84 protein-coding genes and 1 riboswitch are annotated in these 93647 nt (G+C 67.6%); of the genes, 41 read left to right on the forward strand and 43 right to left on the reverse strand.

The window, feature by feature from the left end:
- The first annotated feature begins 263 nt into the window (after nt 1-263).
- Both CDO44_RS18240 and CDO44_RS18245 read left to right on the forward strand, forming a co-directional pair.
- Entirely contained in the window at nt 264-1256 is a 993-nt protein-coding gene (locus CDO44_RS18240) for a tripartite tricarboxylate transporter substrate binding protein (RefSeq protein WP_087781715.1), read from the forward strand.
- An 8-nt stretch (nt 1257-1264) separates the two neighbouring features.
- Nucleotides 1265-2722, forward strand: a complete 1458-nt coding sequence (locus CDO44_RS18245) for a UbiD family decarboxylase (protein WP_087781716.1) — start codon at nt 1265-1267, stop codon at nt 2720-2722.
- Between the two features lie 63 nt (nt 2723-2785).
- Here CDO44_RS18245 and CDO44_RS18250 read toward each other — a convergent pair whose 3' ends face one another.
- From CDO44_RS18250 to CDO44_RS18275, 6 genes are all read right to left on the reverse strand, one after another.
- Nucleotides 2786-4912 (reverse strand): bifunctional 2',3'-cyclic-nucleotide 2'-phosphodiesterase/3'-nucleotidase, encoded by a 2127-nt coding sequence (locus CDO44_RS18250; protein WP_087781717.1) that lies wholly within the window; start codon nt 4910-4912, stop codon nt 2786-2788.
- A gap of 228 nt (nt 4913-5140) precedes the next feature.
- Entirely contained in the window at nt 5141-8242 is a 3102-nt protein-coding gene (locus CDO44_RS18255) for an efflux RND transporter permease subunit (protein ID WP_087781718.1), read from the reverse strand.
- Between the two features lie 17 nt (nt 8243-8259).
- Nucleotides 8260-9411, reverse strand: a complete 1152-nt coding sequence (locus tag CDO44_RS18260) for an efflux RND transporter periplasmic adaptor subunit (protein ID WP_087781719.1) — start codon at nt 9409-9411, stop codon at nt 8260-8262.
- Between the two features lie 76 nt (nt 9412-9487).
- Nucleotides 9488-11005 (reverse strand): efflux transporter outer membrane subunit, encoded by a 1518-nt coding sequence (locus tag CDO44_RS18265; RefSeq protein ID WP_087781720.1) that lies wholly within the window; start codon nt 11003-11005, stop codon nt 9488-9490.
- A 470-nt stretch (nt 11006-11475) separates the two neighbouring features.
- The gene (locus tag CDO44_RS18270; RefSeq protein WP_087781721.1) at nt 11476-12501 is read right to left on the reverse strand and encodes a porin; all 1026 of its coding nucleotides are present in this window, start codon (nt 12499-12501) and stop codon (nt 11476-11478) included.
- A gap of 338 nt (nt 12502-12839) precedes the next feature.
- On the reverse strand, nt 12840-13883 hold the full coding sequence (locus CDO44_RS18275) for a porin (RefSeq protein ID WP_158213334.1): 1044 nt from the start codon (nt 13881-13883) through the stop codon (nt 12840-12842).
- Between the two features lie 214 nt (nt 13884-14097).
- Between CDO44_RS18275 and coq7 the strand changes: the two genes are divergently transcribed.
- Nucleotides 14098-14760, forward strand: a complete 663-nt coding sequence (gene coq7, locus CDO44_RS18280) for a 2-polyprenyl-3-methyl-6-methoxy-1,4-benzoquinone monooxygenase (protein ID WP_233146257.1) — start codon at nt 14098-14100, stop codon at nt 14758-14760.
- 6 nt (nt 14761-14766) lie between these two features.
- On the opposite strand, the gene CDO44_RS18285 is transcribed toward coq7, so the two are convergent.
- Together CDO44_RS18285 and CDO44_RS18290 are read right to left on the reverse strand one after the other, a co-directional pair.
- The gene (locus CDO44_RS18285) at nt 14767-15192 is read right to left on the reverse strand and encodes an OsmC family protein (RefSeq protein ID WP_087781724.1); all 426 of its coding nucleotides are present in this window, start codon (nt 15190-15192) and stop codon (nt 14767-14769) included.
- Nucleotides 15193-16246: 1054 nt separating this feature from the next.
- Nucleotides 16247-16729 carry a DUF4168 domain-containing protein gene (locus CDO44_RS18290; protein ID WP_087781725.1) on the reverse strand — a complete coding sequence of 161 codons (483 nt, stop codon included), beginning with the start codon at nt 16727-16729 and terminating at the stop codon, nt 16247-16249.
- A gap of 430 nt (nt 16730-17159) precedes the next feature.
- Between CDO44_RS18290 and rplM the strand changes: the two genes are divergently transcribed.
- The 6 genes from rplM (at nt 17160) to CDO44_RS18320 (ending at nt 22804) form a co-directional block, all read left to right on the forward strand.
- On the forward strand, nt 17160-17588 hold the full coding sequence (gene rplM / locus CDO44_RS18295; protein ID WP_087781726.1) for a 50S ribosomal protein L13: 429 nt from the start codon (nt 17160-17162) through the stop codon (nt 17586-17588).
- A 10-nt stretch (nt 17589-17598) separates the two neighbouring features.
- On the forward strand, nt 17599-17991 hold the full coding sequence (gene rpsI / locus CDO44_RS18300) for a 30S ribosomal protein S9 (RefSeq protein WP_087781727.1): 393 nt from the start codon (nt 17599-17601) through the stop codon (nt 17989-17991).
- 252 nt (nt 17992-18243) lie between these two features.
- Nucleotides 18244-19326 (forward strand): N-acetyl-gamma-glutamyl-phosphate reductase, encoded by a 1083-nt coding sequence (gene argC / locus CDO44_RS18305; RefSeq protein ID WP_087781728.1) that lies wholly within the window; start codon nt 18244-18246, stop codon nt 19324-19326.
- Nucleotides 19326-20138 (forward strand): DUF6776 family protein, encoded by an 813-nt coding sequence (locus CDO44_RS18310; protein ID WP_087781729.1) that lies wholly within the window; start codon nt 19326-19328, stop codon nt 20136-20138. The genes argC and CDO44_RS18310 overlap by 1 nt, the downstream gene beginning before the upstream one ends.
- A gap of 218 nt (nt 20139-20356) precedes the next feature.
- On the forward strand, nt 20357-20725 hold the full coding sequence (erpA, locus tag CDO44_RS18315; protein ID WP_087781730.1) for an iron-sulfur cluster insertion protein ErpA: 369 nt from the start codon (nt 20357-20359) through the stop codon (nt 20723-20725).
- Between the two features lie 93 nt (nt 20726-20818).
- The gene (locus CDO44_RS18320) at nt 20819-22804 is read left to right on the forward strand and encodes an ATP-binding cassette domain-containing protein (RefSeq protein WP_087781731.1); all 1986 of its coding nucleotides are present in this window, start codon (nt 20819-20821) and stop codon (nt 22802-22804) included.
- A gap of 103 nt (nt 22805-22907) precedes the next feature.
- Here CDO44_RS18320 and CDO44_RS18325 read toward each other — a convergent pair whose 3' ends face one another.
- The gene (locus CDO44_RS18325) at nt 22908-24017 is read right to left on the reverse strand and encodes an anhydro-N-acetylmuramic acid kinase (protein ID WP_198951390.1); all 1110 of its coding nucleotides are present in this window, start codon (nt 24015-24017) and stop codon (nt 22908-22910) included.
- A 4-nt stretch (nt 24018-24021) separates the two neighbouring features.
- Nucleotides 24022-25473, reverse strand: a complete 1452-nt coding sequence (locus CDO44_RS18330) for a M23 family metallopeptidase (protein ID WP_087781732.1) — start codon at nt 25471-25473, stop codon at nt 24022-24024.
- A gap of 264 nt (nt 25474-25737) precedes the next feature.
- Between CDO44_RS18330 and tyrS the strand changes: the two genes are divergently transcribed.
- The 4 genes from tyrS to CDO44_RS18350 all read left to right on the forward strand — a co-directional run bounded on the left by tyrS (nt 25738) and on the right by CDO44_RS18350 (nt 29398).
- A complete protein-coding gene (gene tyrS, locus CDO44_RS18335; protein WP_087781733.1) occupies nt 25738-27015 on the forward strand; it encodes a tyrosine--tRNA ligase in 1278 nt (425 codons plus the stop codon).
- Between the two features lie 113 nt (nt 27016-27128).
- Nucleotides 27129-27779 carry a YbhB/YbcL family Raf kinase inhibitor-like protein gene (locus tag CDO44_RS18340; protein WP_087781734.1) on the forward strand — a complete coding sequence of 217 codons (651 nt, stop codon included), beginning with the start codon at nt 27129-27131 and terminating at the stop codon, nt 27777-27779.
- Entirely contained in the window at nt 27772-28425 is a 654-nt protein-coding gene (locus CDO44_RS18345) for a histidine phosphatase family protein (protein ID WP_087781735.1), read from the forward strand. Before CDO44_RS18340 ends, CDO44_RS18345 begins: the two co-directional genes overlap by 8 nt.
- Before the next feature lie 79 nt (nt 28426-28504).
- Nucleotides 28505-29398 carry a LysR substrate-binding domain-containing protein gene (locus CDO44_RS18350; protein ID WP_087781736.1) on the forward strand — a complete coding sequence of 298 codons (894 nt, stop codon included), beginning with the start codon at nt 28505-28507 and terminating at the stop codon, nt 29396-29398.
- On the opposite strand, the gene otnI is transcribed toward CDO44_RS18350, so the two are convergent.
- Genes otnI through CDO44_RS18370 form a run of 4 tightly spaced genes read right to left on the reverse strand, consistent with a single transcriptional unit; the run spans nt 29364 to nt 33026 of the window.
- Nucleotides 29364-30194 carry a 2-oxo-tetronate isomerase gene (gene otnI, locus CDO44_RS18355; RefSeq protein ID WP_087781737.1) on the reverse strand — a complete coding sequence of 277 codons (831 nt, stop codon included), beginning with the start codon at nt 30192-30194 and terminating at the stop codon, nt 29364-29366. The genes CDO44_RS18350 and otnI overlap by 35 nt on opposite strands.
- Nucleotides 30195-30210: 16 nt before the next feature.
- Complete coding sequence (locus CDO44_RS18360; RefSeq protein ID WP_087781738.1) at nt 30211-31146, reverse strand: 2-hydroxyacid dehydrogenase; 936 nt, start codon at nt 31144-31146, stop codon at nt 30211-30213.
- 54 nt (nt 31147-31200) lie between these two features.
- Complete coding sequence (locus CDO44_RS18365; protein WP_087781739.1) at nt 31201-32010, reverse strand: class II aldolase/adducin family protein; 810 nt, start codon at nt 32008-32010, stop codon at nt 31201-31203.
- Between the two features lie 26 nt (nt 32011-32036).
- On the reverse strand, nt 32037-33026 hold the full coding sequence (locus CDO44_RS18370; protein ID WP_158213335.1) for a tripartite tricarboxylate transporter substrate binding protein: 990 nt from the start codon (nt 33024-33026) through the stop codon (nt 32037-32039).
- 244 nt (nt 33027-33270) lie between these two features.
- Nucleotides 33271-33418, forward strand: a riboswitch (ZMP/ZTP riboswitch).
- 154 nt (nt 33419-33572) lie between these two features.
- Between CDO44_RS18370 and glyA the strand changes: the two genes are divergently transcribed.
- From glyA to ribD, 3 genes are all read left to right on the forward strand, one after another.
- Nucleotides 33573-34817 (forward strand): serine hydroxymethyltransferase, encoded by a 1245-nt coding sequence (gene glyA / locus CDO44_RS18375; RefSeq protein ID WP_087781741.1) that lies wholly within the window; start codon nt 33573-33575, stop codon nt 34815-34817.
- A 144-nt stretch (nt 34818-34961) separates the two neighbouring features.
- Nucleotides 34962-35435: a transcriptional regulator NrdR gene (gene nrdR / locus CDO44_RS18380; RefSeq protein ID WP_087781742.1), complete on the forward strand. Its 474-nt coding sequence runs from the start codon at nt 34962-34964 to the stop codon at nt 35433-35435.
- 58 nt (nt 35436-35493) lie between these two features.
- Entirely contained in the window at nt 35494-36603 is a 1110-nt protein-coding gene (ribD, locus tag CDO44_RS18385) for a bifunctional diaminohydroxyphosphoribosylaminopyrimidine deaminase/5-amino-6-(5-phosphoribosylamino)uracil reductase RibD (RefSeq protein WP_198951391.1), read from the forward strand.
- 15 nt (nt 36604-36618) lie between these two features.
- Here the strand turns inward: ribD and CDO44_RS18390 are convergent, their stop codons facing one another.
- Complete coding sequence (locus CDO44_RS18390) at nt 36619-37383, reverse strand: IclR family transcriptional regulator (RefSeq protein ID WP_233146259.1); 765 nt, start codon at nt 37381-37383, stop codon at nt 36619-36621.
- A 156-nt stretch (nt 37384-37539) separates the two neighbouring features.
- Between CDO44_RS18390 and CDO44_RS18395 the strand changes: the two genes are divergently transcribed.
- From CDO44_RS18395 to CDO44_RS18405, 3 genes are read left to right on the forward strand one after another with little or no spacing between them, the layout of a single operon-like run.
- Nucleotides 37540-38811 (forward strand): Rieske 2Fe-2S domain-containing protein, encoded by a 1272-nt coding sequence (locus tag CDO44_RS18395; protein WP_087781744.1) that lies wholly within the window; start codon nt 37540-37542, stop codon nt 38809-38811.
- 48 nt (nt 38812-38859) lie between these two features.
- Nucleotides 38860-39834 (forward strand): tripartite tricarboxylate transporter substrate binding protein, encoded by a 975-nt coding sequence (locus tag CDO44_RS18400; RefSeq protein ID WP_087781745.1) that lies wholly within the window; start codon nt 38860-38862, stop codon nt 39832-39834.
- Nucleotides 39835-39838: 4 nt separating this feature from the next.
- Entirely contained in the window at nt 39839-40612 is a 774-nt protein-coding gene (locus tag CDO44_RS18405; RefSeq protein WP_087781746.1) for an SDR family NAD(P)-dependent oxidoreductase, read from the forward strand.
- Nucleotides 40613-40702: 90 nt separating this feature from the next.
- On the opposite strand, the gene CDO44_RS18410 is transcribed toward CDO44_RS18405, so the two are convergent.
- Nucleotides 40703-42130, reverse strand: a complete 1428-nt coding sequence (locus CDO44_RS18410) for an NAD-dependent succinate-semialdehyde dehydrogenase (RefSeq protein ID WP_087781747.1) — start codon at nt 42128-42130, stop codon at nt 40703-40705.
- Between the two features lie 188 nt (nt 42131-42318).
- Here CDO44_RS18410 and CDO44_RS18415 point away from each other — a divergent pair, with 188 nt between their 5' ends.
- On the forward strand, nt 42319-43098 hold the full coding sequence (locus CDO44_RS18415) for a GntR family transcriptional regulator (protein WP_087781748.1): 780 nt from the start codon (nt 42319-42321) through the stop codon (nt 43096-43098).
- 35 nt (nt 43099-43133) lie between these two features.
- Here CDO44_RS18415 and CDO44_RS18420 read toward each other — a convergent pair whose 3' ends face one another.
- The gene (locus tag CDO44_RS18420) at nt 43134-43976 is read right to left on the reverse strand and encodes an SDR family NAD(P)-dependent oxidoreductase (protein ID WP_087781749.1); all 843 of its coding nucleotides are present in this window, start codon (nt 43974-43976) and stop codon (nt 43134-43136) included.
- A 179-nt stretch (nt 43977-44155) separates the two neighbouring features.
- On the opposite strand from CDO44_RS18420, the gene CDO44_RS18425 reads away from it, so the two are divergent.
- The 9 genes from CDO44_RS18425 (at nt 44156) to CDO44_RS18465 (ending at nt 51365) form a co-directional block, all read left to right on the forward strand.
- Nucleotides 44156-45073: a hydroxymethylglutaryl-CoA lyase gene (locus tag CDO44_RS18425; protein ID WP_087781750.1), complete on the forward strand. Its 918-nt coding sequence runs from the start codon at nt 44156-44158 to the stop codon at nt 45071-45073.
- 68 nt (nt 45074-45141) lie between these two features.
- Nucleotides 45142-46122 (forward strand): XdhC family protein, encoded by a 981-nt coding sequence (locus CDO44_RS18430; protein ID WP_087781751.1) that lies wholly within the window; start codon nt 45142-45144, stop codon nt 46120-46122.
- Between the two features lie 35 nt (nt 46123-46157).
- Nucleotides 46158-46934: a sulfurtransferase gene (locus CDO44_RS18435; protein WP_087781791.1), complete on the forward strand. Its 777-nt coding sequence runs from the start codon at nt 46158-46160 to the stop codon at nt 46932-46934.
- Nucleotides 46935-47065: 131 nt separating this feature from the next.
- Nucleotides 47066-48256 (forward strand): bifunctional 3,4-dihydroxy-2-butanone-4-phosphate synthase/GTP cyclohydrolase II, encoded by a 1191-nt coding sequence (gene ribBA, locus CDO44_RS18440; RefSeq protein WP_087781752.1) that lies wholly within the window; start codon nt 47066-47068, stop codon nt 48254-48256.
- Nucleotides 48253-48795, forward strand: coding sequence for a 6,7-dimethyl-8-ribityllumazine synthase (ribH, locus tag CDO44_RS18445; protein WP_087781753.1), 543 nt, complete (start codon nt 48253-48255; stop codon nt 48793-48795). Before ribBA ends, ribH begins: the two co-directional genes overlap by 4 nt.
- Nucleotides 48770-49255 (forward strand): transcription antitermination factor NusB, encoded by a 486-nt coding sequence (gene nusB, locus CDO44_RS18450; protein WP_369824691.1) that lies wholly within the window; start codon nt 48770-48772, stop codon nt 49253-49255. Before ribH ends, nusB begins: the two co-directional genes overlap by 26 nt.
- Before the next feature lie 63 nt (nt 49256-49318).
- Nucleotides 49319-50293 carry a thiamine-phosphate kinase gene (gene thiL / locus CDO44_RS18455; protein ID WP_087781755.1) on the forward strand — a complete coding sequence of 325 codons (975 nt, stop codon included), beginning with the start codon at nt 49319-49321 and terminating at the stop codon, nt 50291-50293.
- Nucleotides 50294-50299: 6 nt separating this feature from the next.
- Entirely contained in the window at nt 50300-50815 is a 516-nt protein-coding gene (locus tag CDO44_RS18460) for a phosphatidylglycerophosphatase A (RefSeq protein ID WP_087781756.1), read from the forward strand.
- A gap of 28 nt (nt 50816-50843) precedes the next feature.
- Nucleotides 50844-51365 carry a CinA family protein gene (locus CDO44_RS18465; protein WP_087781757.1) on the forward strand — a complete coding sequence of 174 codons (522 nt, stop codon included), beginning with the start codon at nt 50844-50846 and terminating at the stop codon, nt 51363-51365.
- Here CDO44_RS18465 and CDO44_RS18470 read toward each other — a convergent pair.
- A complete protein-coding gene (locus tag CDO44_RS18470; RefSeq protein WP_233146260.1) occupies nt 51353-52105 on the reverse strand; it encodes a MipA/OmpV family protein in 753 nt (250 codons plus the stop codon). The two genes, CDO44_RS18465 and CDO44_RS18470, sit on opposite strands and share 13 nt — an antisense overlap.
- A gap of 222 nt (nt 52106-52327) precedes the next feature.
- On the opposite strand from CDO44_RS18470, the gene CDO44_RS18475 reads away from it, so the two are divergent.
- Nucleotides 52328-52990, forward strand: coding sequence for a response regulator transcription factor (locus tag CDO44_RS18475; RefSeq protein ID WP_087781793.1), 663 nt, complete (start codon nt 52328-52330; stop codon nt 52988-52990).
- Complete coding sequence (locus CDO44_RS18480) at nt 52987-54375, forward strand: ATP-binding protein (protein ID WP_087781758.1); 1389 nt, start codon at nt 52987-52989, stop codon at nt 54373-54375. Before CDO44_RS18475 ends, CDO44_RS18480 begins: the two co-directional genes overlap by 4 nt.
- Before the next feature lie 12 nt (nt 54376-54387).
- On the opposite strand, the gene gcvA is transcribed toward CDO44_RS18480, so the two are convergent.
- Nucleotides 54388-55311 carry a transcriptional regulator GcvA gene (gene gcvA, locus CDO44_RS18485; RefSeq protein WP_233146261.1) on the reverse strand — a complete coding sequence of 308 codons (924 nt, stop codon included), beginning with the start codon at nt 55309-55311 and terminating at the stop codon, nt 54388-54390.
- A 127-nt stretch (nt 55312-55438) separates the two neighbouring features.
- On the opposite strand from gcvA, the gene CDO44_RS18490 reads away from it, so the two are divergent.
- The gene (locus tag CDO44_RS18490) at nt 55439-56161 is read left to right on the forward strand and encodes an RraA family protein (RefSeq protein WP_087781759.1); all 723 of its coding nucleotides are present in this window, start codon (nt 55439-55441) and stop codon (nt 56159-56161) included.
- Between the two features lie 77 nt (nt 56162-56238).
- Nucleotides 56239-57219 (forward strand): tripartite tricarboxylate transporter substrate binding protein, encoded by a 981-nt coding sequence (locus CDO44_RS18495; protein WP_087781760.1) that lies wholly within the window; start codon nt 56239-56241, stop codon nt 57217-57219.
- 66 nt (nt 57220-57285) lie between these two features.
- On the opposite strand, the gene pyrF is transcribed toward CDO44_RS18495, so the two are convergent.
- Nucleotides 57286-58110, reverse strand: coding sequence for an orotidine-5'-phosphate decarboxylase (gene pyrF / locus CDO44_RS18500; protein ID WP_087781761.1), 825 nt, complete (start codon nt 58108-58110; stop codon nt 57286-57288).
- A 100-nt stretch (nt 58111-58210) separates the two neighbouring features.
- Entirely contained in the window at nt 58211-58603 is a 393-nt protein-coding gene (locus tag CDO44_RS18505; RefSeq protein WP_087781762.1) for a diacylglycerol kinase, read from the reverse strand.
- A gap of 195 nt (nt 58604-58798) precedes the next feature.
- On the opposite strand from CDO44_RS18505, the gene CDO44_RS18510 reads away from it, so the two are divergent.
- Nucleotides 58799-59779, forward strand: coding sequence for a tripartite tricarboxylate transporter substrate binding protein (locus CDO44_RS18510; RefSeq protein ID WP_087781763.1), 981 nt, complete (start codon nt 58799-58801; stop codon nt 59777-59779).
- 161 nt (nt 59780-59940) lie between these two features.
- Here CDO44_RS18510 and groL read toward each other — a convergent pair whose 3' ends face one another.
- The 5 genes from groL to CDO44_RS18535 form a co-directional block, all read right to left on the reverse strand.
- Nucleotides 59941-61587 carry a chaperonin GroEL gene (gene groL, locus CDO44_RS18515; RefSeq protein WP_087781764.1) on the reverse strand — a complete coding sequence of 549 codons (1647 nt, stop codon included), beginning with the start codon at nt 61585-61587 and terminating at the stop codon, nt 59941-59943.
- A 65-nt stretch (nt 61588-61652) separates the two neighbouring features.
- Nucleotides 61653-61940 carry a co-chaperone GroES gene (gene groES, locus CDO44_RS18520; RefSeq protein WP_087781765.1) on the reverse strand — a complete coding sequence of 96 codons (288 nt, stop codon included), beginning with the start codon at nt 61938-61940 and terminating at the stop codon, nt 61653-61655.
- 355 nt (nt 61941-62295) lie between these two features.
- Nucleotides 62296-64587, reverse strand: coding sequence for a GAF domain-containing protein (locus CDO44_RS18525; protein ID WP_087781766.1), 2292 nt, complete (start codon nt 64585-64587; stop codon nt 62296-62298).
- Between the two features lie 161 nt (nt 64588-64748).
- On the reverse strand, nt 64749-65912 hold the full coding sequence (locus CDO44_RS18530) for a D-alanyl-D-alanine carboxypeptidase family protein (RefSeq protein WP_087781767.1): 1164 nt from the start codon (nt 65910-65912) through the stop codon (nt 64749-64751).
- Between the two features lie 3 nt (nt 65913-65915).
- The gene (locus tag CDO44_RS18535) at nt 65916-67715 is read right to left on the reverse strand and encodes a chloride channel protein (RefSeq protein WP_087781768.1); all 1800 of its coding nucleotides are present in this window, start codon (nt 67713-67715) and stop codon (nt 65916-65918) included.
- A gap of 62 nt (nt 67716-67777) precedes the next feature.
- Here CDO44_RS18535 and CDO44_RS18540 point away from each other — a divergent pair, with 62 nt between their 5' ends.
- Nucleotides 67778-68227, forward strand: a complete 450-nt coding sequence (locus CDO44_RS18540; protein ID WP_233146262.1) for a MarR family winged helix-turn-helix transcriptional regulator — start codon at nt 67778-67780, stop codon at nt 68225-68227.
- Nucleotides 68228-68392: 165 nt separating this feature from the next.
- On the opposite strand, the gene CDO44_RS18545 is transcribed toward CDO44_RS18540, so the two are convergent.
- Nucleotides 68393-69058, reverse strand: a complete 666-nt coding sequence (locus CDO44_RS18545; protein ID WP_158213336.1) for a MarR family winged helix-turn-helix transcriptional regulator — start codon at nt 69056-69058, stop codon at nt 68393-68395.
- A 103-nt stretch (nt 69059-69161) separates the two neighbouring features.
- Here CDO44_RS18545 and CDO44_RS18550 point away from each other — a divergent pair, with 103 nt between their 5' ends.
- Nucleotides 69162-70181 carry a tripartite tricarboxylate transporter substrate binding protein gene (locus CDO44_RS18550; protein ID WP_087781770.1) on the forward strand — a complete coding sequence of 340 codons (1020 nt, stop codon included), beginning with the start codon at nt 69162-69164 and terminating at the stop codon, nt 70179-70181.
- 24 nt (nt 70182-70205) lie between these two features.
- A complete protein-coding gene (locus CDO44_RS18555; RefSeq protein WP_087781771.1) occupies nt 70206-71387 on the forward strand; it encodes an aromatic ring-hydroxylating dioxygenase subunit alpha in 1182 nt (393 codons plus the stop codon).
- Here the strand turns inward: CDO44_RS18555 and CDO44_RS18560 are convergent.
- Complete coding sequence (locus CDO44_RS18560; RefSeq protein ID WP_087781772.1) at nt 71353-72342, reverse strand: LysR family transcriptional regulator; 990 nt, start codon at nt 72340-72342, stop codon at nt 71353-71355. The two genes, CDO44_RS18555 and CDO44_RS18560, sit on opposite strands and share 35 nt — an antisense overlap.
- A gap of 123 nt (nt 72343-72465) precedes the next feature.
- Here CDO44_RS18560 and CDO44_RS18565 point away from each other — a divergent pair, with 123 nt between their 5' ends.
- Together CDO44_RS18565 and CDO44_RS18570 are read left to right on the forward strand one after the other, a co-directional pair.
- On the forward strand, nt 72466-73458 hold the full coding sequence (locus CDO44_RS18565) for a tripartite tricarboxylate transporter substrate binding protein (RefSeq protein WP_087781773.1): 993 nt from the start codon (nt 72466-72468) through the stop codon (nt 73456-73458).
- 2 nt (nt 73459-73460) lie between these two features.
- Nucleotides 73461-74438 carry an alpha/beta fold hydrolase gene (locus tag CDO44_RS18570; RefSeq protein ID WP_087781796.1) on the forward strand — a complete coding sequence of 326 codons (978 nt, stop codon included), beginning with the start codon at nt 73461-73463 and terminating at the stop codon, nt 74436-74438.
- 100 nt (nt 74439-74538) lie between these two features.
- Here CDO44_RS18570 and pcaG read toward each other — a convergent pair whose 3' ends face one another.
- The 7 genes from pcaG to CDO44_RS18605 form a co-directional block, all read right to left on the reverse strand.
- Entirely contained in the window at nt 74539-75180 is a 642-nt protein-coding gene (gene pcaG, locus CDO44_RS18575; RefSeq protein WP_087781774.1) for a protocatechuate 3,4-dioxygenase subunit alpha, read from the reverse strand.
- Between the two features lie 14 nt (nt 75181-75194).
- The gene (pcaH, locus tag CDO44_RS18580) at nt 75195-75926 is read right to left on the reverse strand and encodes a protocatechuate 3,4-dioxygenase subunit beta (RefSeq protein ID WP_087781775.1); all 732 of its coding nucleotides are present in this window, start codon (nt 75924-75926) and stop codon (nt 75195-75197) included.
- Nucleotides 75927-76049: 123 nt separating this feature from the next.
- Nucleotides 76050-76997: a LysR substrate-binding domain-containing protein gene (locus CDO44_RS18585; protein WP_087781776.1), complete on the reverse strand. Its 948-nt coding sequence runs from the start codon at nt 76995-76997 to the stop codon at nt 76050-76052.
- 99 nt (nt 76998-77096) lie between these two features.
- Nucleotides 77097-78056, reverse strand: coding sequence for a tripartite tricarboxylate transporter substrate binding protein (locus CDO44_RS18590; RefSeq protein WP_087781797.1), 960 nt, complete (start codon nt 78054-78056; stop codon nt 77097-77099).
- Between the two features lie 27 nt (nt 78057-78083).
- Entirely contained in the window at nt 78084-79358 is a 1275-nt protein-coding gene (locus CDO44_RS18595; RefSeq protein ID WP_087781777.1) for a carboxylesterase/lipase family protein, read from the reverse strand.
- Nucleotides 79359-79440: 82 nt separating this feature from the next.
- Nucleotides 79441-80406 carry a LysR family transcriptional regulator gene (locus tag CDO44_RS18600; protein ID WP_087781778.1) on the reverse strand — a complete coding sequence of 322 codons (966 nt, stop codon included), beginning with the start codon at nt 80404-80406 and terminating at the stop codon, nt 79441-79443.
- Nucleotides 80407-80506: 100 nt separating this feature from the next.
- Entirely contained in the window at nt 80507-82879 is a 2373-nt protein-coding gene (locus CDO44_RS18605) for a membrane-bound PQQ-dependent dehydrogenase, glucose/quinate/shikimate family (RefSeq protein ID WP_087781779.1), read from the reverse strand.
- Between the two features lie 251 nt (nt 82880-83130).
- Here CDO44_RS18605 and CDO44_RS18610 point away from each other — a divergent pair, with 251 nt between their 5' ends.
- Nucleotides 83131-84336, forward strand: a complete 1206-nt coding sequence (locus tag CDO44_RS18610) for a multidrug effflux MFS transporter (RefSeq protein ID WP_087781780.1) — start codon at nt 83131-83133, stop codon at nt 84334-84336.
- Between the two features lie 36 nt (nt 84337-84372).
- Here the strand turns inward: CDO44_RS18610 and CDO44_RS27655 are convergent, their stop codons facing one another.
- From CDO44_RS27655 to CDO44_RS18625, 3 genes are all read right to left on the reverse strand, one after another.
- A complete protein-coding gene (locus CDO44_RS27655; protein ID WP_158213337.1) occupies nt 84373-84513 on the reverse strand; it encodes a hypothetical protein in 141 nt (46 codons plus the stop codon).
- 69 nt (nt 84514-84582) lie between these two features.
- On the reverse strand, nt 84583-85026 hold the full coding sequence (locus CDO44_RS18620) for a hypothetical protein (protein ID WP_144389549.1): 444 nt from the start codon (nt 85024-85026) through the stop codon (nt 84583-84585).
- 75 nt (nt 85027-85101) lie between these two features.
- Complete coding sequence (locus CDO44_RS18625) at nt 85102-85335, reverse strand: hypothetical protein (RefSeq protein WP_144389550.1); 234 nt, start codon at nt 85333-85335, stop codon at nt 85102-85104.
- A 209-nt stretch (nt 85336-85544) separates the two neighbouring features.
- Here CDO44_RS18625 and CDO44_RS18630 point away from each other — a divergent pair, with 209 nt between their 5' ends.
- Nucleotides 85545-86441, forward strand: a complete 897-nt coding sequence (locus CDO44_RS18630; protein WP_087781783.1) for an AraC family transcriptional regulator — start codon at nt 85545-85547, stop codon at nt 86439-86441.
- 43 nt (nt 86442-86484) lie between these two features.
- On the opposite strand, the gene CDO44_RS18635 is transcribed toward CDO44_RS18630, so the two are convergent.
- The 5 genes from CDO44_RS18635 to fghA all read right to left on the reverse strand — a co-directional run.
- A complete protein-coding gene (locus CDO44_RS18635; protein WP_087781784.1) occupies nt 86485-86925 on the reverse strand; it encodes a hypothetical protein in 441 nt (146 codons plus the stop codon).
- A gap of 172 nt (nt 86926-87097) precedes the next feature.
- Entirely contained in the window at nt 87098-89401 is a 2304-nt protein-coding gene (mdoH, locus tag CDO44_RS18640) for a glucans biosynthesis glucosyltransferase MdoH (RefSeq protein ID WP_233146263.1), read from the reverse strand.
- Nucleotides 89402-89405: 4 nt separating this feature from the next.
- Nucleotides 89406-90959 (reverse strand): glucan biosynthesis protein G, encoded by a 1554-nt coding sequence (locus tag CDO44_RS18645; RefSeq protein WP_144389551.1) that lies wholly within the window; start codon nt 90957-90959, stop codon nt 89406-89408.
- A 200-nt stretch (nt 90960-91159) separates the two neighbouring features.
- The gene (gene ggt / locus CDO44_RS18650; RefSeq protein ID WP_087781787.1) at nt 91160-92929 is read right to left on the reverse strand and encodes a gamma-glutamyltransferase; all 1770 of its coding nucleotides are present in this window, start codon (nt 92927-92929) and stop codon (nt 91160-91162) included.
- 12 nt (nt 92930-92941) lie between these two features.
- Nucleotides 92942-93647: S-formylglutathione hydrolase (gene fghA / locus CDO44_RS18655; RefSeq protein ID WP_087781788.1), on the reverse strand; the 706-nt coding region annotated here is incomplete at its 5' end.

Below are 93647 nucleotides of genomic sequence, written 5' to 3' on the forward strand. Positions count from 1 at the left end.
AGTGGATGTGGTCCTACAATCACGAGCGCCCGAACATGGCCCTGGGCGGATTTACCCCGAAACAGCGGCTCGCCATGGCCGCATAGCGTTCCTACTTCTGGCAAACGCTAAAAATGGGGGGATTACCACAGGTTTCCGAGCGATGCGTGGATATTCATTGGGTAACCTAATCAATACATGATAATAACTCGATTGAATAATAAATCGCTGGGCGTTGTAATGGCGATCCTGAAACCACGACACAGTGGAAGGAGACGAGCGCCATGGAAATCCGCACAGGGTTGCCCAAGCCGTGGCGCGGCCCGGGACGCCGTGCCGTCCTGGCGATGGGACTGGCGCTGGCCATGCCTGTCGCAGCCCCGGCCGCGCAACAAACGATATCGATGGTGGTTGCGGCATCGCCGGGTACCGGCGTGGACATCCTGGCCCGCGCAATCAGCCAGCAGCTTGCGATGCGTTCAGGTATTGCGGCCGTGGTCGATAACCGGCCCGGGGCCAGCGGCAACATAGGCGCGGACCACGTGGCGCGGTCGAAGCCCGATGGCTCGACGCTGCTGGTGGCGGCGACCACCTTCGCCACCAATGCCGCCGTCAATCACGCGCTTCCCTACGATCCGATCAAGGATTTCGCCCCTGTCGCGCTGCTCGGGACGGGGACGCTTTGCCTGGCGGTGCCCGCGTCGTTTCCCGCCAATACGCTGGCGGATTTCATCGCCAAGGCGAAAGCCGAGCCGGGCAAGATCAACTACGCGTCGCCGGGCAACGGGACGCCCCAGCATCTGGCGATGGAGCTCTTTAAGCAGGAAGCCGGTATTGATCTGTTTCACGTGCCGTTCAAGGGGACGGGCGGAGCGATCAACGACCTGTCGGGCGGTCATGTTTCCGCCATGATCGTTCCCCTGCACACGGTCATGTCGCTGGTGAAGGGCGGCAAGCTGAAGATCCTCGCGGTCATGAGCGGCGAGCGGGTGCCTTCCCTGCCCACGGTACCGACTTTTCGCGAGCTGGGATACGACCAGGTGCAGGTCGACGTCTGGTATGGGCTGCTTGCTCCGGCTGGCACGCCCACCGCGGTCATCGACCGGCTCAATGGGGAAGTGAACGAGGCATTGAAGAATCCGGAGGTGATCGCCGGGCTCGCGAAGCAGGGCATCGAGCCGCAGGGCGGTACGCCCGGTCGCATGGCCAACGTGCTGGCCGCGGAAATCAAGCGGTGGCCGCCGGTCGTGCGGGCGGCGCAAATCAAGGCTGACTAGGTCTAGACATGCAGAAGACTTGGAACGATTACGAGCGTCCTCATCAAGATTTGCGAGAGTTGCTCGAACGGGTGGACAAGGCAGGGGAACTGCTGCGAATCGACGGCGCGGACTGGAATCTCGAGGTCGGCACGCTTGCCGAGATCGTGTACAGCTCGCGGCAAACCGAGCCGCCGGCCATCCTGTTCGACAACATCCCCGGCTATCCGCCCGGGTTCCGGTTGCTGTCCGGCGCCACCAATTCTTCTGCGCGGTTGGCGCTGACGCTGGGGTTTCCTGTGCCGGAGGGCCCCATGGATGTGGTTCGTTCGTATCGAGACCGCATGCGGCATCATGAACCCATCCCTCCTCGCGTCGTGGAGACCGGACCCGTCCTGGAAAACATTGACCGGGACGACGACGTCGACATCTTCAAGTTCCCCATCCCGTTCCTGCACGAGCTGGACGGCGGGCGCTACATCGGGACCGACGACCTCGTCATCATGCGCGATCCCGAGCTGGACTGGATCAACATCGGCACCTACCGGTCCATGGCCCACAGCCGCAACCGCGTCGGCCTGTGGACGTCGCCGGGCAAGCAGGGCCGGCAGATCCGGGACAAGTACTTCAAGCAGGGCAAGCCCTGCCCGGTACTGATCTCGTGCGGGCACGACCCGATGCTGTTCCTGGCCGGCGGCAACGAGCTGCGATTCGGCCTGTCGGAATACGACTATTCGGGCGGCCATCGGGGGCTGCCTTTCGATGTCGTCCTGAGCGAAGTGCACAAGCTGCCCATGCCCGCCCACAGCGAAATCGTGCTCGAGGGCGAGATGTATCCCGGCGATACCTTGCCGGAAGGGCCTTTCGGCGAGTTCACCGGCTACTATGCCGGCGGCAAGAGCGACCAGCCGGTGGTCCGCGTGCAGCGGGTCTACTACCGCAACAATCCCATCATGACCATGGCGACGCCACTGCGGCCGCCTTCCGATTTCTCGTTTTCCAAGTGCGTCATGAAGGCCGGGATGATATGGGACGAGGTCGAGCGCGCGGGCTTGAGCGGCGTCAAGGGGGTCTGGTGCCACGAGGCCGGCGCCGCGCGCCTGTTCAACATCATCTCTATCAAGCAGGCGTTCGCCGGACATGCCAGGCAGGCCGCGATGCTGGCCGCCAATTGCCAGTCGGGGTCCTATCTCGGACGCTTCGTGGTGGTGGTGGACGAGGACGTCGACCCGACGAACCTGTTCGACGTGGTGTGGGCCATGTGCACGCGTTGCGATCCGGTGGAGGATATCGAGTTCATCCGCAAGGCGTGGAGCGGTCCGCTGGATCCGCGCATACCGCGCGGGACCAGCACCAACTCGCGCGCGGTAATCGATGCCTGCCGTCCTTTCGAGATGTTGAAGGACTTCCCGCCGGTGGCATGCGCGAGCCCCGAGTTGCGCAGGAAGGTGGCGGAGAAATTCCGGTCGGTGCTGGCGGGGCTGTGAATCGGCCCCAGGGAGCGGAGAGCGTGCCGCTCCCTCAGGGCTTTCGCTCGGGGTCAGGCTGGCCTAGTCCTGACTCAGGTCGATCCGATAAACCGCCCGCTCCTCCCCACTCCCGTCATCCGCCGTCACCAGGCTGACATTCTCCAGCCCCGCCTCTTGCGCGACCCCCAGCGCATTCTTCCCCGACTTGAACAACACCGCCCCCGCCGTATTCACCGGCGTGAACCGCCAGCTCCGCGCCGACCCATTCTCCGCCCGCGTGATATGCGGATGCGCCTTGATGTAGTTGATCACCACATCCCGGTTCGCATCCGGCGAGGCATAGACGATGTCGAACTCCTTGCCATCCCCGAGGATGTACCGGGCGCTGCTTTCCGCGCGGTAGTTGTTGGTGGCCACGATGAATTCCTTTCCGTCCACGGGTTCGCCGCGATAGCGCAGGTTCTTGATGCGGCTGCCTTCGGGCTGGGTCACGTCGATCTCATACTGGATGTCGGCCGAGGTGAACATGTCGAAGTTGTACCCGGCGAAGGGCGACTTGCCCGGAGGGACCTGGCCGGTCTTGGTGTCCTTGATGAGCCACTGGTCCTCGGCCTTGGCGGGGTCGATCTGGTTGAAGCGCAATGCGGCGTTTTCGAGCCACAGCTTGAGTTCGGCGCCATTGACCTTCACCGCGTAGACCGTGTTGGGGTAGAGGTACAGGTCGGCGGCGTGGTAGATGGCGAGGTCGCCGGCGGCTACGTCGGTGTAGTCGCTCCCGCCCTGGAAGCCGGCCTTGAAGGGGGCGCTGATGGAGAGCACCGGCAGGCTGGCGTATTCGGGCAGGTTGTCCTGGATGTACTGGCTCACGTAGCTCTGCTGGGCCTGGTTGACGAGCTGGATGGCGCCCGGGTCGCCCACGTCGGCGAACAGCGTGCTCATGCGGAAGTCGGAGTCGCCGATGGGTGTCTTGACGTATTCGATGGCGGCGTTGTGCTGCGCCTCTACCGCGGCAGCGACGGCCGCGTCGGCGGCGACGTACTGGTTGGCGCCCTGGCTGTTCTTGCCGGTCAGGATGTTGCGCAGTTCGACCTTGGTCTTGCTCCGGTCGAGCTGCCATTTGGCGCCGTCCCACTTGAGCGCATAGTCGATCACGCCCAGCGCCTTGCCCCAGGAGCTGGGCATGACGGCGGGGACGCCGTGCACCAGGCCGGCCTGGTTGTCCACGCCGTTGAATTTGTAGGCGGGGTTCGTGCCGCGGTCGGGGAAGACGCCGTGCTGGTGGCCCATGACGAGCCCATCGATGCCCGGCACCTGGGCGACGTAGAGGCCGGGGTTTTCCATGTCGGAGGAATACTGGGCGTCGCTCATGCCGCCATGCAGCAGCACGAACACGAGGTCGGCGCCCTGGGCGCGGACTTCGGGCACGTACCGCTGGGCCGCTTCCAGGCCGCCTTCCACCGTGACCTTGCCCTGCAGGTGGCGCTTGTCCCAGTTCATGATGCCGGGCGTGGTCAGGCCGACCAGGCCGATCTTGATCGGCAGCTTGACGGTGTCGCCGTCTTCCTGGGTGGCGGTGATTTCGCGGTCGAGGATCACGTAGGGAGGAAGCAGCGTCTCGTTGGTCTTGACGCTCTTCACGTTGGCCAGCGCCATCGGAAAGCCGGGTCCGGCGCAACGCTTGCTGGCGTCCACGCCTTCCACGTTCAACCCGCCGCCCAGCGCCTGGTTCAGGAACGGCAGGCCGTAGTTGAACTCATGGTTGCCGAGGGTGCCGGCGTCGTACTGGAGGACGCCCATGGCCTTGTACATCGAGAGCTGCTGCCCGCACGGGATGGGCTCGACCTGGGCCTCGTAGTCGGCCAGCGCGGTGCCCTGGATGGTGTCGCCGTTGTCGACCAGCAGGCTGTTGGGGAAGGCCTTGCGCGCTTCGCGGATCAGCGTGGCGGTGCGCTCGAAGCCGTAGGACGGGTCTTCGGCCAGCTTGAAGTAGTCGTAGCTGCGGACGTTGAAGTGCAGGTCGGTCGAGGCCAGCAAGGCCAGTTGCGCCGTGGCGCTTTCCTGCGCGGCGGGCGGCGGGGTAGACGGATTGCCGTTGTCATCATCGTCGCCGCCACAGGCGGCGAGGGAGACGGCGGTGCCGAATGCCAGCAGGACGTGCAGACAGCGAATGCGGAGTTTGCGGGTATCGATGGGCGAGGGGAGTGGCATTGATCGAACCTGAGGGGTGCGGAGTGGACGGTGGATTGTGACCAATGCCCCTTGACCAAACGATGACATGGCGATCCCGCGGCTTGGGCCCCGAGTGGTGGGCAAGCCGGCCGGAACCGCGCGAAAAATCTAGGGTGTCACGAGGGGTTCACGAAGCGGCTTCGGTTTTTTGTTGCATTTCTTACCGAGCCGCATCGGTTGCGTATGCGAGTGCCATAAATAGGCCGCTCACGCGGGGGAGTGCTTTCTGCCCCTTCTCGCCAACCGCGCCACCCACTGCCCGAAGTCATCCACGAACAGGAACACCACCGGTATCACCAGCAGACTCAGGAAGGTCGAGGTGATCAACCCGCCCAGCACCGCGATCGCCATGGGCGAACGGAAGCTCGGGTCCGCCGCGCCATACCCGATGGCGATGGGCAGCATCCCCGCGCCCATCGCCATGGTGGTCATGATGATGGGCCGCGCGCGCTTGTGGCACGCGTCCAGCAGCGCGTCCCACCGGCTCATGCCCGGCACGGCAGGCCGCACGTCGGTGGCCGGGTGGCCCCGGCGCGCGATGATGGCGTATTCCACCAGCAGGATGGAGTTCTTGGTGGCGATGCCCATCAGCATCACGAGCCCGATCAGCGAGGGCATGGAAAAGCTCTTGTCCGCGATCAGGAGGCCCACGAAGGCGCCGCCCAGGGAGAGGGGCAGCGCCGCGAGGATGGTGACGGGGTGCAGGAAGTGCTTGAACAGCAGCACCAGCACGACGTAGATGCACAGCACCCCGGTGAGCATGGCCAGGCCGAAGCTCTGGAACAGCTCGCCCATGACTTCGGCGTCGCCCACGGTGGCCTGGCGCACGCCCGCCGGCAGGTTCTTGATGGTGGGCAGTTCGGCCACGCGCTGGGCGACTTCGCCCAGGTCCATGCCTGCCAGCTCGATCTCGAAGTTGATGTTGCGCGAGCGGTCGTAGCGGTCGATGACGGTGGGTCCGGCCGAGAACGCCATGTCGGCGACCTGGCCCAGCATCACCGGCCCGCGGCTGCCGGGCACGGAGAGGCGTTCCAGCACCGAGAGGTCGGTGCGCGCGGCCTCGTCGAGGCGCACGACGATGGGCACTTGGCGCTGCGACAGGTTGAGCTTGGGCAGCGAGATGTCGTAGTCGCCCACGGTCGCGATGCGCAGCGTGTCGGCGATGGCGCTGCTGGTGACGCCGAGGTCGGCGGCGCGGGCGAAGTCGGGGCGCACGGCGATCTCGGGGCGGATCAGGCTGGCGGTGGACGAGATGTTGCCCAGGCCGGGAATGGTGCGCAGTTCCTTGGCGACGGCCAGCGCGGCGCTGTTCAGCGCGTCGGGATTGTCGCCGGTCAGCACGAGCACGTATTTGTTGTTGGACCCGCCCAGGCCGACGCGGCTGCGCATGCCGGGGATCTCCTGCAGGGCGGCGCGCATCTGCTCTTCGATGCCTTGCTTCTTGGGGCGTTCTTCGCGCGGGTCGAGCTGGATGGTGAGCGTGGCCTTGCGGACTTCGGCCGCCCCGGCCATGGAGAACGGATCGCCGCCGGCGGTGCCGCCGCCGATGGTGGTGTAGACGCTGCGCACGTGCGGGATCTGGGCCAGGCGCAGGCGGACCAGTTCGGCGGTGTCCAGCGTCTGCGCCAGGGTGGAGCCAGGCGGCAGTTCGACCATGACCTGGGTCTGGGAGTTGTCGTCGGCGGGCATGAAGCCGGCGGGCAGCAGGGGGATCATGCCGATCGACAGGATGAAGAACAGGGCGGCGCCCAGCACGGTGAGCCAGCGGTGCCGCATGCAGGCGGAGACCCAGCGCATGTAGGTCCGCAGCCAGCGCGGCTCCTTGTCCGCCGCCACCATGGGCTTGAGGAGGTAGGCCGCCATCATGGGGGTGAGGACGCGCGCGACGATGAGCGAGGCGAATACCGCCAGTGCCGCGGTCCAGCCGAACTGCTTGAAGAAGCGTCCGGCGATGCCGCTCATGAAGGCGGTGGGCAGGAAGACGGCAATGAGGGTGAAGGTGGTGGCGACGACCGCGAGGCCGATTTCGTCCGCCGCTTCCATGGCGGCCTGGTAGGGTTTCTTGCCCATCCGCAGGTGGCGCACGATGTTCTCGACCTCGACGATGGCGTCGTCGACCAGGATGCCGATGACCAGCGACAGCGCCAGCAGGGTGATGACGTTGATCGAGAACCCGAGGAAATACATGCCGGCGAACGCGGGGATCACGGACAGCGGCAGGGCGACGGCCGAGATCAGCGTGGCGCGCCAGTCGCGCAGGAACAGCCAGACCACCAGCACGGCGAGCAGGGCGCCTTCGTAGAGCAGGCGCATGGAGCCGTCGTACTCTTCCTGTACCGGCGTGACGAAGTTGAAGGACTCGGTGATCTCCAGGTCGGCGTGCTGGGCCTTGAGTTCGTTCAGGGCACGCTCCACGCCCTCGGCGACGTCGAGTTCGCTGGCGCCGCGGCTGCGCGCGACCTCGAAGCCGACCACCGGCTGGCCGTCGAGCAGCGCCGCGGAACGGCGCTCGGCGATGGTATCGCTCACGGTCGCGACATCGGACAGCCGGATCGGCCTGCCATCGGTCAGCACCAGGCGCAGGTCGGCCAGTTCTTCGGCCGTCCGCACGTTGGCGAGCGTGCGCACCGGTTGTTCGGCGCTCCCGATGTCGGTGCGCCCACCGGAGCTTTCGCGCTGCACCTGCCGCAGCTGGCGCGAGATGTCGGCGGCCGAGGCGCCCAGCGCCTGCAGGCGCTGCGGATCGAGGGCGATGCGCACCTCGCGCGTGACGCCGCCCACGCGGTTGACGGCGCCGACGCCCGGCACCGTCAGCAGCTTGCGCGCGACGTCGTTGTCGACGAACCAGGACAGCGCCTCGTCGTCCATGCTGGCTGCGCGCACCGTGAAGGCGAGAACCGGCTGGCCGGCCAGGTCCACCTTGTTGATGATGGGGTCGCGCAGGTCGGCCGGCATGTCGGCGCGTACGCGCGAGACGGCCGAGCGGACGTCGTCCACCGCTTCCTGCAGGGGCTTTTCCAGTTCGAACTCGGTGGTGAGCGTGACGGTACCGTCCTGGATCTTGGTGTAGACGTGCTTGAGGCCCTGCAGCGTGGCGATGGAGTTTTCCAGCTTGCGCGCGACGTCGTTCTCCAGCTGGCTGGGGGAGGCGCCGGGCAGCGTGGCCGTGACCATGACCATGGGCAGGTCGATGTCGGGAAAGTTCTGCACCTTCATGGCGTGGAACGACATCAGGCCGGCGAAGGTCAGCAGCACGAACAGCATGCCCGACGGAATCGGATTGCGTATGGACCAGGTCGATACATTCATCGCGGCGTCTCCGTCTTTCAGCGCGTGATGGCCGTTGCCGGCGTAGCCGCGGGGGCGGGGGTATCGACGATGCTCACGAGATCGCCGTCGGTCAGGAAGCCCGCGCCGCGCACGGCGATGCGGGCGTCGGGCGAGAGCCCTTCCAGGATCTCGACGCGATCGCCGTCACGCCGTCCGGTCTGCACCTTGCGCTGGGCGACGCGATTGTCGGGGCCGACCACGAAGACGTAATTGAAGGCCTCGCGCATGACGACGGCCTGCTGGGGCACCGTCATGGCTTGCGCGCTGCCCAGCTGGAACTCGCCGCGCGCGAACATGCCGGCCTTGGCGGAGGAGCCGGCCGCGCCCGCGCCGGGCAGGTCGACGTAGACCAGCGTATTGCGCGTTTGCGGATCGACGGTCGGACCGATGGTGCGGACCTTGCCCTGCAGGCGTTCGCCGCTGGCTGCGACGATGGCGGCGGAGTCTCCCACGTGAATGCGGCCGACCTCCGCCGAGGTGACTTCGGCGCGCCATTCCAGGCGTCCCTTGCGGATCATGCGGAAGAGTTCCGTTCCCGGGCTGACGACCGCGCCCACCGTGGCGGTGCGCGAGGAGATGATGCCGCTGTCGGGCGCCCGGACCTGGGTGAACTTCAGGCGCAGTTCCTGCGCGGCAAGGCTGGCGCGCGCCGATTCCACGCGCGCCTGGGCTGTCTGCCCGCCGGTGACGTACTGGTGGATCTGCGATTCGCTCAGCGCGCCCGAGGCTTTCAGCGAGATCGCCCGTTCGGCGTTGGCGCGCGCCTCGGCCGCGCTGGCTTCGGCTTCGGCCAGGGCCGCCCGGGCCTGGGCGATGTCGGCCCGCACCGTTTCCGCGGCGAAGGTCGCCAGGACTTGCCCGGCCTTGACGGCGTCGCCCACGTTGACCCGGACTTCCTCCAGCCGCAGGCCCCCGATCTCGGCGCCGATGCTGGCTTCCTGCCACGCCATGATGTTGCCGTTGGCCTGCAGGGAGACGCGCAGCGACTGCATCTGCGGCTTGGCGACCGTGACGGTCAATGCGGGACGCGGGGCCGGTGCGTCGTCCTTGCCGGCGGCTTGCGGGGCGGGGACGAGGGCGATGCCGGCCAGAACGGCACCAAGCAGGGCGGCAGCGATAAGAGGACGTAGCGGCATGGGCAAGGTCATGGTTGGGTTCGGACACCGACGGCGGAGCGAATACGGATCATCGCCGTCGCCATGGAAGCGTGGTGAGTCGGATGGATCAGGAGGGATCGGTTGCCGGCGCGGCGGTGGCGGTCGGCGCGGGATCCGGCGGAACGGGTTCTCCTTGCCGCCAGCCACCGCCGACGGCGCGGTACAGGGCGATCCAGGCCGCCATGCGTTCGCGCTCGAGCGCGGATTGGGTCGTGCGGGCAGTCAGCAGCATGCGGCGCGACTCCTCGAGTTCCAGCAGGCTGGCGAGCCCGCCGCGATAGCGTTGTTCCGTGGCCTCGAACGAGACCCGGTAGCCCTCGACCGCGGCCTGCGCATCGGCGGTGCGGGTGGCCGTGCTTCGCAGGTTGACGAGCGCCTCTTCCACTTCGCGCACCGCCTGTCGGGCGGTGGCGCGGTATTGGGTGACGGCTTCGTCGTAGCGGGCGCGTGCCGACTCGATGTCGGCACGGCGGCGGCCGCCGTCGAACAGCGGCAGCGTCACTGCCAGCGGTCCGATGGACCAGGTATTGACGTCCACCTCCGTGCCGCGCGCCGCGAACGAGGCAACGCCGACGCTGCCGCTCAAGGTCAACCGGGGATAGCGCTTGGCCTGGGCGCTTCCGACCTCGGCGCTGGCGGCGGCCACGTTGCGATCGGCGTTGAATACGTCCGGCCGCTGGGCCAGCACCGCGGCGGGCAGGCGGTCGATGGCGAACAGGGTTTCGGGCGGGCGATGCGCCGGTGGCTGGGCGACCCGGGCGCGTAGGTCCGTTTCATCGAGCGCGGTCAGCGCGACCAGCGCCTTGATGCTGATTTCGCACACGGCGCGTTGCTGGCTCACCCGCGCGGCGGCCTCGGCGCTGCTGGCGCGCGCCAGCGCCGCATTGGCGGTGGATTGGAAGCCCGCGCGCATGGCGAGGTCGGTCAGCCGATGGCTCTCGGCGCGAGAGGCGGCGTCCGATTCCAGGATCGCGAGTTCGCGCCGGCATCCGCGCAGGTTGTTCAGTTCATTGGCCACTTCCGCCGCGACCGATGTGCGGGCCTCGTGCCACTGCGCCTGGGCACCTTCCAGCCGGGCCTGGGCGGCATCGCGCGTGGCCGTGTTCGCCCCGAACAGGTCCACTTCCCATGACGCCTGCAGCCCGGCCTGGTTCTGGGTCGCGACACCTCCGGCGATTTGCGAAAAGCCGCGGCTGGTTTGCGCGTTGGCCTCCAGCGTCGGCCCCAGCGCCGCCGCTGCCGAAACACGTGCCGCCCGCGCTTGCAGAAAACGCGAGCGCGCCGCGCCCACCGTCGGACTGGCCGCCTGTGCCGCCTCGATGAGGCCCACCAGCGCAGGATCGCCCGCCTGCCGCCACCACTCCAGCAATTGCCGCTGGCTGGAGTGGTGCGGCAGGTTCGCAGCCGCCGAAACGCCATCCCCCGGCACCGGCGCATGCCAGCCCGCAGGCGGCGACAAGGGAACCGACGGCGCCGGCGCCTTCAAGGCGCAACCAGCCGTCAGCAGCAGCGGCGCGAGGGCCGCGACACCGGTCGTGCGGCGTGGCAATGAAAGAGGGAACGGCTTGGATCGTGCGAGCGGCATACGGAGGTAGCACAACGCTAAGGTGGACAGCCAACGCCGCCCGCCTGCGCCATGCCGGTGCGTGAACGACCCGATAGCGTAATCTAAAAGAATTAGAAATGCGTTAATGAAGCCCACCCCCTTGCGGCCTTCGGCCGCTCCCCCTCAAGGGGGCGGCGCTGGCGGACCGGCAAAGCCGGATCCGCGGCGCCCTGGATCTAGTACGGCTTTCTTGGTTCGTGCACTGTTGCTACCGCTGGCAGCCAGCGAAGCACCGATGCCACAACCCAAGATAACGGTACTAGACCCAGGATGCGGTGGATCCGGCTCCGCCGGTCCACCCGCATCGCCCCCTTGAGGGGGGCGCGAAGCGCGGAGGGGGTGGGCTTCCCTAAAAAAAATGCACCGGACCGTTTCCGGTCCGGTGCAGCGAGGCGCCCAGGGGGTTCTAGGCGCCGATGCGAAGGCGCGGTGTGCGCCTTGCCGCCGATTTAGAACATGTGACGCAGGCCCACGCCGAATTGACGGGTGGTCTTGTCGCCGGTGGTGACGGCGCTGCCGTAGTGGCCGACGTTGTCCATGTTGCTGAAGAACGCATAGGCGTTGGTACGACGCGACAGCGGGTAGGTGTAACCGACGCTGAAGCCTTCGATGTCCCAATCCTTGGCCTTCTGGTACGAGCCGAACAGCGAGCCGGGGCCCACGGGAGCCGACGCGCCGACCATGTACGACAGGGTCTTCTCGGCGAAGCGGCCGTTCCAGCCCGGAACGTCGCCTACGTTGACCGCAACCTTGCGCTGGTCGGCAACCGCGGCGTGCAGCTTGACCACGCCGAAGTCATAGGTACCGCCCAACTGGGTCGAACGGCCCACGCCGCCGCCGGTGGCGGGTTCGACCTGGTCGTACGTCAGGGCGACTTCGATCGGACCGTTGGCGTAGCGCAGACCCGAGGTGATGGCACGGTTGTTGGTGCCGGCGACCGGGGTTTCGCTGGTCGAACGGTTGAAGCTGTAGCCGATCGCGCCTTGGAAGCCGGCCCAGGTCGGCGTGAAGTACATCACGCTGTTGCTGTTGCGGACTTGGTTGGCGGCGATGAAGGTCGAGCCCATGCCGGCTTGACGGAAGGTCGTGCCGAACGGATCGATGTTGGTGAAGAACTGCGAGCCGAGGATGAACTGGCGGCCGAAGCGGATTTCACCCAGCGTGTTGGACGACAGGCCCACCCACGATTGGCGGTTGAACAGGCCCGACTGGGTGGTGGTGCCGTCGTCGGCGTTGATGCCGGCTTCCAGCAGGAAGTTGGCCTTCAGGCCGTTGCCCAGGTCTTCCGAGCCGCGCAGGCCGAAGCGGGAGTCGCTTTGCAGGCCGCTGTCGAGAGCGTTGCGGGCCTTCAGGCCTTCAGTCTTGGTATACAGGTAGCCCATATCCATGACGCCGTACAGGGTGACCGAGCTCTGCGCGTGCGCGGCACCAGCCATGCCAGCCATGACGGCGGCAGCGATCAACGTTTTTTTCATTGAAACATCTCCATGATTGACCTGGTATCCGCAGAAAGCGGCGGGGTGCGAAGGGGGCGGATGGAGTGCGCGGATCCATCGTCGGGTGCCCGCCCGCTGCGGGAAAACCAGTGCTTCCCGATGGGAAGTTGGTCATATTGCAGCAAAGAATCCGGGTTAACACCAAGCCAGAGGGCAAAGAATGGCCGGGTTTTTACTTATTCTTACCCGTGTTGTTGCTTTTATGCCAAAGATCACGGAAAAAGCCCGCCTGCGGGCGGACCGGAGGCGGGAAACACTCACTGCTGAAGTAACCGCTCCACCCCGGCGTAAGACCCCGCCGGGGTGGAGAGAGAGCTTTAGAACTTGTGCTGCAGGCCGATGGCGATTTCGCGCTTGTCGCCGGGCTGCTTGTTGTCGGTGCGGGCAATCACGTCGGTGTACTGGTTGAACAGGGCGTACACCATGGTGCGCTTGGACAGCGTGTAGTTGTAGCCGATGGCGTAGCCGTTGATGGCCTTGTCCTGGCGGCCGGCGTTGATGTTGGCGTTGTCGTTGCGCTGGTAGGTGGCGAACACGGAATGGGCGCCGAACGGCACGGTCACGCCGATCAGGTACGAGTTTTCCTTCTCGGCGCTGGAGCGGTAGCCCGAGTTCTGCAGGCGGCCGTAGCCGGCGTGCAGCTTGGCCATGCCGAAGTCATAGGTGGCGCCGAGCTGGATGTTCTTCAGGTCGGATCCGCCCACGCCGGCACCGGGGGCCTGGTCGGCGGCGTTCTTCTGTTCATAGGTCAGCACGGCCAGCAGGGGGCCGGTCTGGTAGCGCAGGCCCAGCGAGTAGACCGAGTTGTCGCCATCGTTGCCGGTGGTCTCGGAGCCCGAGGCGTTGAAGCTGTAGCCGGCGCCGAACTGGAAGCCGCTGAACTTGGGCGACAGGTAGAAGGCGCTGTTGCTGACGCGATCGTCGATGCCGTTGACGTTGAAGATCGTCTTGCTCTGGGCTTGCGAGTAGGCGTTGCCGAAGGGGTTGATCGCGCCGCGGAACCAGTTGAAGCCCAGCGTATCCTGGCGGCCCAGGCGGACTTCACCGAAGCTGCCCGACAGGCCCACCCAGGCGGCGCGGTCGAACAGCTGGCCGCTGGCGCTCTGGATGCCGGTGTCGGCCTTGAAGCCGCTTTCCAGTTGGAAGTTGGCCTTCAGGCCGTTGCCCAGGTCTTCCACGCCGCGCAGGCCGAAGCGCGAGCTGCCGGCGATGCCGCTTTCCAGGCCGTTGGTGGCCGACTGGCCGTCCTGCTTGCTGTTCATGAAGCCCATGTCGACGATACCGTACAGCGTTACGCTCTGGGCTTGCGCGGCGCCGGCGAAACCAGCCAGCAGCGCGGCGGCGAGGAGGGTCTTTTTCAATTGAGTACTCCAAATGGATTTGTGACGTGGCACGCAAAACGTTCTTCGGTGCTCGGACGAGAGGATGACGGCCCAACATGAGGCGAAAATGACAGCTGGCTTGCACCGCCGGGAACGTTGTGCGAGAACAACGAGGTAGGGGATTGCCTATACTGGGCATATGTTCGTGTCGCAGTCCGGCTGCCGCCGGATCGGAGGTCGTATGTCGGAAACCATGTCCTTTCGTCGCGCTTCTTTGCTGGATCGGGTGCTATCCGAGGCCGATCGCGCCGTGCGGGTCCTGACCGGCTCGGTCTCCGCGCGGCGTCCCAATCCGGCCGGCAGGGCGCCGGTGGCTGGGGAAAACGCCGAGGCGCCGGAGTTGTCCCCGGCCGAACGCCGCCATGCCGCGGGCCTGATGCGGGTCAACCATGTAGGGGAGATCTGCGCCCAGGCGTTGTACCGGGGGCAGGCGCTGGTTTGCGACCGGCCCGCCACCCGTCAGCTGTTTCTCGATGCGGCGGCCGAGGAAACCGATCACCTGGCCTGGCTGGACGACCGCCTGCGGGAATTGCGCTCGCGGCCCAGTTTCTTGAACCCCTTCTGGTATGCGGGAGCGTTCGGCCTGGGCGTCCTGGCGGGCAGGGCGGGGGATGCCTGGAATCTAGGCTTCATGGCCGAGACCGAACGACAGGTGGAGCGCCACCTGGATGGGCACCTGGGCGCCTTGCCGGCCAACGACGCGCGTTCGCGCGCCATCGTCGAACAGATGTCGGCCGACGAACGCCAGCACCGGGTCACGGCGGAACAGTATGGGGGAGTCTCGCTGCCCGCACCGGTGCGGGCAGCCATGCGGTGCGGGTCCAAGGTCATGACCTCCACCGCCTACTACGTCTGAGCGTCTTCAGTCCGCTTCGGCGATCTCGACCGACCAGGTCAGTTCCGCCGTCTTCTCGAGCATGGCGGAGGCGGAACAATACTTCTCGTGGGAGAGTTGCACCGCACGTTCCACGGCGGCCGGAGGCAGGTTCTTGCCGGTGACGGTGAAAGCGAAATGGATCTTGGTGAAGACCTTGGGATCGGTTTCGGCGCGCTCCGCCTTGAGAGTCACGGTGCAGCCACGCACGGCGTGCCGGCCGCGCTTGAGGATCAGGACGACGTCGTAGGCGGTGCAGCCGCCGGTACCCGCGAGCACCAATTCCATCGGCCGCGGAGCCAGGTTATTGCCGCCGCCGTCGGGCGCGCCATCCATGACGGCAACATGTCCGCTGCCCGTCTGGGCCGTGAACAGCATGCCCTGGGGCCCGCCCCAGCTTACTGTGCATTCCATGATAGTCCTCGTGCTGCAAAAGAGTGGGATTCCGCGATCATAGCGGGAAGGGCCCTGGGTTTCGCATGCATGAGGCGCCTTCGCATGTTGCCCCGCAGCATAAAGCGGCGAAATCGTCCTCGCGCTCGAAGGGGATTGCAAAGTGTTGCTATTTTTCGCTCGCAATGTTGCGGGCAGGTCTGTAGCATACGAGGTAGGTCATTGATTTTTATGAAGATTTTTTGATCTGCTGCGCTCGGTTTTTGTACGTAAGCAACAACCCTTAGGGTTCTTGCGGTGCACAAAAAAAGCTTGCTATAATTCGATCAACGGATGACGCTTTGTATGTCGACACGGCCTCGGGCCCCTCGGCATCGTCGGATTGCCCCGCAAAGCCCATCTACCGGTGTCTCCTCCACCCTCCTCCTTTGGTGGATTAGCCCGAAGCCTTACGGCTTCGGGCTTTTTTTTGCCTCGAGCCGGACGGCCGGCGGACGAGAGGTCCCTCGCTTCCATACCTTGACGGCCCGGGACCAGTCCCGCCGCCAGCTTCCGTGTCGCCTTGTTCCGGAAAACGCGTTCAGAGGGGACGGGGCCCCCGAAATGCGTCATGCCTGACCCGGCGGTTCGCGCCCTGAATTGCTGCTTTGCATCAAATGGACCGGATGGGTTCGCAAGAAATAATGCCGGCACCCGGCGGATGGAGGGGCAGGGCGCGTTGAAAAGCTCGTGGCGGAGCAAAAAATAAAAGTTAACTTATTGATCAGTAAGGAATTTTGTGTATTGAAACGGCCAACCACATTGTGGTTTGATGTCTTAAAAAAGTTCTTGCAACGCACAAAACGTAGGCCTATAATTCGATCAACGGATGACGCTTTGTATGTCGACACGGCCCAGGGCCCCTCGGCATCGTCGGATAGCCCCGCAAAGCTCATCTACCGGTGTCTCCTCCACCCTCCTCCTTTGGTGGATTAGCCCGAAGCCTTACGGCTTCGGGCTTTTTTTTGCCATGGGATCGGGTGGGGCGATACCCACCCTTGCGAGCATCGGGGCGGCTCCGCCCCGGCGGCCGTGGCTAGCGCATCATCGTGCCGCCACCCGTGGATCCGCCACCCATGGAGCCTCCGCCCATGGATCCGCCACCCATCGAGCCCGAACCCGAACCCATCGATCCGGAGCCGGAGCCTCGCATCAGTTCCCCGTAGCGCTGCATGAGGGCGGGGTCCTGCTGGACGGCGGCGTTGATGGCGTTGAATTCCTGGACGGTCAGCCCTTCGCTCCATACCGCCTGGGCCTTGCGCCCGTTGACCTCGTCAAAAGTGGCGTTGGTGGCCTGTCCGGTCGAGGTGGTGGTGGCGCCGGTGGTCTCCGCTCCCGTGCCCGGCGAAATCGCATTCACCTTCCTGGCGGCGTTGGCGAAGCGCTGGAGCTGGTCGGTGGATACCGACTGCGGGGAGACGGCCGCCTGCCGGGCGGGCATGTCGCGTTGCGGGGAAGCGCAGGCGGCGAGGCCTGCGGCCACGGCGGTGGCGGTCAGAATGGTCTTGATCGTGTTCATCGACGGTCTCCATAGGGGCCATGAATCCGTAAGTGTCCCCTCAAGCCCGCCCAGCGGATTTTTTCTTATGTGTTCATGTTTATCAAAGCATGAAGCGTGGTCCAGGCATCACAAGGCCGTCTGGCGGGTGTCCTGTATTCTGGTTACAGCTGCCGGGCGCTTTCGTGCCATCCATGCGGATGAATGCCGGCGCGCCGGCGCCGCTGTGGCGGTGGGCGGGCATTGCAAAGCCTTTGACTTCGCGGCTCATTCCACGCTAACATAGCCGGCTGACCCTTTTCACACTTGCAATTTACAATGCTTAGGTGGCAAGGGTAGAACGCTGCCAGGGAATCCTGCGTGCCTACGACCCGATGCGCATGGCTCTTTCCCGGCATTTGAAATCCAGCGCCGTTATTTTTTCGCGGCGCGCCCGTCACAGAGATTCCTCATGAAAACCTTCGTTGCGAAACCGCAAGAAGTGACGCGTGACTGGTACGTGATTGACGCCAAGGGCAAAGTCCTAGGTCGTGTGGCCAGCGAAGTCGCACGCCGTTTGCGCGGTAAGCACAAGCCTGAATTCACGCCTCACGTTGATACCGGCGACTACATCGTCATCATCAACGCCGCCGACATCGTCGTTACCGGCAACAAGGCGCAGGACAAGCGCTACTACCGCCACTCGGGCTATCCCGGCGGTATCACCGAAACCACGTTCCTGAAGATGCAGCAGCGTTTTCCTGGTCGTGCGATCCAGAAGGCTGTCAAGGGCATGCTGCCCAAGGGGCCGCTGGGCTACGCCATGATCAAGAAGCTGAAGGTGTACGCGGGATCCGAACATCCCCACACCGCCCAGCAGCCCAAGCTGCTGGAAATCTGAGGAGCCGCGCATGATCGGTAACTGGAATTACGGAACCGGCCGCCGCAAGACTTCGGTGGCTCGTGTGTTCCTGAAGAAAGGCTCGGGCAAGATTACCGTCAACGGCAAGCCCGTGGACGAGTACTTCGCCCGCGAAACGGGCCGCATGATCGTCCGCCAGCCGCTCGAACTGACCGGCCACCTGGAATCGTTCGATTTCCACATCAACGTCCACGGCGGTGGCGTGAACGGGCAGGCCGGTGCCGTGCGCCATGGCATCACCCGCGCGCTGATCGATTACGACGCGACGCTCAAGTCCGCGCTGTCGCAAGCCGGCTTCGTTACCCGCGATGCCCGCGAGGTCGAGCGCAAGAAGGTCGGTCTGCACAAGGCGCGACGTCGCAAGCAGTTCAGCAAGCGCTGATCGGCTTCGATCTCACTCGTTCCCGCCGGCCCAGGCCGGTGGACGAGCAAAAAAGGCCGCAGCGATGCGGCCTTTTTTCTTTCTTCCTGTTTCTGCTGCATGGATCCGGCTCCTCGGCTTCTCCAGCAGCGGTAACATCAACGGGTTATATTTTCGAACAGTCAACTTACCCCTGAACCGAGGGCGCCGCCTGTCATGCGTCGCCCGGCGCCGTGCCTGACCGGCACGCCACGCGCAGGGGAGGAGATCCTGATGAGCAAGACAGAGGCGGGCTCCGCCAAGATCAAGGTAGGTATCGTCGGCGGCACGGGCTATACGGGCGTGGAATTGCTGCGCCTCCTGTCGCAGCACCCGAACGCGGAACTGGTTGCCATCACGTCCCGCAAGGAAGACGGCATGCCGGTGGCCGACATGTTCTCCAACCTGCGCGGCAAGGTGGACCTGGCGTTTTCCTCGCCGGACAAGGCGCCCCTGACCGAATGCGACGTGGTGTTCTTCGCCACCCCGCATGGCGTAGCCATGGCGCAGGCTCAGGAGCTGCTGGCCGCGGGCGTCAGGATCATCGATCTGGCCGCCGATTTCCGGCTGCAGGACACGGCTTCGTTCGAGAAGTGGTACAAGATGCCGCACGCCTGCCCTGACGTGCTTCGGGAATCGGTCTACGGCCTCGTGGAGCTCAATCGCGAGAAGATCCGCGGCGCGCGGGTAGTCGGCAATCCCGGCTGCTATCCGACCACGGTGCTGCTCGGCCTCGCGCCGCTGCTCGAAGGCCGGGCCGGTTCGTCCTCGCCGCTGGTCGATGCCGGGACGCTCATCGCCGACTGCAAGTCCGGCGTGACGGGCGCCGGCCGCAAGGCGGAACTGCACATCCTGTTCTCGGAGGCCAGCGACAACTTCAAGGCCTATGGCGTGTCGGGGCACAGGCATCATCCCGAGATCGTCGAGCACCTGCAGACGCTGCATGGCGGACCGGTGGGGCTGACCTTCGTGCCGCATCTGACGCCCATGGTGCGGGGCATGCACTCGACCATTTACGCCCGCATCGATCCGAAGGCGCGCGAGGTCGACTTCCAGAAGCTGTTCGAGCAGCGCTACGCCAACGAGCCTTTCGTCGACGTCATGCCCGCGGGCAGCACGCCGGAAACCCGCTCGGTAAGGGCGTCCAACATGATCCGCATCGCCGTTCACCGGCCCGGCAACGGCGACCAGCTCGTCGTCCTGGTGGTGCAGGACAACCTGGTGAAGGGAGCCTCGGGGCAGGCAGTGCAGAACATGAACCTCATGTTCGGACTGCCTGAAGACGCCGGCCTCGGCCAGGTGGCGGTGCTGCCCTGATGAAGCGGCGGCCGCTGTTTCCGGCGCTCGTGCCACGCCGGTTGCGGCGGGGCGCGGCGCTGGGTGCGCCGCCCGAGGTCGCCGGGCTGTCTACCGGTTCGCCGGGACGCGTGGTCGTATTGCTGGTGCTGCTGGCGCTCGGTGCGGCGCTGGGCACCGGTCTCTACGAGTCTGCGCGCCGGCTGGTCGGCGTCGCTCCGCAGATATCCGCTTCGGAGCTGGCTCAGCTGCGCGCCGAGAACCAGCGCCTGATTGCCGACAACGAACGCCTGCAGGGCAGCCTGGCCGCCTCGGAAAGCCGCCTGGCGATAGAGCGGGCGGCCAAGGACCAGCTGGCGGCCGATTTGCGCGCCGCGCAGAAGGAGATGGGCGACATGCGCAACGATCTGGCGTTTTTCGACCAGCTCATTCCCATGGATCCCCGCCAGGCGCAGGTCAGCATCCGTTCGGCCGAGCTCGAGCGCCAGGGTGCCTTGCTGCGCTACCGGGTCCTGCTGATGCGGGGCGGTCGACCGTCCGGCGAGTTCACGGGACGGCTGCAGTTCTCCGCGTCCGGCACCCGCGCGGGCACCGCGGCGACCATAGACCTGCATCCGTTCCTGGTGTCGGCCGAGGCGGGCGAGGCCGAGAGCGCTTCCGCGCCGGCCGCCGCTCCGTCCCTGGCCGATCCGTTGGCGTTGCGCTTCCGGCAATACCAGCGCGCGGAAGGGACGCTGGAGGTGCCGGCCGGATTCGTGGTCCGCAGCGTCACGGTGCGGGTGGTGGAGGGCGGCGTGGTACGCTCGCAGAGTACGGTCAACCTGCCGGCCTGAACCGCGGCCGGCCGCGCGGCGCCTTGAACCTGTGCCGGCCGCCACCATCTAAAAAGAAAGCCGTCCCGGATGTGCCGCCCGCCGCAGTGCCCCTGCCGGCGCCGGGGTTGAAATCAAGCGCCAATAGCGGTTGAATTATCTATTAACCTACGATTTACACCGATACAGCGCATGCGCGGTGCCCAGGCCGCCAGCCGGCGCGTATGCAAGGAGCAGTCATGAACGCAGCAGTTGAACAAGCCAACCTCGAAGCCCCTCCCATCGGGCTCGTCTTTACCGACGCCGCGGCCGCCAAGGTCAAGGAATTGATCGACGAGGAAGGCAATCCCTCGCTCAAGCTGCGCGTCTTCGTGCAAGGCGGCGGCTGTTCCGGCTTCCAGTACGGCTTCACTTTCGATGAAGACGTCAACGAGGACGATACCCAGCTGGACAAGAACGGCGTGCAATTGCTGATCGACTCCATGAGCTTCCAATATCTGGTCGGCGCCGAGATCGACTACAAGGAAGGCCTGGAGGGCGCGCAGTTCGTCATCAAGAACCCGAACGCCACCTCCACCTGCGGCTGCGGGTCGTCGTTCTCGGTCTAAGCTCGCCGGCTGCCGTTTTTTCAATCGGAGCGCCCTCGCGCAAGCCTGGGCGCTTTTCGTTTTTCTCCGGCCCGCGGGCCGGTGTGGCGTTTCATGGCTCTCATCGCACTGACCGACATCGAACTGGCCTATGGCCACGTCCCTCTCTTGCACCAAGCCAGCTTTTCAGTCGAGACCGGGGAGCGGGTCGGGCTGATCGGCCGGAACGGCACGGGCAAGTCTTCCCTGCTCAAGCTGCTGGACGGCAGGATCCTGCCCGACGATGGACTGATCTCGCGCCAGGATGGCCTGAAGGTCGCCACGGTGGAACAGGAGCCGGTATTCGACGAGTCGGGAACGGTGTTCGACGCCGTCAGCGAAGGGCTGGCCAAGGGGCGCGACCTGCTGCGCGCCTACCAGCGCCTGGCCCACGACCTGGCCGAGGCGTCCGGGGGGGCCGAGCACGATGCGCTGCTTGCCCGCCTGCAGGGCCTCCAGGCGGAACTGGAGGCGCACGATGGATGGACGGTACAGGCGCGGGTGACGTCGACGCTCGCCAGGTTGAACCTGCCCGCCGATGCGCCGGTGGACGGCCTGTCGGGCGGCACGCGCAAGCGGGTGGCGCTGGCGCGGGCGCTGCTGGGCGATCCCGACCTGCTGCTGCTGGACGAGCCGACCAACCACCTGGACTTCCAGGCCATCGCCTGGCTCGAGGAATTGTTGAAGGCCTTTGCCGGCAGCGTCGTGTTCATTACCCACGATCGCCGCTTCCTCGACGCCGTCGCCACCCGCATCGTGGAGCTCGATCGCGGCGCGCTGGCGAGCTTTCCCGGCTCCTTCGCCGCCTACCAGGCGCGCAAGGCCGAGATGCTGGAGGCCGAAAGGCTGGAGCAGGCCCGTTTCGACAAACTCCTTGCCCAGGAGGAAGTGTGGATACGCAAGGGCGTGGAGGCTCGCCGCACGCGCAGCGTCGGCCGGGTGAAGCGGCTGGAGCAACTGCGCGTGCAGCGTGCCGAGCGACGCGAGCGCATGGGGAAAATCTCGATCGACGTGGCCGAAGGGCAGCGCTCGGGCAAGCTGGTGGCCGAGCTCGTGGACGTCTCGAAGTCGTTCGGCGACAAGCCGGTGATCCGGTCGTTCTCGACCACCGTGCTGCGCGGCGACCGCATCGGCATCATCGGACCCAACGGCGCGGGCAAGACCACCTTGCTCAAGCTCATCCTGGGCGAGCTGGCGCCGGACTCGGGGACGGTGCGCCAGGGTACCAATCTGTCGGTGGCCTATTTCGACCAGATGCGTGCCCAGCTGGACGACGACATGGCGCTGGCCGACGTCATCAGTCCCGGCAGCGAGTGGATAGAGATCAACGGCCAGCGCAAGCATGTGATGAGCTACCTGGGCGATTTCCTGTTTCCGCCGGAGCGGGCGCGCTCGCCGGTCAAGAGCCTGTCGGGCGGCGAGCGGGCGCGGCTGCTGCTCGCCCGGCTGTTCGCCCGGCCGGCCAACGTGCTCGTGCTCGACGAGCCGACCAACGATCTGGACATCGAGACGCTGGAGCTGCTCGAGGAGCTGCTCCAGGATTATCCCGGCACGGTGTTCCTCGTTAGCCACGACCGCACGTTTCTCGACAACGTCGTGACCCAGACCATTGCCTATGAAGGCGATGGACATTGGCGCGACTATGTGGGCGGCTATGAGGACTGGGCGGCCCAGAGTGCGCGGGCTGCGCAGGCCGCGGGTGCCGGGCGTCCCGCGGCGGGCAAGCGCGATGGCGACAAGGGGCCGAGGGACGGCGCGGCCAGGGAAACAACGAGCGCGGCCGCTGCCGCCGGAGCGGCTTCCGGTTCGCCGGCACCCGCCCGGCCCGCGGGGCGCTCGCGGCTGAGTTCCTGGGAAGCAAAAGAGCTCGATGGCCTGCCCGATGCCATCGCCGCGCTGGAAGCCGAGCAGCAGTCCCTGACCGAACGCCTCGCCGATGGGCTGATCTATCGCGACAACCCCGCCGAGGCGGCCGCCATCCAGCAACGCATGGCCGCGATCGAAGAAGAGCTGATGGCCAAGCTCGAACGCTGGGAGCTCCTCGAAAGCAAGCGCAGCTAGCTTTTACCGCCGATCACCCCACCCAGGGCACCGCGGATCCGGCTCCGCCGGTCCGTAAGTAGAGCCCCCTGGGGGCGCGTGTCAGCGCGTAGGGGGGGCGATCTCAAGCGGGATAGTAGGCCCCGAGTATCCGCGGCCCCGCCGCGCCCGTCACGGCCGGCAGGTTGCCGGCCAGGCCTTCCATGTGCCGGTGGGCCAGCCAGGCGAAGGCCAGGGCTTCCATCTGCTGGGCCGGCACATTCGCATTGTCGGTCGGGGCGACCGGGCAAGACAGCGCCGCCGCCAGGGCCCGCATCAGGCCGCCGTTGCGCGCGCCGCCGCCGCACACCCATACCTGTTCGCAGGCGGGCTGCTGGCGCCGGATTTCGCGCGCCGCCGTTTCGACCGTCAGGGCCTGGAGGGTGGCCTGGACGTCCGCCGGATGCAGCGGGCCGTGGGCCGCCTGCCATGCCTGGAGGCGCCGATCCAGCCAGGTCTCGTTGAAGAGATCCCGTCCGGTTGACTTGGGCGGCGGTGCGGCCAGCCAGGGTTCGGAGGCGATGAGCTCGGCGAGCAACGCCGGCTGGAGCGTGCCCGAGGCGGCGTAGCGGCCGTCGCGGTCGTAGGGCTGGCCGGTGTGGCGCGCGCACCAGGCATCCAAGAGCAGGTTGGCGGGGCCGGTGTCGTAGCCCACGACGCCCTTGGGCGACAGCAGGGTGACGTTGGCGATGCCTCCCAGGTTGAGGACCGCCTGTGGCCGCGCGGTGCCGAACACTGCGGCGTGGAAGGCCGGCGCGAGCGGCGCGCCGTGGCCGCCGGCGGCGACGTCGCGGCTGCGCAAATCGGCGACCACCGCGATGCCGGTCAGCTCGGCCAGGCGGGCCGGCGCGTTCAACTGCACCGTGTAGCCGGCGTCGGGGCGGTGGCGCACGGTCTGCCCATGCGCGCCGATCGCACGTATGCGGTCCGGCGCCAGGCCGGTTTGCGCCAGCAGCTTGGCCACCACTTCGGCATAGAGTTCGGCTAGCGCGAGCGCCGCGCGCGACATGCCGTGGATTTCGTCGAAGCCGGGCTGGTTGAGGGCCAGCAGCGAGGCCCTCAACTCCGCCGGCATGGCGGCGTCCGCGTGTCCCAGGATGCGGGGCGCGGGGCCGGAGAAATCGGCCGCCACGCCATCCACGCCGTCCAGGCTGGTGCCCGACATCAGGCCGATGTAGGGGCCCGTCCCGGACATGCCGTTACTGGCTCGCCAGCGACGTGTCGCCCGCCGGCATGCTGTAGTCCTTCAGCTGGGCCAGGAGCGCCATCTGGTGCCGCAGGGGATCGGTCTGCTTCTTGAACAGCGCGAGACCGCGGGCATTGAGCTCGGGCGCCTGCGGCAGGGCGACCGTGAGCGGGTCGACCGGCTTGCCGGCGATGCGGAATTCGTAGTGCAGGTGGGGGCCGGTGGCCCAGCCGGTCGAACCCACGCGGCCGATGAACTGGCCCTGCGAAACCCGCGAACCCTTGGAGAGGCCGGGTGCGAAGGCGCTCATGTGGGCGTAGAGCGTGGAATATTGGCCGTGGTGACGGACGATCACGACGTTGCCGTAGCCGTTCTGCCTGCCGATGAAGTCGATGGTGCCGTCCGCCGTGCTGCGGATGGGGGTGCCCTTCGGTGCGCCGTAGTCCACGCCCTTGTGCTCGCGCCAGGTCTTGAGGATGGGGTGGAAGCGCCGCGAAAAGCCGGACGTGACGCGGGTGAACTCCATGGGCGAGCGCAGGAAGGCCTTGCGCAGGCTCTTGCCGTCGAAGGTGTAGTAGCCGCCGGTGACGCCGGGCTGCTGATCGAACCACACCGCCTGGTAAGGCGTCCCCTTGTTGACGAACTCGAGCGCGATCACCTTGCCGGCCCGCACGTAGTTGCCCTGGTGCGTGTAGGTTTCGTAGACCACGTTGAAGTGGTCGCCGCGGCGCAGGTCGCGGTGGAAGTCGATGTCGCCGGAGAGGATTTCCGCGATCTGGGTGGCAATGCTGTCGGGGATGTCGGCGGCGTCGGTGGCGCCGAACAGCGAGCTGTGGATTTCGCCATGGGCGATGCGCGTCTCGCGTTCGGTATCCAGCTGCACTTCCTTGGCCGAAAGGCCTTGCGCGGTGCGCTCGATCTGCAGCATGCGCGAGACGACCTTGCCGTTGGTCTCGGTGCCGGGGGTATGGATGTAGCGCAGCCAGCGGACTTCGCCCAGTGCGTCGGTCGATGCCTGGACCACGCGGCCGGGGTAGAGCTGGTACAGGCTGCGGGTGTCCGCCGAGCTGCGCACGAAGCGTTCGAGCTCGGGATCGTCCACGCCCAGCCGGTTCAGCAGCGTGGCGACGGAATCGCCGCGCTGGACGCGCTCCTCGCGGATGAAGTCGGGGGCGTTGGCCTCCTGCTGCGCGACCTGCTCGGCGAGGTCGGGCAGGTCCAGGGACTGGACGATCCGGGTGGTGGGCAGCATGGCCGCGTCGGGCGCCAGCGGGGCGACGCCGATCGCGGCAGCGGTGACGAACAGCCCTGCCGCGCCGGCGCCGACGACGATGCGGCGTTTCAGCGGAGACGAGGTGATGGTAAGGGTGGCGGGATGGGAGGTGATGCGGGAGAAGACTTGCTGCACCGCTTCGGCGATGCGTTTGAGCACCGCGCCGGCGATGCCGGAAAACTTACGATTCATGCGTCCTGGCCCCTGGGGTCGGTTGGGCTAGAATTGCTTCGGAGTGCGGGTCCGAAGCGCGGCGTGTTCCGCGCCTCGCGCCGTTGTGGCACTGCAACGTTGCTGCGCAGCACAAAAGGAGTCGCAAGGCTCGAGGGTGATCGAACCGCGCCTCTCATTTGTAACAACGGGATGTAGCCGGAACTGGCCGAGTATATAGAAAGACTCGATGCCCTGCCAATACGATTAATTACAATTTACACATTTTCCAGAGCAGTTCACGCCATGATCGAAACGAAATCGACCGACCCGTCCGCACCTCTCTCCGGCGCACCGGAGGCGAAGGAGACATATCCGGTTACACCGGAGGTCGAGCGCGATCTGGCGATCGTGCGCCGGGGCTGCGACGAGCTGCTGGTGGAAGCCGAATTCGGCCGCAAGCTGGCGCGCAGCCGGACGACCGGGACGCCCTTGCGCATCAAGCTGGGCCTGGACCCCACCGCGCCCGACATCCACCTCGGACACACGGTGGTGCTGAACAAGATGCGCCAACTTCAGGAACTCGGCCACACGGTCATTTTCCTGATCGGCGACTTCACCTCCATGATCGGCGACCCCAGCGGCCGCAACGCCACCCGCCCGCCGCTCACCCGGGAACAGATCGAGGCCAACGCACAGACCTACTACGCCCAGGCCAGCCTGGTGCTGGACCCGGCCCGCACCGAAGTCCGCTACAACTCCGAATGGTGCGATCCGCTCGGCGCACGCGGCATGATCCAGCTCGCCTCCCGCTACACCGTCGCCCGCATGCTCGAGCGCGAGGACTTTACCAAGCGCTTCAAGAACGGCGTGCCGATCTCGGTGCACGAATTCCTCTATCCGCTGATGCAAGGCTACGATTCGGTGGCGCTGAAGGCCGACCTGGAGCTGGGCGGCACCGACCAGAAGTTCAACCTGCTGGTGGGGCGCGAGCTGCAGAAGGAATACGGCCAGGAGCCCCAGTGCATCCTGACCATGCCGCTGCTCGAAGGCACGGACGGCGTCGAGAAGATGTCCAAGTCCAAGAACAACTACATCGGCATTTCCGAGTCGCCCGAGTCGATGTTCGGCAAACTGATGTCGATTTCCGACACCTTGATGTGGCGCTACTACGAACTGCTGTCGTTCAAGTCGCTCGACGAGATCGCCAGCTTGAAGCGCGACGCCGAGGGCGGCCGCAATCCGCGCGACATCAAGGTCCTGCTGGCGCAGGAAATCGTTACACGTTTTCACTCGGCCGCTGCCGCCGACCAGGCCCTGGCCGACTTCGAGGCCCGTTTCAAGCAGAAGGCCATCCCGGACCAGATGCCGGAAGTCTCGCTTGCCGGGGCGCCGCTGGGGATCTTGCACGTGCTGCGCGAGGCCGGGCTGTGCGCCTCGGCTTCCGAAGCGCAGCGCAACATCGAGCAGGGAGGCGTGCGCATCGATTCGGCCAAGATCGAGGACAAGGGCCTGAAGCTGGAGGCCGGCACCTACGTCGTACAAGTTGGTAAACGAAAGTTCGCCCGCGTCACGGTACGATGAAGGGCCGGAGTCGCTTTCCGGGCCGCCCCCGGGCGCACCACGCCGCGCACGGCGGTTAGAACCCAGGCACATCATGCCGTGGTAAACGATTCTTAGTTCTTAGGAGTATCGCGATGAAGCTCTGGAGCAATTCCTTCATGGATGGCGAACCCATCCCGGCGCGCTATGCCTTCGGCAAGATCGATCCCAAGACGCAGGTGACGCTGTCGGACAACGTCAATCCCCATCTCGCCTGGGACGACGTGCCGGCGGGCACGAAATCTTTCGCGATCATCTGCCACGACTACGACGTGCCCAGCAAGGGCGACGACGTCAACCAGGCCGGCCGGCAGGTGCCCGCCGACTTGCCGCGCGTGGATTTCTTCCACTGGGTGCTGGTGGACCTGCCGGCATCCAGGACCGAGATCGAGGAAGGCGAGTTCAGCAACGGCGTGACGCCGCGCGGCAAGGCCGGCCCCCATGCGCCCGGCGATACCCGCCAGGGCGTCAACGACTACACCGGATGGTTCGCCGCCGACCACGACATGAGCGGCGACTACTACGGCTATGACGGCCCGTGCCCGCCGTGGAACGATTCCATCGTGCACCACTACGTCTTCACGGTGTATGCGCTGGACGTGCCCAAGGTGGCCGTGGAAGGCAAGTTCACCGGGGGCGACGTGCGCCGCGCGATAGAAAAGCACGTGCTGGGGCAGGCGGCGCTCATGGGCACCTACACCTTGAACCCCGCGCTGGCGCCCAGGCAGATCGCTTCCAATGACTGAGCTCTGGCTGGTCCGGCACGGCGAAACCGAATGGAACCGGTTGCGCCGCGTGCAGGGAACGCTCGATATCGGCCTGAACGCGCTGGGGCGCGCACAGGCCGAGCAGGTTGCGGCTCGTTTTCACCCGGGGCGCGACCGCGTGCACGCTATCTACAGCAGCGACCTCGGGCGGGCGCATGACACGGCGCGGCCGACCGCCGCGCGGCTGGGCCTGGAGGTCCGGCTCGACCCGGGACTGCGCGAGCGCAAATACGGCATCTTCGAGGGGCTCAGCTTCGACGAATTGGCCGAGCGCCATCCCGAGGCTGCCGTCGCCGTCCGCGAGCGGCATCCGGACTACGAGCTGGACGGGGGCGAGTCGCTGCGCCAGTTCCATCAGCGCGTGGTGGCGACGCTGGATCGCATTGCCGCCGCCCATCCCGGCGAGCGGGTGCTGGTGTTCACCCACAGCGGCGTGCTGGACACCGCCTACCGCCACGCCCAGGGGCTGTCGCTGCGGGCCGAGCGCCGCCATACGCTGCACAACGTCAGCATCAACCGTCTCGTGGTCGAGGACGGCGCGTGGCGCGTGGACGGCTGGGGCGACGTCGCCCACCTCGACGGCGGGCTGCAGGACGCGTGGGAAGAGCCGGCCGACGCCGCCTAGGGCGCCTCGCGGGGCCGAGCTGCGGGCTGGCCGCGTGCCGCCGGGGCGCCTCGTTCCATGTCGCTCCGGCGCAGCCATCGTGGACCTGAAGCAACTCGAATATTTCGTGCGCGTGGCCGAACTGGGCGGCTTCACGCGCGCTTCCATCGCGCTGAACATCGCGCAGCCGGCGCTGAGCCGCCAGGTACGCCAGCTCGAGATGGAGCTGGGGCAAAGCCTGCTGACGCGCAACGGGCGGGGCGTCGTTCCCACGGAAGCGGGCAAGGTCTTGCTCGAACACGGGCGAGGCATCCTGCACCAGGTCTCGCGCACGCGCGAAGAACTGGGCCGCGTGCGCGGCGCGCTCGCCGGCCGGGTTGCGATCGGGCTGCCGCCGCGCTTTGCCAAGATGCTGACCGTGCCGCTGACCCGGGTCGTCAGGCAGCGCCTGCCGGAGGCCGCGCTATCCATTTCCGAGAATCTGTCGACCAGCCTGCAGGAGTCGCTGATCAGCGGGCGGCTGGATATCGCGCTGCTGTACAACCCCGTGCCTTCCCCGGACGTCGATAGCGTGGTGCTGCTGGAAGAGGACTTCTACCTGGTCAGGCGGCGCGGCAGCGGTCCGGCGCGCAAGTCCATCGGCGTGCGCGAGCTCGCGGACGAGCCCCTGATCATCCCGACCCGGCCCAATACGATACGCATGCTGGTCGAGGCGGAGCTGGCGAACATCGGCAGGCATCCGAAAATAGCGATGGAGATCGACGGCGTCGCCGCGATGCTCGACCTGGTCGCCGAGGGAGTCGGGGCGGCGGTACTGTCGGTCAACGCGGTGCGAACTTCCGGCCGCGAGCGGGTGTTCCACGCCATTCCCATCGTCAAGCCGCGGCTGCGCAGCAAGCTTGCCCTCGCGGTCAGCGCGCAGCGGCCCGCCACGCGCACCCAGCAGGCCATGCAGGACATCATCCGCGAACTGGTGCTGGACCTGCGGATGTGAGGCCGTGCGCGCGGCGCAGCCAGTCCAGCCCGGCCGAAGTCCCGCCCGGTGCGCTTCCCCGCTCCGGGTGATACTCGCAGCCTATCCAGCCGTCGTAGCCCAGGGCATCGATCAATTCGAACAGGTAGGGGAAGTTCACCTCGCCGGTGTCGGGCTCGTGGCGGTCGGGCACGCCGGCGATCTGCATGTGCCCCACGCACCCGGTCGGCACGTAGCGGCGCAGCCGGGCCGCGAGGTCGCCTTCCACGATCTGGCAGTGATAGAGGTCCATCTGTACCTGGAGGTGGGGCGAGCCGACCTCGCGCACGATCGCGTGCGCCTCGTCCTGGCGCGTCAGGAAAAAACCGGGCGCATCGCGAGGGTTGATCGGTTCGATCAGCACACGGCGCCCGCTGCGCGCGGCCAGACCGGCGGCCCAGGCCAGGTTCTCCACATAGGTCGCGTGCAGCGCCCGCCGGTCGATGCCGGCCGGCACGAGCCCCGACATCACGTGCAGGCATTCGCATTCGAGCGCCGCGGCGTAGTCGAGCGCGCGCAGGAAACCGTCGCGGAACTCCCGTTCGCGGCCGGGCAGGCACGCGATGCCCCGTTCCGCCGGATCCTGCCTGGGCGTCGCATTGAAGAAAACCAGCCGCAGGCCATGGCCCTCGAGCCGCGCCGCCAGCTCGGCGGCGGGATAGGGATAGGGAAAGAAGAACTCGACGGCGGCGAAGCCGTCGCGTGCCGCGCAACCGAACCGGTCGAGGAACGGCCGGTCGGGATACAGCATGGTCAGGTTGGCGGCAAAGCGCGGCATGGCGGCGGGGCGGTCGTCAGACCGGCGTCAGTACCCGGCCTGTGCGGAAGTAGGCGTCGAGGTTGTCGCACACCAGCGCCTCCATGTCGGCCCGCGATTCGCGCGTGAAGCCCGCGATGTGCGACAGGGCGACGACGTTGTCCATGGCGAGCAGGGCTTCCGGCACATTGGGCTCGTTCTCGAACACGTCCAGGCCGGCGCCGCCCAGGCGGCCTTCCTGCAGCGCACGCACCAGCGCCGCTTCGTCCACCACGCTGCCGCGCGCGATGTTCACCAGGATGCCCCGGGGCCCGAGGGCGTCCAGGACCTCGGCATTGACCAGGTGCCGCGTCTGCGCGCCGCCGGGACAGGCCACCACGAGGAAGTCGGCCCACTTCGCCAGTTCGACCAGCGAGGCGACGTGCTGCCCGGCAAAGCCTTCCACCGGGCGGCGCGTGTTGTAGCGCACCGTCATGTCGAAACCGGCGGCGCGGCGGCCCACGGCCTGGCCGATTCCGCCGAAGCCGAGCAGCCCCATGTTCTTGCCGTGCACCCGCGTCATCAGCGGACGCTGGCCGGATTTCCAGCCGCCCGCCCGCACGAAGCGATCGGTCGTCGAAATGCCGCGGGCCACGTCGATTGCCAGTCCCATCGCGAGGTCCGCGACACAACCGTCCAGCACCTGCGGCGTATTACTGATCTGGATGCCCAGCCGCTTGGCCGTATCGACGTCGATCTTGTCGTATCCCACGCCGAAATTGGCGATGACCTTGGCGTTGGGCAAGGACTCGAGAATGGAGGCATCGCACGCGTCGCGAACGTGCACCACGATGCCTTCGAATTCCGCGCCGTGCTCGGCGAGGAACGCGGCCGGGTCGGGCTGCTTCCACAGCGGTGCGATGTCATAGTCGCGCGCCAGGCGGGCGTCGGCGGGCGGGGTGATGGGACCGATCTGCAGTACGCGGTGTTTCATTGTGGGTTCCTTCTTGTCGGGATGGGAATGGGCGCCGTCGTTCCGGCGCGCATCCTAATCACGATAGCTCATGTCGCGCCGGTCCAGCATCCGCAGCAGCGCGGGCCACTCGCGCTCGCCATGCGGCGGGTGGCTGCCGTCCGGATTGGGCGTGGGGGCGCGGCGCAACTGCTGGTAGGCGCGCTCCACCATGGCCGCCGCGGGCATGTGCAGCGGGCTGCCGGCCGACAGGGTCAAGAGCTGCGTCTGGCAGGCCCGCTCCAGCCGCTGCATGTTCACGAAGGCCTCGGCCACGTTGCTGCCCACTGCCAGCAGGCCGTGGTTGCGCAGGATCATGACGTCCTTGTCGCCCAGGTTGCTGGCGAGCCGTTGCCGTTCGTCCAGGTCCACGGCCACCCCTTCGAACTCGTGATATGCCACCGCCGAAGCGAACCGCATCGCGGTCTGGTTCAGTGGCAGCAATCCGCATTCGAGGGCAGACACCGCCATGCCGGCGGGCGTGTGGGTGTGCAGGACGCAGCCGACGTCGGGCCGCGCGCCATGGATGGCGCTGTGGATGACGTAGCCGGGCAGGTTGATGGTGTAGTCGGCGTTGGGATTGTGGATCACGTTGCCCGCGAGGTCGACCTTGATCAGGCACGAGGCCGTGATTTCCTCGTACATCATGCCGAAGGGGTTGATCAGGAAATGTTCCTCGGCGCCCGGCACGCGCGCCGAGATGTGATTCAGGATCATGTCGCTCATGCCGAACAGGTCGATCAGGCGATAGCAGGCGGCCAGGTCGACGCGGACTCGCCGTTCGGCGTCGGTGGCGCCGGGGTGAAAGGAAGTTTGCCGCGCGCGCGGCGCCGTATCCGTGTTCATCATGGGTTCCACTTTCGATGACGGGGTTATTGCTTTTCGATCCTGGCTTCCTCGATCACGACGCGCCATTTGGCCGCGTCTTTCAGGAAGACTTCCTTGAGTGCCTCCGGGCTGCTGCCGCGCGGCTCGATGCCGAGCGAGACGAAGCGCTGGCGCACCTCGGGGGTGGCCAGGGCCTTGGCGATCTCGCGGTTCAGTTTCTGCACGACGTCGGCGGGCGTGCCGGCCGGGGCGACGATGCCATTCCAGGATTCGGACACATACCTGGACAGGGTCGGGCCGCCGCTTTCGGCGATGGTGGGTACGTCGGGCAGGAAGCCGATCCGCGCCGGCGCGGTCGTGGCGATGGCCCGCAGCGAACCGCCCCGGATCTGGCCGAGCGCGCCGGTGACGGTTTCCATCGCCACCTGTACGCTGCGTCCGCGCAGCGCGGCGATGACGTCCCCGGTGGACTTGAAGGGGACGATGGGCACGTCCAGTCCCGCCATGGTGGCGAACAGCCGGGCCGACAGGTGCTGGGCGCTGCCGACGCTGATGGTGCCGATGTTGAAGTGCGCGGGATCGCGCCGGGCGGCGGCGATGACGTCGGCCACGGTCTTGAGCGGGCTGTCCTTGTCGGCGACCAGCAGGAAGTGAAAGGTCCCGATGGTGGAGATCATGGCAAAGTCGTCGACGGGGTCGTAGGGCAGCGATTTGAACAGGTAGGGGCTGAAGGCGTTCTGGCCGCTGACCAGCAGCAGGGTGTAGCCGTCGGGAGCGGCGCGGGCGACCGCGGAGGCGGCGGTGATGCCGCCGGCGCCGGGGGCATTCTCGACGACCACGCTCTGGCCCATGGACTTGGCCATCTCCTGGGCAAGGGTCCGGACAACGGTGTCGCCCAGGCCGCCGGGGCCGAAACCGACGACGATCTTGACCGGCTTGTGGGGAAAGTCTTGGGCGAAGGCCGGTGCGGTGGGGGCGAGGAGGGAAAGGGCGACCAGCAATGGGGCGAGGTGCCTGATGTAGCGGCGGTCCATGGTGTCTCCTGGTGGGTGCGGTGTCATCCCGCTTGGGGCGATTGTGGCGGGAGCGAGCGGGGGGGCGATAGCCTGTCGGGCGGACAGCTGATATGCCGATTTGATATGGAAGGGGGGGGTCTTGAGGTATTCGTTGCGGCTTTGCGGTATGGAAGAGTGCGCCGCCGCGCATCGCTCAGCGGGACAAACGCAGGCGCGTGCCTGTGCCTTCCTTCCACTCTGCGCTAAAATAGTGCGCATTGCCTTCGCCCTGCGTAACTGGCGATTCTAGGAAGCGGTTTCCAGCCGCTTTCCAGGTGGGTAAACCACAAGGAAGCGCAGGGTTTTGGCGGTATCCGGCACGAGCCTTCAGGCGGTGCCGGGGCCGCTCGCCGTTCGCCTGGGCAGCCGTTAGGCAGTTCGTAGATCGCGCATGACCACGAGTTTTTGCCAATCCGCCCGCCGGCGGGGCGGCCATGCCGGGGTAGCGCGGTTTTCGTAATCACGGCTGGCCGGTTGCGTCTATAACATGCCGGTTGGCCGCTCTGCACAGGAAAGGAAACTGTCATGTTCGACCGCAGCCGCACCATCGCCCAGATCGACCCCGACCTCTGGTCCGCCATCGAGCTCGAAAACCAGCGCCAGGAACAGCACATCGAGCTGATCGCCTCGGAAAACTACGCCAGCCCGGCCGTCATGCAGGCCCAGGGCACGCAGCTCACCAACAAGTACGCCGAGGGGTATCCCGGCAAGCGCTACTACGGCGGATGCGAATTCGTCGACATCGTCGAACAGCTGGCCATCGACCGCGCCAAGCAGATCTTCGGCGCCGATGCCGTCAACGTCCAGCCCAACTCCGGCTCGCAGGCCAACCAGGGTGTCTACATGGCCGTGCTCAAGCCGGGCGACACCGTGCTGGGCATGAGCCTGGCCGAGGGTGGCCACCTGACCCACGGTTCGCCGGTCAACGCCTCGGGCAAGCTCTACAACTTCCTCTCGTACGGCCTGAACGCCCAGGAAGAGATCGACTACGACCAGGTCGCGCGCCTGGCCGCCGAACACAAGCCCAAGCTGATCGTGGCCGGCGCGTCGGCCTATGCGCTGCGCATCGACTTCGCCCGCTTCGCCGAGATCGCCAAGGCCAACGGCGCGCTGTTCATGGTGGACATCGCCCACTATGCGGGCCTGGTCGCCGGAGGCGTCTATCCGAACCCGGTCCCGCACGCCGATTTCGTCACCTCGACCACGCACAAGTCGCTGCGCGGTCCGCGCGGTGGCCTGATCATGTGCAAGGCCGAGTTCGAAAAGGCCGTCAATTCGGCCATCTTCCCGGGCATCCAGGGCGGGCCGCTGGAGCACGTCATCGCCGCCAAGGCGGTGGCCTTCAAGGAAGCGCTGGATCCGTCGTTCAAGCAGTACGCCGCGCAGGTCGTGGCCAACGCCAAGGTAATGGCCGAGACGCTGGTCGAGCGCGGCCTGCGCATCGTGTCGGGCCGCACCGAGAGCCACGTCATGCTCGTCGATCTCCGGGCCAAGGGCATCACGGGCAAGGATGCCGAGCAGGCGCTGGGGCAGGCTCACATCACGGTCAACAAGAACGCCATCCCCAACGATCCGGAAAAGCCCTTCGTCACCAGCGGCATCCGGGTCGGCTCGCCGGCCATGACCACGCGCGGTTTCAAGGAAGACGAAGCGCGCCTGACCGCCAACCTCATCGCCGACGTGCTGGACAACCCGCGCGACGAGGCCAACCTGGCCGCCGTGCGTGAGCGTGTCAACGCCTTGACCGCCAAGTTCCCCGTCTACGGCTAAAGATGTGGCCCCCCCTACGCGCTGACGCGCGCCCCCCAGGGGGCGGCACTGGCGGACCGGCAAAGCCGGATCCGCTGTGCCCTGGGCGGGGAGGGGGTAGCGCCATGGAAAACTGACATGCATGTCGTCTAGAGAGAGCAGCGCATGAAATGTCCTTTCTGTCGTCACGACGACACCCAGGTGATCGATACCCGGGTGCTGGAAGAGGGCAGCGCCATCCGCCGGCGCCGCCGCTGTTCGAACTGCGACCGCCGGTTCACCACCTACGAGCGGGTGGAGCTGTCCTTGCCGACGGTGGTCAAGCGCAACGGCAGCCGGTCCGAGTACGACCAGGGCAAGCTGCGCGGCAGCCTGATGCTCGCGCTGCGCAAGCGCGCGGTGAGCGCCGACGCGGTCGAGGCCGCCATCACCCGCATCGAGGAAGCCCTGATGACCAGCGGCTTGCGCGAAGTTCCGTCGGAGCGGGTGGGCGAACTCGTCATGCAGGAGCTCAAGAAGCTCGACAAGATCGCCTACATCCGCTTCGCTTCGGTCTACAAGAGTTTCGAGGACGTGGACGAGTTCACCGACGTGGTGCGCGAGATCCAGGGGCCGCTCCCTCCCGGCGCCAAACCTTGAGCGAGTACTGCCGCCCATGATTCCAGACGCCACCGAACGCCCCGAGGATGCCGCCTGGATGCGGCGCGCGCTGGAGCTGGCCGAAGGCGTCATCTACGCCACATCCCCCAATCCGCGCGTGGGCTGCGTGATCGTGCGCGATGGCGAAGTGCTGGGCGAAGGCGCGACCCAGCCGGTGGGCGGGCCGCATGCGGAGGTCTGCGCGCTGCGCGATGCGCAGGCGCGCGGGCTGCCGGTGCGAGGAGCGACCGTCTACGTCACGCTGGAACCGTGCAGCCACTACGGGCGCACGCCGCCTTGCGTGGACGCGCTGGTCGCGGCTGCGCCGGCGCGTGTCGTCGTGGCCATGGGCGATCCCAATCCGCGCGTCAATGGCGAGGGCCTGGCGCGGTTGCGCGCCGCCGGCATCGCCGTCACGGTTGGCGTATGCCTGGACGAGGCGCTGGCGTTGAACATCGGCTTCGTGGCCCGCATGAGCCGGGGCACACCCTGGCTCTGGGCCAAGATGGCAGCTTCGCTGGACGGGCGCAGCGCGCTGTCCAACGGCCGATCGCAATGGATTACCGGCGAGGCTGCGCGCGCCGATGGCCACCATTGGCGCGCACGCAGTTGCGCCGTGCTGACGGGGATCGGCACCGTATTGGCCGACAACCCCCGCCTGGACGTGCGTCATGTGCCGACCACGCGTCCGCCGCGCAAGATCGTGCTGGATTCCCGGCTGCGCATGCCGGCGGATGCGCGCCTGCTCGATGGCACCGAAACCTGGGTCTTCACCGCGCGCGAGGACGCCGCCAAGAGCGCCGAACTGGCTGCGCGCAACGCACGGATCATCTGCCTGCCGGACGCCGGCGGCCGTGTCGACCTGCCGGCGGTCATGCGCTGGCTCGGCCAGCACGACATCAACGAAGTGCATGCCGAAGCGGGGGCGCAGCTCACCGGCGCCCTGCTGCAAGCGGGCTGCGTCGACGAATTGCTGGTGTACATGGCGCCCATGCTGCTGGGCGAGGGCGCCGGCATGGCCCGGCTGCCTTTGCTCGAAGAGCTCGACCAGGCACGCCGCTTCGAGTTCGCGGACGTGCGCCGCGTCGGCGCGGACGTCCGCATGCGGGCGCCGGATCCGGGGCGCCTGGCGGCTGCGCGCGCCGCCGCGGCTCCGTCGCGGACCTGACGCACCGGGCGCGGGTCAGGATTCCTCGCGCTTTCCCAGCGTTCGCGAGAGTTCGGCAGCCTCCCGCACCAGCATTTCGCCGAATGCCTGGATGCGCTCGGCCGGCAGCCGCGCGCCCGGCCCGAAAACTCCCAATGATCCGGCCACTTGGCCGCTGCGATCGAAGAACGGCGCGGCGATCGCCACCGCGCCCTGGATCAGTTCGTCCTTGCTGACCGCATAGCCCCGCTGCTTGACCATGTCCAGGTCCTCCACCGGCCGCGCGATGTCCAGGCCGCGCTCGGCCGCGTAACGGCGGCGGTCTTCCCCGTCCGCGCCGATGTTGGCGAGAATGGCGCGGCCGCTGGCGCCGACGGATATCCGTTCCCGATAGCCGATGCCGCGCTTGAAGCTCAATGGCTGGGCGCTGGGCAGCTCCGCGATGCAGAGGCGGTCGCCGCCTTCCAGCACGAACAGGGCGACCGTTTCGCCGGTCTGCTCGCGCAGCCTTTGCATCAGCGGCGCGGCAAGGGCGGCGAGGTCCTGGCTCGATGTCCAGACATGCGCGAGCTGGCCCACCGAGGGCCCGAGGCGGAATTTCTGCGGGTCGCCTTCGGACACCACGAAACCGCGCTGTTCCAGCGTGTAGAGCAGGCGATAGAGCGTCGGCCGGCTCAGGTCCACCCGCTTGAGCAGCTGCCCCACCGTCAATTCGCAGTCCGCCGCCGTGAAGGCCAGCAGGATCTCCAGGGCCCGGTCCACGGCCCGCACGCTATCGCCCAGTTTCTCGGTTTCCGCCACACCTTTCCCCGCATTTTTCGATCCGTCGAGCCCGACATCGTAGCCGAGGGCGAGCACCGTTACGCCGCGCCCGGGCGGTTGACAACTCGATATATGTCCGTAGAATGGACTCAATTATCACAGAACGGACATCGTTCAGCAGGAGGCTGTGGAGTCATGAACAAGGAAACCTCGGAAATCCTGGTGCGCACGGGGCCAGGCACGCCCATGGGCAATTTGCTGCGGCGTTATTGGGTGCCGATACTCAAGTCGAGCGAAATCGCCGAACCCGACTGTCCGCCGGTGCGCGTGCAGATCATGGGCGAGAAGCTCCTGGCGTTCCGGGACAGCAGCGGGCATCCGGCGCTGATCGACGAGTTCTGTTCGCATCGTGGCGTGTCGCTGTACTTCGGCCGCAACGAGGAGGACGGCATCCGCTGCGCCTACCATGGGCTCAAGTTCAATCGCCGCGGCGAATGCGTGGACGTGCCCTCGGCGCCGCAAAGCTGTGCCCGCATGGGCATCAAGGCGTATCCCTGCATCGAGCGCGGCACCATCGTCTGGGCCTACATGGGGCCGCCCGACAAGCAGCCCAGCCTGCCCGAGGTCGAATGGTGCAGCCTGCCGGAAAGCCACATCTACGTGTCCAAGCGCCTGCAGGAGTCCAACTACCTGCAGGCGATGGAAGGCGGCATCGATACCAGCCATGTCTCGTACGTGCACCGCTACGAGGTGGACGTGGATCCCATGCACCAGGGCACCAAAGCCAACGACTACATCAAGGCCGATGGCAACGTGGTGTTCGACATCCAGAAGAACGATTTCGGCCTGACGCTGTACGGCCGCCGCAACGGCGAACCGGACTCGTACTACTGGCGCATCACGCAGTGGCTGTTCCCCTGGTTCACCCTGATCCCGCCGTTCGGCGAGCATGCGCTGGGCGGCCACGTGTGGGTGCCCATCGACGATCACAACTGCTGGGCCTGGAGCATCAACTTCCATCCGGACAAGCCGCTGTCGGAGCAGGAACGCGCCGATCTGGACGCGGGCAAGGGCATCCATGCGCCCTGCGATCCGGTCACTTTCCGTCCGCTCGCGAACAAGGACAACGACTATCTGATCGACCGGGTGGCTCAGAAAGAGAAACGCGCCTATAGCGGTGTGTTTGGCTTCGCCATGCAGGATGCCTCGCTGCAGGAAAGCATGGGCCCCATCCAGAACCACGAGGCCGAGCGGCTGCTGCCCACGGACCGCGCCATCGTCATGGCGCGCCGGATGCTGCACGAGGCGGCGCTGGGCCTGGCCAACGGCACCGAGCCGCCCGCCCTGGACGGCGCCGCCCAACGGGTGCGGGCGGCGGGCGTATTGCTCGATCGGTCGGCGGATCCGATGGAATGGGCCAAAGAACACCTGGCGGACGGCCTGAACCAGCCCGTCTACAGCGTGTAGCCACGCGGCCGGAGGCCGCTTCCATAACGAGAGGGTAAGGAGACTTTCATGCATGCATTCCTACGCAAGGCGGCCTGGGCGCTGGCCGCCTGTTCCGTCATCCAGGGCGCCGCGGCGGCCGAAGACTGGGCGCCGACCAAGCCCGTGCGCATCATCGTGCCCATCGTGGGCAGCACCAACGACGTCCTGGGGCGGCTGGTCGCTTCCAAGCTCGAAGGCATACTGGGCCAGCCGGTCATCGTCGAGAACAAGCCGGGCGCGGGCGGCAACATCGGCGCCGACCTGGTCGCCAAGTCGGCGCCGGACGGCTACACGCTGCTCGTGGGCTACAACGGGCCGATCGCCATCAACAAGACGCTGTTCGACAACATGCCCTATGACCCGGTCACCGACCTGGCGCCCATCACACTGGCGGTCAGCTCGCCGCAATACCTGGTGGTCAACCCGAACCTGCCCGTCAAGTCGGTGGCCGAACTCGTGGCCTGGTCCAAGGCGCACCCGGGCAAGCTTTCGTACGGTTCGGTCGCCACGGGCAGCGCTTCGCACCTGACCATGGAAATGCTCAACGAAGCGTCCGGGCTGGGCGCGACCCACGTACCGTACCGCGGCGCCTCGCCGGCGCTGGTGGATCTGGTCGCGGGCAACGTCCAGGCCGCTTTCATGGTGCCCGGCAACGTCCAGCAATACGTGAAGGAAGGACGCCTGAAGCTGTTGGCTTCCACGGGCGAGAAGCGTTTTCCCAGCACGCCAGAAATTCCGACCATGATCGAGGCGGGCTATCCCAACTTCGTCGCCACCTCGTGGATCGGTTTCCTGGCACCGGCCGGCACGCCGCGCAAGATCATCGATCGCTACAACAAGGAAATCGTCAGGATCCTGCACATGCCCGACGTACAGCAGAAGCTGCGCGACATGGAGTTCGAGGTGGTCGCCAATACGCCGGAACAGTTCGGTTCCTGGATACGGACCGAAGTGGAGCGCTGGGGCAGGGTGATCAAGGCCACCGGCGCGAAGGCGGGGTGACGCGATGGCCAGACTTGCCGAACGCAGGGCGCTCATCACCGGCGGCGCCTCCGGCATAGGCGCCGCGACCGCGCACCTGTTCTGCCGGGAAGGCGCAGCGGTGCTGCTGGTGGACCGCGATGCCGCCGCCCTGGAGCGTACCGCCGCGGCGCTGCGCGAACACCATCCCGATGCGCGCGTGGAATGCTTCGCCGCCGACGTGGCCGATGCCGATGCCGCGCCGCGAGCGGCGGAGCTCGCCATGCAAGCCTGGGGCGGGCTCGATGTCCTGGTATGCAATGCCGCGATGCGCAACTATTCGCCGCTGTCGCAGGCGCGACCCGAGGAATGGCAGGCGATGGTGAACGTCAACCTGGTCGGCACCGCCAACTATTGCCGTGCCGCGCTGCCCGCGCTGCGCGCAGCCGGCCGAGGCAGTGTGGTGATCGTATCCTCCTGCTATGCCGTGACCGGCCGTGCGGGCATGGGCATCTATGACGCCACCAAGGCCGGCCTGCTGGCGATGACGCGCACCCTGGCGTTCGAGGAGGCACCGCACGGTGTCCGGGTCAATGCGGTATGCCCGGGATCGACCTTGACCGAATTCCACGTGGGCCGCGCGCAGGCGCGGGGCAAGCCGGTCGAGGAGCTCAGGCGCGAGCGCAGCGATACCTCGCTGTTGCGGCGCTGGGCCGAACCCGAGGAGATCGCCTGGCCCATCGTCTGGCTCGCGTCGGACGAGGCGTCGTTCATGACGGGTACGCATCTGATGGTGGATGGGGGGCTGTCGGTAATGTGAGCTCCGGGAGGTGCCCGGCCAAGGGCCGGCGCGAAGTCCCGGACGAAGAACGAGACCGCGGGGCCCGTCGGGCCCGCGGCACGCAGGTCGTCAGATCTGCGTGATGAACTTGGTCACCAGATAGCCGTCGAAGGTCTCGACGCCGCCTTCGCTGCCTATGCCCGAGTCCTTCACGCCGCCGAAGGGCGTCTCGGCCAGGGCGACGCCGAAGTGGTTGATGTTGACCATCCCGGCTTCCAGGCCGTTGGACACGGCGGTCGCGGTCTTCAGCGAGTTCGTGAACACATACGAGGCCAGGCCGAAGGGCAGGCTGTTGGCGCGCTTGAGCACTTCCTCGATGGTCTTGAAGCGCGTGACCGGGGCGATGGGGCCGAAGGGTTCCTCAGTCATCAGCTTGGAGTCGTCGGGGATGTCGGTCACGACCGCGGGCGAGAAGAAATAGCCTTTTTCGCCCATGCGCGAGCCGCCCGTCACGACACGGCCGCCGCGCTGGCTGGCGTCGTCCAGGAAGGTTTCCATGGCCATCAGCCGGCGTTCGTGGGCCAGGGGGCCCATTTCCACGCCCTTGCCCAGGCCGTCGCCGACCTTGATGGAGGCGATGGTGTCGGCGAAGCGCGCCACGAACTTGTCGTAGGCTTTTTCCTGGACGTAGAAGCGGGTCGGCGATATGCAGACCTGGCCGGCGTTGCGGATCTTCATGCGCGCCAGCATCTCGGCCGCGGGCTCGACGTCGGCGTCGTCGAAGACCAGCACCGGGGAATGGCCGCCCAGTTCCATCGTGGTGCGCTTCATGTGGGCGCCGGCCAGCGCCGCCAGCTGCTTGCCCACCGGTACCGACCCGGTGAACGAGATCTTGCGCACGATGGGCGATTCGATGAGGTAGGTGGAGATCTCGCTGGGCACGCCCCAGACGATGTTCAGCACGCCGGGGGGCAGCCCGGCGTCGTGGAATAGCTGGGCCATGGCCACGACCGCGCTGGGCGTGTCTTCCGGACCCTTCAGGATGATGGTGCAGCCGGCGGCGACGGCCGCGGAGACCTTGCGGATGGCCTGGTTGAACGGGAAGTTCCAGGGCGTGAACGCGGCGCAGACGCCCACCGGCTCGCGTACGACGAACTGGCGCACCGCCGGGTTGCGGGGAGGGATGACTCGGCCGTAGATGCGGCGGCATTCCTCGGCGTGCCACTCGGCATGCTCGGAGCAGGTCATGATCTCGGCCACGGCCTCGGCCAGCGGCTTGCCTTGGTCCAGCGTCAGGTTGCGCCCGATGTCCTGCGCCCGTTCGCGCGCCAGCTCGGCAACCTTGCGCAGGATGCGCGAGCGCTCCATGGGCGAGGTCTTCTTCCAGCTCTCGAAGGCGCGCTGCGCGGCCGCCAGGGCGCGGTCGAGGTCGGCGCGGGAGGCGTGCGGCAGCTTGCCCAGCACTTCCTGGGTGGCCGGGTTGATGACGTCCTGTTCGCGACGACCGCCGCCTTGGATGAATTCTCCGTCGATGTAAAGGGCGAGGTCCTGATACATGCCTGTCTCCTGAGGGCGGCGGCCAGAGCGAGGTCGCCGGGAAGGGAAAAGTAGCGGAAAGAAAATGGCGAATAAGTCGTGTGCCTGCGGCAAACAGCCTCTTAGACTAGCACGGCGCGGGCCGGCGCGGCAGGCGGCCGGCCCGCGTGCTATCTTGGACTGGTCCGAACTTGCAAGATCATCCCGGCATGCCGGCAAAACGAGAATCGGGGCGGCGGCCCGCGCCGTCCGGGCCGCGCGCCTCGACGGGCGCCGGGCCCCGCTACCGCCAGATCCTGGAGGCCCTGCGGGCCCGCATCGAACGCGGCATCTATCCCGTCGGCGGCCACGTCCCCACCGAAAGCGCACTGTGCCGCGAGTTCGGCGTCAGCCGCTATACCGTGCGCGCCGCCCTGGCCAACCTGGTCGAGCACGGCATGGTCGAACGCCGGCCAGGCCTGGGCACGATCGTCCTGGCCCCGCAATCGCAGCGCGCCTACCAGCAGTCCATCCGGTCGCTGGCCGACCTGTTCCAGTTTGCGCTCGATACCCATGTGGCCATTCGCGCCTCGACCCTAGTGGAGCTCGACGCGGCCACGGCCGCGGTGCTCGGCGCCGAGCCGGGCGAGCGCTGGCTGCAGGTGGACAGCGTGCGGCGGACCGCCTCCGGCGGCCCGCCCATCTGCTGCACCAGTTCGTTCCTGCCGGACCGCCTGGCCTGGATAGGGCCGGAATTGCAGGACTGCGTGGGGCCGTTCTATGCGCACATCGAGGCGCGCACCGGCGAGCCCATCGTGCGCGCCACCCAGGAAATCCGCGCCGAGCCCATGCCCGCGCATCTGCGCCCCCTGCTCGACGACCGCGATGGCGCCATTGCGCTGTGCTTGATCCGTCACTATTTCTCGGCGGCCGGCAGCGTCATCTGCTCGTTCAATTGGCATCCCGCCGCGACCTTCAGCTACCGGATGGAAATCGAGCGCAAGCGCTAGGGCCGGTTGACGCCAAACATCCCTGGCGCTTCGTTCTACATGATGGCGGGCTTGCCGGCGTGCGGCGCCCGGGCGCCCTCGGCGGCCAGGTCAACGGGCAGCGATTCGTTCCACAGCCGGGCGATGTAGCGCTCGCCGGTATGCCCATTGGAGGCGTCCGAGCACAGCCACAGGATGCCGCGGCGCATGATGGAGGCGGGCAGCAGGTTGCCGTCGGCGCCTTTCTTGCCGGGGCCGCCCGGCAGGAAGTCGGTATCGGCGGCGCCGCCGGGCAGGTAGACGTTGACGTCGACGCCGGTGCCCGCCAGGTCCTGGGCCCAGATGCGCGAGGCGGCTTCGACGGCGGCCTTGCTCGGCCCGTAGGGCGAATAGCCGCAGCGCACCATGGTCTGTTCGCTGGTGGAGATATTGATGATCTTGCCGAACCCTTGGGCCACCATCGACGGGGCGGCGGCGCGCGCCATGTTGAAGGCGCCGTTGACGTTGGTCTCGATGATGGCGCGCCAGGCCTGCGGGTCCGTCTTCCAGAAACGCGCCGGTTCGGTCGTGAACGTATCGCTGATGATGCCCATGCCGATACCGGCATTGTTCACCAGCACGTGCAGCGCGCCGAAGTGATCGCGGATTTCCGCGACGGCACGCGAGCAATGGTCGAAACGGGTGACGTCGGCGACGATGGCGAACATGCGGCCGATGCCCGCGTTGGCCTGGGCCAGTGCCATGGTCTCGTGCATGGCGTCCGAGGCATGGGCGCCGGTAATGGCCACCCTGGCACCGGCGGCCACGAGCGCCAGCGCCATTTCCCGTCCCAGTCCGCGCGTGCCGCCGGTGACGAGGACGACGCGGTCGCGCAGAGATGCTGTGTGGTCTGCCGTCATGGCCCTTGCTCCTGGAAGAGGTTGCCGGGTCAGCCGTCCGTCGGCGCCGCGCTGCGGCAGCGTATCGATATTGGATCATAAGCCGGGAGGGCCGTGCGCGTCTTGCGCCGTGCCGCGGGGCGCGCTATGTTTGTCCGGACAAAAGCGATGCGATCGGGCATCGCGCCCAGGGAGCGGAGATGGAACGCAAGGTGGAAATCGTCGAGGTGGCGCCGCGCGACGGCATACAGAATGAGCGCGTGCTGTTGCCATCGGCGGACAAGATCGAGCTGATCCGGCGCGTGGCGGAGGCCGGGACGGATCGGGTGGAAGCGGCCAGCTTCGTCAACCCCAGGCGCGTGCCTCAGATGGCCGACGCCGAAGCCGTCATGGCGGGCGTGGAACGCCGGCCCGGCTTGTCGCTCATCGGCCTGGTGCTCAACGCCGCGGGGCTGGAGCGCGCCCGTGCGGCGCGTTGCGACGAGGTCAACGTCGTGGTGGTGGCCAGCGAAACGTTCTCGCGCAAGAACCAGGGAGCCGGCATGGCGGACATGGCGGCCGCGGCCGCGGCCATTCTCCAGGATGCGCGGGCCGCCGGCATGCGGACCTCGGTCACGGTCGGCGCCGCATTCGGCTGTCCGTTCGAAGGCGAGGTGCCGGCGGACCGGGTGCTGGCGATGATCGAGTCGCTGCTGCCGGCGCAGCCGCACGAGATCGCCCTGGCCGACACCATAGGCTGCGGCGTGCCGACCCAGGTGCGCGCGCTGCTGGCGGGCACGCGCGCGCTGGCTCCGGCGGCGCGCCTGCGATGCCATTTCCACAATACCCGCAATACCGGCTTGGCCAATGTGCTGGCCGCGGTGGAGGCGGGCGTCGATGCGCTGGATGCGAGCACGGGCGGCTTTGGCGGCTGCCCGTTCGCGCCGGCGGCCACGGGCAATGTCGCCACCGAGGACGTGGTCTACATGCTCGAACGCATGGGGGTTGCGACCGGCATCGATCTGGACGCCGTGCTGCGCACCGCGCAATGGCTGGGCGAGCGGCTCGAGCGGCCCCCCATCGGCGGCCTGAGCCGCGCGGGCCGTTTTCCCGCCGTGTCGGCCGGGGCCTGCGCATAGCGCGGCCGCCGCGTTGCCCGCCTGCACTATCATGGCGTTCTGCGAATGAAGTGGAGTGGCAACGAGCAATGGACAACGTCGATCTGGACGTCTTGCGGCGCCTGGCCCAGTGGCGGCGCGAGGGGCACGAGGCCGTACTGGGCACGGTAACGCGCACGTGGGGATCCGCGCCGCGGCCCATCGGGGCGATGGTTGCCGTGCGCGGCGACGGCGCCATCGCAGGTTCGGTCTCGGGCGGCTGTATCGAGGACGACCTGTCGGACAAGGCGCGCGCCGGCGCCTGGTCCGGTTCCGCCCCCCGCGTCGTGCGCTACGGCGTTTCCGCCGAGGAGGCCACCCGTTTCGGACTGCCATGCGGCGGCACGCTGGAACTGGTCCTGGAGCCGGTGCGCGAGCACAGCGGCGTGGATCGGTTGCTCGCCGAACTGAGCGCAGGGCACCGGGTATTGCGGCGGCTCGATCTTGCTACCGGCGCCGCCACGCTCGAGCCGGCCCGCGACCGCGCCGATACGCTGGTGCTGACCGCGACCGAACTGGTCGCCACACATGGGCCGAGCTGGCGCCTCCTGATCATCGGCGCCGGCCAGATGTCGCAGTACCTGGCGCAGATGGCGCTCGCGCTCGACTATGAAGTGATCGTCTGCGACCCGCGCGAAGAGTACGCGCAAGGCTGGGAGGTGGCCGGGGCTCGGCTGGTGTCCACCATGCCCGACGATACCGTGGTCGAGATGCGCCCCGACCGCCATACGGCCATCGTCGCGCTCACGCACGATCCCAAGCTCGACGATCTCGCGCTGCTGGAGGCGCTCAAGTCCGAGGCGTTCTACGTGGGCGCCATCGGCTCGCGGGCCAACCAGAAGAAGCGCCGCGAACGGCTGGTGGAGTTCGACCTGACCCCGGACGACCTGGCACGGCTGCACGGGCCGGTGGGGCTGCGGATCGGCGCCCGCACGCCGCCCGAAATCGCCGTCGCGATCCTGGCCCACATGACGGCCGAGCGCTACGGCTATCGCAAGCTGGAATTCGAGGCGGCGGCCGCCGGCGCGTAAACTATCGCGCTTTGCCGTTCCCGGATTGGATCGCCGTGCCCGCAGTCGTCAATATCGCCGCCTATCGCTTCGTGTCCCTGGACGACCTGCCCGCGCTGCAGCGGGCGGCGCGGGAGCGGGCGCAGGCCTGCGGGCTCAAGGGTACGGTGCTGCTGGCGCCCGAGGGCATCAACCTGTTCCTGGCCGGCGCCCGCGCCGGCATCGACGCCTGGCTGGACTGGCTGCGCCACGGGCCGGCATTCGGCGAACGGCTCGCCGGCATCGAGGTCAAGGAAAGCCTTTCCGACCATGTGCCCTTTCGCAAGCTGCTGGTCAAGGTCAAGCGCGAGATCATCCGCATGGATCATCCGACGATCCGGCCCGAAGCCGGCCGGGCGCCGGCTGTCGATGCCCGCACGGTGGTGCGGTGGCTGCGCCAGGGCCGCGACGACGCGGGCCGCGAACTGGTCATGCTCGATACCCGCAATGCCTTCGAAGTCGACGAGGGCACGTTCCGGGGCGCCGTCGACTGGCGCATCTCGAAGTTCACGGAATTTCCCGCCGCGGTAGAGGCGCACCGCGCGGAGCTCGAAGGCAAGACCGTGGTGAGCTTCTGCACCGGCGGCATACGCTGCGAGAAGGCCGCCATCTACATGGCCGAGGCGGGCATCGAGCGCATCTACCAGCTCGAGGGCGGCATCCTCAAGTACTTCGAGGAGACCGGCGGCGAGGGATTCGAGGGCAGCTGCTTCGTCTTCGACGGTCGGGAGGCGCTGGATCCCGCCCTGCGGCCGCGGCTGGACCGGCCGGCGGAGCCGGCCGAGGCCCCGTAAGGAAGAGCGCCCCGGGAAGCACCCGCCCGGCGAATTTCCCCCGCATCCGGGTAAAATACGCGGTTTCCCCGTACCGGCCGCTCTCCGCGCCGCAACCGGTACAGCACGCAACCCCGCGCCGGACGATCGCCATGTCTGCATTCATTTCTCCCGTTCCCGCTCCCGGCGGCTCTTCGGCCATCTCGTCGGTGCCTGAAATCGTGGCCGAGCTGCGCGCCGGCCGCATGGTCATCCTGGTGGACGAGGAAGACCGCGAGAACGAGGGCGATCTGGTGATGGCCGCCGAATTCGTCACCCCGGAAGCCATCAATTTCATGGCCCGCTACGGCCGTGGCCTGATCTGCCTGACACTTACCGAGGACCGCTGCCGGCAGCTGAACCTGCCGCTGATGGTCTCGGCCAACGGCACCAAGCACGGCACCAATTTCACGGTGTCGATCGAGGCCGCCCAGGGCGTTACCACCGGGATCTCGGCGGCCGACCGGGCCCGCACGGTCCAGGCCGCGGTCGCGCGCGACGCCAAGCCTTCGGACCTGGTGCAGCCCGGCCATATCTTCCCGCTCAAGGCGGCGCGCGGCGGCGTGCTGGCCCGCGCCGGCCATACCGAGGCCGGCTGCGACCTGACGGCGATGGCCGGACTCACGCCGGCATCCGTGATCTGCGAAGTCCTGAAGGACGACGGATCGATGGCGCGGCTGCCGGATCTCATCGAATTCTCCCGGCAGCACGACATCAAGATCGGCACCATCGCCGACCTGATCCAGTACCGCAGCGAGCACGAATCGCTGGTGCAGCGCGTGGCCGAACGGCCGATACGCACCGCCTACGGCACCTTCCGCGCGGTCATGTACCGCGACACGCCCAGCGGCGCGCCGCACCTGGCGCTGGTCCACGGCGACATCCGCCAGGATCGCGAGACCCTGGTCCGGGTGCACGAGCCCACGTCGCTGCTCGACGTGCTGGAGGTCGCCAAGAGCACGCACAGCTGGAGCGTGCCCAGCGCCCTCGAAGCCATCTCGCAGGCCGAGGCCGGCGTGGTGATCCTGCTCAATTGCGACGGCACCGCCTGCGATCTCGTGGCGGAGTTCCAGCAACTGATCGACCAGGACCGCTCCGGCGCGGCTTGCGGAGACGCGCCGCCCCGCATGGACCTGCGCACCTACGGTGTCGGCGCGCAGATCCTGAAAGACCTCAACGTCGGCAACATGAAGCTGCTGGCGCGACCGATCCGGATGCCCAGCATGACCGGCTTTTCTCTTACCGTGACCGGCTACGACGCCGGCCACGAACAACCCCCCACCAAGGACGGCGCCCCATCATGAATCCCTATACCATGACCCCCGATTTGAATGGCGAAGGGCTGCATATCTGCATCGTGCGCTCCCGCTTCAACGAGAACATCGGCGAGCAGGAGCTGCAGGCCTGCCTGGAGGAACTGGGCAAGCTGGGCGTGGACGAACGCGACATCATGGTCATCTCGGTGCCCGGCGCGCTCGAGCTCGGCGTGACGCTGGCCCAGCTCGCCCATACCGGCGAGTTCGACGCGCTGATCGCGCTGGGCGCGGTGGTGCGCGGCGAGACCTACCACTTCGAGGTGGTCAGCAATGAAAGCGCCGCCGCCATCACGCGCGTGTCGCTCGAGACCGGCATTCCCGTCGCCAATGGCGTGCTGACGACCGACACCGAGGAGCAGGCGCTCGAGCGAGCCGCCGGCAAGGGCCGCGATTGCGCGCAGACCGCGGTGGAAATGGCCAACCTGCTTGCCACCCTCGAACCGGAGGAAGACGACGAGGACTTCGACGAGGAAGACGAGGACGACGAAGACGAAGACCTGGATGACGAGGAAAACCGGCATGACTGAAGCAAGCCGCCAGGCCGGGCGCAGTGCCCGGCGCCGTGCGCGGGAGGTCGCCTTGCAGGGCGTCTACGAGTGGCTGCTCAAGGGCGCCGACGCCGGCGAGATGGGCGAGATCGATGCCCACATGCAGGACGACGAAGGATTCGCCGAAGCCGACCTCGCACATTACAAGGCGCTGCTCTACGGCGCGGCGCGCGATGCGGCCGCGCTGCGCGAGCGTTTCGCGCCCTTCCTGGACCGCCCGGTCGCGGAGCTGTCGCCGGTCGAGCACGGCATCCTGCTGATCGGCGCCTACGAATTGCTCAATCACGTCGAGATCCCCTACAAGGTCGTGATCAACGAAGCGGTGGAGCTGGCCAAGTCCTTCGGCGGGACCGACGGGTTCAAGTTCGTCAACGGCGTGCTGGACAAGCTCGCGGCCGAGGTCCGGACCGCGGAGGTCCAGGCGGGACGCCGCGGCTGATCGCGGGGACCGGATGAGGCCGCCCCGGCGCCCGCTTCGATCGCCGTTCCCCGGAGGGGCCTGATGGCGGGCGGCGAATTCGACCTCATCCGGCGGCACTTCACCCGCCCCGCGCCGGCCGGCGTGCTGGGGGTGGGCGACGACTGCGCCTTGCTGCCCGCCATGGGCGAGTCCACCGCCGTCAGCGCCGATCTGCTGATCGAAGGGCGGCATTTCTTTTCCGACGTCGATCCCCGCGCGCTGGGGCACAAGGCGCTGGCGGTGAACCTGTCCGACCTGGCGGCCATGGGCGCGCAGCCCACGGCTTTCGTCCTCGGGCTCGCATTGCCGCGCATCGACGATGCCTGGCTGTCGGCCTTCGCCCAGGGCATGTATGCGCTGGCCGACGCGCACGGCTGCCCTCTCGTCGGGGGGGACACCACGCGCAGCCAGGCAGGGCTGACCATCGCGGTCACGATCTTCGGCGCGGTGCCGCCCGAACTGGCGCTGCGGCGCTCGGGCGCACGGCCGGGCGACGACATCTGGGTGTCCGGCACGTTGGGCGACGCCGACCTGGCACTGCGGCTGCTGGCCGGCGAGCCGGACGTGCCGGTGGCCGACCGGGCCGCCGCGTTGGCCGCCACCCGGCGCGCGCTGGAGTGGCCCGAACCCCGGGTGGGCCTGGGGCTCGCCCTGCGCGGCGTGGCGAGCGCTGCGATCGACGTGTCCGACGGTCTGCTGCAGGACCTGGGCCACATCCTGTCCGCCAGCGGTTGCGGCGCCCGGCTGTGCGCGGACGACGTGCCGGTGTCGGCCGCCGTATCGTCCCTGCCGCCGGCATGGCGCCACCGCTGCGCCCTGGGAGGCGGGGACGCCTACGAATTGTGTTTTACCGCCCCGGCCGCCGCGCGCGGCCGGGTTGCCGAGGCCGCCGCGCGAGCGGGCACGGCGGTGACGCGCATCGGGACCGTGCAGGCCGGATCCGGCCTCTGCGTGGTGGACGGCGCCGGCACGCCCCTGCCTGAGTTGCCCCGCGCGGGGTTCGATCATTTTGCGTGAGACGTCATGACCGATATCCCTTCCCCCGGCACGGTGCCGGTCAGTCCGAGTTTCGCATGGATGCGCTCGCGCTTGTCGCGGGTCATCGCCTTCGGGCTGGGCAGCGGCCTGGTGCGGCCGGCGCCCGGCACGTGGGGCACGCTGCTGGCCTGGATCCTTTGGCAGCCCTTGTCGGCGGCGCTGTCTTCTCCGATGCACCAGGCGGTGTTCCTGCTGGCGGCCTTCGCCCTGGGCGTATGGGCCTGCGACCGCGCGGGCCGCGACCTGGGCGTGCCCGACCATGGCGGCATGGTCTGGGACGAGATGGTCGCCTTCTGGACCGTGCTGTGGCTGATTCCGGGCACGGCCGTGTCGCAGGCCTTCGGTTTCCTGCTGTTCCGGCTGTTCGATATCCTCAAGCCGCCGCCCATCGGCCATTTCGACCGCCGGCTCAAGAACGGGCTGGGCGTGATGTGGGACGATCTGATCGCGGCGTTCTACGCGCTGCTGGTGTTCGCCCTGTACCAGCGCATCGCGGGCTGAGCGCCCGCCGCGATTGACGGGAGGCCTTATGTTCGACGACGAATCGCTGGACTTGTCCGCCGAGGTGGGACGTGTCCTCTTGGCGCGGGGCCAGATGCTGGCGGCCGCCGAATCGTGCACCGGCGGCCTGGTGGCCGGCCTGGTGACCGCCGTGGCCGGATCGAGCGCCTGGTTCGATCGTGGCTTCGTTACCTACACCAATGCGGCCAAGATGGCGCAGCTTGGCGTGCGGGAGGCGACGCTGGCGGCCCATGGCGCGGTCAGCGAAGAAACCGCCGGCGAGATGGCGGCCGGCGCGCTGCAGGCCGCGGGCGCCCAGGTGGCCGTGTCCACCACCGGCATCGCCGGTCCTGGCGGAGCCACGCCGGGCAAACCGGTGGGCATGGTGTGTTTCGGCTGGGCGTGGAACGGCCCCGCGGGGCTGCAGATCCGCACGGCCACCCACCTGCTGGATGGAGACCGTTCCGAGGTTCGCATGCAATCGGTAAGGATTGCCTTGCGCGGCGTGCTGGACCTGGCGCCGGATGCCGCCGGCGCTCAGAAGGAATAGGTCAGGCCCACGCTGCCGAAGCCGGCGGTCTTGCGCTCGACGATCGGGCTGTCGGCGGCGTCGCCTACCAGGGTTTGCACGCCGATCAGGCTGATGACGCGCCAACGCTCGGTCATGCGATAGCTCCACGAGGCGAAGGCCACGCCCGAGCGCAGGCCCGACGACGGCCGGTAGGCCGGCAGTCCCGCGCCGCTGCGCGCCGATTGTTCCGGCGTGACGCCGAACCAGGTCTGCATGTGGTCGCTGTTGCCCCATTCCAGGCCGGCGCCGACCTGGACGTTGTGCCGCCCTTCCTGCCAGATGGCGTAGGAGCCGCGCGCGCTCAGCGTACCGCCGTAGCCGCTCTTGGCGGCCTGGGTGTAGGAGATAGAGGCGCTCCAGCGGCCCGGCTTCCATTCGGCGAATACGCCGTACTGGGCATGCCTGTCGATGTCGCCCAGCCCTTCCAGGCGCTCCGAGCGCTTTTCCTTGCGCCCCAGCCCCATGCCGAGACGCACGCCGACGCTCAGGTCGGGCGCCACGTTCATCTTCAAGCCCACCCCGGGCAGCCCCTGGCTGTTGGAGATGAAGAAGGGGCCGCGCTGGAAATTGACGATGGGCACCGGCAGAATGCGGTAGCTGTCGGCGCCGGGGTACCAGGGAGCGACGGCAATGCCGCCGCCCACGAGGTCCTGCCCCATGGCCGGGGGGATGACCCCCAGCAGGAAACAAAGGCAGAGGCTGCGCGGGTCGTTGATCATGCGGAATTCTCCTGGGGCCGAGGCGCCCTTGGGGGCGCGGCCGGGTGGTCGGGATCGAGGGGGAGGCGGCGGCCAGCCCGGCCCGGGCATAGGCGCGAACCAACCGCCGACGCCCATTCTGCGCGGGCCGGTTTAAGAACTTTTTAAAATCGGTGGACCATACTCGCGCCCATTGCCGTGCTTCGGCCGGCGCCGCCGATGAACCCGACCCGGAAGACCGCCGTGCGTATACTGCTCGTGGAAGACGATGCCATGCTGGGCGACGCGCTCGTGACCGCGCTCGGCCAACAGGACACGGGAGTCGACTGGGCGCGCGACGCCTCCGAGGCGCGGATGGCGCTGATCGACCACGACTATGCCGCCGTGCTGCTCGATCTCGGCCTGCCCGGCGGTTCGGGGCTGGCGGTGCTGGCCGCCATGCGGGCACGTTACGATACGACGCCTGTCATCATCATGACCGCGCGCGATCGGCTCAGCGACCGGATCGGCGGCCTGGACGCCGGCGCCGACGACTACATCGTCAAGCCGTTCCAGGTCGACGAATTGCGGGCCAGGCTGCGCGCGGTGTTGCGCCGCAGCCTGGGGCGGGTGGCGCCCGTCCTGCGCTGCGGCGACGTCGTGCTCGACCCTTCCTCGCGCTCGGTGAGCTGCCGCGGCGAGCCCGTCGCATTGAGCCGGCACGAATACCAGACCCTGCTGGCGCTGATGGAGAAGGCGGGCAAGGCCTTGTCGCGCACCGCGCTGGAAGAAGCCGTGTACGGCGGCGACAGCGTGATCGAAAGCAACACCGTGGCGGTCTACGTGCATCAGTTGCGGCGCAAGCTGGGAGAGGACCTCATCGAGACGGTGCATGGCTACGGCTACCGATTGAGGGAAGCGCGATGAAATCGCTGCGCGCGCGCCTGTTGATCGCCATCCTGGCCACCATGGTGCTTACCCTGGCGGGCATGCTGTTCCTGTATCGCGCCGAAGTCACGCGCGAACGCATCGGGGAGCGGGACATGGCGTTGCGCGAAGTCGCCCATCTGACGTTGCTTTCCCTGCCCGACGGGCTGGAGAACGTGCCGCCGGGGCGCAGCTTCTCGTTGCCCGGCGAGCAGCGCCTCGAAAGCAATACGGTGCAGGTGATGTTCCAGGTGTGGAGCCTGGCCCACGGCCACGTCGTCCTGCATTCGCCCGGAGCGCCGAACGGCCCCATCGTGGGCGACATGCGCGAAGGATTCTCCACGGCGATGGTGGATGGCGAACCGTGGCGCGTCTATGCCGTGTCGGATGCCGGCGGCCGCATACAGGTCCAGGTCGGCAAGCCGCAGGCCATGCTCAACAAAGAGCTGCACGAGCGCCTGACCCGCGTGCTGCTGGTCCTCGGGCTGCTGGCTGCCATGCTGGGCGTCGTGGTGGCGGGGGTGGTGCATTGGTCGATTTCCCCGGTCACGCGCCTGTCGCGGCTCATCTTGCGGCGGCGCTCCACCGACCTGCAACCCCTGCCCACGGGGGCCCTGCCCGTGGAGCTCAGGCCCCTGGTGGAATCGTTCAATCGCCTGCTGGGCCGGCTGGACGAGACCATGCAGAGCGAACGGCGCTTCCTGATCGACGCCGCCCACGAACTGCGCACGCCGCTCGCCGTCATGACGGTGCAAACCGAGAACGCGTTGTGCTGCCAGGACCCGGAGCAACTGCGCGCCGAATTGAACAAGCTGCTGGCGACCACGCAGCGCAGCGCACGGCTGTCCGAGCAACTGCTGGACATGGCGCGGCTGGACGCAAACGGCCACGCCGAGGCCGAGGCGAGCGTGGAGTTGCACACCGTGGTCTCGGTCATCGCGCGCGATTTCGAGACGGGAGCCGCCGAGCGCGGCCAACGCGTGAGCCTGGAAACCGAGACGTGTCTGGTCAGAGGGCAGGTGGACCCGCTGGGCATCCTGGTGCGCAACCTGATCGACAATGCCGTGCGCTACAGCGGACGCAATGCCCGCATCGCCGTCTCTTGCCGGCACGAGGCCGGCAATGGCCGGGGCGATGTGCTCCTGGTGGTGGCGGACGACGGGCCGGGCGTGCCCAAGTCCGAGCACCGGCGCATTTTCGACCGCTTCTACCGCGTGGCCGGTACCTCCGAGCGAGGCAGCGGCATCGGCTTGTCGCTCGTGGCGCAGATCGCCGAATTGCACGCGGCGACGGTGGAGGTGGGGACGGGCCTGTACGGACGCGGGCTGCGCATCAGCATCCGTTTTCCGGCGCTGCGGCCGCATGCCGAGGCCGCAGCCGCCTGAACCCGGCGCGATTCAGCCAGCGGGTGTGGCCGCGCGCCGCGTTTCGTCGGCGCGCGCTTCCGCGAGGATCCAGTCGCGGAAGGTGCTCAAGTGGGCGTCGTGTTCGAGCCGTTCGGGGTAGATCAGGTAGAAGGCGTTGTCGATGCCCACGCGCGGTCCGAACGGCGCCACCAGCCTGCCGGCGGCGAGGTCCTCGGCCACCAGCGCATGCTGTCCCATCGCCACGCCCAGCCCTTCCAGCGCCGCCTGGTAGGCGAGGCTCACGCTCTCGAAGGTCAGCCCCCGGTCGGGATCGATATCGCAGGCGCCGGCGGCCTCCAGCCAAATCTTCCAGTATTCCGGCCGGGCCACCGACTGGAGCAGGGTGTGATGGGCGAGGTCGCGAGGCTGTTCCAGCGGTATGCGGCCCTCCAGCAGCCGCGGGCTGCACACCGGCAGCAGCTCGATGCCGACCAGGTGGCGGGAGATGACGCCGGGCCAGTCGCCGCGCCCCATGCGGATGGCGACGTCGGCATCGTGCACGGTGAAATCCACCGGCTTGAGCGAGGTGGTGAAGATGGCGTCGCGCCCCGGGTGGGCCGCGTGAAAGGCCGGCAGGCGCGGCACCAGCCAGCGCATGGCGAAGGTCATGGGGCACCAGATGTGCAGCGGCTTGTCGCGCACGCCCTGCATCGCCCGATGCGTTGCCGCCGCGACGCGGTCGAAGACGTCGCTCAGGTCGTCCAGGTAGCGCTGGCCCACGGGGGTGAGCCGCACTTCCCGGTTGACGCGCTCGAACAGCCTGGCACCCAGGAACTCCTCCAGCACCATGACCTGGCGGCTGATCGCCCCGGGCGTGACGTGCAGTTCGCGCGCGGCGCGCGTGAAGCTCAGGTGGCGCGCCGCGGCCTCGAAGGTGCGCAGGGGGTTGAGCGGGGGCAGGCGTGAGCTCATCATCAATGAGTAAAAGTCAACGATATTGACTATAAATCGATTGATGCAGCTTGGGAATGCGATGAGAATTTTTCAAACAATCCGCTTCGGCCCGCCGGGCCGGAGGTTCAATCCCGACAGGAGACCACGCATGACCAAGACGCTGCTGGGCAAGCTCGCCCCCGAACGCGTAAAAAGCCTCGACATCGAACGGCCGCCCCAGGATCTCATCGACGGCTTCAAGGCGCTGGGCGACGCCACGGGCATCGTGTCGGACGTCATGGACAATCTCGGCATCGTCGGCGCGCTGCCCGGTTCGCTGCTCAAGCCCACCATCGCCGGCGCCACCATCGTGGGCCCGGCCCTGACCTTGCGCAATACGGTGCTGACCGGCCATCCCAACGACAATGCCCGCGCCTACCGCAACGGCATGGCCGAGATCGAGGCCCATAACATCGCCGAACAGGGCGACGTCCTGGTGATCGAGGGCGTGCGCGGGCTGTCCAACATGGGCGGCATTTCCGCCCAGGTGGCCAAGCGCCAGGGCGAGATCGGCGCCATCGTATCGGGCGGCGTGCGCGACCTCGCGCATTCCCGGCGCGTCGGCTTCCCCGTCTGGGCGACCGAGGTATCGCCCATCACCGGCAAATGGCGGATCGAAACGATCGAGATCAACGGCCCCGTCCAGATCGAGGGCATACGCGTGAATCCCGGCGACCTGGTGGTGGCCGACGACACCGGCGTGTGCTTCATCCCCCGGGAACGGGCGCGCGAGGTGCTGGAGCTCTCGCGCAAGCGCGCCGCCGCCGAAGACGCGCGCTGCGACGCGATCGACCGCGGCGTGGCGATCCGCGACCTGCCGTCGGCGACCTGAGGCGCAACGCGCCGCCGTTCGCTGCGCCGGGCAAGGCCGCGGGCCGGTTCCGGCGCAGCCCCACATCGGAGACATTCGTGCAAAACCATCCTAGCCTGTGCGCGGCCGTGGCACTGGCCTGCGCCGCCGTGCCATGGGCCTCCCCCTCGCGGGCGGCAGATTATCCCGCCCAACCGATACGCCTGATCGTGCCCTTCGCCCCGGGCGGCGGCACCGACATGATCGCGCGCGTGGTCGGCAAGAAGCTGGGCGAGCGGCTGGGGCAGCCGGTGATCGTGGACAACCGGCCCGGCGCCAGCGGCATCATCGGCGCCGAGGCGGTGGCCCGGTCCGCTCCCGACGGCTACACGCTCTTGATGGCGACCACCGCCATCAGCTCGAACGGCAGCCTTTACGACACCATTTCCTATGACCTGAAGAAGGATTTCGCGCCCGTATCGCAATTGGCCAACGCGCCCGCGGTGCTGGTGGTCAATCCCGGCCTGCAGGCGTCCTCGCTGCAGGACCTTATCCGCTACGCCCGCGAACGGCCCGGTCAGGTCAACTATGCCTCCTACGGCGTGGGAACGGCGCCCCACCTGGTGGCGGAGCTCTTCCAGCAAAGCAGCGGCGTCAAGCTGTACCACGTGCCCTACAAAGGGGGCGGACCGGCGGTCCTGGCCACGCTGTCGGGCGAGACCAAGCTCCTGTTTCCCAGCCTGGTACCCGTGATGAACCACATCAGGAACGGCAAGCTGCGGCCGCTGGCCGTGGCGTCCGCCAAGCGCGCGCCGGGCCTGCCCGACGTGCCGACTTTCCGCGAAGCGGGCATGGAGTTCGAGACCGGCACCTGGTTCGGCATCGTGGCGCGGGGCGGCACGCCGGCGCCCATCGTGGCGCGGCTGCACAAGGAGATCGTCGCGCTGCTGGGCGATGCCGAAGTGCAGAAATCGATCGAGAGCGAAGGGGCCGAAGTGGTGCCCAGCCCGACGCCCGAGGCATTCGGCCGGCTGATCCAGGCCGAGAGCGAGCGCTGGGCCAAGGTCGTCAAGACCGCGAACATCCGGGTCGAGAAGTGACAAGGCGAAGGGGCATGGGGCAGCCCCTTCGAGGAACGGTTCCGCCGTCCCGGTAGCCGCGAGCTCCTAGGCGCGGGGACGGAAACCGTTGATCGCGTCGCGGGTGGCGCGCGCCGCGGCCGCGGCCGCCTCGCGCCAGTCGTCGCCGCTGCTGGCGTACAGGATGGCGCGCGCGGAGTTAATCATCATGCCGGTACCCGCGGCATTGCAGCCCGCTTCCACCGTGGCCTGGACGTCGCCGCCCTGGGCGCCGATGCCGGGCACCAGCAGCGGCATGTCGGCGCCGATGCGGGTGCGCACCGCCGCCAATTCCGCCGGGAAGGTGGCTCCCACTACCAGGCCGCACTGGCCATGGCGATTCCATTTCTCCGCCACCAGGCTTGCCACGCGCAAATACAGCGGTTCGCCGCCGCTTTCCAGGAACTGCAGGTCCGACCCGCCGGGATTGGAGGTGCGGCACAGCACGATCACGCCGCGGTCGGGCCAGGCGAAATACGGCTCGATGGAATCGGAGCCCATGTAGGGACTCACCGTGACGGCGTCCGCGCCGTACCGCTCGAAGGCCTCGATCGCATATTGCTCGGCCGTGGAACCGATGTCGCCGCGCTTGGCGTCCAGCACCAGCGGGATACCGGGGTGGTGTTCCCGGATGTGCCGGCACAGGGCCTCGAGCTGGTCTTCGGCGCGGCGGGCGGCGAAATAGGCGATCTGCGGCTTGAACGCGCACGCGTAGGGCGCGGTGATGTCCGCGATCTGGCGGCAGAAATCGAAGATGCGGTCGGTCCGTCCACGCAGCTCGGCGGGAAAGCGGTCGGGGTCCGGGTCCAGGCCGACGGTCAGCAGGGAGTCGGACGCGGCCCAGGCCTGCGTCAATTTGCGGGTAAAAGACATCGTGGAAGGCGGGGAATCGGATTCGATCCGCCATTGTAGGAGCAACCGGCGGCCGACGCGAAACGGCGGCCGGCGCCTCGGGGGCGGGCCCCGCCGGGCCTCATTCCAGCAGGCGTCCGATCAGCACGTGCGCCCAGAGTCCCGCCGAAAACAACAGGGCCAGCATCACCGCCGCGCTGCCCAGGTCCTTGGCGCGCCCCAGCAGCGGATGGGTCTCCACCGACAGCGCGTCCGCCAGTGCTTCCACCGCTGAGTTGAGCAGTTCGGTCACCAGGACCAGCAGCATGCTGAACAGCAGCAGGAGGACCTCGGTCGTGTCGCGGCCGAGCCAGATCGCGGCCGGGACCAGGACGACGACCAGCGCGAGCTCCTGGCGGAACGCCGCCTCGTACTTGAGCGCGGCGCCCAGGCCTTGCAGGGAGTAGCGGCAGGCGCGAAGCACCCGCCGCAGGCCGCCAGTGCTCTTGTAGGGGGAGTGGTGTTGATCGGTCATCGAAGGAAGATGTCGTGAGATCGGGCGCAGGATACAGCGAATCGCGCCGGCGGCGCATGCTTGGGGTTTGCAACAATAGCCGCCGCGAGGTGCCAATGTTGACATAGATTCGCCGTAATCTCCGGGAACGGTACGCCGGCTGCCGCGGCCGGCCCGTCCCGGGCCCTACATTCCATCGAAAGCAAGGAGACGCACATGAGGCATTCCCCGTTACCGGTCCGCGCGGCCTGCGCCGCCATGCTGGCTGCCCTGGCGCTGGCCGGGCCGGCCACCGCCGCTTCGTATCCCGACAAGGCGGTGCGTGTCGTGGTGGGGTTTTCCGCGGGCGGCACGACCGACGTCGCGGCGCGCATCATCGCCAAGGAGCTGGGCGACGACCTGGGCGAGAGCTTCGTGGTCGAGAACAAGCCGGGCGCGGGCAGCAACATCGGCGCGGAACTGGTGGCCCGGGCCAAGCCCGATGGCTATACGCTCTACATGGTCGCCGTCACCAGCACCATCAACCAGACCTTGTACAAGAGCCTGAGCTTCGACATCGTCAAGGATTTCTCGCCCATCGCGCTGGTCATCAAGGTGCCCAACATCCTGGTGGTCAACCCCTCCCTGCCGGTCAAGAACGTGCAGGAACTGGTGAGCTACCTCAAGGCCCATCCGGGCAAGGTATCGTTCGCCTCGTCCGGAAGCGGCACTTCGATCCACATGGCCGGCGAGCTCTTCAAGCTGCGGGCCGGCGTGGACATCGTGCACATTCCCTACAAGGGCAGCGCGCCCGCGATGACGGACCTCATCGGCAACCAGGTGCAGATGATGTTCGACAACATGCCGTCGGCCTGGCCCCACGTGCAAGCCGGCAAGCTGCGGGCCCTGGCGGTGACCACCGCGGAGCGCTCGGCCACCGCGCCCGAGATCCCGACCATGATGGAATCGGGCTTCGACAAATTCGACGTCTCTTCCTGGTTCGGCCTCATCGCGCCGGCGGGCACCCCGCCCGAGATCATCGCCAAGCTCAACGCCTCGGTCCAGAAGGCGCTGGCCAAGCCGGAGGTGCAGCAGCGCTTCAAGGACCTCGGCGCCGTCACGGCCCGGACGACGCCGGCGGAGTTCGGCGCGTTCATCAAGAGCGAAGTGGAGCAGTGGGGAACGGTGGTGAAGGCATCGGGGGCGAAGGTGGAGTGAAAAACGTCCCTACGCTTCCCGCTCCGCGGCGGCGCTCTCCCCCAAAAGGGACGTTTTTGCCTTGGGCGGCCCGGCGGCAAAAAAAACCCCGCGCGGCATGACCGCGCGGGGTTCGAGAGCATGGCGCCCGGCCGGAGCCGGGACCGCGGGACAGGGACTCCTTAGAAGTCCATGCCGCCCATACCGCCCATGCCACCCATGCCGCCGGGGGCGGGAGCAGCCGGCTTGTCTTCGACCAGCTCGACCACGGTGGCTTCCGTGGTCAGCAGCAGCGAAGCGACCGAGGCGGCGTTCTGCAGCGCGGTGCGGGTGACCTTGGTGGGGTCCAGCACGCCGGACTCGACCATGTCGCCGTATTCGCCGGTCGCGGCGTTGTAGCCGTAGTTGCCCTTGCCGTTCAGCACGTTGTTGACGATCACGCTGGGCTCGTCGCCGGCGTTGGAGACGATGGTGCGCAGCGGCTCTTCAATGGCGCGCAGGACGATCTTGATACCGGCGTCCTGGTCGGGGTTGTCGCCCTTGATGTCCTTGATGGCTTGCTTGGCGCGCAGCAGGGCCACGCCGCCGCCGGGGACGATGCCTTCTTCCACCGCGGCGCGGGTGGCATGCAGGGCGTCTTCCACGCGGGCCTTCTTCTCTTTCATTTCGACTTCGGTGGCGGCACCGACCTTGATTACCGCCACGCCGCCGGCCAGCTTGGCCACGCGCTCTTGCAGCTTCTCACGGTCGTAGTCCGAGGTCGCTTCTTCGATCTGCACGCGGATTTGCTTGACGCGGGCCTCGATGGCCTTGCTGTCGCCGGCGCCATCGATGATCGTGGTGTTTTCCTTGGCCACTTCGATGCGCTTGGCCTGGCCCAGCTCTTGCAGGGTAGCCTTTTCCAGCGACAGGCCGGTCTCTTCGGAGATGACGGTGCCGCCGGTCAGGATGGCGATGTCTTCCAGCATGGCCTTGCGGCGGTCGCCGAAGCCCGGAGCCTTGACGGCGGTGGTCTTCAGGATGCCACGGATGTTGTTGACCACCAGGGTGGCCAGGGCTTCGCCGTCGACGTCTTCAGCGATGATCAGCAGCGGGCGGCTGGCCTTGGCGACCTGCTCCAGCACGGGCAGCAGTTCGCGGATGTTGCTGATCTTCTTGTCGTGGATCAGGACGAAAGGATCGTCCAGGGCCGCGACTTGCTTGTCGGGATTGTTGATGAAGTAGGGCGACAGGTAGCCGCGGTCGAACTGCATGCCTTCGACGACGTCCAGTTCGTTTTCCAGCGACTTGCCGTCTTCGACGGTGATGACGCCTTCCTTGCCCACTTTTTCCATCGCGTCGGCGATGATCTGGCCGATCGACGAATCGCTGTTGGCCGAGATCGAGCCGACCTGCGCGATTTCCTTGCTGGACGAGCAGGGCTTGCTGAGTTTCTTCAGCTCTTCGATGGCAGCGGCGACGGCCTTGTCGATGCCGCGCTTGAGGTCCATCGGGTTCAGGCCGGCGGTCACGTACTTCTGGCCTTCGTGCACGATGGCCTGGGCCAGCACGGTGGCGGTGGTGGTGCCGTCACCGGCGTTGTCGCTGGTCTTGGAAGCGACTTCCTTGACGAGTTGGGCACCCAGGTTCTCGAACTTGTCCTTCAGTTCGATTTCCTTGGCAACGGACACGCCGTCCTTGGTGACGGTGGGAGCGCCGAAGGAGCGCTCGAGCACGACGTTACGGCCCTTGGGGCCGAGCGTGACCTTGACGGCGTTGGCGAGGACGTTCACGCCGCGTACGACGCGGGCGCGGGCGTCATCACCGAACTGGACTTGTTTGGCAGCCATTTAAGAAATTCCTTGGATGTGTGGGTTGGACGCTAGGGGATCGTGACAGCGAGCCGCGGCGCGGCTTACTGGATCACCGCCAGGATTTCTTCTTCGCGGATGACGAGCAGTTCGTCGCCGTCGACCTTCACGGCCTGGCCGGCGTACTTGCCGAACAGCACCTTGTCGCCGACTTTGACGTCGACCGGCAGAACCTTGCCGTCTTCGGTCTTCTTGCCCGGGCCAACGGCCAGCACTTCGCCCTGGTCAGGCTTCTCGGCAGCGCTGTCGGGGATGACGATGCCTGAAGCGGTTTTACGCTCGTTGTCCAGGCGTTTGACGATCACGCGATCGTGCAAGGGACGGAGGGCCATACAAACTCCTGATGTTCGAAGTTGACGTCTAATTGTCTGAAAAAGAGGCCGGAAAGCCGGTTTTTCGGCTTGGATCGCGTAAAAACGGATGCCACAGCCAGTTGCCGGAACCCCCAATGCCGCGCGGCGGCGTTGTTAGCACTCTCGGCAAGCGAGTGCTAATTATAGGGATGGTGTTGGGGCCTTTCAAGCGGGAGGCATCCGGGAGAGCCCTTATTCTTGCCAGTTTCCCGCCGTGCCGCCGATCTGGCGCCTGGCAGGGCGCCGGTCGGATGCGCTGCCCCGGACGTGAAGGTTGTTCTCCGCAACTCTTGTTCCTGTTGTCAGGCTGCGGCGCAGACGGGACCCGCGACGCTTATTCGGAAAGCAACCCGGCCTTTCCCACCGTGGCCAGATAGCGCAATAGCTCGAGGGGATCGGCGGGTTTCGTGAAGTGATGATCGAAGCCGGCTTCCATGCTTCTTGCCACGTCGGCGCTGCCGCCATAGCCGCTCATCGCGATGGCGGTCGTGTCGCCGCCCCAGGGTTCCCTGCGAATGCGCTCGCACACGGCATAGCCGCTCAGTCTTGGCATGCCTATGTCCAGCAGCAGGACGTCGGGCCGCCAGCTCTCCGCCTGCGCGAGCGCCTGTTCGCCATCCCGCGCGATGGCTACCTCGTGTCCGTGCAGCTTGAGGATTTCCGCCATGGACTCGGCGGCGTCATCGTTGTCGTCGGCCAGCAGTATCCGCAAGCGCCGGGCAGGGGCCTCCTGGGCCGTGTCCGCCGCCACCGGTCCGGTGTCCGTGCGCGGCGTCGTGACGGGCAGCCGCACGATGAATTCGGCGCCCTGGCCGACGCCCGGACTTTGCGCTTCCACCGTGCCGTGGTGCAGTTCGACCAGCCGGCGGACCAGAAATAGCCCGACGCCCAGCCCGCCGCGCGAGTTTTCCAGGGAGCGATCTGCCTGGTAGAAAAGTTGGAAAAGGCGCCGGATGTCATCCGCCGCGAGGCCGATCCCGGTGTCGCGTATCCTGACGGCCACCCGCGCGCCACCGCCCGCGTCTTCGTATCGTTCGACGCGGAGCGTGATCCGGCCGTCGGCATCGGAATACTTCGAGGCATTGGTCAGCAGGTTCGCGAACACTTGCGCCAGGCGCACCGGATCGGCCTCGAGCGCCACCGGCTCCTCCGGAATCGAGATGTCGAGGTGCTGGCCACGGGCATCGATGAGCGGGCGGCAGGTCTCGACCGCATGGCGGATGATGCCGTCCAGCGTGGCCGGTTCGAGTTTCAGGCCGAACCGGCCTTGTTCGATGCGGCTCACGTCGAGCAGGTCGTCGACCAGCCGCGCGAAGTGGCCTGTTTGCCGGAGGATGATCTCGGCGCTGGCCTTCACCGTAGGGTCGGCCTCGTATTTCTGTTTGAGCAGCCCTGCGACGTTGCGGATCGGCGCGAGCGGGTTGCGCAACTCGTGGGCGAACTGGGCCAGGAACAGGTCCTTCTGGCGGCTGATGTCCTTCAAGGTCTCTTCGACCATGCGTTGATCGACGAGGTCCGCGGCTTGCCGGACCAGGATGTCGAACAGCCGCAAATCGTGCTCGGATACTTCCCGCGGGGTGTGCCAGTGGGTGGAAATCATGCCGATTACCTGCCCTTTGCGCGAGACCAGCGGAGTGGTCTGCACCGCCCTGATGCCGAGGTGCCGATAGGTGGCCAGGTCGTCGGAGCCGGCCATGAAGCCGCACTGCTCGAGATCCGAAACGAAAACCCGGCGGCGGGTGCGCAGCGCTTCGCCGCATGTGCTTTTCGAGTCGAGCGTGACCCATTTCCAGAACTCGTCGGCGCAGGCGTCGAATCCGAGGCTGGCCAGCAGCTTCAGCCTGCCGTCGTCCATCAGCGCCTGCATGCTGGCGAACTGCGATTGCATGATGGTTGCCGCGGCATCGACGATTTCCCGGTACAGGCTGTCCGCATCGCCCGACGCCAGCAGCCGCATGCTGATGTCCTGCAGCAGCCGAGTATCGGCCAGTTCCTCTTCCAGTTCCTGCCGGGCCCGCACGAGTTCGTCGGTCACCCGCTTGCTGGCGATGGCGACGCTCGCCAGGTGGGCGCCGAAATCGGCGAGGTGCCGGCTGCGCTCGTCCGGTTCTCCGGCGGTGGGGAAACCGATGAAAAAAGTCGCGATGGACCTGCCGAGGTTGTCGAAGACCGGGGTGGAGAGGCACGCCCGCAGTCCTGCCGAGAGACACAGGCGCCGCCACGAAGGGGACCAGCGGGGATCCCGCTCGATGTCGTTGCAGATCATCTGCGTGCCGGTGTGGAGCGCCGCGCAGCACGTGCCGGCGGTGCCGTCGTCGATGGCGACGCCGTGGAAAGCCTGGGTGAATTCGGGGGGCAGGTGTGCCGCGTAGACGTGTTCGACGGTGCGCCCGTCGGCCGCGGCCAATACCACACCGGCGCGCGCCGCCGGGTGGAGTTCGCATGCCACTTCGGTCAGCGCGATGAGGCAGTCCTCCAACGGCGCGCCGGCCGTGATCATCTCGAGCAGCCGGTTCTGTTTCACCCGCAGCTTGCCCGTTCCGCCGACCGCTGCCGGTGCCGCCGCGGGAAAGTCGATGTGTCCCAGCGTGTTGCCCTCGGCGTTCTCCACGAAAGGCTGCGGCATGCCATTCCCCCATCTGATGCGGTGTTCGCCGGCCCGCGCCGACGACCGCAGGAGGTCGATTCTATGTGACCAAGTCACGTGGCCGAGGGCGGGCAGGTGACCTTGTGTTACTGCGGAAGAGCGAAGTCCGTGCTACGCCAGGCAAGGCCGTCCAGCGGCGATCACCGGCCCACGTGCCGCAGCCACAAGCGCAGTCCGTCCCAGGTGCGGCCGAACCAGCCGGCTTCTGCCACGGGCTGCAGCGCCACCAGGGGTACGTGCCTCGCGGGTTCGCCGTTCACGCGCACCTCCAGTTGCCCCACCTTCTGATGGGCAGCCACGGGCGCGATCAACGGCGAGGCCCGCTCGATGGTCCGCTCCACTCGAGCTCCCACGGGGACGGTCACATAAGTATCGTGGTCGAATCCGATAGGCACCGTGTTGCGCTGGCCTTTCCAGACGGGCTCGCTGCCCACGGACTCCCCGCTTCCATAGAGCTTGATCGTTTCGAAGCTGCGGAAACCCCATTCGAGCAAGGTCCGGCTCTCCTCGGTTCGCACGCGGTCGGAGGCCGTGCCGATCACGACCGAGATCAGCCGCCGCTGCGGGACGTTGCCGCTGGCGCGCCGCGCCGTGGCCACGAGGCTGTACCCGGCCGATTCCGTATGGCCCGTCTTCATTCCATCCACGCTGGCGTCGAGCCAGAGCAGCCGATTGCGATTGGGCTGGGTGATGCGGTTGTAGGTGTATTGCTTGGTAGCGTCGTAGGTGCCGGCCAGCGCGGGAAAGTCGCGCATGATACGGGCCGCGAGGATGGAGAGGTCGCGCGCGGTGGAGTAGGTGCCGGGATCGGGCAATCCGTGAGGATTGGTGAAGTGGGTCGAGGTCAGGCCGATCTCGCCGGCCTCTTCGTTCATGCGCGCGACGAAGGCCTCGACCGAACCCGCCACGGCCTCGGCCAGCGCGATGGCGGCGTCGTTGCCCGATTGCACGAGCAAGCCGTACAGCAATTCGTCGATGGTGACCCGCTTGCCGGGCTCGAGGAACATCTTTGAGCTGCCGGGCGCCACCCGCCAGGCGCGCGTGGAAACCAGGACCTGGCGGTCGGGCGTGAGACGGCGGTCCTGCAGCGCCTGGAACACCAGGTAGGCCGTCATCATCTTGGCGAGCGAAGCGGGCTCGATGCGTTTGTCCGGGTCATGGGCTCCCAGCACCTGGCCGCTGGTGGCGTCGAGCAGCAGCCAGGCACGGGCGGAGAGGGCGGGAGGGGGGACGGGCTGGGCTTGCGCGGCAGCCAGGCACAGGGCGCTGGCAAGCGCCGCGGCCGCCATTTTGATGATCGACATGTCTTATTGGATGTTGGGGTGGGTGGTTTTGCGCCCGGTTTCCGCGTTCCAGCGGAAGTAGGCCACGCGCTCGCGTTCTTCGGCCAGCCGCAGCGCCCGCAGCCGCAGCAGGTCCTTCCTGCCGACCAGGCCCAGCAGCTTTCCGTCGGCGCGGTCGACGATGGGTACCCGTCCCACGCCGGCGAGCGCCATGCGGTCGGCCAACTGGCTGGCGAGTTCGTCCGGATAACCGACCAGAAGTTCCCGGCCCGCCAGAAGCTCGCCCATGGTCTTGTCGCGATCCCCTTGTTCGACGGTCCAGGCCAGGCTGTCGGCGCGCGTGACTTCTCCCACCACGATGCCCTGCGCATCGACGACCGGATAGCTGGTGTGGCGCCGTTCCAGCGTGGTGAAATGGTCCACGACCTGCGCTACCGTCATCGACGCGGGCAGCGCTTCCACCGGACGCGTCATCAAGTCCGCGACGCGCACCAGGTCGAACGGATCGACGTGATATTCGCGCGTTACGTGATGGCCCCGGCGGGCGATCTTCTCGGTCAGGATGGAGCGTTTGAGCAGCAGCACCGTCACCCCATAGGCGAAGGCGCAGGCCGTGAGTACCGGCACCATCACCCCGAAATTGCCGGTCAGTTCCACGGCAAAGAGCGTCGCTGTAAGAGGCGCGCGCATGGTGCCGCCCATCATGGCCGCCATGCCGAGCAGCGCCCAGAAACCCGGCGCGGCATCCGGCATGACGGGCGTCGCCAGCGCGCCCAGCGCGCCGCCGAAGATCAGCAGCGGGGCCAGCACGCCGCCCGAGGCGCCCGAGCCCAGGGCCACCGCCCAGATCACGACCTTGACCGCCAGCAGGAGCAGCACGGCGTGCAGGGCCAGGTCGCCGGCCAGCAGGTGCCGGATGTTGTCATAGCCCACGCCCAGCGCCGCCGGTTCGATCAATCCGCCCAGCCCGATGACCAGCCCGCCCAGCGCAGGCCACCACATCCAGTGGATGGGGAGTTTGGCGAAACCGTCCTCGGCGGCGTAGACCAGCGTCGTCAGCACGCCCGATCCCAGTCCGGCGACGATGCCCAGCGCGGCGAAGGCCAGCACATGCGCGGCCGAGACGTCGACCGTGCCGGCGTAGGGGAACAACGGCGCTGCGTCCATCAGCAGCGGCCGGACCGCCGCCGCGACGACCGCGGCTACCGCCACGGGCAGGAAACTGCGCGGCTTCCATTCGAAGAGCAGCAACTCCACGGCCAGCAGCAGCGCGGCGACGGGCGTGCCGAAGATGGCCGTCATGCCCGCCGCCGCGCCCGCCACCAGCAAGGTCTTGCGTTCGGCCGAACTCATGTGGACCATCTGCGCGAGCAAGGAGCCGATGGCGCCGCCCGTCATGATGATGGGGCCTTCGGCGCCGAACGGGCCGCCGGTGCCGATCGACACCGCCGACGACAGGGGCTTGAGCACGGCCACCTTGGGCTGGATGCGGCTGCGGCCGATCAGGATGGCCTCCATGGCTTCGGGGATGCCATGGCCGCGGATCTTCTCCGAGCCGTACCTGGCCATGAAGCCGATGATGAGGCAGCCCGCCACGGGCACCAGCACGGCGGTCCAGCCCAGCGGCGTGCCGGCGATGGGCAGGTCCTCGAGCGATAGCCGGCCGTAGTAGGCGAGGTTGGTGCAGAGTGTGATCAGCCGCAGCAGCAGCCAGGCGGCGCCGACGCCGCCCAGGCCGATCACCGCTGCCAGGGCCATGAGCAGCAGGACGCGGCGATCGGTGGTGAAGTCGCCGAGCCGGGACGAAGGGGTGGAGAAAGCCATGACGAAGAATGGGGTTGAAAGGCAATATATATCGTAACACGATATATATTAGAATCTTCCCCGTGAGAAAGAACGCTCCTTCTTCGCACGCCGCGGCGCCCCGGCCGTCGCCGGCCGACTATGCGCTGCTGGCGGAATTCCGGTTCGCTCTGCGCAGGTTCATCGCGTTCAGTGAAGACGCCGCGCATGCGATAGGTCTCGCGCCGCAGCAGCACCAGGCGCTGTTGGCGATCAAGGGCGCTGCCGGCCGGGATGGGCTGTTCGTCGGCGAGATCGCCGAGCGTCTCCTGATCAAACCGCATTCGGCCGCCGAACTGGCGGGCAGGCTGGTGCGCATGGGCCTGGTGGCACGGATGGCCGATCCCCAGGACGGCCGCAAGGTCCGCCTGGTGCTGACCCCCCATGCCGAAAAGCTGCTGGAGGACTTGTCGGCGGCACACCTGGAAGAATTGCGGGCGATCAAGCCCCTGCTGACGCGGCTGCTCGCCCGGTTCGACGGCGACGGCTCGTAGGGCCGCATTGCGCCGGTTTCAGCGCGGCGACCCCGCTGGGGCATGCTGCCGGCGCAAGCGCTTGATGCCCTCATGCGAGAGCAAGAAATCCATGAAGGCCCGGGCCGCTGGCGACACCGCCACGCTGGCGCGATGCACGAGCGAGACCTCGCGCCGCCGCCGTGCCTAGCTGCGTCCCAGCAACTCCGCCAGCTGCTCGTGCAGCTGTTGCAGTTTTGCGCGTTCGACCAGCAGGAGCCCGCGGGTCTCGATCGTGTCCCCGGCGTCCTGGCGCGGGGCGGGCGGCTGCCCGGCGGCGGCTTCTTCCTGCGCCAGCATGGCCTGGGAATGGGCCGTCAATTGCGCGATGCAATCCATGAACACGCCGCGTCTGGCGGCGGGCAGCCCCTCCAGCCATTCCGCGTTGCGCTCGACCGCATCGGCGTGGATGCGCGCATGCATGTCCATGCCCTGGGGCGTCAGGAGCAGGTAGAACGAACGCTTGTCGGCCGGATCGTCGCAGCGTTCGAGCAATCCCCGTTCTTCGAGCCTGGCGACTAGGCGGCTGCCGTGGCTCTTGTCCAGTCCGAGTTCGGCGCACAGCTTGCGCAGCGAAATGGGCGCCTGCGCGCCGACGATGCCCAGGATGTGGCATTCGACGCTGCGCAGGCCGAAGCGGCGCTGGTGCCGCAGTTCGTTGCGGCTGGCCACGAGCGCCGCCAGCATCTCCAGCTGGAATGCCGGCAGGGTCTTGAAGGATGCGAGCTTCTTCTTGGCGGCGGGCATGGTGCGGGCAGGAAAGGCGAAATGCCAATGATAGGGGGTGGCCGGGCGGGGCGGGCCGATAGGCATGTCGTTGACAGTGCAATGATATAAGGATAATTTTAATATCGTTGCTTTGGAATATAAAAGGGCCGTGGCGCAGCGCCGCTCCCCGGGCCCGGAGGAGACGTCCATGTCCTGTATCCGCCGTGCCTGGCAAGTTCCCGTTCGCGTTGCCGCGCGCGGGCTGGCCGCCGCCTCGCTGGCCCTGCTCGCGGCCGCCGCCCATGCCCAACCATCGGGCGCGGGCGGTTTTCCGTCGCGCCCGGTGCGCATCATTCCCTACGGACCGGGCGGCAGTCCGGTCGATCTGCTGGCCCGGGCCTATGCCGAACAACTGCGGCAGGCCTGGGGGCAGCCGGTGGTGGTGGATCCCAAGCCGGGAGCCAGCGGCATCCTGGCGGCCGATGCGGTCGCCAAGTCCCCCGCGGACGGCTACACGCTGCTCATCACCTTGCAGACCACGCACATCAACAATCCCATCCTGCACGACAAGCTGCCCTACGACGCGTCCCGGGATTTCCAGCCGTTGTCCCAGCTGGCGATCGGGTCGGGGCCGGTGCTGGTCGCCGCGCCGTCGGCGCCCTACTCGAACCTGGCCGAGCTCGCCGAGCATGCCAGGAAGCATTCGAGCCTGACCTACGGCACGTGGGGAACGGGAACGATCGCCCACCTGTTCGGCGAACTGCTCAAGCGCGAGGCCGTGCCGGGCCTGATACACGTGCCCTACAAGACGGAATCCATCGCGCACCAGGACATGGAGGCGGGGAGGCTGGACCTGGCCTGGGCCAACCCTGGAACCGCCCGCAACATGTCGCAGGCCGGGAAGATGAAGGTCCTGGGCGTGCCGGGGCGGCAGCGCGCGCCCATTCTCTCCGCCGTTCCCACGTTTCTCGAACAGGGGCTCAAGGGCTTCGAACTCGAAGGGTGGATAGGCGCCTACGCGCCGGCCGGCATCCCGCCCGCGGTGCGCGACAAACTCGTGTCCAGCCTGCAGGCGGCCACCCGCGCAGACGACGTGAGCAAGCGCATCATCGATCTGGGGTTCCAGCCGGTGGCCAACGGGCCCGACGAATTCACCGCCAATGCACGCGCCGACTACGCCCGCTTCAGGCAACTGGTGGACGCAGCCGGCGTGACGCTGAAGAACTGAACCCACGAAGCAAGGACGGGATCCATGACGACCACGACATCGCCGGACTCGGGCACGGCCTACGAACGCAAGCCCGCCACCTACAACGCCACGCTGACGCAGGTCGGCCGGGGCACGCCCATGGGCGAACTGCTGCGCCGCTACTGGCATCCCATCGGCGTGTCGGCCGACGCGAGCGAGGTGCCGCGCAAGGTGCGCGCGCTGGGCGAGGACCTGATCCTGTTCCGCGACCGCCAGGGGCGGCCCGGACTGCTGTATCCGCACTGCGCCCATCGCGGCACCTCGTTGTACTACGGCCGCGTCGAGGAGGGCGGCATACGCTGCTGCTATCACGGGTGGCTGTTCGACGTGCAGGGCCATTGCACCGACCAGCCCTGCGAGCCGCAGGGCGGCCTGTCGCGCGACCGCATCCGCCAGCCCTGGTATCCCGTCGAAGAACGCTACGGCCTGATTTTCGCCTACATGGGCCCGCCGGACCGGAAGCCGGTCCTGCCGCGCTACGCCGCGCTGGAGAACCTGGCCGAGGGCGAGTTCATCGAGGCCAACGACCAGAGCATAGGCGGGGGCGGGCCGCAGATCATTCCCTGCAACTGGCTGCAGCATTTCGAGAACGTCGTCGATCCCTTCCACGTCGTGATTCTGCACTCCAGTTTCAGCGGGACGCAGTTCGTGCCGCAGATGGGTGTGATGCCCGAGGTCACGTTCGACTACACGGACGCGGGCGTCAGCGCCACGGCGGTGCGGCGGCTGGACGACGGCAAGACGCTGCGCCGCGTGGGCGAGGCCGCGCTGCCCACCTTGCGGGTGATCCCCAGCCCCCGGCTGGCGCACTACGGCACCGTGGAGTCGCTGGGCTGGGTCCTGCCCATCGACGACACCAGCTTCCGGATCTACACCGCGGGCCGGGTGCGTCGCGCGGGCGACATCGCGCGTTCGCGGTCGCGCATGAACGGCAAGCTGTGGGAGGAGCTGACCGAAGAGGAACACCAGCGCATGCCGGGGGATTACGAGGCCCAGGTCAGCCAGGGGCCGATCGCCTGGCATTCGGAAGAGAACCTGGCGACCTCCGATCGCGGCTTGGTCCTGCTGCGGCGCATGTTCAAGCAGCAACTGGACATCGTGGCGGCCGGCGGCGACCCGATCGGAGTGAGCTTCGACCCGGACGCACCGCCTATCGTTTTCGCGGCGGGGAATTTCCTGGAATAGCGCGGCCCGTTCTTTCCTCCAGCACCCGCAGGATCTCGCCCCGCACCCAGGTGTGCAGGGGCGAGGTGTGCTGCCGCTTGGACCACACCATGAAGAACTCGATATCGCGCAGCGGTTCGGGCAGGTCGATCGATACCAGCGGGAAGTGCCGCTGGTGGACCTCGGCCACGCAGGCCGGCAGGGTGGTGGCGTAGTCGGTCTCAAGCAGCACGTAGGGCGTGATGCCGAAGCCCGACAGGTACGCCGAGAACGCCAGGTCGCGGTGGCGCGGCTTGAGCAGCCGGTCGAAGTTGGTGGGCCGCCCATACATCTGCGCGAAGGCGAACCACTGCAGCCGGTCCAGCTCGTCCAGCGACAGGCGCTTGCGCCGCGCCATGGGATGCGTGGCCGACAGCAGGCAGACCCGGCGGTCGGCGAACAAACGCATGGAATGGAAGCGCCGGGGAACCTCGCTGAAGAGGCCGATGGCGATGTCCATGCGTTCCGCATCCAGGTCGTCTGGAATGAAGTCGCCGTGCACGGACTGGAAGCGGACGATCAGGCGGGGCGCCGCCGCGCGCAGGCGCTGCAGCAACGGCGCACCCAGCAGCAGTTCGATGTGCGCCCCCGTCCCGATGTTGACGGTGCCGGTGGCCCCGGCGGGATCGAAGTCCTCGGGCGGGCTCAGCGCGTGCTCGATGCGGTCCAGCGCGTCGCGCACGACGGCATGCAGCTCCAGCGCGCGCTCGGTGGGCGTGAAGCGGCCTTTCGTCACCACCAGCAGCGGATCGTCCAGCGTGCGCCGCAGCCGCGCCAGCTCGCGGCTGATCGCCGGCTGGGTCTTGTGCAGCAGCGCGGCGGCCGCGGTGGCGCTGCGGGTCTTCATGAGCGCGTCGAAGGTCAAGAGCGCGTTCATGTCCATCCGACGCAGGTTGGGCAGTTTCGCGCGGTCGGCAGGGGTATGTCTGGTGGTCATGGTCGGGAAAGACTATAGCAATTCTGGTATGGATGTCTTGCGATCCCGGCATTGGCCGGCGAGCGGGGCCGCTGGCTATAGTGCGCGGCATCCGGCCGCCCAAAGGCCCATCCTGGAGACACCATGAACCGTACCCTGAATTCGCGCGCGCGCCGCTGGACCGCGGCGCTGGTCACCGGCATCGCCGCCATGGCTGCATGCGGCACCGTCGCGGCCGCCGATTTTCCCGTCAAGCCCATTACCGTGGTCGTGCCCTATCCTCCCGGCGGGACGCCGGACATCCTGGCGCGGGTGTTGGGCGAGACCCTGTCGAAGACGCTGGGGCAGCCCCTGATCGTCGAGAACCGGGTCGGCGCCAGCGGCAACATCGGCGGCCAGGCCGTGGCGCGCGCCGAACCCAACGGCTATACGCTGCTGATGTGCGCGTTCGGCTGCGCGGTCGCGCCCTCGCTCTATACGCCGGCGCCTTATGACGTGGTGAAGGACTTCGCTCCGGTCGCCATGATCGGCACCGTGCCCAGCGTGCTGGTCGTCAATCCCAAGGTGCCGGCCAAGTCTGTGGCCGAGCTGATCGCCTATGCCAAGGCGCACCCGGGCAAGCTCAACTCGGCCTCGTCCGGCATCGGTACTTCGGCGCACCTGGCGACGGAACTGCTCAACACCAAGGCCGGCATCGAACTGACGCACATTCCGTACAAGGGGGCGGGCCAGGTCGCGGCCGACCTGCTTGGCGGGCAGGTCGACATGTACTTCGACAACCTGCCCGCGTCGCTGCCCAGCATCCGCTCGGGCAAGCTGCGCGCGCTGGCGGTGGCCAGCGAGAAGCGTTCGCCTTCCATTCCCGACGTGCCGACCTTCGCCGAGGCGGGGGTTCCGGATTTCCTGATCACCCCGTGGTTCGGCATCATGGCGCCGGCGCGCACGCCCGACGCGGTGCTGGACCGCCTGAACCAGGCCTTCGTGGCGGCGCTGAAGGCGCCCGAGGTGCAGACGCGCATGCAGCAGCTGGGCGTGGACGTCGCGCCGGGGTCGCGGCAGGCCCTGGCCCGGTTCATCGCAGGCGAGAACGAGAAGTGGAAAGCCATCATCCAGGCCAACAAGATCCGCGCGGAATGAGCATGCGGCATGCCGCCGGCGACGTCCGGCCCGGGCGCGCCGGCCCCTTGCGGCTGCGCGACATGGGCGCCTTCCACGTCGGCGGGCGCGAGATCGAACTGCGGGGCCTGCCAACGCGCGAATTGCTGATGGCCGAAGGCGGGCAGCCCGTGCGGGTGGATCCCAACGGCCGCTATCGGGTCGAGCAGATGTACGCGCAGTACTTCCTGGCAGACCCCGCGCCCGATCGTCCGCCCATCCTGTTCTGGCACGGCGGCGGCATGACGGGAGCGGCCTGGGAGACGACCCCGGACGGCCGGCCGGGATGGCTGCACTATTTCCTGCGGCGCGGCTGGGACTGCTACCTGTGCGATGCCGTCGAGCGCGGACGCTCGGGCTTTGCCCGCGTGCCCGAGGTCTGGCCCGAGGCGCCCGTCATCCAGACCGCCGAGGACATCTACGAGCGCTTCCGCATCGGCCAGCCCGGCGAGGCCGGACGGCGCGCTTCACAACCTTATGCGAACACCCGCTTCCCGGTGGAGGCCTTCGACGGACTGGTCAGCCAGATGGTGCCCCGCTGGACCAGCACGGACGCCGCCGTGCTGGCCGGCTACCTGGCCTTGCTGGAGAAGACCGGCCCGGCCATCGTGGTCTGCCATTCGCAAGCGGGCGTGTTCGGCCTGCGCGCGGCCCACGCCCGCCCGGACCTGGTGCGGGCCGTGGTGGCGCTGGAGCCGGCCAGCATCCCCGCGCTGGAGCCGCATCGCCCTTACCGCGTTCCCACGCTGGTCGTGATGGGTGACAACATGGATACCGACCCGCGCTGGCCGCGCATGCGCGCCCGCATCCGCGACTTCGCGGCCGCCCATGGCGACGTGCGCGTGTTGTCCTTGCCGGAGCTGGGCATCGAGGGCAACTCGCACATGCTGATGATGGACCGCAACAGCCTGGACATCGCGGATCTCGTTCATGACTGGCTGGTCCGCGCGGAAACGCCGTAGCGCTTCGGCCAAAAGAAACGCCCCCGTTCCCGACGCCGAGGCGTCCTGAACGGGGGCGTCCGAGGCCCGCGCCACCGCGGGCCCTCCGCGACGGCTGGAGTCAGACGTCGAAGAACACCGTTTCCTTGCCGCCGTCGGGCGTGTCCTGGATACGGATGTCGAAGCGATAGACCACCTTGCCGTCGCGCTCCTCGCGCTTGGCGATCAGCGTGTCGCGGCGGATTTCCCACTCGATGCCGTTGATGATGGGATCCTTGGCGTTGGCCTCCTTCTCGTCCTCGAAGTAGACGCGGGTATGCAGGCCGATGTTGATGCCGCGCGCGAACAGGATCAGGCAGATGTGCGGAGCCTGCATCGTGCCGGGCTTGGCGCCGGGCACGGGGCCGGGCTTGATCGTTTCGAAGCTGTAGAAGCCTGTGTCGAAGTCGGCGCCGGTGCGGCCCCAGCCGCGGAAAGCCGGATCGATGGGCTTGTCCTGCGTGTCGGCGGGATGGGCGTACTTGCCGGCGGCGTTGGCCTGCCAGATCTCGACGAGCACGTCGCGCAGCACGGTGCCGCTGCCGTCGTACACCTGGCCTTCGAGGCGGATGCGCTCGCCCTTGGTCTCGGGCTTGACCAGGTTGTTGTCGAAGTTGTTCTCGAAGATGTCGAAGCCCGCCTGCTTGGGGGCGAGGCCGATGTGCACGTACGGGCCGCCGGTTTGCGAGGCGGTTTCAGGAAGAAAGGTGATTTGGGTGCTCATGGTCCTGCCCTCGATCAATTTTCAAACCAGGTGGCGGTGCGGCCGCGCACCGTGATGTCGAAGCGGTAGCAGCGGCTGTCCAGCGCGATGAAGTTGCCGATGTCCTGCATGGCGATGAGGCCGCGGATCTGCTCTTCGTTCTTGATGGTCTTCAGGATGGGGCAGTGCGGGATGAGCGGATCGCCCTCGAAGTACTGCTGCGTGATCAGGCGCTGGGCCCAGCCGTCGGCCAGGATGGAGAAGTGGATGTGCGAGGGGCGCCAGTCGTTGATGCGGTTGCGCCAGGGATAGGGGCCGGGCTTGATGGTGCGGAACATGTAGTAGCCGTTCTCGTCCGTCAGCATGCGTCCACAGCCGCCGAAGTTGGGGTCCAGGCTGCCGATGTAGGTGTCGTTCTTGTGGCGGTAGCGGCCGCTGGCGTTGGCCTGCCACACTTCGATCAGGGCGTTCTTGACCGGACGGCCGAACTGGTCGCGCAGGAAGCCGTGGATGATGACGCGTTCGCCGATAGGCAGGCCGTCCTTGGCGAAGTTGGTGATCAGGTCGTTGTCCTTCGGTCCGAGTTCCTCGGGACGGAACACGGGCGAGGTGATCTCGGACAGCGTGCCGACGTTGGAGATCAGGGCCTTGCGGGGTGAGCGCAGCACGCTGGTCTTGTAGCCGGGGGTGTAGGCGGGCGGGTGGGCATCGCTGTCGCGCTGCACGAATACGCCGGTCGTCGAGGGAGGCAGAAGGGGATTGCTCATGTCTCTGTACCGTTTGTGGGAATGTTCGCAGGGGCAACTGTAGTCACCGCCGTGCGCGCGGACAAGTGAAGAATGTGCCGTCATGATATAACTATATGGAATATCTAAACGCGGCTGTGCCGTTCAGGCCGGATCCCAGCCCAAATGCTCGCAGGCCGCGCGCCACCGTACCGCCACCTCGCGAACGGTGTCGGCCATGTCTCCGGCCAGCGGGCGGCTGGCGCCGGGCTGCGCCTGGGTGAACAGGCCCACCGCCTCGGTGGCCGCGCCCGGCACGCGTCGCGCCACCAGCACGCCGTTCTCGACGTCTTGCTTGACCGTGCTGAGCGAGGCGAACCACAGGGCGTCGCTGTGCAGGGCCAGGTTGCGGGCCAGCGGGACGGCCAGGGTTTCCAGCCGGTCATGGCTGGCAGTGGGGCGCATTTGGCCCAGGAAGCTGTCGGCGGCCTGGTAGATGCTGGTTCCGGGCAAGGGCAGGATCACGGGATGCGCCAGTTCCTGCCACGCCTGCCATTCGGTGCGCGCCAGCGGGTGCCGCGGCCGCATCGCGACCACCAGCGGTTCGCTCCACAGCGGCTCGAAACGCAGTTCGAGCATGTGGTCGGGTTCCGCCAGCCGGCCGACCACCACGTCGAGTTCTCCCTGGCGCAGGCGGGTCAGCAATTCCGGGTTGAGGCCGGTCTCCATGCGGACCGGCCCATGCCGCCCCCGCGCGCGCCAGCCGTGGAGGATTTCCTGCGGCAGGTCCACGGCCAGCGACGGCAGCACACCCAGCTTGACCGCGTCGCCTTCGGGATCGCGCGCTTCGCCCAGCGCCATCTCCAGCGCCATGACGCCCTGGCGGGCGTGCTGGACGAAAGCCATGCCGGCCGGGGTCAGCGCCACGCCGTGGCGTTGGCGCACGACCAGCGGCTTGCCGACGATCTCCTCCAGTTCCTTGATGATCTTGCTGACCGCCGGCTGGGTGATGGACAGGAATTCCGCCGCGGCGCGCATGTTGCCGTGCTGCGCGGTGGCGAGCAGGCAGCGGATGTGTTGCAGGCGGATGCGGTTGAGCTGCGGCGAGGACATGCGGCTGGACGGACGCTAAAGCCGTGATGGTACGGCCATCGGGGATCGGCCGCCAGGAGAGGCGGGGCATCCGCCCTGCGCGCATGCGGCCAGCGCGCCTTACTGCAGGCGTATGCCGAGTTCCTTGACCAGCGGTTCCATGTTCCGGCGGTCTTTGCGTATCGTCTCCGCCAACTGGGCGGGCGTATCGGCCACCGGCACCTGTCCCAGCATTTCCATCTGCTTCTGCATCGCCGGGCTCGCCAGGATGGCGGCGATGTCGCGCTGGATCTTGGCGATGATCTCGTCCGGCGTGCCCGTGCGCGCCATCAGGCTGAACCAGGGTTCGGTGGAGAATCCCTTCAGGCCGGATTCGTCCAGCGTGGGGACGTCGGGCAGGCCGCCGAAGCGCTGCGCGCTGGTGATGGCCAGCGCCCGCAGCCGGCCGCTGTCGATCAGGCCCTTGGCGCTGGACGGCGCGTCGAACGAGATGTCCAGTATGCCGCCCAGCAAGTCGCCCTGGGTCTTGCCGGCCGACGAGGACGGCGCATAGAGGGCCTTCACGCCGGCCCGCCGCGCGATCTGTTCCCAGGCGAGGTGAAAGCCCGTCCCGATGGAGTAGGAGCCCAGCTTCAGCTCGCGCGACCGGGCGGCCTCGATGAAGTCCTGCCAGGTCTTGAACGGACTGTCCTTGGGGACCAGGAAAATGAAAGGGGTGCGGGCGATCGTGGTGATGGGCGCCAGGTCCTTCTGCGGGTCGTACGGCATCTTGTCCACGGCGAAGGGCACGATGGTCATCGTGGCGGCCAGCATCGTGCCGAGCACGTAACCGTCGGGAGGCGAGGCGGCCACGGCCGCCCCGGTGATCATGCCGGAGGCGCCGGCCTTGTTCTCGATGACGACGGGCTGGCCCCATTTCCTGGACAATTCGGTGGCCAGCAGCCGCATGGTGACGTCGACCGGGCCGCCCGGCGTATTGGGTACCACGATCTTGACGGGCTTGTCGGGGTAAGCGGCCAGGGCCGGGCCGGCCGCCAGCAGCGCCAGTGCGAGGAGGGCATGCTTGAGAGGGGGAGTCATGAACATGGCATCCTGTTTCTGAAGGGATCAATCGAGGCTTTGCATGGCGGGCGCCGCGTCCCAGCCGGGCGCTTCGCCGCGGATGAAGCGCAGCCATGCCGCACGCATGCGGGCGGAGAGGTCGCGCAAGCGGCCCGGATCGGCTCCTGCCAGCATCGGCGCGGAAGCGAAGGCGTCCAGCGTGCCGAAGACCATGGGCAGTTCCATGCAATGGCAGGCGCCGAAGCGCGCGGTCGGCGCGAAGTCGACGCGATACAGCCAGGCCTGGCGGCCCGCCCGGCGGGCGTCGCCGGCCCACAGGCGGGACCTGGCGCCGAAGACGGCCTCGCCCGCCGCGCGGCTGTCTTCATCGGTGCCATAGCCGGGGAAGGCCGCCATCTCGTCGCGCGTGGTGCCTATCAACACATCGCAGGCTCCGGCCCATTCCGCCATGCGGGCATTCGCATCGCCCGGCAGCACCTCGCCGTCCGCGACCACCGTGAACAGCGGCCCGGCATAGGTGCCCGCCGACAATGCCGCCTGGAGGGCCGGCGCCTGCTGGGCGGCCAGCAGCCTGTCCATGGGCAGCCCCCGCAGCGTGTCGACATCGGAGGCGCCGGCGGCTTCGAGGAAGAGGGCGCCGAGCGCGTGCGCGTCTTCCAGGCTGCGGAATCCGCGGCCCAGCGCGCCGCTTTGCAGGATGGCGCGCCGGAACCGCGGCTTGCGTCCGCAGAGCGCGGCGATACAGGTGGCGCCGGCCGACTGCCCCATGGCCGTGATGCGGTCGGGATCGCCACCGAATGCGTCGATGTGCCGAACCACCCAGTCGATGGCCGCTTCCTGGTCCAGCAGCCCGAGGTTGGCGGTCAGGCCGGGCAAACACAGCCAGCCCGGCGCGCCCAGGCGGTAGTTGATCGCCACCACCACCACGTCGCCTTCTTCGGCCAGCCGGGCGCCGTCATACCAGGGCAGCGCGCCGGCGCCGCTTTGCCAGGCTCCGCCATGTATCCAGACCACGACCGGCCGCCGGGCGCGGTCGGCCGCGGGCGTCCAGATCGTCAGGTGCAGGCAGTCCTCGGATTGCGTGCCTTCCAGGTCGCCCATCGCATCGCGCAGGCGTGCCGGCAACTGAGGCGCGATCGTGCCCGGTCCGGGCGCGGTGGCATCGATCAGCCCGCGCGGTGGAACGGGCTGGGGCGGTTGGAAACGCAGCGCGCCTACCGGCGGACACGCATAGGGGATGGCGCCGAAGCGGCTGACGGCCCGGCCGCGCGTGCCGCGCACCGTGCCTTGCGAGAGACGAACGTCGACCGTGGCGGCCATGTCCTGCGGACTCCTCTTCGGGATGGAAGCAGGAATCTTAGTGACGATGGCCGGCGTGCGGGTATGAAGGATTCGGGCGAAGCTATGCGGAAAGCGCAAGCCCGCCGCCGGCCGCTTCCTCGCCGAATGACAGGTTCGCGCCGGCCACCACGCCCGCCAGCGCGTCGGCGAACGCGCGCATGGACCGCGTGCTGTGCCGGTCCTTGCGCCATATCGCCGCCATGGGAGCCGGCAGCAGCCCGAGCGCGACGGGCAGCACGCATACCTCGCCGCGTGCCTGCATCACCGCGGCCACGCAGCCCGGCAGCATCCACAGGTGCCTGCCGTCGCGTATGAGTTCGCGGCCGAATTCGAGCGACAGCGCGCCCAGTGTGGCGGGCAGCGGCAGTCCGGCCTGCGCGAGATTGGTTTCCAGTTCGCGCTGGATGCGGCTGCCCGGCATCGCGGTGATCCACGGATAGGCAATGCAGTCGGCCAGCGTGGCGCGGCCTTGCGCCAGCGGATGATGCGTCGCGCAGGTGAGCGCGACGGGATCGCTGATGATGGGGTCGGCGCGATAGATGTCCCGGTTCATCGTCGGGCGCGCCCGGCTCACGAAGATATCGAGCGCACCGCTGTCCAGGTCGGTGATCAGGTCTTCGTGGGTGCCGATGGTGATGGTCAGGGCGATGTCGGGATGGCGTTCGCGGAACAGCCGCGCCGCCTCGGTCAGCGGCCACCCGGAGAACAGCGAGAAGCAGCCCACCACCAGGCTGCCTTGCTCGCCGCGTCCCACCGCCGCCAGGTCCACCTCGGCCTTGCGCAGGTCGCCCAGCAGCACCCGGCTGTGCCGGCACATGGCTTCGCCCAGCGGCGTGCACATCATGCCCTTGCCCGTGCGCTCGTACAGCCGGCCGCCCAGCAGCTCCTCGATCTCTGTCAGCGCGCGCGACAACGCAGACTGCGTGCTGTGCAGCTGCTTGGCCGCCTTCGAAAGGTTGCCGGAATCGGCAATCGCCAGAACGATCTCGAGGTGCCGGATCTTGAGTTTGCCGTGAAAAGGGGTCATGTGCGTCGAGCCCGGAAAAAGCCCGGCGACGAGCCGCGCTCCAGAAGCGCAGTCTAACGCGGGGCGTCCGGGCGCGATCGTGCGGAAATCCCTCGCAGGCTCAACCTCCCTTCGGCAGCGCGTATGCGATCACGTAGTCGCCCCGGTCCGGGGACTGCCGCGCGCCGCCGGCCGACACCACGACGAACTGCCGCCCGCTCTCGGGCGAGACGTACGTCATGGGCGTGGCTTGCGCGCCCACCGGCAGCCGGCCCTTCCACAACTCCTTGCCGGTATAGAGATCGAGCGCCCGCAGATAGTAGTCCTGCGTCCCGGCGTAGAAGATCAGCCCCGAGGCGGTGGTGAGCGGACCGCCCAGCGTCGGCATGCCGATCGGGATCTGCAGGCCGGTCTTGATGCCCAGCGGGCCCGTGTCCTGCAGGGTGCTCATCGGCGCCTGCCAGACGATCTTGCGCGTCTTCAGGTCGATCGCCGTCATGGTGCCGTAGGGCGGCGCGTGGCACGGCACGCCCAGCGGCGACATGAAGCCGTTCTTGGAGATGCCGTAGGGCGTGCCTTCCTGCGGCGCGTAGCCCTCGTGGACCGAGGCCGCCTTGGAGGCGTCCGGGGTTTCCTCGCGCGGGATGAGGCGCGCCCACTGCGGCATGCGGATGTCGTTGACGACCAGATAGTCGGCAGTGGGCACCACCGACAAGCCGCCCCAGTTCATGCCGCCGTAGTAGCCGGGGAAGATCAGCGTGCGGCGATCGTTCCTGAGGGGAGTGAAATCGCCTTCGTAGCGCATCTTGCGGAACTCGATGCGGCACCAGAGCTGGTCGAAGAAGGTAGCACCCCACATGCTGGCCTCGGTGAAGGGCTGGGTGCCTATGCCAGGCATGCCGACCGAATACGGCTGGGTGGGCGAGGTCCAGTCGCCCTCCTGCGCGCCTTGCGGCACCGGCACCTCCTTGACGTCGGCCAGCGGGGTGCCGTCGCGCCGGTCGAGCAGGAAGATCTGGCCGCGCTTGGTGCCCTGGATCAGTGCCGGCACCGTGCCGCCCTTGCCGTCCGGCAGGTCGTACAGCGTGGGCGGGGTGCCCACGTCGTAATCCCACAGGTCGTGATGGGTGGTCTGGAACTTCCAGCGTTCGCGGCCGGTTTCGATGTCCAGGGCGACGACGGACGAGGCGTATTCCTCGGCGGCCCTGGTGCGGTGCGCGCCCCAGAAGTCGGGCGGGGCATTGCCCGTGGGAAGGTACAGGAGGCCGAGCTTGTCGTCGTAGGCAGGCGTGGACCAGACGTTGGGGGTGCCGCGGGTGTAGGACTTGCCTTCGGGCGGCAGCCTGGTCGTGTCAGGATTGCCGAGGTCCCAGGCCCATACGAGTTCGCCGGTGGTGGCGCTGAAGGCGCGCACCGCGCCGGAGGGTTCGTCCACCGACCGGTTGTCGTAGACCCAACCTCCTATGATGATGAGGTTGCGCGCGACGGTGGGCGCCGAGGTCTGGAAGTAATAGCCGGGCTTGACCTCTCCCATGCCCGCTTTCAGGTCCACGGTGCCGTTGTCGCCGAATGCCGCGCAAGGCCGGCCGGTCTTCGCGTCGAGTTCGATCAGGCGGGCGTCGATGGTGCTCAGCACGATGCGATGCCGGCATGCGGCATCGGGCGCGGCGCTGCCCGCCGATGCGCCGGCATCGTAGTAGCCGACGCCGCGGCAGCGTTGCCAGACGGGCGAACTGGCCTTGGGATCGAATTTCCAGCGCTGTTCGCCGGTTTCCGCGTTCAGTGCGAAAACCTGGTTGTGCGGCGTGCAGACGTACACCGTGTCGCCGATCTGGATGGGCGTGTTCTGGTCCTCGGCGCCGTTGATCGCCGGTTCGCCGGTACGGAAGGTCCAGGCGACCTGGAGGTTGCCGACGTTGCTCTTGTCTATCTGCGTGAAAGGCGCGTAGCGCGTGCCGGCCTGGTCGCGGCCGTAGTATTGCCAGTCGCCTCCGGCGGCGGCCGCCGGGACGGCGGTGGGCGGGTCGCCCGCCGCACGTACGGGGAAGTGCGGCCGGAACATGAGTACGCCGAAACCTACGAGCACGAGGGCGAACAGCGCCGCGAGCGAGAATGCCGCGGCGTTGCCGCCTGTCTCGCCTTCGACGCGCAGCAACGGATGGAGCAGGGCGGCCACGAAGGCAAGCACGATGACGCCGACCAGGCGCGGCACCAATTGCCAGAAGTCGAGCCCGACTTCCCAGAAGGACCACAGCAACGTGCCGATGAAGACCAGGCCGTACAACCAGGCGCCGGCGCGCGAACCTTGGGCATAGAGCAGGCCGGCGAGGGCGAGGCCCGTGCCGGCGATGAGGTAGTACCACGATCCGCCCAGCGAGATCAGGCGCACGCCGCCGACGCCGAGCGCCAGGCCGATCAGAATGAGGACGATGCCGAATACGAGGAGTGGAATGCTGACCCTCCGGCGCGGAGGGGCGACTGCAGGGGCGGTCATGAGGATCTCCCGGGAATGGGCCTTCCGCGAGCGCAAAGCGCGTTGCATGACTCGTGCGTTGCCGCCCGGCCAGGGAGCGGCGCTTGCCGCGGCGTGGGACCGCCGCTGGCATCTTTATGTAGACAAAACATAACCTTTTGGCGAGTAACCGTGTGTGACGCTACGTTTTTTTGCGCTGAAGAATGAGGGTTTTCCCTTAATTGACCGGGCAAAACAGGTAGAATATCGGGCCTTTTTCGACAGGTCTCTTCATGTCCCGACATGCCCTGACCATCGTGCTGGCGCTGCTGACCATGGTCGGACCGCTGGGCATCGATGCCTATCTGCCGTCCTTCCACGCCATCGGAACGAGCCTGGATGCCTCCCCGATGGCGGTCCAGCAGACCTTGAGTCTCTACATCGCCGGAATGAGCGTCATGACGCTGTTCTACGGCACGCTGTCGGATTCGTTCGGCCGCCGGCCGGTCATGCTCGTGTCGCTGGTGCTGTTCACCGTGACTTCCGTCCTCGCGGCGCTGTCGGTCAGCATAGGCATGCTCGTTGCCGTCCGTGTGCTGCAGGGCTTGTGCGCCGGCGCCGGCATGGTCATCGCGCGCGCGATCGTGCAGGACAAGTTCCATGGAGGCGAAGCCCAGCGCATGATGGCGATGATCACCATGGTGTTCGGCGTGGCGCCGGCCCTGGCGCCGGTGGTCGGCGGATGGCTGCAGGCGGCGTTGGGGTGGCGCTCGGTGTTCTGGGCCCTGGCGCTGTTCGGCGCCGGGCTGTGGATCACCGGCCGCGCCGTGCTGCAAGAGACGCTGCCGCCGGAAAAGCGCACGTCGTTCGACCTGCGCAGCATCACCGCCAACTACCGGCGCTCGATCGCCAGCCCCCGCTTCATGCTGATGTCAGCCGGCATCGGGCTGGCCTTCTGCGGCCTGCCGCTTTATGTAGGATCGGCGGCCGCCTACATCATGGACATCCTGCATCTGCCCGAGACGGCGTTCGGCTGGCTGTTCGTGCCCATGGTGAGCGGCCTCATGCTCGGATCGGCGGTGGCGGGCCGCTTCGCGCACCGCATCCCGGCCGAGCGGATGGTGCGCATGGGTTTCATCGTGATGGGACTGGGCGTGGCGCTTTCCGTCGTCTACACCAGCCTGTTCGTGCCGGCCGTGCCGTATGCGGTGCTGCCGTTCATGCTCTACACCTTCGGCCTGTCGCTGGCCTCGCCCAGCATGACGGTGATCGCGCTCAGCATCTTCCCCGAGATGCGGGGGTTGGCGGCCTCCATGCAGGGGTTCGTCCAGATGGCGCTGTTCGCGCTGGTGTCGGGGCTCGTCGCGCCGCTGGTATTCGATCGCGCCGTGAGCCTGGCCTGGACCCATGCCATCCTGCTGGTGGCCGGCATCGGCTTCTGGGAAGCGGGCAGCCGGGTCAGGGCGAAGGTCCAGGCAGGGCCTGCCGGTCCGCGCTAGCCGTCACCGGCGTATTTTCCCAGGCGCGCCGTCCGTTCACACCTGCCGGCGAAGCACGTCGAGAAAGCTGCCGGCGGCGGCCGACAGGGAGCGGCCGCTGCGCGTGAGTATGCCCATTTCCCGCTCCAGGGCGCGCTGGGCGGCGGGGTGACGATTTCGCTGGCACGCGACGCGCACGGCAAAAGCCTGTCATACCTGATGCTGGACATCGACCTGCCTGCGTGAGGGCGCCCATGCGGCGGAAGGTCAGGAGGGGAGACGGCTGGCATTCCCGCTGTGCTGCGGCTCCCCATCCCGCGGCCGGGAAGGACTCCGGTCGGGCCGGGAACCGCCGCATCCTGCTTCGGCCGCTTCGATCAGGTCGACCAGGCGGCCCGTGACCGGGCGCATGAGCAGGGTCGTGCCGTATGCGTTCCATACCGCGAGATGATTGCCGCGCGCTTCCAGGTCCACGTAGGGGCCGGCCTGGGACGGATAGGAGCGCGGCGCGATCTGCCACAGGATCGTCCCGTCGAGTCCGATGCCGTAGACGTTTTCGGCGCCATGGCGGGGGTCGGGTTCGATCAGGACAGCCAGCGTGCGTTCGAACGCCGCAATCTGGACGATGCATTTCGGGAAGACGATATCTTCGCCGGCCGCCTTGAGCGTCAAGACATTCCTTCGATAGGAATAGCGCAATGCAAAGTCCATGGCTCGCGCACGGAGGGTAGGCTGGGCCCGGTATCCCGGGCGGAGAGGATCCTGTTGGTTTCGCCGGCGCGAGCCTCAGTGGCGGTGTTTGTACGCCTCGCGGTCCATGAATTTCTGCGTGTTCGCATTTTCCATGGCCTGCTGCTGCAGCATGCACTGGTCGTAGGCGGGCGTACCGCGCGTAATGCCCAGGTTGTCGCAGGCGTGCTGGTAGTTTTCCCGTTCCATCCTGTCCAGCGCGGCGCAGCCGCCCATTGCCAGCGAGGCCAGCATGCAGCCGGCCAGGTATAACGTCCGAGCATTCTTCATGGTCTGCATTCTCTCGATTTCGTTTTTCGGAACGGGGCTTGAAAACCCTTGGAGGGACCGCGTTCCCCCCAATTGAATATAGGCAGCAATGGTAGCAATCACTCACGGCATGAGTGATGAAAACTCCGAGGAAAACAGCCAAAATATAAGAAAATGATCAATTCTTGATAAAGTAAGCGCTGCAGCGAGCGACGTCGGGGGGCGTTTCCATGACTGTTCTGCTTGGCGACATTCCGGACCCTTGGGGGCCGAAACTCGAGCTCCCGGGGGCCGCGGCCACGCGCACGCGCATCGGGCCCAATGAAATCCTCCTGCATCCGACGGCGCACCTGGCGCTCCTGTTGCTGACGCCGCAGCCAGGCAGGCAGATCCGGCTCAACAGCGACCGCCGCATTGCCGGACTGGCTCCGGCGGGAGCGCTGGAGCTCATCCCGACCGGCTCGGAATTTTCCGCCCGCTGGCTCGTCGACAAGGAAAACCTGCTCATCGCGCTGGACCACGGGCGTCTTGCCGCCCTCGCCGGCGCGGAATTCGGCCGGACGGACTTCGAGTTGCATCCCCCGTTGCTCGGCACGGTGGACGCGAAAATGCTGCCCCTGGCCCGGATGCTGAAGGAAGAATTGGAGCAGGGCGACCGGGCCAACCGGCTATGCGTGGATGCCTTGCTCACGCTTTTCGCGACGCACCTGCTGCGCCATTATTCTTCCCTCGGAAAGCCCGGCAGCCTTCGCCGAACCGGCGGAATGGCGCCGGGAGCCTGGCGCCGGGTGAACGACTACATCCGCGCCCACCTTGCCGACGACATATCCATCGAACAGCTTGCCCGGGTGGCCGGCCTGTCGCCCAGCCATTTCCTGCGCGCATTCCGGCAGACCTCCGGCCAGCCTCCGCACCGGTTCATTCTCGATGCCCGCGTGGCCGTGGCGGAACGGCTGGTCGTGACGACCACGCTACCGCTGGGCGAGATCGCGAAGTCCACCGGTTTTTCCAGCCATAGCCACATGACGGCGGCCATGCGCCGGCTGCGCGCGACGACGCCTACGGAAATGAGGCGGGAAGCGCGCGGGAAGAAAGGGCCGGCAAGGCAGGACGCCACCGGGGGTTGAGCGCCGACGGCGCGTTCCCGGGCGGCGCGGTTGGCGGTTGCTATCAATGGGTCACGACATTCGCAAAGCAGCGGGCCAGGCTTTCCGGCGCCCCGAGTTTTCGCGCCCAGTCGACGAGCTTCGCTTGTTCGGACCGGTCGGCCCATCCGCCCCAGGCTTCCCGGAATTGCTTGCGGCCGTCGATTTCCTCGAAGAAAAGTACGCCGGGGTCCGTGCGCGGCGTCGACGCATAGACCGCGCTCCAGGCGCCGCTTTGCATGTAGCGCGCAAGCACGATCTGGGACGGCCTGACGCCGCCGCCTACGGCGTGGGCGACCAGGGTGGCATATTCGGCCTTCTGCGCCTGCGTCAGGTTGGCCGCCACCCCGGCGCAGGGCTGCACCGCCAGGGCGCCGCGGCATGCCAGGAAAAGTCCGGCCAGAACGGCGCCGCGGGCGAAGAGCCGGCCGCGTTCCGGACGAGCGCCATCATGTTGTCCGACCACATCTCCCTCCAAAGCGAGCGGCGCGTGGACGCCTGTCGCGGCGCCCGGGCCTGGGTTCCGTCATTGCAACATGGCGGCCTGGAGACGGGCGTGGCGGCGAGGAAGTTTTCGAACGGATTGCGATAATCCGATGCTTTTTTGACAGGCCGGCAGGTGCCTGCCCGGCGCCGCCTCAGGCGGCCCGGGCCTGCTGCGCCGGCTGGACTAGCGCCAGGTGCACGCGTTCCAGGACTTCCGGATCGTCGAGCAACCGCATCCGCTGCGGGTCGGCCAGATGATCGGGGCCGGTCTCGATCGCCTCGCGGGCCAGGCGCGCCCGCGCCGCCTCGATCAGCGGATGGCCGGCCAGGTGGCGGCCGGTCGCGAACGCGCGCGCCAGCGCATTGACGGCGGGATCCACCAGCGCGTCCATGAAGCCGGGAGCGGGACGGGCCTGGTTTTCTTCGTTGTAGCGTTCGGTATCCTGGAGTTCCCGTGGTGGCGAGGTTTCCTCGGGAATGCAGAACAGGCCGTCCTCGAAGGCGCCCTGTCCCAGGCTGACGCGGCTGGAAAGCACCGACAGCGGTATCGCCAGCAGCAGCGACGCGAGGATGGGGATCATCCACCAGAGGAAGTTCGGGTTGAGCCATGCCACCAGCAGGCCCCAGCATATGCCCAGCAGCGTCTGCAGGCCATGGCGCTTGAACGCTTCTCCCCAGGGGGTTTCGTTATTGGCGCGGGAAGGCGATTTCCATTGCACCTTCCATCCCAGGAACGCAGCCACCACGAAGCGGGTGTGGAACAGCATCCGTATGGGCGCGAGCAGCATCGAGAACAGCACTTCCAGCAGCATGGACCACAACAGCTTGCCCCCGCCCCGGTAGCCTTGCGCGCCTTTGACCCCGGCCAGCAGTACGCTCAGTATCTTGGGCAGGAAAAGCAGCAGCGCGGTGGTCGAGAACAGGGCGATGGCTTCTTCCGGATGCCATTGCGGCCAGATGGGGAACAGCTGGTGCGGCGTGACGAAGTACTGCGGCTCGGTCAGCGTGTGGACCGCCAGCAATGCGGTCGACAGCGCGAGGAAAAGGAACCACAGCGGCGCCGACAGGTAGGACATGACCCCGGTCAGGAATACGGCGCGGTGCACCGGGTGCAGGCCGTTGATCAGGAACAGCCGGAAGTTCATCAGGTTGCCCTGGCACCAGCGCTGGTCGCGCTGCAGTTCGTCGAGCAGGTTGGGCGGCAGCTCCTCGTAGCTGCCCGGCAGGTCATAGGCGATCCAGACGCCATAGCCGGCGCGGCGCATGAGCGCGGCCTCGACGAAATCGTGCGACAGGATGGCGCCGGCGAAGCTGCCCTTGCCGGGCAGGGGTGCCAGCGCGCAATGCTGGATGAACGGCTCCAGCCGGATGATGGCGTTATGACCCCAGTAGTGGGATTCGCCCAATTGCCAGAAATGCAGGCCGGCGGTGAACAGCGGGCCGTACACACGCGTGGCGAACTGCTGCACGCGCGCGTAGAGACTATCCATTCCCGAGGCGCGCGGCGCGCTCTGGATGATGCCGGCCTCGGGGTTGGCATCCATCAGCACCACGAGCCGCTTGAGGCATTCGCCGCTCATGACGCTGTCGGCGTCGAGCACCACCATGTAGTCGTACTCGCCGCCCCAGCGCCGGCAGAAGTCGTCGATGTTGCCGCTCTTGCGCTTGACCCGCCGCCGGCGGCGCCGGTAGTGGATGCGGCCGAAGCCCTTGACCGCCTTGCAAAGCTCGACCCAGGCGCGCTGTTCCTGCACGCAGTGGTCGGGCTTGTAGCTGTCGCTGAGGATGAAGAAGTCGAACTTGTCGAGGTCGCCCGTTCGCTCGACCGATTCATAGGTCGCGCGCAATCCGGCGAACACCCGGCCCACGTCCTCGTTGCAGATGGGCATCACGATGGCGGTGCGGGTCTTGGGCGAAATGGGCACGCCTTCGGCCACGGTGGCCGAGATGCTATAGCGGTCGCGGCCGATCAGCAGTTGCAGGAAGCCCATCAGTGCGGTCCAGAACCCGGCCGACACCCAGCAGAACAGCAGCGCGAACAGCAACAGGATCGCGATTTCGAGGATCTGCCCGCCCTGGTAGGGCAGCACCGCCTTCATGTACCAGGTCGCCACCGCGGTCTGGGCGAGCACGGCCACCAGCAGGACCAGCCGGCGCAGCCGTCCGGCGACTTTCCAGCGCGGCTCGGGCGGACGGGCCAGGCGTTCGGCGCGGCGCTGGTGCATCTTGCCGCGCACACGCCGCCAGCCGCGGACGAAGGGGTTGGTGACCCATGGTTCGGGAACCATGGAAGTGCGCCGGATGGCGGGCGCGGTCTGGACACAGACACGGCCGGCCTCGTCGCGGCGGATGACGCCGTATTCGTCCAGCTCCGGACCGTAGGCCTGGACCAGCGTCCGTTCGAGAGCGGTTGCCTCGCCGTCTCGCATCGCTCCTTCGTCTATCGTCGCAGACATGGCATTACTCGCCCGTTTCATAGCCAGGCAACTGGTAGCTCCAGGTCTCGGAGACGGGGTTCTGTCCGTTGACCAGGCTCGCCCGCATTTCGACCGGCTTGGTCGTATCCTTGACCTTGATGCGCAGGGTGACGCGCCAGCCGCCGGTGACCGGGTTGCGGCGCAGGCTGTTTTCGATCACGTCGGCGTTGCCGCCGGTGGAGAAATTCAGCGATACCGGCAGAGGCGGATCCTTGGGCTTGGCGGGAGCCGGCGCGGAAAAATCGATCACGAAGGCGGTGCTGCCGTCCGGGCGCCGGATCAGGTCGGTGCCCTTGGTCTCGCCCACCGAGCGCCGCGTCTGCAGCACGCGCGCCAGCTTGGGATCCTGCAGGCCCGCTTCGTTGCGGGTCCAGCGCAGCGTGTAGTTCATGTCGAGCGCGGCGCCGGGCTTGGGCTGCTGCTCGGGCACCCAGAAGGCCACGATGTTGTCGTTGGTCTCGTCCGCGGTGGGGATCTCGACCAGTTCCACGCGCCCCTTGCCCCAGTTGCCGTTGGGCTCGACCCATAGCGTCGGCCGCAGGTCGTAGCGGTCGTCCAGGTCTTCATACTGCCGGAAGTCCCGCCCGCGCTGCTGCAGGCCGAAGCCCCGCGGGTTCTCGACCATGAACGAGCTGTTGGCCAGGCGGCGCGGGTTGTTCAGCGGCCGCCATAGCCATTCGCCGTTGCCGGCATGGAAGGCCAGGCCGTCGGAGTCGTGCAGCTCGGGCCGGTAGTTGACCGTGCTGGAAGGCTGGGCGGCGCCGTACAGGTACATGCTCGCCATGCCGGCGATGCCGAGCTTGGCCACCGGGGCGCGCAGGTAGATGCGGGAGCGGACCTCGACCGTGGTGTCCTCGCCCGGCGCGATGGTGAAGCGGTAGGCGCCGGTGGCGCGCGGCGAGTCCAGCAGCGCGTAGACGACGATGTGCTTGTCGCTGTTCGCCGGGCGGGCGATCCAGAACTCGCGGAAGCGGGGGAATTCCTCGCCGGAGGGGACCGCCGTGTCGATCGACAGGCCGCGGGCCGATACGCCGTAGACCTGGCCCTTGCCCACCATGCGGAAATAGCTGGCGCCAAGGAAGGATGCCACTTCGTCGTCGCGCTTGGCGGGGTCGTTGAGCGGATAGAGGATGCGAAAGCCCGCGAAGCCCAGGCCGCGCAACAGCTTGGCGTCGGGTTGGCGGGGGCCGAAGTCGAAGTCGATGGGGTCGTACTTGACCTCGCGCACGCCCTCGGCATCGATTTCGTTGATCTTGACCGGCAGGTCGAAGGCCATGCCCTGATGGTGGAAGGCGACCTGGAACGAAGTACGGCCGTCGGCCCACAGGTATTTCTCGCGCTTGGGCTGGATCTGCTGGTATTCCGCGTACTTGAGGTCCCGCAGTTCCTTGGGCAGCTGGCTGGTGGGAGCCTTGTATTTCTCGCCGGCGAGTTCCTTGGCGCGCCGCGCGACGTCGAAGAAATCGAATGCGCCGGCCGGGTTGGCGGCAAGGAGGCCGACCGACAAGGCGAGGGCCGACAGAAGCGAACGGGACACGCGCGGGCGCGCCCTTGCGGAAAGAAGGGAAAATTCAGTCACGGATCTTGGTCGTCCGGCGTGGCTTGGAATTCTGAAACGGGGATTTTAGAGGGTATGGCCGCTCCCAGGGGCGTTCGGTCGCATACATGTACTACCGGATGTAGCCATCTTGTGCCAATAGGGCACCAATGGACGCAATTTTCACCGAATTGGTTCCCTTATCGCCCCAAGGCAGTGCCCTCGCGCCGGGGGTCGGCGCCCGCCCGCAACAGCCCGTTGCTCAGGATCTCCACCCCATGCAGCCCGCTGGGAAAAGGCTGCAAGGCCACGGGATGCCCCATGGCGCGAAGGGCGGGGACCAGGCCTTCCACGGAGGTGCCGCTTTCAAGCTCGGTGGCGCGGTTGCGGCTGCCGTAGTGCGGCAGATCGATCGCGGACTGGATGTCGAGTCCCCATGCGAGATTGGCGACCAGCGTCTGCGCGACGTAGTTGGCGATCGCGCTGCCGCCCGGGGACCCCACCACCAGCCGCAGCCGGGGGCCGGAAGCATCGGCCCGCAGCACGATGGTGGGGGCCATGGTGCTGCGCGGCCGCTTGCCGCCTTCGACACGATTGGCCACGGGCACGCCCCGTCCGTCCACGGGGGACAGCGCAAAGTCCGTCAACTCGTTGTTCAGCAGGAAGCCTCCGACGAACAGCTTGCTGCCGAAGGCCTGCTCGATGGTCGAGGTCATGGCCACCGCATTGCCGTCCGCATCCACGATGGAGACGTGGGTGGTGGAGGGCAGGGCGGGCGTGTCGTCGACCCCGCGGCGCGCCAACGCGCCCGGCACCGGTTCCCCGGGCGCGGCTTTCCCCATGGAACGGTCGGCCGCGATCAGCGCCGACCGGCGGGCCAGGTAGGCCGGGTCCAGCAGCGCCCGCACGGGTACGTCGACGAAAGCGGGATCGGCCACGTAGCGGTCGCGGTCGGCATAGGCCAGCCGCCCGGCTTCGGAAAAATAATGCACCGCGGCGGCCGAAACCGGTTCGGCGGCGCCGATGGGCGTATGGTCGAGCAGCGCCAGCATCTGCAGCACGGCCAGCCCGCCCGAACTCGGCGGCGGGGCGCCGCAGGCTACGTAGACGCGGTACGGGCGGCACAGGGCGTCGCGTTCGCGGGCGGCATAGCCGGCCAGGTCCGCGCCGGAAAGATCGCCGGGTCGCGGGTGGCTGCGTACGGCCTGCACCATGGCCTGCGCCAGCGGGCCGCGGTAGAAGGCGTCCCCGCCGCCGCGGGCGACCTGCGCCAGCGTGCGGGCCAGCTCGGGGTTGCGCAGGACCTCGCCTTCGCGCCGGGGCGAACCGTCTGCATGGAAAAAATAGGCGCGCGCGGCCGGCTGGGCCGCCAGCCGCCGGTTGCCGCGCAGCAGCGCGGCCAGGCGCGGCGATACGGGAAACCCGCGGCGCGCTCGGTCGATCGCATCGTCGAACAGGCTGGGCCAGGGCAGCTTGCCATGGCGCTCGTGCGCCAGCTCGAGCGCGCGCAGCACGCCGGGCACGCCCACCGACTTGCCGCTGTCGACGGCATCGGCGAAGGGCATGGGGCGGGCATCCTGCATGAAGCGATCCGCGGTCGCCGCGGCCGGCGCGGTCTCGCGGCCGTCGAAGACCGTCACCCTGCCGCGCGCGGCATCGTAATAGAGCATGAACGCGCCGCCTCCCAGCCCGGAGGACTGCGGTTCGACCAGGCCGAGCATCATCTGCGCCGCGATGGCCGCGTCGACCGCGCTGCCGCCGCGGTCGAGCACGCGATAGGCGGCCTCGGTGGCGAGGGGATGGGCCGTGACAGCCATGAAATGGCGGCCCATCACCGCTTGCTTGGATCGATAGGCGGTCTGCGGCTCGGGGTTCGCGTCGAACTCCGGCTCCTGGGCCGCCGCCGGCGCGGCGGCCAGCATCGCGCCGGCCAGCCACAGCAGCCGGGCTGCGCGTGCGGGATGGGTCATCGGCGGGGGCGCTCAGGCACCCAGCGCCTTGGCGTGGAAGGCCATGTGGTCTTCCATGAAAGTCGAGATGAAGTAATAGCCGTGGTCATAGCCCGCATGGCGCCGCAGCTCCAGCGGCTGGCCGGCTTCGCGGCAGGCCGTCTCGAAGGCCTCGGGGCGCAGCTGGGTATCGAGGAACTGGTCGGATAGCCCCTGGTCCACCAGGATGCCGCCCGGGAAGGGCTGGCGGGACGCGCGCATCAGCTCCGTGGCGTCGTACTGCTTCCATGCCTGCCGGTCGGGGCCCAGGTAATTGCCGAAGGCCTTGTGTCCCCAGGGGCAGTCGCTCGGATGGGCGATGGGCGCGAAGGCGGAGACCGAGCGGAATTTGCCGGGGTTGCGCAAGGCGAGCACGAGTGCGCCATGGCCGCCCATCGAATGCCCGAAGATGCCGGCGCGCCGGGGATCGCCCGGCAGTTTGGAGGTGACGATGCCGAACAGTTCGTCGACGATGTAGCTGTACATGCGGTAGTGCCGGTCCCAGGGCGCCTGGGTCGCGTCGAGGTAGAAGCCGGCCCCGACGCCGAAGTCCCAGCTCTCGGCCTCGCCGGCGATGCCGGCGCCGCGCGGGCTGGTGTCGGGCGCGACCAGCATGATCCCGTGCCGCTGCGCGAAGCGCTGGGCGCCGGCCTTGATCATGAACGTTTCTTCGGTGCAGGTCAGGCCCGCAAGATAGAAC

Origin of the sequence: Pigmentiphaga sp. NML080357 (genome assembly GCF_002188465.1) — a bacterium.
Lineage (GTDB): Bacteria > Pseudomonadota > Gammaproteobacteria > Burkholderiales > Burkholderiaceae_B > Pigmentiphaga.

Coding starts and splice junctions, on each gene's coding strand:
- CDO44_RS18240 (WP_087781715.1), top strand. CDS start 264: ATGGAAATCCGCACAGGGTTGCCCAAGCCGTGGCGCGGCCCGGGACGC.
- CDO44_RS18245 (WP_087781716.1), top strand. CDS start 1,265: ATGCAGAAGACTTGGAACGATTACGAGCGTCCTCATCAAGATTTGCGA.
- CDO44_RS18250 (WP_087781717.1), bottom strand. CDS start 4,912: ATGCCACTCCCCTCGCCCATCGATACCCGCAAACTCCGCATTCGCTGT.
- CDO44_RS18255 (WP_087781718.1), bottom strand. CDS start 8,242: ATGAATGTATCGACCTGGTCCATACGCAATCCGATTCCGTCGGGCATG.
- CDO44_RS18260 (WP_087781719.1), bottom strand. CDS start 9,411: ATGACCTTGCCCATGCCGCTACGTCCTCTTATCGCTGCCGCCCTGCTT.
- CDO44_RS18265 (WP_087781720.1), bottom strand. CDS start 11,005: ATGCCGCTCGCACGATCCAAGCCGTTCCCTCTTTCATTGCCACGCCGC.
- CDO44_RS18270 (WP_087781721.1), bottom strand. CDS start 12,501: ATGAAAAAAACGTTGATCGCTGCCGCCGTCATGGCTGGCATGGCTGGT.
- coq7 (WP_233146257.1), top strand. CDS start 14,098: ATGTCCTTTCGTCGCGCTTCTTTGCTGGATCGGGTGCTATCCGAGGCC.
- CDO44_RS18285 (WP_087781724.1), bottom strand. CDS start 15,192: ATGGAATGCACAGTAAGCTGGGGCGGGCCCCAGGGCATGCTGTTCACG.
- CDO44_RS18290 (WP_087781725.1), bottom strand. CDS start 16,729: ATGAACACGATCAAGACCATTCTGACCGCCACCGCCGTGGCCGCAGGC.
- rplM (WP_087781726.1), top strand. CDS start 17,160: ATGAAAACCTTCGTTGCGAAACCGCAAGAAGTGACGCGTGACTGGTAC.
- rpsI (WP_087781727.1), top strand. CDS start 17,599: ATGATCGGTAACTGGAATTACGGAACCGGCCGCCGCAAGACTTCGGTG.
- argC (WP_087781728.1), top strand. CDS start 18,244: ATGAGCAAGACAGAGGCGGGCTCCGCCAAGATCAAGGTAGGTATCGTC.
- CDO44_RS18310 (WP_087781729.1), top strand. CDS start 19,326: ATGAAGCGGCGGCCGCTGTTTCCGGCGCTCGTGCCACGCCGGTTGCGG.
- erpA (WP_087781730.1), top strand. CDS start 20,357: ATGAACGCAGCAGTTGAACAAGCCAACCTCGAAGCCCCTCCCATCGGG.
- CDO44_RS18320 (WP_087781731.1), top strand. CDS start 20,819: ATGGCTCTCATCGCACTGACCGACATCGAACTGGCCTATGGCCACGTC.
- CDO44_RS18325 (WP_198951390.1), bottom strand. CDS start 24,017: ATGTCCGGGACGGGCCCCTACATCGGCCTGATGTCGGGCACCAGCCTG.
- CDO44_RS18330 (WP_087781732.1), bottom strand. CDS start 25,473: ATGAATCGTAAGTTTTCCGGCATCGCCGGCGCGGTGCTCAAACGCATC.
- tyrS (WP_087781733.1), top strand. CDS start 25,738: ATGATCGAAACGAAATCGACCGACCCGTCCGCACCTCTCTCCGGCGCA.
- CDO44_RS18340 (WP_087781734.1), top strand. CDS start 27,129: ATGAAGCTCTGGAGCAATTCCTTCATGGATGGCGAACCCATCCCGGCG.
- CDO44_RS18345 (WP_087781735.1), top strand. CDS start 27,772: ATGACTGAGCTCTGGCTGGTCCGGCACGGCGAAACCGAATGGAACCGG.
- otnI (WP_087781737.1), bottom strand. CDS start 30,194: ATGCCGCGCTTTGCCGCCAACCTGACCATGCTGTATCCCGACCGGCCG.
- CDO44_RS18360 (WP_087781738.1), bottom strand. CDS start 31,146: ATGAAACACCGCGTACTGCAGATCGGTCCCATCACCCCGCCCGCCGAC.
- CDO44_RS18365 (WP_087781739.1), bottom strand. CDS start 32,010: ATGAACACGGATACGGCGCCGCGCGCGCGGCAAACTTCCTTTCACCCC.
- CDO44_RS18370 (WP_158213335.1), bottom strand. CDS start 33,026: ATGGACCGCCGCTACATCAGGCACCTCGCCCCATTGCTGGTCGCCCTT.
- glyA (WP_087781741.1), top strand. CDS start 33,573: ATGTTCGACCGCAGCCGCACCATCGCCCAGATCGACCCCGACCTCTGG.
- nrdR (WP_087781742.1), top strand. CDS start 34,962: ATGAAATGTCCTTTCTGTCGTCACGACGACACCCAGGTGATCGATACC.
- ribD (WP_198951391.1), top strand. CDS start 35,494: ATGCGGCGCGCGCTGGAGCTGGCCGAAGGCGTCATCTACGCCACATCC.
- CDO44_RS18395 (WP_087781744.1), top strand. CDS start 37,540: ATGAACAAGGAAACCTCGGAAATCCTGGTGCGCACGGGGCCAGGCACG.
- CDO44_RS18400 (WP_087781745.1), top strand. CDS start 38,860: ATGCATGCATTCCTACGCAAGGCGGCCTGGGCGCTGGCCGCCTGTTCC.
- CDO44_RS18405 (WP_087781746.1), top strand. CDS start 39,839: ATGGCCAGACTTGCCGAACGCAGGGCGCTCATCACCGGCGGCGCCTCC.
- CDO44_RS18410 (WP_087781747.1), bottom strand. CDS start 42,130: ATGTATCAGGACCTCGCCCTTTACATCGACGGAGAATTCATCCAAGGC.
- CDO44_RS18415 (WP_087781748.1), top strand. CDS start 42,319: ATGCCGGCAAAACGAGAATCGGGGCGGCGGCCCGCGCCGTCCGGGCCG.
- CDO44_RS18420 (WP_087781749.1), bottom strand. CDS start 43,976: ATGACGGCAGACCACACAGCATCTCTGCGCGACCGCGTCGTCCTCGTC.
- CDO44_RS18425 (WP_087781750.1), top strand. CDS start 44,156: ATGGAACGCAAGGTGGAAATCGTCGAGGTGGCGCCGCGCGACGGCATA.
- CDO44_RS18430 (WP_087781751.1), top strand. CDS start 45,142: ATGGACAACGTCGATCTGGACGTCTTGCGGCGCCTGGCCCAGTGGCGG.
- ribBA (WP_087781752.1), top strand. CDS start 47,066: ATGTCTGCATTCATTTCTCCCGTTCCCGCTCCCGGCGGCTCTTCGGCC.
- ribH (WP_087781753.1), top strand. CDS start 48,253: ATGAATCCCTATACCATGACCCCCGATTTGAATGGCGAAGGGCTGCAT.
- nusB (WP_369824691.1), top strand. CDS start 48,770: ATGACGAGGAAAACCGGCATGACTGAAGCAAGCCGCCAGGCCGGGCGC.
- thiL (WP_087781755.1), top strand. CDS start 49,319: ATGGCGGGCGGCGAATTCGACCTCATCCGGCGGCACTTCACCCGCCCC.
- CDO44_RS18460 (WP_087781756.1), top strand. CDS start 50,300: ATGACCGATATCCCTTCCCCCGGCACGGTGCCGGTCAGTCCGAGTTTC.
- CDO44_RS18465 (WP_087781757.1), top strand. CDS start 50,844: ATGTTCGACGACGAATCGCTGGACTTGTCCGCCGAGGTGGGACGTGTC.
- CDO44_RS18470 (WP_233146260.1), bottom strand. CDS start 52,105: ATGATCAACGACCCGCGCAGCCTCTGCCTTTGTTTCCTGCTGGGGGTC.
- CDO44_RS18480 (WP_087781758.1), top strand. CDS start 52,987: ATGAAATCGCTGCGCGCGCGCCTGTTGATCGCCATCCTGGCCACCATG.
- gcvA (WP_233146261.1), bottom strand. CDS start 55,311: ATGATGAGCTCACGCCTGCCCCCGCTCAACCCCCTGCGCACCTTCGAG.
- CDO44_RS18490 (WP_087781759.1), top strand. CDS start 55,439: ATGACCAAGACGCTGCTGGGCAAGCTCGCCCCCGAACGCGTAAAAAGC.
- pyrF (WP_087781761.1), bottom strand. CDS start 58,110: ATGTCTTTTACCCGCAAATTGACGCAGGCCTGGGCCGCGTCCGACTCC.
- CDO44_RS18505 (WP_087781762.1), bottom strand. CDS start 58,603: ATGACCGATCAACACCACTCCCCCTACAAGAGCACTGGCGGCCTGCGG.
- CDO44_RS18510 (WP_087781763.1), top strand. CDS start 58,799: ATGAGGCATTCCCCGTTACCGGTCCGCGCGGCCTGCGCCGCCATGCTG.
- groL (WP_087781764.1), bottom strand. CDS start 61,587: ATGGCTGCCAAACAAGTCCAGTTCGGTGATGACGCCCGCGCCCGCGTC.
- groES (WP_087781765.1), bottom strand. CDS start 61,940: ATGGCCCTCCGTCCCTTGCACGATCGCGTGATCGTCAAACGCCTGGAC.
- CDO44_RS18525 (WP_087781766.1), bottom strand. CDS start 64,587: ATGCCGCAGCCTTTCGTGGAGAACGCCGAGGGCAACACGCTGGGACAC.
- CDO44_RS18530 (WP_087781767.1), bottom strand. CDS start 65,912: ATGTCGATCATCAAAATGGCGGCCGCGGCGCTTGCCAGCGCCCTGTGC.
- CDO44_RS18535 (WP_087781768.1), bottom strand. CDS start 67,715: ATGGCTTTCTCCACCCCTTCGTCCCGGCTCGGCGACTTCACCACCGAT.
- CDO44_RS18545 (WP_158213336.1), bottom strand. CDS start 69,058: ATGCCTATCGGCCCGCCCCGCCCGGCCACCCCCTATCATTGGCATTTC.
- CDO44_RS18550 (WP_087781770.1), top strand. CDS start 69,162: ATGTCCTGTATCCGCCGTGCCTGGCAAGTTCCCGTTCGCGTTGCCGCG.
- CDO44_RS18555 (WP_087781771.1), top strand. CDS start 70,206: ATGACGACCACGACATCGCCGGACTCGGGCACGGCCTACGAACGCAAG.
- CDO44_RS18560 (WP_087781772.1), bottom strand. CDS start 72,342: ATGACCACCAGACATACCCCTGCCGACCGCGCGAAACTGCCCAACCTG.
- CDO44_RS18565 (WP_087781773.1), top strand. CDS start 72,466: ATGAACCGTACCCTGAATTCGCGCGCGCGCCGCTGGACCGCGGCGCTG.
- CDO44_RS18570 (WP_087781796.1), top strand. CDS start 73,461: ATGCGGCATGCCGCCGGCGACGTCCGGCCCGGGCGCGCCGGCCCCTTG.
- pcaG (WP_087781774.1), bottom strand. CDS start 75,180: ATGAGCACCCAAATCACCTTTCTTCCTGAAACCGCCTCGCAAACCGGC.
- pcaH (WP_087781775.1), bottom strand. CDS start 75,926: ATGAGCAATCCCCTTCTGCCTCCCTCGACGACCGGCGTATTCGTGCAG.
- CDO44_RS18585 (WP_087781776.1), bottom strand. CDS start 76,997: ATGTCCTCGCCGCAGCTCAACCGCATCCGCCTGCAACACATCCGCTGC.
- CDO44_RS18590 (WP_087781797.1), bottom strand. CDS start 78,056: ATGACTCCCCCTCTCAAGCATGCCCTCCTCGCACTGGCGCTGCTGGCG.
- CDO44_RS18595 (WP_087781777.1), bottom strand. CDS start 79,358: ATGGCCGCCACGGTCGACGTTCGTCTCTCGCAAGGCACGGTGCGCGGC.
- CDO44_RS18600 (WP_087781778.1), bottom strand. CDS start 80,406: ATGACCCCTTTTCACGGCAAACTCAAGATCCGGCACCTCGAGATCGTT.
- CDO44_RS18605 (WP_087781779.1), bottom strand. CDS start 82,879: ATGACCGCCCCTGCAGTCGCCCCTCCGCGCCGGAGGGTCAGCATTCCA.
- CDO44_RS18610 (WP_087781780.1), top strand. CDS start 83,131: ATGTCCCGACATGCCCTGACCATCGTGCTGGCGCTGCTGACCATGGTC.
- CDO44_RS18620 (WP_144389549.1), bottom strand. CDS start 85,026: ATGGACTTTGCATTGCGCTATTCCTATCGAAGGAATGTCTTGACGCTC.
- CDO44_RS18625 (WP_144389550.1), bottom strand. CDS start 85,335: ATGAAGAATGCTCGGACGTTATACCTGGCCGGCTGCATGCTGGCCTCG.
- CDO44_RS18630 (WP_087781783.1), top strand. CDS start 85,545: ATGACTGTTCTGCTTGGCGACATTCCGGACCCTTGGGGGCCGAAACTC.
- mdoH (WP_233146263.1), bottom strand. CDS start 89,401: ATGTCTGCGACGATAGACGAAGGAGCGATGCGAGACGGCGAGGCAACC.
- ggt (WP_087781787.1), bottom strand. CDS start 92,929: ATGACCCATCCCGCACGCGCAGCCCGGCTGCTGTGGCTGGCCGGCGCG.